Source organism: Marinobacter sp., assembly GCF_048266785.1.
In the GTDB taxonomy this organism is placed as follows: domain Bacteria; phylum Pseudomonadota; class Gammaproteobacteria; order Pseudomonadales; family Oleiphilaceae; genus Marinobacter.
Genome location: NZ_JBLWYX010000012.1, coordinates 57,672 through 139,728, shown reverse-complemented (window position 1 = coordinate 139,728; position 82,057 = coordinate 57,672). Strand labels below are relative to the sequence as shown.

The following is an 82,057-nucleotide window of genomic DNA, read 5'->3' as shown; positions in this document are numbered from 1 at the left end:
CTTTCGCCGCTGGCGGTGCTGGCGTCGTTTCTGAGGGCGTCCAGGCGGGCTTCGGTAAACGGCTGGCCGCTGGCGTCGGCTTTGAATCGGCCCGGGTAGTCGAAGTGCTGATAGTCCGGGCGTTGATTGTCATCGGCTGCACTGTGTTCGTGCATCAGGGCATAGGCCGGATTTTTGAAGGTGTAGTCCTTCATGGCAACCGAGGCGGCACGGACTCGTTCTTCGTAGCGGAAACGGAAGACCGCCGGCTGTTGGGTGCTTCCACCGGCCTTGCCGTTGTATTCGGCAGGTTCCAACCTTGGTGCGTCGCCGTGGTGATCTGCAAGGATCAAACGGGGTTGTTCGTTTCCATCTACAGGGTCGCCCGCACTGCCGTGCTGGTAGCGGTAATGCCAGCCTTCTTCTGCGGCCATGCGTTCAATGAACGCCAGATCGCTTTCCCGGTGTTGTACGCAGTATTCCCGTTCCTGGGGTGCGCGTTTGAGATCGAATGCAGCACTTACAATGCCCCGCTCTTCCAGCAGGGTGCGCACGAGGGTGTCGGTGGTCTGGGTTTGAAAGATGCGGCTGTTGTGCATCAATCCCAAACGCCATAACGGCGGCTGGATGACGAGCTCGTAGCGGGTGCGACGGTGGCCGGAATCACCTCGGGCAAACTCGTTGACCACGCCGGTGAAGCGGCGAAGCGGTACGCCATCCTGCCAAACCACCAGATCCACCGGCTGCTCCAGAACCTCACTCGCACCAATGTCAGGATCGGTACTGGCCAGCTCAAGGCAGCCGTGAAACAGTTCGGATAACCGTTCGGTCAGCGTAAAGCCGACAACAGAAAATAGGTCAGAGGGGAGGTCGCTAACACGGGCGGTAAACTGCAATCCGTTTGCCTGGGGCATATCTTCAATCCTTGAAGGTATGGTTTTGTATGAATCCGGGCAAGGATTCTGTCGCAAAAACAGCTGTTAATCAAACATCCCCTGCGTCCAAAACACACCAGGTCGCATCCGGCAGACAAAACAGCTTGTTCTTACCAACCCACACTGAAACAATTAGACTGATAATTACCTTTTATATGGCCCCTCATGAAACTATTAGTCCGTAACCTCGCTCGCACGACAACAGAACAGGAAATCCGGGAACTGTTCGCTGCCCACGGCACTGTCACCGAATGCACCCTGGTTTTAGATAAAGAAACAGGTACGTCAAAGGGTTTTGGCTTTGTGGAAATGCCGGATCCGAAGGAGGCCAAGATGGCCAAGGCGCGCTTGAACGACGCCCGAATCGCTAAAAACAAAATACGAGTGAAATTCGCCCAAGATTCCTGATCGATTTTATTGAAAGCGGTGTTTTAATCTATCGGATCATTCATTGGCGGCGCGCTCAGCGATACATTCGTAGCCGCCCATTTCAAACTCCCGGCAAATAAACGGTCGCTTCTCATAAATCGAGCACGACATTGTGCTGCGATCCAATGCGGCACACCAACCATCGTCTGATCTCGCCATGGTCTGGCCGCCCCACTCGTCCGTGTCGATAAACCGCTCAGGTACACCCGTCTCGGAAATCAGAATCACTTCCAGGCGACAGCAGCAGGCCTGACAATTTGAGCAGCTAACGCTGACGTCAGTCAATTCAGTTACTTCTATCATAGTTTTCGTCTGCACATACCTCGTACCACACTAATAAAAAAATTATCAGGGAACCAGTCTTACATGAAAGTCATCTCGGCATGTCTGATCATGTTCTACAATTTCGAGGTGTGTTTTTGAGAGAGGATACAATAATGAATGTATTTGAAGCATTGAGAGAAGATCACGACATACAAAGAAAGTTACTGAACGATCTCGTCAAAACATCTGGCGATGAAGAATCGCGCCGCGAGGACTTCGAAACCCTGAAAACCGAGCTGACTGGACACGCAGCAGCTGAGGAACAATGGTTTTACGCGCAACTGATGCAGCATGAGCAAACCCAGGATAAGGCCCGCCACAGCGTGGCCGAGCATCACGATATAGATGAGTGCCTGGAAAAGCTCGACGAAACAGACTATTCCAGCCCCCAGTGGCTAAAGTATTTAAAAGAACTTCAACACCTTGTGACTCACCACCTGGACGAAGAGGAACAGGAAGTTTTTCAGGTGGCGGGCAAGGTGCTTACCGATAATCAAAAGGCAGATCTGGCCAGCCATTATCGCAAGGAAATGAAAAAACGCCGGCACTAACGACCGATTTTAGTGTGGCCCCTCTACTCCGGGGGCTACACTATCGTTCCGTAGAGGGCGCTGGCATGTGCGTACTACCCTGTCGTGTTTGAAGATTTTAAACGAAAAGCTCGTAGTGCCCGCTGTAGCTGTTCTTTGGGCACGATCACCAGCAAGTTACCGGCAAGCACCAGCGACACGCCGGCAACCGCTTCGGCAGTCCAGGTGTAATTTTCGAACACTGTTGAGAGCGCAAGCGCCACGATCGGGAAGAGCACCATGCAGTAGGCTGCACGCTCCGGGCCTATGCGCCCAAGCAGCGTGAGGAAACTGCCGAAACCCAGCACCGAACCAACCAGCGCCAGGTAAATTAGAGAGCCTGTGTAAGTCCAGCTGGCTTCAAAAACAAATGCTTCACCCCTGCCCCAGGCAATGAGCGCCAGCGTGAGGGCACCATAAGCCATACCGTAGGCGTTGCTCTGCATGACAGGTAGTTTTGAAGACTGATTGCGGGCGGAGAGCATGTTCCCGAACGACGTAATAAAGGTTCCCACCAAGCTCAGGATGATGGCGCGCAAGGTGGTGCCATCTGCGTCCAGAGCGCGAACTTCGGGCAAAAACACCAGGCAGATACCCACAAGCCCGAGAGCGGCTCCCCCAATTACCGCGCGCGGCACGCGATTGCCAAAAAACAGAGCGCCGTTGATGATGTTCATCACGATAATGGTAGAGAACACCACCGCAATCAAGCCACTGGTGATATCAGCAGAAGCCTGATAAACCAGCATATAGTTGAACCCGAACAACATCAGGCCCTGGCCTGCCATCCAGAGATGCTGGCGAAAGCCGAATCTCATGTTCCGCCGGGTAAGGCTGCACCAAAGCATCAACACCAGTGCAGATAGCCCAAACCGGTAGGCAATGGACACGTCACCAGGTACCTCACCCAACTGCAGGGGTATTGCTATAAACGTCGATCCCCAGATCAACACAGTCGATAAATAGAGTACAAAGGTATTCGTCAGCATAGGTAAAGCGGCCTGCAACCGTGATCAGAAACCGGCTACGTTTTACTCGCTACCGATCCATTATTCAAGGAATTCATTGTCCTACTTATAGTTACCTTGCTCAACAGTTTTTATGCTGACATTCAGAGATGCGAAAGGCAGGAAAAGATTAGTTGGAGGGGGGATTCCTGAGGAGAGATGCCGGGGCACGACAGAGCGTGCCCCGGCAGGTTTCACTCAGGCTTATACAGACGTTGGATGCTGGAAAAATCCAGTGTCCCGTTGCCCTGCCCGGCGTGAAGCTCAAACAGGTTGCGGGCGAGAGAGCCCATGGGAATCGCTGCGTGATTCTTCACGGCGTTATCGAACGCCAAACCAAGATCCTTGTTCATCAAATCAACCAGAAAGCCACCTTCATATCCTCGTGATGCGGGCGCCGCTTCCATAACTCCGGGCCAGGGGTTATAGACATTCAACGCCCAGTTACCGCCGGAACTCTGCTTCATGACCTCAGAGAGAACCGCCGGATCCAGCCCGTTTTTCACACCCAGAGCCAGAGCTTCACTGGTACCTGCCATCAGGATAGCCAACAGCATGTTGTTGCAGATTTTGGCGACCTGGCCCGCACCGTGATCGCCGGCATGGAAAATGTTCTTTCCCATATCTTCAAGAATTGGCTTCGCTTTGTTGAAGGTGCCTTCATCGCCACCACATATAAAGCTCAGAGTGCCCGCTTTGGCACCACCGACGCCGCCTGAGACCGGGGCATCAAGAAACGGAATATGCTTGGCCTCGGCCTGCTCCGCTACACCGCGAGCCGTTTCCGGCGAAATGGTGGACGAATCAATAACCAAAGTGCCCTCTGGCAGAGATGCCAGCAAACCATCTTCTCCCAGGTATACAGCTTCAACGTGCTTGCCTGCCGGCAGCATGGTGATCACGCACTCGGCACCTTTGGCCGCCTCACGGGCAGTGGCCGCAGAGTTCGCACCTTCGGAGACGAGCGCTGCGACAGCATCTTTTGACAGATCAAATACGGTTACGTCGTGCCCGGCTTTTACAAGGTTGCTGGCCATAGGGCCACCCATGTTGCCCAGACCAATAAAGGTAATCGTTGCCATAATCATCCCCTTGTTTTTGTATTCGGTTGAGTAGGCCGCCCGCTCAGGCCGCCTGTTTGGCTAGTTTTCGAAAAAGCTGTCAATCCACTCGCTGTCCATTTCCTCCAGCGATGCGTAACGCCAGCGCGGCTGCTTGTCCTTGTCGATCAGGAGCGCCCGCACACCTTCGGCAAACTCACCTTTCGTGAGGCAGTTTTGAGAGAGAGCCACTTCTTTATCAAGAACCTCGCGGAGGCTGTCCCGGCGGCAGTTGCGCAAATGCTGCCAGCACAGTGCCAGCGACGTGGGCGATGCGGTCTCCAATGGCCTGGTTGATTTGGCAAGCCAGCCATCACCGCTCGAAAGTTCTTTCATCTGAGCGACCATATCGGCCAGGCTATCGGCATCGGTGACCCGGTTTATCTCATCGAAATGCGTCCGTACCTGCGACTCAGGCAAGGCATCAGCGCTTTGATTTTCATGCTGCCTGAGTACGCTGCCCACTACGGCGAAGGCGTCTTCACCCTGCCAGTTGTGTGCGGTCAGATCGGCGACCACGGCCGCTTTCAGTTCATGTTTGATAAAGCGATCGGCAAGGCCCACGAAGATGGCATCAGCCGCATTCATGCGCGCACCGGTTAACCCCAGAAACAGCCCTGTACGCCCGGGGGTACGGTTCAAAAACCAGCCAGCCGCGACGTCCGGGTAAAGTCCGATGCTGCTCTCCGGCATGGCCAGCATGGATGCCTCAGTAACCACCCGGTGGGAAGCGCCTGCCATGATGCCGATGCCACCACCCATTACAATGCCATGTCCCCAGCACACCACAGGCTTTGGAAACGAATGGATCAGATAATCCATTTCGTATTCTTCAGTGAAGAAGGCTGTGCCGACGCTGGCGCCGCCTCCTCCGCTCTGTGGCTCGGTCATGCTCCTGTAAAGCGCGACTATGTCTCCGCCGGCACAGAACGCCTTATCGCCTTCGGCTTCGATCCACACGGCACGAACGCGATCATCCTCAGCCCAGCCTTTGAGTTGTGGCGTCAGCATCCGAATCATCTCGAGAGAGAGCGAGTTGAGTGCCTTGGGCGTATTTAGCCGGGCTACGGCAATCAATGCGCCGTCGGCGGTTTTCCACTCTTCAAAAACAATCGGTTGGTTGCTCATAAGAAATCCTTGAACCAGTATGTTCCGGTTTTCAGCCGTTTTTCCATTCCGGCTTACGTTTTTCCAGAAAGGCATTCACGCCCTCTTTCTGGTCTTCGGTTGAGAACAGCTCAACAAACAGCTCACGCTCCATGCGCCAGCTATCAGAGTGGCTGCGGCCATCACGAGAACTCATCACCAGAGTCTTGCAGCGGGCAACCGAAGACGGGCTCTGTTTGCACGCCATTTCAGCCAGCTCCAGCGCCTTCTCCAGGCCCTTGCCTGTGGCCACAACCTCTTCAACCAACCCAATCTGCAGTGCCTTGTCAGCTTTGACCCGCTCACCGCACAGAATCATGCGCTTGGCCCAACCCTCACCCACGACCCACGGCAGGTTTTGGGTGCCACCAGCACAAGGCAGAAGGCCAACCGTCGCTTCCGGCAGCGCCATCTGGGCATGCTCTTCAGCGATGCGGATATCACAGGCAAGTGCACACTCAAGGCCGCCGCCCATGGCATAGCCATTTATCGCGGCGATGGATACGCCCCGGAACGCCGTCAATGCAGCAAAGGCTTCCCCGAAGAGCTGAGCCATTTCGTTGGCCCGAGCCTTGTCGCCATCAGCAAAGGTTTTAAGATCGGCTCCGGCGGAGAAGAACTTCTCGCCCTGCCCGGTCAGAATCAGCGCAAAAATGTTCTTGTCTTCATTGAGCTCACGAACGATTTTTACCAGCGCATGCAGGGAGTCTGCGGTCCAGGTATTGGCCGGCGGGTTATCGATGGTCAGTATCGCAATGTGTCCGCGTTTTTCGAGCTGAATCAGGTCGCTCATCATCATTCTCCTGTTATTTTTTGCGAGTTATTGGATGGCCTCGGCCACGCCGTCATCCAGCAGGCGGCGGGCAACAATCAGACGCATGATTTCGTTGGTGCCTTCCAGAATCTGGTGCACACGCAAATCGCGCAAATAGCGTTCCAGAGGGTATTCGCGGATATAACCGTAACCGCCGTGCAGTTGCAGTGAGTCATTCACCACATCAAAGCAGACGTCGGTTGCAAAACGTTTGGCCATGGCGCAGTGCAATGTGGCTTCGGTATCGCCGCTATCGAGTTTGAACGCACCGAGGCGAACCATCTGCCGGGCTGCCACCAGATTGGTTGCCATATCCGCCAGCTTGAATTGCAGAGCCTGAAAGGCGGCCAGAGGTTTGCCGAACTGTTCCCGCTCGTGCATGTAATTTCGGGCCCTGAGCAACGCTGCCTGTGCGCCGCCCAGCGAGCAGGTGGCAATGTTGAGCCGACCGCCATCAAGGCCTTTCATGGCAATGGCGAAGCCACCACCTTCCTCACCCACACGATTGGTTACAGGAATTCGAACATTCTCAAGGTTGATGGTGCGGGTGGGTTGGCTGTGCCAGCCCATTTTCTCTTCGTTCTTGCCATAGGAAACGCCTTCGGCATCCGCAGGAATCACAAAGGTGGAAATACCCTTGGCGCCTGAGTCTGCCGCACCAGTGCGCGCCATCAGAACGAGGATATCGGTGCCACCGGCACCAGAGATAAATACCTTGCTGCCATTGATCACATAACTGTCGCCATCCCGAACCGCTTTGGTTCGCAAGCTGGCCGCATCGGAGCCCGCACCGGGCTCTGTCAGGCAGTAGGATGCAAGCCACTCACCACTGGCCAGCTTCGGAACAATTTCCTGCTTGAGGTCATCGGACGCAAAGCTCGCAACCATCCAGGTTGCCATGTTGTGAATGGTTATAAATGCAGCCGTTGAAGGGCATGCAGCTGCAAGCTCTTCAACAATTACCGACGTATCCAGCCTGGAAAGCCCCATGCCGCCGAGCGCTTCCGGGGTATAGATCCCCATAAAGCCCATTTCGCCGGCCTCCTTCAGCGTGTCTACCGGAAAGATATGCTCGTCGTCCCACTTGGCCGCATGGGGCGCCATGGATTTTTCAGCAAAGTTGCGAGCCGCTTCGCGAAACGCCAGCTGATCTTCAGTCAGGTTAAAGTCCATCGTCAGGCTCCAGATTCAAGAGTCTTGAGTCACGGGGAATAAAAAGGGGCCGGAAACAGATTCCGGCCCAAATCGTCCCACCGTCAACGCAATTAACGCAACTGGATAGAGAAGTTTGCTTCTGTCGTAGCAGCCTCACTGCTGAACCAGCGTGACGTAACGGTTTTGGTCTCGGTGTAAAAGCGCACTGCCTGCTTGCCGTAAGCGTGCTGATCGCCGTAGAAGGACCCCTTCCAGCCGGTGAATGAGAAAAACGGCAGGGGCACAGGAATGGGAATGTTCACACCTACCTGGCCCACATCAATCTCATGCTGGAAGCGACGGGCAGCGCCGCCAGAGCTGGTAAAGATCGATACACCGTTACCATATGGGCTCTTGTTGATCAGGGCGATGGCGTCCCCCAGACTTTTCTCTTCCATACAAACAAGCACAGGGCCGAAGATTTCTTCGTTGTAGATATCCATTTCGGTAGTCGCCCCGGAGAACAGAGTCGGACCAACCCAGTTTCCATCAGGCAAACCATCAACGCTGCAGCCACGGCCGTCCAGGAGCAGGTTGGCGCCCTGGGCTTCGCCGGTGGCGATGAGAGATTCGATACGATCCTTGGCCTTGGGAGAAATAACCGGGCCATAACTGGCCCCGGAATCGTTCCAGGCACCCGGGCGAACTTTCGCCATGGCTTCTTTCAGTTCCGGAATCCAGGCTTGGGCCTCACCTACGAACACCGCCACCGAAATGGCCATGCAACGTTGGCCAGCAGCGCCTACAGACGCACCTACCAGGGCATTGATTACATGCTGCTTATCAGCATCCGGCAGGATAACCATGTGGTTCTTGGCACCGGCAAAGCTCTGAACACGCTTCATATTGCGGGTTCCGGTTTCGTAGATATAACGGCCAACCGGCACGGAACCTACGAAGGACACTGCTTTGATGGCGGGATCCGTTAACAGAACATCAACTTGTTGCTTGCCACCGTGTACGACCTGAAGCACACCCTTGGGCGCACCGGCCTCTTCAAACAGTTCGGCAAGACGCATCGGGGTCAGCGGATCCTGCTCGGACGGCTTGAGAATAAACGTGTTACCGCAGGCAATCGCCATCGGGAACATCCACAGGGGAATCATCGCCGGGAAGTTGAACGGTGTAATGCCCGCACACACACCCAGCGGCTGAATCCAGGAGTGGGTATCAACCGACCGCGCTACGTTTTCAACGGTTTCACCCATCATCATGGAGGCTACGTTGGCCGCATGCTCAACCACTTCAATACCGCGCCAAACGTCGCCTTTGGCGTCGTCAAAGGTTTTACCGGTTTCCTGAGACAGGATTTCAGCAATTTCGTCGTGGTGCTCTTTCAGCAGCGCCTGGTAACGCAGCATGACGCGGGCACGGTCGGAAACCGGAACTTCTTTCCAGGTTTTGAACACTTCGCCAGCGGTATCAATGGCTTTGCGCATTTCAGCGTCTGTGGTGCACGGCGCACGTGCAATTACTTCATTGGTGGCCGGGTCGGTGACATCAATCCATTCGTTGGTCTGGCTCTGAACAAATTCGCCAGCTAGGTACAGTGGAACGTTTTTCATCTCAATATCCCTGTTTGTTGTTGTGCGAGAGCAGGCCAAAGCGCCGCAGCATTCGCAATGTATGCCAGACGCTTTGACAATGTATGGTAAGACCATAGCACGCCGCCCGGCACTTGAAGATTGACTAAATTTCGCACTTAATGGACTATCTTTCGATTACATCAAAATCAACAGCAGCGAAAAATATGGCACAGACCTCCCAGTGGCCGGTACCCAAGGACAGCATACGCTATGTTGTGCCCGCCCCAATCATCAGGCTTTTGTCTGAACACCCCCTGACCCGCGACCTCTACCCTCTGGCTTTTGGCCATTACCGCCGGGCGACTGGCCATCATATGCACCGGGAGCACCATCGCGACAATCTTTTGATTTACTGCACCGAGGGAAAGGCATTTTTGAACGTGAAAGGCGACGCTCACATGCTGGAAGCGGGGGATCTCTTGTTGTTGCCCGCAGGAGCGAACCACCGTTATACGGCTGACCCCAAGAACCCCTGGACAATTCACTGGGTGCATTACACCGGGCCGCTGGCGGACGAATTTCGCCATTACATGGGATTTGATGATTCCACACCAATCCGTCATTTGGGGCGGCAACCCAGACTGCTGGTGGACTTCAACGGCTTGCTCTCTGTGCGACAGACGGGGTTCCGCGCCCGCGGTTTGATTCACGCCGCCAACCGCTTGCGGCAACTGCTGGCAGCCGTCCCGATCAGCGTGGACGAAACTGGCCACAAACGGCAGGCCGAACTGGATATCATCAACAACTATATGCGTGAGCACCTTGATGAGCGCATCACCCTGGAGCAGCTTGCCGATCTTGCAGGGCTCTCCCCGGCACATTTTGCGACGCGCTATCGAGAGCAGACCGGAACATCGCCCATTCAGCACTTCCTTCACCTGAAAGTGGAAAGAGCGTGCCAGATGCTGGATGCTACGAGCCTGAGCTTTACAGAAATAAGCCATCGTCTTGGCTATGACGACGCCTATTATTTCTCCCGACTGTTCAAAAAGGTGATGGGGCAGTCACCAAGGGATTACCGACATACTCCGAGGCACTAACCAACTACGACTTTTGTTGTAGAGACCAAACCGTTAGTCTTGGCTTGAAAGACAACAAAAGAGCATCCTGATGGCTACACATACCTTTGAAATCAACGAAACCTTCGACGTACCTCGCAACAAGGTTTTTGCTCTGTTTGCTGACCATCAACGCTTCGGAAAACTACTGGGGGCACCCGTGAAGCGCATAAAGGACAGCGATCAGGCTAACCCCAACGGCCTCGGTTCAGTGCGCCGGATTGGTGTCGGCCCCATAGGGCTGGAAGAGACCATAACCAGTTTCGAACCGGACTCGCTGATCGAGTACACCATTATCAGCTTCAGCCCGATTCGGAATCATCTGGGCCGCATTCGCTTTGAAGACACACCAGAAGGGCACACTCGCGTGCGCTACCGTATTTCATTCGACGACATTGTGCCGTTTACCGGGAAGTTGGTAGGGGCCGGCCTGGAATGGGCTATTCGCCGTGGCATCAGGAAGGTACCGCGACTGGCCTAACCCGACGGTTGGGCAAACAAAAGGTTACTTGATGGATGTCAGATTATTGACCTGAAGCAACTGCCGTTACCCAACTATTTTGTACCCTCCGCGCAACTTGCATTATCCGGCCACCCCAGTCGGTTCTCATTCTGCGGAGATCAAGATGGCAAACGGTCCAATTGTTCTGTTTGATAATGGGCACCATAAGTGCCTGATGTTCGATTCCCTGGTCACCGGCGAGGGTGTCCAGTCCAACCAGTTCCTGATTGTTGACGGCGAGCACGAAGCGCTGATCGATCCAGGCGGCGACCTGACTTACACACCGCTTGCTGTGGCGGCATCCAAGTTCATGAACATCAAGGACTTGGATTTTGTATTTGCGTCACACCAGGATCCTGACATCATCGGCGCCATTGACCGCTGGATCGTCCACACCAGCGCGAAGATCGTGACATCGAAGCTGTGGGCCAGGTTTCTCCCCCATCTGGTGTCCAGCTACGTTACTAACCAGCTCAGTGGTAGCGTTTACGATCGCATTGTCAGCATTCCGGATGCAGGCGCCAACATAAGATTTGGCGACTCCTACCTGCAGTGCCTGCCGGCCCACTTCATGCACTCAGTGGGTAACCTGCAGTTCTACGATCCGGTCTCAAAAATCCTGTTTTCCGGAGATCTCGGTGCATCCATGGGGGGTGAAGATGATCACATGCCGGTAACCGATTTTGACCGGCACATCCCCCACATGATCGGGTTCCATCGGCGCTACATTGCCTCACAAAAGGTATGCCGACTATGGGCCAATATGATCCGCGAAATGGATGTTTCGATGATAGTCCCGCAGCACGGAAAACGCTTCGAGGGCCCCGTGATGATTGACCGGTTCCTCAACTGGGTCAGCAAAATGGAGTGCGGTATCGATTTGATGGTGCAGGACAATTACCGCGTGCCGGTCGACTACATCTGAGTGCTGAGGGGCAGTCCTTCAAATAGGCCTGTCCCAAATCGCTATTCTTGCGTAAAATCCCGCCTTTTCCCCAGCAATTATGAGGCAGCGCAAAAATGGGCAGAGCCTATCAGAACCGCAAACAATCGATGGCCAAAACCGCGGAGGCCAAAACCAAGGTCTACAGCAAGTACGGGCGAGAAATCTATATGAGTGCCAAATCCGGCGGCACAGACCCGGATGGTAACCTGTCGCTGCGTGGCCTGATTGATCGTGCCAAGAAAGACCAGGTACCTTCACACGTTATCGAAAAAGCAATCGATAAGGCCCGTGGTGGTGCCGGCGAAGATTACTCGCCCGCCCGTTACGAAGGCTATGGCCCCGGCAACTGCATGGTGATCGTAGACTGCCTCACCGATAACCCCAATCGCACGTTCGGCGATGTTCGCCTGGCATTTACCAAGACCAAATCCAAAATTGGCACGCCGGGTACCGTTGCGCACATGTTTGATCACAGCGCGATTTTCGTATTCAAAAGTGAAGACGAAGAAGCGGTACTCGAAGCCCTGATGGAAGCGGATGTCGACGTTACCGATATCGAGAATGAGGACGGTCAGATTACCGTGTTCACGCCTAACACCGAATACGCCAAAGCCCGTCAGGCACTGACCGACGCTTTCCCTGAGATTGACTTCGACGTAGACGATATCCAGTTTCTGCCGAAAACCACAACCGTTGTGGAGGGCGATGACATCCCCATGTTCGAGAAGTTTTGTGACATGCTGAACGAACTGGACGACGTACAGAACATCTTCCATAACGCGGAGCTTCCTGAGCAGTCAGAGCAGTGAGCCAGACAAACCCAAAAGTGGTAATCCTTAAAACAGGCAGCACCTACCCGGACCTCAAAGAACAGTTCGGAGATTTTGAGGAATGGTTCGTACGGGGGTTGTCACCCCGGTTCGACATTACCGTACTCAACACGGTAGCCGGAGAGTTGCCGGGCGATCCGACCAACTGGGACGGCGTTGTCGTAACAGGTTCCCCTGCCATGGTCAGTGACCGTGAACCCTGGAGCGAAGATGCTGCGGCATGGCTGGCCCGAGTCGTTGACAAGGCCGTTCCGCTACTCGGCGTATGCTACGGGCACCAGCTTCTGGCACACGCTTTGGGTGGTGAGGTTGGCTACCATCCGGGCGGTCGTGAGAGCGGCACACATCGTGTCGAACTGCTAAACAGCGCCACGGATGACCCCTTGTTTCGCGGCATGCCCGACAGCTTCAGTGCACAACTCACCCACAAACAGACCGTGTTACGTCTTCCGCAAGATGCCATTCTGCTTGGCCGCAACGAGTTTGAGCCACACCAGGCGTTTCGGGTGGGCAAATGCGCCTGGGGCGTGCAATTCCACCCGGAATTTTCGGACGCCATCATGAGAGCCTATCTGGGCGTACAGGCGCCGGACCTCGAGCGCGAAGGGTTTAACTCGCAAGCCATGATCGACTCGGTGGTTCGCGCGCCGGAAGCATCCGGATTACTTGAGCGCTTTTCCGCACTGGTCATTGACAACAAAACCAGCTAAAACCGCATCGCAAACACTTGGCCCTTATGTCTCTGAAGGTATTGTTCGCACTCATTGTTCTGATACTTGTCGGCGTGGGCTTTTATCATACCTACAAGCCCCTGCCTCACGGCATCAGCCACAATGGTGACGCACTTCCCCTGAACGACGCAGTGTTGCTGAGGGATGCGACCTATCATCACAACGATGGCTCAGAAACCCGCGACCATGAGATTTTCGACGAAATCCTTCGCCTTATTGGCCAGGCCAGATACTTCGTGCTGGTCGACATGTTCCTCTTCAACAGCAGCAGCCCTGCCGACGTAGAGCACCGACATCTCTCAGAACAGCTTACCGAGGCACTGATCAACCGCAAGGCCGAACAGCCGGAGCTTGAGATTGTGGTTATCTCCGATCCGTTGAACACGCTTTACGGAGGCTCCGTTTCACCCTGGTTTCAGGCACTGCGCCAGGCCGGCATTCCGGTAACAGAAACCAACCTGCGGCCGTTGCGTGACAGCAACCCGACCTGGTCGGCAATCTGGCGGCTATGCTGTCAGTGGTTCGGTAATAATCCCGAAGGTGGCTGGCTGCCAAATGCATTGGGGACGCAACCTGTCACCATCCGCAGCTACCTTGCACTCCCCAACTTCAAAGCAAACCATAGAAAAGTTCTGGTGACTGATGAAGGGGAAACACTACGCGCCCTCGTAACCTCGGCCAACCCTCACGATGGCAGCAGCCGGCATAGCAATACGGCCATCAGTTTTACCGGCCCGGCGGTCACCGACGTTCTGAAAAGTGAGCAAGCGGTTCTGGCCCTGTCCGGCCAGACCAACCCGACGCTGGACCGGCTGATCAGCGCAGCAAATACCAGCCACCCAGCGGATCAGTATGCTGCCGGCAGGATTGCGATAAAAACAGAATCTGCAATTCTGGACTCTGCACTCCAGATGATCTCGAGTGCGCAACGTGAAAGCCGGCTGGATCTCGCATTTTTCTACCTCTCACATCGGGCAATTGTTGCCGCCCTGCTCAATGCTCATAAACGTGGCGTCCAGGTGCGCGTACTTCTCGACGCCAACAATGAAGCCTTCGGTCACAAAAAAAGTGGTATACCCAATCGCCAGGTCGCTCTGGAGCTTCACAAAGCGGGTATTCCAGTGCGCTGGTGCAACACATTCGGCGAGCAGTGCCACAGCAAGTTACTGACCCTGCGTCCGTTGGCCGGCTCCACTCAGCTCTTGCTGGGCTCAGCCAACTTTACGCGGCGCAACCTGGACGACCTTAACCTCGAAACCGATGTGTGGGTTTCCGTTTCACCGGATTCTGAAGTAGCCACAAAAGCTGTCGATTTTTTCGAACGGCAGTGGCAATCCGGCCCCGGCAGCGACCCTGTTATGAGCCTTCCCTACGAACGTTGGGCCGACGACTCGATGCTGCGTTACTGGCGCTACCGCCTGATGGAAGCAACAGGTCTTTCAACGTTCTGAGCACGCAATACCTCATTATTTTGGTTTCATACACCTCCCTCACCAAAAGTTTCTCTATGCTTTTTCCGTCGAGCTTGGCTTCCAGCTTACAAACGCCTATGCTTCTCTTCGCCAAATTCAATAAAAACAAGGAGATAAAAATGCTAGACAGAGCTGCACGGCCAATGGTCAGTCTGGTCGACAAATACCTGCCAGACCCGTATATCTTCGTACTGATTCTATCCCTGTTCGCTTTCATCGCCGCGATGGTATTTGAAGGTCACGGCCCCATGGCAGTGATTGAAATGTGGGGTAACGGATTCTGGAACCTGCTCACCTTCTCAATGCAGATGCTGCTTGTTCTGGTTACCGGGTTTATGCTTGCCAGCACGCCGTTGGTCCGGGGAATACTCAACCGCATTGCGGCCCTCGCCAGTACACCTGGCCAGGCGATTGTTCTGGTGACCTTCGTAGCGCTTATTGCGAGCTGGATTAACTGGGGATTCGGCCTTGTCGTTGGCGCCCTCTTCGCAAAGGCACTGGCCCAGCAAGTCAGGGTTCACTATCCATTGCTGATTGCCAGTGCTTACTCTGGTTTTATCGTATGGCACGGTGGCCTGGCCGGCTCAATTCCTCTGGTTATCGCGACTGACGGGCACTTTACCGCAGACATGATCGGCGTAATTGGCACCGGCGAAACCATCTTCGCATTCTTTAACCTTGCGATCATTGTGGCACTGTTTATTGTTGTTCCCATGGTGAACCGCCTGATGTTGCCCTCAGAAGAAGAGAGCACCTATGTCGATCCTGCGGTACTTGATGATGAGCCTGACACCACCGTTACGATAAACCGCCCTGCAGACCATCTCGAAAACAGCAGGATACTGGCCTGGCTGGTTGGCTTCAGCGGTCTGGCCTTCATATTCCAGTATTTTATGAACGGTGGCGGCCTGAACCTGAATATTGTGAATTTCATGTTCCTGTTCCTGGCGATCATTCTGCACCAAACACCGAAAAGACTGCTCGGTAGCCTGCATGAAGCGGTCAAAGGTGGCTCAGGCATCGTTATACAGTTCCCGTTCTATGCCGGGATCATGGGTGTGATGACAGCTTCGGGCCTGGCAGCCAGCATTTCCTCCGGCTTTGTCTCCATGGCAACGGCGGAGAGTCTGCCGTTCTGGAGCTTTATCAGCGCAGGGCTGGTGAACATATTTGTACCTTCCGGTGGTGGCCAGTGGGCCGTGCAGGCGCCGGTCATGCTGCCTGCAGCCCAGGAACTTGGCGCAAGCATTCCTCGAGTAGCCATGGCCGTTGCCTGGGGCGATGCCTGGACCAATCTTCTGCAGCCCTTCTGGGCATTACCGGTACTCGCTATTGCAGGGCTAAAAGCCAAGGACATTATGGGGTATTGCCTCATGCTGTTAATAATCACGGGCGTGATCATCAGCGTAGGTCTTACCTGGCTATAGGGGATCGCCAAGCACAACCGGGGGGGGCGCTTCAATTGCCCCCCCGGTTTTCATCACGGTTTATGGAAAATCGCCACGTCCTTTCGGGGCACAATCATTGTCCAGCCCAGGCGTTGCGCAATAAGCGCCAGTGTCGCCTCACGATAGAATACAACGTGCGTGGGATCCCGCCGGTAATGCCAGTTATCAAACCGGTCATCGCTGGTCTGGAAACAGGTCATTATGCCAAGCCACCCTCCGGGTTTTAATAAGCCATCCAGTTGGTTGAACACCTTTGCCGGGCGATGCAGATGCTCCACCACCTCGGTGCAGGTAATAAAATCATACGGATGGTTCAGCACTGACTGGGATGGGTAGAAAAAAGGATCGTAAAGTACGATATCCATTCCCGCTTCTTGCAGCATATCGGCAAGCGCCGGGCCTGGCCCACAACCGAAATCCAGCCCTGACGCGCCGGGTTGAATACGGTCAAGCAAGGGCATTGCAAGCTTCTCGAGAAAAGCCCGATAACCCGGATCACCCGGGTCATTATTATGAAGATCGTAAACTGCACGCTCCTCATCCGGCGCAAGCCAACTTGCCTGCGCCATCAGCGTTGCTTCGCAGTGCGGGCAACGCAAATACTCCTGCCCCTCTACTGTCCGAAAGCCGGCCAGCACACCGCGTTCGCAAACGCTGCAATCCGCGCCTTCACAAACGCTGGTTTCGGGTGCTTTTCCTGCCTCTGCCGATGGTTTTTGCATGCACTCTCCAGCATCGCAAGCTCAAACCCGGAAAATAATGGCAGACTCGGCGCCAAAGCGCGAATCGACAGGCTGTCGCCTGTTATGATGCCTTGACTCAGATACACAACCGGACAATCGATGACCAGCAATCACTCCACTCGTCTTAACAAATACATCAGCGAAAGCGGCATGTGTTCACGCCGGGAGGCGGATCGCTACATTGAACAAGGCAATGTCTATATCAATGGCAAGCGGGCCAGCGTAGGTGATCAGGTATTACCCAACGATACCGTCAGGGTAAACGGCCAGGTTATCGAGCCCCGCGCTGAAGACGACCTGGTGTTTATTGCCCTGAACAAACCAGTGGGCATCGTCAGCACCACCGATGATGCGGAAAAATACAACATCCAGCGCTTTGTTGGCCACAGTACGCGTATTTTTCCGATCGGGCGCCTGGATAAGGATTCACAGGGTCTGATTTTTATGACCAGCAATGGTGACCTGGTGAATAAAATCCTGCGCGCTGGCAACAATCATGAAAAAGAATACGTTGTCACGGTCGACAAGCCCATCACCAAATCGTTTATTCAGGGCATGGCTGGAGGCGTGCCCATCCTCGGCACCATGACCAAAAAATGCAAAGTGGAGCAAGAGAGCCGTTTTGTATTTCGCATAACACTGGTGCAAGGGCTGAACCGCCAAATTCGTAGAATGAGCGAACATTTCGGATTTGAAGTCACCCGCCTGGAGCGCGTTCGTATTATGAACGTCAACCTGAAGGGGCTGGCTGCGGGCCAGTGGCGGGATCTTACGGAGAAGGAGTTGGCGGGCCTGTTTGAGGCGATTCGTGATTCATCTTCTGATGTCGCACCGAGTAAACCTGCAGCTGCGAAAAAGAAGCCCGCAGGTAAACCCAAAAGCTCTTTAAATCAATCGCCCAAGCCACCGGGATCTGGCCACCGAACCGGGCCTAAAGCTCCCGGAGCCAGGCCCAAAACACCTGGTGTCAGGCCTGAAACCGGCAAAAAATCCAAATCGTCAAAACGGCCCAAAGCAGGAAAGCCTCGGCAGCGCAGCGTTAAGCGATAGGCAAAGCTACACTGGCCGGGCTGCCTTTTCTACTCCGCGGGCGTTGGTCGCACCAGAATTTCATTCACATCCACATGGGAAGGCTGGGATACCGCATAGATCACCGCGCGGGCAATATCGTCCGGCAGCAGCGCGTGGGCCGGTGGCTTATCGAAAAATGGCGTATCGACCATACCAGGCTCTATCAGGGTTACCCGCACCCCGGAACCTCGCAACTCTTCCCTTACGTTATAACCGATAGCCGAAACAGCCCATTTGGTCGCGCTGTACATCGAACCGGGAATCGAAACCCTGCCGGCCGCAGAGCCTGTCAGCAACAAGTGTCCCTTGCTTTTACGAAGTGCCGGCAGGCAATGCTGAATAGTCAGGCCAACCCCGTAAATATTGGTGAGAATCATATCTTTCCAGACATCCGGATCGGCTTCACTGAAGCCTCCCGGCTCCCCTCCCCGGCCAGCGTTGGCAAACACACTGTCCAGGCGACCAAACTTTTTCAGGGCCTGTTCAACCATCGCTTTCTGATCGTCACCCTTCTGCACATCGCATTCGACAATCAGCACTTCGCTGTCACCACCGAGTTCAGCCTGCAGCGCCTCAAGCTTGCCGGCAGAGCGGGCTGCAAGAACAAGGCGATAACCTTCTTTGGCGGCCGCCCGTGCCGTTGCAGCACCAATGCCGGAAGATGCGCCGGTGATCAACATAACGGGGTTTTTTGAGGCATCATCTGTCATAAATTGCTCGCTCCTTTCATCAGTTAAATGTCATTGAACTACGTGTATCAGAGATTCAGCAATATCAGCGCCAGCACCGCCATGGCCAGTAAAAACCAGCGAGCGTAAGAATTGGATTTGCCATCATCACCTTCCGTGACCGGGGTAACATGGCCACTCGCCTCATACTCTGCAACCAGCTGCCGCGCCGGATAGAGATCCTCGTCTTCTACATGAACATTACTGAAGCCTGCTGCGCCAATTTCGCCCATTGCACCCTGCAGGTAATGGCCACCTACGTAAGTTTCAATGCCGTTGGCTTTTAACAAACCGGCAACAATGTGCGCTTCAGTGATGTCCTTGGCCCGATAGGCTATTTGCAATGCCCGTCTCCTTTTGTGACATTTGGGGGCAGAACTCGCAAAAAATCTGCGATGCTTTGTAACCAAAGCATAGTGCGCTCACGCTTTCAGGGCCAACTCTCAGAATACGGACAACTCATGTTCTGGATTATCGCTGTCGTAATTTTACTTGTCGTTGCACTGACCCTGCTTCTGTTTCGCATTGAAGATATGTCCCATCTGGACGCGTACGAATATTCCGTGAAGGAAGCAACCCCGAGCGAAGAGAACCTGAAAGTACTGGAGCGTATCCGCGAAATGGGCAGGGCCGGGAAAGGCCTTCGTGGTAAAGCGCGGCTGATAGCGCTGCGCAAGCATATGGACAGCCTCAGTGACGGCCTGGAGTTCGGGTCAGAATTCCGGCAATGCGATAGCCCGAGCGGTGAGTGGGTTATTGCTCCCGGTGCTGATACCCAACGGCGAATTCTCTACATTCACGGCGGTGCCTGGGCGGCGGGCAGCCCCCGTAGCCATCGATCCATTACAGACCGCCTGTCTCACATTGCCAATGCATCTGTCTTTGCCGTGGACTATCGCCTTATGCCGGAGCACCGGTTTATGGACGGTGTACGTGACTGCCGCAGAGCTTACACCTGGTTGATAGAAAGTGGCCCAGACGGTCCGGATGAAGCCACGTTTATCCTCGTCGCAGGAGATTCGGCCGGCGGCAGCCATGCCCTTGGCCTGCTGGCCTGGATCCGTGAGAGCGGCCTGCGTCAGGCTGATGGTGCCGTAGCGTTTTCCCCCTCCACAGACCTCACCCTGAGCGCGCCGAGCAACCGCGGTAATATCGCAACAGATCCAATGCTGGGGCCAATGTTTGGTGGTCTGTCGAAAATTCCCCGACCGGTTATCTGGTGGGCAACGCTTGCAGCATTCCGTATTTCTCCGACCAGTCCTGTCGCATCACCACTCCTGGGCAATCTTGCCAACCTACCGCCCACACTGATTCAAGCCAGTGACTCCGAGATGCTTCTGGATAACGCCAGACGATACGCGTCCAAGGCCAAAGCACAGGGCTCGAAAGTGGTGCTGCACACCTGGCCCGGAATGGTTCACGTCTGGCAGATTTTCACCCCGGTATTGCCGGAGGCCGAGGAAGCATTCGACGATATAGAATCATTTATCAAGGAAATCGAATCAAAAAAGCGCGAGCCAGAGGCGAGTCAGACCTGAACCTTGCCCCGCAGAGCTTTGGTTTTGCCTTTCTGCGTTTTGCGGTCAACGCGTTTGCGCCGGGCAGATTTTGAGGGGCGGGTGGCACGACGCGCCTTTTGCACTTTGACAGCCTCCAGTATCAGTTCCTTCAGGCGCTCAAGTGCATCCTCCTTGTTCAGCTCCAGCGTACGGAATGACTGGGCCTTGATGATGATAACGCCTTCCTTGCTAATGCGCTGATCCTGCAGCGCCATAAGACGCTCCTTGTAGAACGGCGGCAGAGCAGAACTCTGCACATCGAAGCGTAAATGAACTGCCGAGGCTACCTTGTTGACGTTCTGACCACCGGCGCCCTGAGCACGGATCTGGGTGATTTCTATTTCCCACTCAGCGATTTCTACTGCATTTGATATTTTCAGCATCCTGCAATGGTAACAAATCCCGCAAACCGTAACCTGACATCCTGGGTATTCGGTAATAGAGTGGAATCGGTAACAGAGTGAAATCAAAGAACAGCAGCTCAGGAATTTGCATGGTTCAGGCTTTCAGATACGTCATCATTCTGGCTTTCTCCTCCCTTGTGCTGGGTGGCTGCGCCACTAATCAGCAATTGCAGCCCGGGCGAGCCGCACTGCAATATTCTCCGGTTGAATCCGCACAAGGGTCTGTCAAAGCCGAAAAACTGTGGCAAGCCTTTGAGCGCTACCAGGGCACGCCTTATCAGTATGGTGGCACAACCGCACGTGGGTTTGACTGCTCAGGATTCATCACAACTGCGTATCGTGAAAGCCTGGGGCAACAACTGCCGCGCACAACCTCGCAAATGCTGCGGTACGGTGATGTGGTTCATCCTGAAGAGGTTCAACCCGGCGATATCGTATTCTTCAGAATTGCAGGCAAAGACCAGCACGCCGGAATTTATATGGGCGACAACCTGTTTATCCACGCATCAACATCTTCCGGCGTCATCATGTCCGAACTGACCGGTTACTACTGGAAAGACCGTTTCTCTGGCGCACGGCGGTTTGACTAGTTCTTCTTGCTAACACTAAAGGCTGCCATTGAGCGCCAGATGAAGCGCGATGGCCGCCATCATCACGCCAATTGCGCCGTCGATAATCCGCCATGCCAGCGGGCGTGACAGAACCGGCGCCAGTACCGCCCCGCTCCATGCGAGCAAACCGAACCACAGGACAGACGCGCTGCTGGCGCCCGCCACGAAGGTCGTTGCGTTTTCCTGCTGTGCGCCTACCGCCGGAATCAACAACAGGGTATCGAGATACACCTGAGGGTTCAGCAAGGTAACCGCCAGCGTGGTAAAAAGAACACCCCTCAGACTGCGGCGCGATACCTCACCGGTTTCAAGCGCCGCCCTGCCCCAACTGGCTCTCACAAAGGCCTGAATCGCCAGCCAGCCGAGAAAAGCCACCCCGAGCCAACGCAGGATTTCCAGCGCCTGCGGCATGGCCATCAAAGCTGCGCTGACCCCGAACATGCCAAGCGTGAAAAGAGTAATATCTGCCGCCATGCAAAAACCCGCCGCCCACCAGTGGTGCTCGCGCCGGATCGCCTGGCTCAGCACATAGGCATTCTGCGCTCCGATAACGACAATAATACCGCCGCACACAATCAAACCGGTCAAGTAACTTTCAAGCACTGCTCTTTGCTCCATTTTTGATGCAGCAAGAATAGCCGCTTGCCGCTATACTTGAAATTCATATTCATAATGATGCATCAGTTTTGCTTATGATCGATTACAAATTGCTGGAAGCTCTCGCCACCGTTGTCGAGACAGGTGGTTTTGAGCGTGCAGGCGCTGTGCTTGGTCTGAGCCAATCCGCCATTTCACAGCGCATCCGAACCCTGGAAGTCCGCATCGGGCAACCGGTTCTGCTACGCAGCCCTGTTCCCAGAGCCACACCGGCGGGGCAGCAACTGCTGAACCACGTTCAGCAGGTTCAGTTGCTTGAGAGGGATCTTGCGAAATCGCTTCCCACTCTCTCCGAGCCGGCTGCACGGTTACGCATCGCACTCAATGCTGATAGCCTCGCAACCTGGTGGGCAAGCGCCATCGGTGAATTCTGCCGGCAGGAAGCGCTGCTGCTGGATATGGTGGTCGAAGACCAGGACATCGCACTGCGCAGAATGCGCGAAGGTGATGTGGCCGCCTGTCTGTGCAGCAATCCACAGCCGGTAGCCGGGGCACGCTGCGTTCCGCTTGGCACCATGACCTACCTGCCTCTGGCAACACCTTCATATAAAAAGCGGTATTTCAGCCAGGGCTTTAATGAACAAAGCCTGCAGACAGCGCCTGCAATCGTATTCGGGCCTAATGACCAGTTGCAGCACCGGTTTCTGGCTCAGAGTGGCTACCCAGGTGCCTTCCCGTACCACCTGTGCCCTTCCTCTGAAGGATTCGTGAAACTGGCTTTGGCCGGAATGGGTTACGGCATGATTCCGGAGATTCAGGCGAAACGTGAAATCGAGGCAGGACGACTGGTCAGCATTGCGCCCGGTCAATCTCTTGAGGTTGAGTTGCACTGGCACTTCTGGCGCCACAGCGGAGGGGTTATGGAACGGCTGACGACTGCATTGAAAGCTGCACGCTCTTAATCTTTCGATCGCACACTGATGCCAAACCATTCAGGAAACCGGAGCAGGCAAAACAGCGCCGCCATGTCGTAAACGCCGTGCCAGACCATGACCAGGAGAATGCTGTCGGTTAATGCATACGCCAGCCCGAGCACCAACCCGAGGCTTGTGGCGATGACAAAGTAAGTAAAAGACGCGTAATGCACCAGGCCAAAAAGCACGGATGCAGCCAACACTGCTGTCGTGGTATCCGTATGCACAGCCAGCCAGCCCTGCACAGCGCCTCTGAAAAGGAGTTCTTCGCCTATACCGGCGAAAACCGAAAGCAGAAAAAGAACAAACCAGGAATAACTGGAAGCAAATCTGTGCAGGCCGCGCATTTGCCTGTCGAGGTTATTCGGGAACAGGCCTGGAATTTGAGTGAGTAGTAATAGCGCTCCGTAGGTGCACAGGGCACCCAGAACTCCGTAAAGCACACTGGGTAAAATTCCGTCTCCGGAGATCGGTACAGGAATACTCAAGATGAGAATTGCCAGCAACCCGACCACCCCGATTCCACCCTGGAACACCAGGGCGGTAACCGGAGAAACTTTCGATTTACGCTGATTATTCAAAGCCATCTATTGTTCAAAAAGTCCTTTCACGGCGAACAGGTCATCATATTGAGGCACCTGTTTCTGTGCTTTAGCCTGGAACGTTTTCATCATGTCCGTGGGGCGGAACATGCCAGCCTGCCAGGTTGCCATGTACTTCAGGCTATCCGCCACGGTGTGGTCACGGCTGTAGTTCAGCATCTCTTTACAACCAGTAACCGCAAGCGGTGAGTTGGCGGCAATCTGAGCGGCGATGTCCATAACGCCTGCGATTAAAGCGTCCTGGTCTGCGTAGAGTGCATTCACAAAGCCAAGAGCTTTCGCTTCCTGCGCAGAAAGCTTACGGCCAGTGTAAGCCAGCTCACGCACAACGCCTTCCGGCATCAGTTTGGGCAAACGCTGAAGAGTGCCCACATCCGCCGTCATGCCGAGCTCGGTTTCCTTGATTGTGAAGTACGCGTCCTCGGTGCAGTAACGGCTGTCGGCTGAACACACCAGATCCAGAGCACCACCTATGCAGCCCCCCTGGATGGCTGCCAATACCGGCAGACGAACGTTTTCCAGAGACGTCAGAGTATCCTGCAGCTGCAATACGACCCGGCGCAGGTTTTCTGCCATACGGCCAGGATCACCGCTCATGGGCACAGCCTTGGAGTCTGTAAAGACACCAAGATCCATCCCCGCAGAGAAATGCTTACCCGTGGATGACACCACAATAACCCGCGCATCGGTGTTCGACTCGATCTCCTGCATGCACTTGGGCAACTCAAGCCAGAAGGCCTTGGTCATGGTATTCATCGCTTCCGGGCGGCTGAACTGCACATGGGCAATCTTGTTTGTAACGCTGACAGAAAAACTTTCGTAGGTGGATAACTCAGACAAGGCAAGGCTCCTGTAACAGTTCTTGAAAATTCCGGAATACAGAATCAAACATACCTCATGTTGCTGAAAATGTCGGGTTTATGCCTATAAGAAAATGCTTTGCTTTTCATCGGCCAACAGGTACAGTGCTCCTCGTTGGAAAGATTTAGCAAAGCACTTCATCAATAAGACGCATTTTTGTACCCGCAAGTAGTGCATCGTCCTGTTTTTGATCACGCAAGTTTTTTGTTTCCGCATATCGCTGACCAGCCATCAATGTGATGACTTGGCGGCACATTAAATGATTGAATTCAGGAATATTTATTATGTCTACTGTTACCGGTACTGTTAAGTTTTTCAACGAAGCAAAAGGTTTTGGCTTTATCACTCGTGAAGGCGGCCCCGACGTATTCGTTCACTACAGCGCTATTCAAGGCGGCGGATTCAAGACTCTGGCTGAAGGCCAGCAGGTTGATTTCACCGTGACTCAGGGCCAGAAAGGTCCTCAGGCTGAGAACGTTGTTGCTGTTTAATTAACAGACAACGCTAAAAAAGGCAGCTTCGGCTGCCTTTTTTGTTGCTTGCTTTTTATTGCTCCAGAGTTTCTTCCTGCTCCACCCGATTTCTACCTCCAGCCTTACCGCGATAAAGCGCTCTGTCGGCACGACTGATAACAGAACCCCGATCGTCGTTTTCATACATTTCGCTTACACCAACGCTGATAGTTACGTCGATCGACTCACCTGTAACAGCTTGCCAGTCATGGCTGTGAATAGCACTTCTGACCCTCTCTGCACTTGCCAGCGCACTTTCAATGCCAGTATCCGGAAGAATAACCAGAAATTCCTCGCCACCCCAGCGTGCTACTGCATCCTGAGTTCGCAACTGTGCCGGAATCAGTCGCCCAATCTCCGCCAGGATTCTGTCCCCCATTTCATGTCCATAGTGGTCATTAATGGATTTGAAATGATCAACGTCGAGCAACAGGAATGCCACTGGATGCCTCGCCCTACGAAAGCGTGCGATTTCATTCTCCGCCAGCTCGCTGCCATAGCGGCGGTTAAACAGCCCTGTCAGCGAATCGACCGTTGCAAATCTGCGAAGCTTGCGCTGCGCCGAAATAACCGTACTCATATAAAAAAATGAGAGGTAGCTCAACATTGCAAACACGATGCTCAGATTGAACAAGTGAACGCCGCGCAAGGCGCCAGGCGATATTGGCTGGACAGGCTCGATGAACCACATGAGAATGTCGAGCCCTATGTAGTAACCCCAAAGCCCCACTATTAAAGAAAAAATCGTACCAAGACGCACCAAACTGACGCACAAGGCTGGGATGAACATCAGCAAATAGTAGTGAAAGCCACTCTCCCACCCGATCATTATGGTTCCGAGCGCCGAGTGAATAATCACCTCAAGCCAGATCAGCGCGATAGCCAGGCGATTCTGCCTTCGTTTAATAGCATAATAAGCGGTCGCATACATAGCGACGCTGCCAACGTTTATCCACGCCAGGATGGGCGATCCGAGAAAATGAAACAGGAAGAAAAAAGAAATATCGACAGCCGCTGCAAGCTGACATGTCCGGCGGGCAACCTGCCAGAATCGCAGCCCACGCTCACGCCGTGATGCAGGATTCACGGTGCTATTGTCATTATCCATATACTGCAAATTCCCTTGCAACAGAACGGTCGGAGCCACCAGAAATGCCGCCATTATGGTCTTGGCCAAAACACCAAGAAGCATAACAACCTGATTATAAGTATATTTGCACATGACTTTAGCACAAAAGTGCAACTCTGAATCCTTTTCGACAGACTTGCGGTCGTTACCTATTCGCACATTAAAAACATCCATTGACTACCTCTTTAACTCGCAATAAGATACATAAAACATGAATCTTATTGCGACCAAAAAGAGATATTCCTGATGACACAGCTATTTAAAGAAGTGGCCAGCCCCAAAAATGCCGATAGGGCGGAGACTGAAAGGCTCAACGATGGGGCCGCTGAACAAGCCGTCAGAGCGTCTGAAAGCACCGACAAGGAAACGGTAAAGAAGGGAAAACACGGAGATCCGGGCGTTTGCTGCGGTGGCTGCTCTTAACGGCGGCCCGAATGATAAATATCGCCAGTGACGCTTCCACTGCACATTCTGTACTTCGGAAACGCCGCTGGCCATTTAATCAGGGGTGGTCAATGATCCATCTTGTGCCCAGAATGCTCCATTTCCTGCTCTTTCATATCAGCGTCCAGGGACTGTACGTTTAGCTCGACTTCAATAGCCTCCGCACCTTCAAATTCCAGAACCAGGGGAATCGTCTCGCCTTCTTTAAGCGGCTCCGTGAGCTTTTCAAGCATTAAATGATAGCTCAGAGGTTTGAGCTCCACCGCCTCTCCGGCCGATATTGCCAACCCGCCCTTAAGCGGCTCCATGCGCATAACACCGTCTTTCATTAGCGTTTTATGCATTGAAACATGACCCGCTCTGGGCGTACTTGCGCTGATCAAAGTGACATCCCTGTCGCTGTGATTCCTGATAACGAGATAACCTACACCCATAGGAGTGCCTGGCGGTGTCGGCCGGCTCCACGGATGCTCTATAGCAACGCCGCCGTGAGCGTGCTCATTGGCCCTCACAGCCGTGGCAAGGAACGATGTGACCAGCAGTGCGCTACTGACAAACAGCAGTGTGATGAGTTTTTTCATGAGATCTCGTGTCGTTACTGTGGAGCTGACAATGATTAATGTCAGACTTGAAGGTTTTAATGCCCACAGTGTTGCGTTCAGATCAGGTCAGCGCAAGCGGCGGGCTGCGTCAAAAGGTCGCAGCGAGGCAGTCAGGGTTCGACATTGCGGGCCTCAGGCTTTTTTAACAAACTCGGATTTAAGCTTCATGGCGCCAATGCCATCAATCTTGCAATCAATATCGTGATCGCCGTCTACCAGACGAATACCCTTCACCTTGGTACCCACTTTTACAACCGAACTTGAACCCTTAACCTTCAGATCCTTGATAACAGTAACGGTATCGCCATCCTGAAGCTCGTTACCGTTGGCATCGCGCACCACTTCACTCGTTGCTGCCGCAGTCGCCTCTGCTTCTGTCCATTCATGGGCGCACTCGGGGCAGACAAGCTGAACCCCATCTTCATAGGTATATTCAGAAGCACACCGGGGGCAAGGTGGAAGTTGAGACATTGAAGTTTCCTGGTAGTTGAATTTACACAGGATTATACCACCAACACCCCGGCAAATCCGGCAGCGGCTGTTGAGCCAAGGAACTTCCTGGGGGGGGGAAACCGCCTGCCGCTACCAAAACCTATTAACGTATACGCCAAGGTTGACTACCAGGCTCACAGCGACAACAGGTAAACTCTCGAAAACTGAACCAATGAAGGAGCCAGCCATGCCAATCTGGGTCGACGCCGACGCCTGCCCTGTGCCCATCCGGGAAATTCTTTGCCGTGCAGCCTCTCGCTGGCAAGTTCAGACGACTTTCATTGCCAACCATGTGATCAAGCTGCCGCCCAGCCCCTATATAAAAGCCAGACAGGTTATGCAGGGTTTCGATGTGGCGGATAACGAGATTATGGATCAGCTCAGCGCCGGTGATCTCGTGATCACCCAGGATATTCCGCTAGCCGCTGACGCCATTGAGAAGGGTGCAGATGTGTTTAACCCGAGAGGCCAGGCTTTCACCAAGGAAAACATCCGACAACGCCTCGCCATGAGAAACTTCATGGAAGAGATGCGCAATGCCGGACAGGTTACCGGCGGCGCGCCTCCGTTCAGCCAAACCGACAAAAAAGAATTCGCTGACAAACTGGACCGGTGGTTACAGCGCAACCGCAAGCCCGGCGACCACTAGCGCAGCGAAAAGACCGGCCCCAGCCGCAATCTTCAGCCCTTCCATCATTTCCTGTTCTGCCGTCATGGCTGTATCTCCCTGAGCTTATGGTGTAAACAGATCGTATGAAGAACATCTGTGCTGCTTGGCAGGCACACAAATATATTAATGATATTGATTATCATTTGCAACACTTAAGGAGGATGCATGCGCCTAAATCAACCCCTGATCGCACTCAGTGGCTTGCTTCTTCTGGGACTCCCCCTCGTTGGAGCAAGCCAGACCTTCACCTCTGAAGATGCACAATTCAGGCTGGAAACTGTGGCTGAAGGGCTTGAACACCCTTGGGGCCTAACCTTTCTCCCCGATGGTTCCATGCTCGTTACGGAGAGAGCTGGCAGGCTACGCGTGATCCAGAATGGAAAGCTGTTACCGCAGGCTGTTCGGGGGCTTCCAGCGCTTGCCGTTTCTGGCCAGGGCGGACTGCTCGATATCGTCCTGCACCCGGACTTTAGAGAGAACAGGACGTTATTCCTCAGCTACGCACACCGATCGAGCATTGGAATGACAACGCGCTCAGCCCGCGCGCAATATGAAGACGGAGGGTTAAAAAACGTAACCGTCATCTTCGAAGCACTTCCGCGCTCCAACACCTCGCGCCATTTCGGTGGGCGAATGGCATTTGACGCATCCGGCTATCTTTATATTTCCGTTGGTGACCGTGGCGAAATGGACCGGGCTCAGGATACCCGGGACGATGCCGGCGGTGTCCACCGCATTACGGTGAACGGCGAGCCGGCACCAGGCAACCCGGGGCTTGATGACCAGGGCATTAATAACACCTTTTTTACTTGGGGAAACCGTAATATTCAGGGTATGACCGTTCACCCCGAAACCGGTGATATCTGGACTCACGAGCACGGCCCGCGCGGTGGCGACGAAATAAACATCCTCAACGCCGGCACAAATTACGGGTGGCCCGAAATAACCTATGGCATTGGCTACTCGGGGCTTCCAATCACTCTGGACACCAAAAGGGAAGGCATGGCTCAGCCTCTCCACTACTGGGATCCGTCCATTGCGCCCTCTGGCATGGCGTTTTACACCGGCGCGGAATTTCCCCAGTGGCAAGGCAGCCTGTTCGTAGGTGCCCTCAAATTGCGCAAGCTGGTTCGGCTGGAAATTGAAAACGGCCAGGTAGTCGGCGAGGAGGATTTACTCACGTCACTGAAAGAACGAATTCGCGACGTTCGGACAGCGCCAGACGGCACACTGTGGTTATTAACAGACTCACCGCAGGGGAAAGTGTACCGGGTCGTGCCGGCTCAATGAGGGTCGCCGGTGCGTTCGGTCTTTTCGTATTGGGGCAAAGCGTCAGTAATTTCAAACCAGTCCGACTTTGAGCCAGTGTAGACATGCTGCGCCGGCCCCTTTTCCAGGGGCTCATTAATCACGCCCACCCGCAGGCGGAGAATGCCGGGAATCGCATCCACACGACTGTACAAATGGCTGCCGCAGCGGCTACAGAAAGCCCGGTACTTACCCGGGCGCGATTCATATTCCATCAACCGTTCTTGCCCGGATAAAAACCGGAAGCGCACTTTTTGCACCGGTGAACTGGCAGAGAATGCGCTGCCGTGTGCACGCCGACACTGGCTGCAATGGCAAAGAGAGAGAGGGCCCAAAGGGCCTTCATATTCAAAGGTAATCTCACCACACAGGCACTTGCCGGTATACATAGACTTCCTGCTTTTGATTTCACGGACGTTCGAAAACGCTCTCAATGGTCGGCAATGATACCCGCCAAGACGCCCCTGAAACAGCTTGGCTGCTGATTGTTTTCAACCATACCGGGCATCCAGATAATTCAGTATGCGGGCAGATTCAAACAACCCTTCCCCGGTGTTAGGATCTTCAAGGTAAGGCACCTGAACCCTGCCGTGCGCCTTGAGGAACGCATCGCGCTTTCCTCCAGGTGCTGGCCTGTATGGCCCTGGCTTGATACGTTGCTTCGCAGGCCCGATTTCAGTCCAGTGTTCTTTGCCCAGACTATGCAGGGTGTATGGAATCTCAAGCTCGCACAGTTTCTCCCGTACCAGGCGAGAAAACGGACTTCCTTCAAAACTCCATAAGTGCAGCGGCTGTTCTGGCTGCTTACCCGGGCTGACACGCAGCCCCCTCATGGCGCTGGCAACAGAAGCGAACGAACCCAGAACCGGTTGCCACACCCGTTCACGGTAGTAGCCAGGCACCGGCCGCCCTGCATATTGCAGGAACAGGTACTTGATGATTGCTTCCGACTCATACATCACAGTGTCGGTGTTCCGGTCGACCAGCAAGGGGAACTGCTGCTTGCCGCCTGTCGTCTCTGCCCGTTTCCGGAACACTCGGCCACCCTTGGGACAGGGCCGGATCTGCACATCGAGATTCAGTGCGGTCAGCGCTTCGCGAACTCGGCGGCAATATGGGCAGCCTTCCATGTCATACAGCACAAGGGGCTTTTCCGGTTGCGGCACGTCGCTTACCACAAGGCATCCACGCCATGCAGCTAACGACGAGGTTGCGACGGAACCCAGCACGTTCGCGTGGTGAGCAAGTCTGTTAAACATAACCAAATCCTCAATTGATAATCCCACCAATATCACCAAATAAAACGACTTTCCATTGGCCCGCAATAAACGTGGAGGCTGCCAGCCGTGTATCCGTCCGTATCCTGTCGATACCTGACTCGCCGCTTCGCACATGCCGGCTTACACTCAGTCACGAAATCCCTATACAAACAAGCGGCCTACTGGCATTTTTTAACGTCATGTAGAGGTTTTCTGCATAGTACAAGCCGCAAAGATGGGCTATTGTTCATGTAGGAAGTTTTTTAATAGCTCATCAAGCAGCCACCATGGTGATTACGGTATGCCGCATTCAAATCGCGCAGAAAGAGTAAGCCTCCGTCGCAGGCATCCAGCGTTGGCTTTTGCCGTTGCGCTTGCCATGGCTCCTGCTCTGGCAAATCTGCCATCGGTACAGGCTGCGGACGGCGACGGCGCGGGTTACAGCAGCAACCGCCTCTGGGCCAGCCAGATGCGGGACTACGCGATAGAATCCCTTAAAAGCGAAGAAGCGCTGAGCATGGCTGCTGTGCCGCTGAACGGCCCGGGGCTTGATCAGAACATCAATGCCGATGTACCCATGAGCCCCGGCTCCATCATGAAGGTGATCACCACCTACGCCGCTCTGGAAATTCTTGGCCCCACCCACCATTGGGATACGGATTTTCTGACAGACGGGCAAATGATTGGCGACACCCTCAAAGGGGATCTTTACGTGCGCTTCGGTGGCGACCCGAAACTCACCTACGAACGGCTCTGGACAACCCTGCGGGAACTCCGGGATATGGGGATTACCCGCATCGATGGCAACCTGGTGCTGGATGGCAACTATTTTGAAATCGATGGCGGTTTTCCAGCGTTTGAAGACAATGGCGACAACCCACATGCGCCGTTCCTGGTTGAACCATCTGCCTACCTGACCAACCTCAATCTCATGCACTTCCAGGTACGTGCCGACGAACGCGGCACTCAGGCATGGAGCACGCCGGCCCTTGGCGAGATCGTTATCGACAACCGGGTAACCGCAGTGGCCGACGGCCCCTGCCCGTCGCGCCGCAGTTTTGACTGGGAGCCGGTATTCCAGGAAAGCGGAAGAGTCACCGTGCGCGTAACAGGGGAACTGCCGCAAGGGTGTCGCACCACGACCTACCTATCCCTGTTGCCCCACGAGCAATACAGTGCCTCCATGATCCGCTCCCTGCTTGGAGAGATGGGCATAATCGTATCCGGCGGAAACCTGAACGGATTTACGCCGGAAACGGCGCGGCTGGTTATGAAAACCACTTCACCAGATCTGGTGACCATGGTGCGAGACATCAATAAGTGGAGCAGCAACGTAATGGCACGGCAGCTGTTGCTGACCATTGGCGCGCAAAACCGGCTGGATAACGAAGACGATGACCGGGTCGCTGGCATACGCGTTATATACGACTGGCTGGAGCGCAAAGGTGTCGATACCGCTGGAATGGTCATTGATAACGGTGCTGGCCTGACCCGCCATGGCAAAATCACTGCCCGGCAAGGCACGAAAATTCTGCAACACGCCTGGAACAGTCCCTACGCTTCAGATCTCATGGCCTCCATGCCGATTATCGCGATGGACGGAACCATGGCACGCCGTTTGCGCAACACTGGCATGGATGGCGAAGGCCGCATTAAAACCGGTTACCTGGAAAACGTGCGGTCTATTGCTGGTTTCACTCGGGATGAGAACAACACGACCTGGGCTGTAGTAGGAATGGTGAATAACGATCCTGCCTGGAATGGTCAGGCTGTGCTGGACCGGATTTTGTATTCTCTGCATTTCCGTCCGCCGACTGGCACGGCCCTTTCTCGTGTAAATTCAGGTCAACCGCGTACTTCCGTTCAATAAAAAGGCCCCGGAAGTCCGGGGTTTTGACGCTCAGCTCCGGGCAAAAGGTGGGCATCCCACCAGCATAACGCTGCCGGCCAAAGCCATAATTTCAGTTTACAGGTGTACGCTTATTTTCTTTGCCGGGCCGCGCCAAGGTCATTTCGGTCAGTTTCACCGCAATCGGCGCTATAAAGGTCACCAGCGGAAAGGCCACAGCCCACGCAACCACAAAGGCGGGCATCCAGCGATAAACAAACTCGCTGTCTATGCCAGTATTAATAGAGGTGATTACCCCGGACATCAGCAGCGACATGATTCCGGACATGTAAAATCCGAACACAAGCTGGCGCTGGCGGGCGGGTTTAATTCGGCTCATGAGGTCTCCTCGCAGGAATAAAGGTCTTCGGATCGCCACATCTGAAAACCCCGAGATGTCGTAAACTATTGGTACTCATGCAAGACATGATAATGAGCATGCAATATTTTTCGATAAGCTTTTTTACCGAGCCAGGCACCCTATGGATCAATGCGGGCACTCATTTAAAGTACGTGCAGGGCGGGCGAAGAAACTGGCAAAGCGCCCTGTTAGGCGACCTCGAAAGCCGCAATGAACCTGGTTTCGAAGAGGCAATCACTGAGCTGATCAGCAACCCGGAAGCAGCTCGGGGCGATGCCTACGCTGAGATGATGAGCAGAAGCACTACGGCCATGGCTTCGCTGATTCAGGATCTGTTACTGGCGAGCCAACCCTCTCATCTCGACCACCTGACTCACTGCATATCGGAATTGAGCGGCGACTTCAAAGCTCTCACTTGTAAACCGGGCTCCGAAGTCGCATCTCGGGCTTTCAAGCAGTCAGATCGTTAGATAGCCACCGTCTGCATTGATACAGGCACCCGTAGTGTAACTGGACGCACCCGACGCCAGATACAGCACAGTGCCCGCCATCTCGCCGGGATCGGCAACCCGCTTCATGGGAATGTGTGCCATAGCCTGCTTCTTAATGGCTTCATTAGAGGTCAAAGCGCTGGCAAATTTGGTATCCGTCAGCCCCGGTAACAGAGCGTTCACGCGAATATTCTGCTGGCCCAGTTCCATGGCGAAGGATTTGGTCATGGAGATAACAGCAGCTTTGGTCACAGAGTAAATTCCCTGGTAATGGCCCGGATTCACACCGTTTACAGACGCCACGTTAACAATCGAACCACCGCCGTTTTTCTTCATCAGCTGCGCGCCACGGGCGCACATGAAGAAGTAACCGCGAATGTTGACGTCGACTGTTTTGTGGAAAGCACCCGGATCTGTGTCTTCAACCGGGCCAAAATACGGGTTGGCTGCGGCGTTGTTTACCAGAATATCCAGCTTGCCGTATTCTTTTTCGATATGGGCCCAGACGGCTTCGATCTGATCCATTTCGCCGATGTGGCAGGCGTAGGCTTCGGCACTGCCGCCGGCCTCGCGGATGCTGCTGGCTACGGCTTCACAACCGTCAATCTTGCGGCTGGTAACAATCACGTGAGCGCCATAGTCCGCGAGAGTGCGGGCAATGCTTTCGCCAATACCACGGCTGGCACCAGTAATCAGAGCGATTTTGCCGGTCAGATCAAACAGGTCTTTCTTGCTCATTCGTTCACCTCAATGTGTTATCGGAACGTCACCAGGGCGGGGTCTTCCGCTTCCAGGTGGCTGTAATTATTGAAAACAGCCAGGCTTCGGCGACCAGCCGAATAGAGAACCCGGGTAACGCTGGTATTGGCGATCACCTCATTTAGCGCCAATGCTCTTTCGTCTTCCAGGCCCAGAAGGTGCTGGCATACCACCGCAATAGGGCCTCCTGATGTGGACACCAGGACATCCCCACCGTCTGCGACCTCAATCATTTCATCAAAGGCTGCAAGCACCCGGTTTTTGAAATCCGTCCAGGTCTCGTCGTACTCCGCGTCATAATCTCCGGACACCCACCTGCGCAACGCCTTCACAAAAGTCTGCTGAAAGGCTGCTGCGGGTTTCGGGAAAGCAGCAAGATCTCTTGCCATAACCTGCCGATCACTCCATTCGGGCCGGTAGCGGTTAACAACAGAGACGTGATCGAACTCGTTAAAGCCGGTCGCCACCTGCATACCCGGCAACTGCGCACCGTACCCGGTGGCGATGGCTTCAACGGTCTCCCGATGGCGTTGCAAGTCGCCGCCAAGAATCGCAGCTGGCGCTATCTTGCCGACCATCCAGCGGCCCAGAACCCTGCCTTGCTCCCAACCTCTGGGCGAAAGCTGATCGTAGTTTTCCTTGCCAAAACTGGCCTGGCCGTGGCGCAAAAGGTACACCGTAGCCATTACAGGGAGCTCTCTGAAATCAGTCGCTGGCAGCGCTTCTCAAGATAGTTGGCTGCATGGCCAAACCCGGCAAAACGCTTGTCGCTGGTTTGGCCGTGGTAGAACCGGTAATAGATCTGCTGAACAATCACCGCCAACCGGAACAGCCCGTAAATCTCATAGAAATCGAAGTTATCCGTCCGAAAACCGGACTTCTCCATATAGTACGTCACCACTTCCTTGCGTGTGAGCATGCCGGGACGGTGCGTAGGCTGGCGGCGCAGCATCTGGAACGGGCCTTCGTCGTCCGCCTCAATCCAGTAGGCAAGCGTATTGCCGAGATCCATCAGTGGGTCGCCAATCGTTGCCATTTCCCAATCCAGCACCCCGATTACCTCAAAGGGGTTGTCCGGGTTCAGCACCACGTTGTCAAAACGGAAGTCGTTGTGAATAACAACCTGGGCAATGTCATTCGGCATCTTGTCATTCAGCCAGGACATTACCGCCTCAAAATCGCCGACATCGTCTGTGCGGGCTTTACGGAAACGATCACTCCAGCCACCGATCTGGCGCTGAACATACCCCTCACCCTTGCCCAGAGAATCCAGTCCCGCAGCCTTGGCATCAACGCGGTGCAAATCCACCATCTTGTCAATCACGCTCAGACACAGCTTGCGTGTATCGGTTTCATTCAATTGCAGATCTTTGGGGAAATCCTGGCGCAGGATGATACCTTTCATGCGCTCCATCACGTAAAAATCGCACCCCAACACGTCGTGATCGTCGCAAATGGCGATGACATCGGGCACATAAGGGTAGACGGGCTTCAGCGCCCGCATCACCTTCGCTTCACGCAGCATGTCGTGGGCAGACTTTGCAATCTTGCCAAAAGGTGGGCGGCGCAAAACGAACGAACGGTCACCGTAGTCCACCTGATACGTCAGATTGGAAGCACCGCCCGGGTACTGACGGATAACCGGCTCGCCCGTGAGATCCGGGATAGCAGCTTTCATAAACCGGTTTACGGCCGAAAGATCCAGCTCCTCACCTTCGCGGATGTCCTCCGCTTGATCAATCCGGGTCATTCATGGCTCTCCTTATATTCTCGTGTGCTGCTCAGGCTTTGGCCTTGCCGCCCATCTTCTTCATCCAGCGCTTGCTCTCTTCATACATGAGCTTGTCGAACGCCCAGGGCGCGTAGCGCTTGAACATCCAAAGGCGGCGCTCTTTGGCGTGGGGCAAGACCCAGAAATCCTTGTTCTTGACCGAGCGCACTGTATCTTCTGCCACGTGATCGGCAGAAATAGTGGAGCGCTTCATCAGTTTGTTCACATTCTGCTGAATACCGGGAATATCCGAACGCATGCTGCTGGTCAGGTTGGTCTGGAAAAACGCCGGGCAAACGCAGCTGACGTGAATGCCGTCACTCCGCAACTCCTGGCTTAACGTTTCCGACAATGCAATAACACCGGCCTTCGATACATTGTAGCTGTCCATCAACGGCGCCAACATCAGGCCCGCCATGGAGGCAATGTTCACAAACGTACCGGAGCCCTGCTTCTTGAACTGCGGCGTAAACGCCTTACAGCCTCGCACCACGCCCAGCACGTTGATATCCAGAATCCATTCCCAATCAGCCATGGTGGTATTTTCAATCGACCCGGCAGACGCCACGCCGGCATTATTCACCACCACATCCACGCCGCCCCACTTCTCAGTGAGGTCCGCACAGATTTTTTCCAGATCCGTCAGCCGCCGGACATCGCACTCTACAAAGTAGCCTTCGCCACCGGCATTGTTGATTTCCTGCTCAACACCAACACCCTGCTCGGAATTAATGTCACCGATACAGACCTTGGCGCCTTCTCTGGCATAACGCAGGGCAATGGCCCTGCCAAGGCCGCTTGCGCCGCCTGTCACGAATACTCTTTGTGTCATAGTGATGTCCGTTTTATTGGATTTTAGTTAGCTTAACTCAGAGCCAGACAAGAGTGGGCGGGGCTGGCTTTCTGAAACTGTGCGGAGCCATGGATGGCGGAGCCAAGCGTACATGGATGTATTCACAGCGTGTTTCAGAAAGCCAGCCCCGCCCACTCCGACGCCAAGCTATCAGCTTTTATACTTGCGCAGCTCAAGGCGAGCAACCGTGGCACGATGCACCTCATCCGGGCCATCTGCCAACCGCAATACCCGCGCGTAAGCAAACAACTGGGTGAGCGGGAAATCGTCATCGCTCACACCAGCGCCGCCGTGAATCTGGATCGCCTGATCCACAATGGTTTGCAACATTGAAGGAACAACCGCCTTGATCATAGCGACTTCCTGAATGGCGCCCGCAATCCCCTTGGTATCCAGCGCCCAGGCACATTTCAGAGTTAGCAGACGCGCCTGTTCAATCGACATGCGGGCATTGGCAATAATATCCGGATTACCGCCCAGCTTGGCCAACGGGCGACCAAACGCCTCACGACTCATCGCCCGCTTCACCAGAAGTTCAAGCGTACGCTCAGCTGCGCCGATAGCACGCATACAGTGGTGCACACGGCCAGGCCCAAGACGACCCTGGGCAATTTCAAAGCCACGCCCGGGGCCTGTAATAAACGCACTCTTGGGCAAGCGCACATTTTCAAACAGCACCTGGCCATGCCCGTAAGGCTCGTCGTACTCGCCAAACACCGGAAGCATACGTTCAATTTTCACACCCGGCGCATCAAGCGGAACCAGAACCATGGAGTGGCGGCGATGCTTATGGGCATCCGGGGCCGAAAGCCCCATAAAGATGGCGACCTTGCATTCAGGATGACCAATGCCGGTGCTCCACCACTTACGGCCATTCAACACCACTTCGTCACCTTCAACCACCGCCGTTGCTTCCATGGTGGTTGCATCGGAAGAGGCTACCGCCGGTTCAGTCATACAGAATGCCGAACGGATTTCGCCGCTGAGCAAACGCGGTAACCATTCGGCCTTCTGTTCTTCAGAACCGTAGTGAATCAGCACTTCCATATTGCCGGTATCCGGCGCATTGCAGTTAAAAATCTCAGGCGCAATAAAACTGCGGCCCGTCTCTTCAGCAATCAGAGCGTAATCGGAGTTAAGTAGGCCACAACCGTATTTCTCATCCGGGAAGAACATGTTCCAGAGCCCTTGAGCTTTGGCCTTTTCTTTCAACTCCTTGATGATTGGCAGCACAACCCAGCGATTTTCAAGAGACGCCAGCTCTTTGTGGTATTGAGCTTCAACCGGGAAAATCTCTTCCGCCATAAACGCTTTTACACGCGTGAGATAATCCTGACCTTTCTCGGAGATACTGAAATCCATTGCTGAACCCTCACGAAAATTGAATACCGAAAAAAGAGTGCGATGAACAAAAAGCACGATGAGAGCAGTCTACGGTTGCACCAACTATTACACGACTGAATTATTCTTATCGTTTACTATTAACTCTGTTTATTAACAAAGAGCACACTGAACATGGCCGGGACTCGCCTTGACCTCAACCTTCTGCATGTTTTTGACACTATATATCGGGAAGGAAGCCTCACCCGCGCAGCAAAGGCTTTGCACCTGACCCAGCCGGCGGTAAGCCATTCCCTGTCGCGCCTGCGGGATCATTTCGATGATCCGCTGTTCACCCGGCAGGGCAATCAGATGGTACCAACACCTCTGGCCCGCCGCTTCCTCGAATCCATGAAACCCGGGCTTACCCAGATCCAGGGAGCGGTGAATCAGTTTCATGCATTTGATCCGGCGAATCAGCGCAAAACCTATTCACTGGGTCTGAGGGACGTTCTGGAATCGACTTTTCTACCGCAGTTCATGCAACGGCTGGATCCTTATCCGGAACTGGAGATTGCCAGCAAACGCATTCCTCGTCGGGATATGGAAACACAACTCGCCGCTGGCAAACTGGACTTTGCCGTTGACGTTCTGCTGCCGGTCAGCAGTCAAACGTCACATGAGCTTCTAAGGCAGGACAGGCTTGTGGTTCTGGCACAGAAAGGGCACCCGCTGGCATCAAAGGCATTGGACATGGATGGATATCTTTCAGCGCGTCATGTGCTGGTTTCGTCACGTACGGAAGGGCCCGGGATTGAGGATTTTGAACTGTCGAGGCTCGGGGTTCAGCGCAGCATCCGCCTGCGCTGCCAGCATTACTACGCGGCCTGTCGGGTCGTGGAAGCAACCGATCTTTTGCTGACCATGCCGGAAACTTACGCCAGAATTATTGCAGAGCGAGCCAACATTACCATAATGAACCCGCCAGCAGACCTGCCCTCACTCGATGCGCATCTATATTGGCACAAGGCTTATGGTCAGGAACCTGCGCTAATCTGGTTCCGGGAACAGCTTAAAGCGATTCAGTAAGCGCCCACAACAGCAAGGAAACCAAAAAATCCGATCGCCGTTATACCGAGCGAGGCAGTCACAATACCAAATCCCCACCAGATGGCTGCGCCATCCGAAATAGCGACCCCATGGCCGCGCAGTGTGCGATAAAACGCCCAAGGCCCAAGAAGAAACGCCCCGACCACTGCAAACACCAACCCGACACTGATGCCGGCAAAGGTCCAGGTCGCAAGCGTGGTGGCGCGGTCTGAAACACTGACAGTAGCACTGTCAGTAACCCCGTGATGCTCCAGGAACTTCTTGCAGAAGAACCACAACAGCGCAAAGAGCGCTGCCACGAACACAAGGCCACCAATAATAGTAAGAAGGCGATAAAGCACGATCAGGCTTCCTGTAAGTTAGGGCAAACGTCAGGCCGGAAAATGCGGCTCTGGCAAACACTCGAAACCGGGCCTCGCAAACAGATAACCTTGGTAGAGAGTAATACCCTGGGAACGTAACCAGAAATACTCCTCAGCTGTTTCCACGCCCTCTGCCACGATCTTACCGCCTAACTGCGCCATCATGGTGATAATCCCAGCGACCACAGCCTGTTTGTTTGGCTCCTGATGTATATTACGCACGATCGCCATATCCAGTTTAAGCAGGTCAGGCGGACTAGCCATCATAATATTGTAACGGGAGTAGCCCGCGCCAAAATCGTCGATCGCGGTGCTGAATCCCATTTCCTGACAGGCTTCGATAATCGAAACAAGGTGCTCAACCGACGTCAGATCCTCACTCTCCGTCAGCTCAAAGATAATCTTTCTGGTATCAAAATTGTAAGTTTTGGCCGCCGCCAGCGTCGTCCGGATACAGTACTCTGCCTTGTAGACAGCGTTGGGCATGAAATTGATGCTGAGCCGGCTTTTCATACCTAACCTGGACGCCAGCTTAACAGCCTTGACCCGGCAAATCTGGTCAAATGAGTAACGGTTCTTTTTGTTTACCTTACCAAGAATACTCAGAGCACCCTCGCCTTCGGGGCCCCTTATCAAAGCCTCGTAGGCATATACCGTTTTATTGGCAACGTCGACGATAGGCTGAAATGCGAAGGTAAAAGAAAAGTCCAAGCCTTCCCCGCAGGCGCATTGATCACAGTGGGACTCATCAAAGAGGATTTCTGGCTTTTTCACACTGACTCCGATGTTTTGAGCCGGGAAAATCCGCCGGATCAGTAAAAAAGTATCTGGCCGCCACTATAGCCGCGAAAAACTTGCTGGTAAAACGACTTACAGTAAAAGTCTGTCAAACGCTGGCATCCGCTAGTCACGCAACTACACTGGGCTTTAGCACTCGTTCAAGCCTTTCAATTAAAGGAGTCTCCATAATGGCCCAAACTACCCGTATCGCAGTAACCCCGGGCGATGGCATTGGCCCGGAAGTCGTGGGGGAAGCCATACGCTGCCTGGAAACCTTGCGCGCAAAGCACAGCCTGGCGCTTGAATGGACGCGCTTCCCCTGGCCTTCACATGCCTGGCATCAGGAGCATGGCGAGTCCATGCCCGATGACGCCCTGACCCAGCTCAAGGTCTATGACGCCATATTACTCGGCGCCCTGGGTGACCCGGGACCTCTGGATGACCCGAATCGTTATCTATTAACCGACAGCGTCTCTCTGGCGCCTTTGCTGGATATGCGCAAAGGCTTTGACCAGTGGGTGTGCGAACGCCCTGCTCGCCTGTTACCCGGTGCCCGCCAGTATCTCGCCGATGAGCGTGCAAAAGACATCGATATGCTGGTGATCCGGGAAAACTCCGAGGGCGAGTATGTGAGCCAGGGTGGCCGGCTGCGCAAGGGAACCGAAGATGAGATTGCCACCCAGATGGAAGTGTTTACCCGCAAGGCGACCAACCGCATTATTCGCTATGGGTTTGAACAGGCTCGTGCCAGGGCTGCAGACCGCGTTAAAGAGGGCCGCACCAGAAGCTTCCGCACTCCTGATGGCAGTCGGGATGGGCGCAGTTGCGAAAGTCAGGTATGCTTGATTACCAAACGCAACGCCCTACGCTACTGGGGCGACATGTACACCGAGGCATTTGAGGACATCAGCAAGGAGTATCCGGACGTAGCCACGCACCACGAGCTGGTAGACGCCGCCTGTATGAAGTTCGTGCAAAGCCCATGGGCCTTTGACGTGGTGGTCGCCAGCAATCTGCAGGGCGACATTCTTACGGATCTTGCGGCCGTGTTGTCGGGTGGCATGGGCGTTGCCCCATCCTGCAACCTGAACCCCACAGATCCGGAAATGCCCTCCATGTTCGAGCCCACCCACGGCAGTGCTCCGGACATTGCCGGCCAAGGCCTGGCGGACCCGACAGCCATGTTGTTTACCACCGCACGCATGCTGGAGTGGCTGGGCCGGAAGGATCCTGTTATGGCTGCGGCTGGCAAGGAGTTGTTTGACGCTGTGGCAGCAGACTTGGCAGAGAGTGCCGGTGCCCGGCGGGGAACCAGGGAAATCGGCGAAGCGATCTGCCAAAGGCTTTCAGCCTGAGGAATCAGAATAATTGAGAGACCAAAGCAACAGAGCCAGAAAAAGTTTTCTGGCTCTGTCTCATTCATAAGCGCCTATTAATCAGCCATCACAAATTCGAGACGCCCTGGCGCTACACGCACATCCATAGGCACCATGCCGAACATTCGCTGGGCAACGCTGGTTTCATCCAGACGGTAAACCGGCATGGTTTCAAGCATCTGGGCCACAACCCGCATAACGTTGTCGGTGACTGGCGCCAGATCGCCCTTGAAGAAGCCCGCATCAACACTGCTTTCCAGCAGTTTTATTCTGCGGATGTAAATAGCCTTTTCCTTGCTGTCGTAGACCGGTGCGCCTTCAATCTTCAAAGCAATATCAACCGGCAGTTTGGCCAGAAATGCGTTCAGCGCGACCTGTCCTTTCAAGTCAATCACCGCAACATCCCGACCATCCGGCCCCAAGGTAACGTCGGCGCCATCAAGGCTCAGACTTAGTGGAGAGCCATTCTTCAGCTGCATGCGATCGTAGTCACGAACCGCGTCCTGCAGGTGACGCTCCAGTTCGCCTTCCGAGATTGAATAGGGGGAAAGGCTGGCACAGCCGCTGGACAAGGCAAGCACCAGAAACACCATGCGCCAGAGGCCACTCAGGTGCAGTTTATTCATCATTGTCTCTCCATGGGTTTGACCATCTGCGCGGCGGCAGCGCAGGCCGTTTACTCGTTCTCGGCCCGGGCTTCTACGTGAGGGGTAAGATTATCATCGAAAACAACCCGCAATAGAATGGGCTGGCAGCATACCTGGCAATCTTCAACATATTCCTGTTCCACTACAGACGGGTCGACGCTGATATCCAGCGTCTCCCAGCAGTAGGGGCACTGGATAAGTACAGAATCCAGAGCCGACATAGGCGTACCTCAGAACTGTTGTTTAGCCATCCACGGAATGATTCGATCAAACGCAGCTTCAAGGTTCTCGCAGGTTGTCGAGAAACTGATACGCACAGCGTTGGTACAGGCCTCGCCAAACGCATCTCCCGGCACCATGCATACCCCGGTTTCCTTAAGCATGCGCAGCGCCAGGTCCGAACCATCCACATGGGGCGGCAAACCCGGGAACGCAAAGAAAGCGCCACCTGGCTTGTAGCCCGTCATGTAGGGCGTCTGATCTATCAACTCAACCACTTTATCCCGGCGTTCCCGGTATATATCCAGCATGTCCTTCACACATTGCTGATCACCCGTCAGCGCCGCCACACCAGCGAACTGCGAAGGCGTATTGGCAACCGAAGTCGTGAACATGTGATAGCGCCGCAGAGATTTAATCGCCGCCTGGCTGGAAATAACCCAGCCTATACGTAACCCCGCCATGCTGTAGGTTTTCGAAAAACTGCTGATGCACATGATGTTGTCCAGGTCCATGGAACAGTTCAGGACACTGGCAAAATCATCGTCATCAAAAATCAGGTGATCATAAACCTCGTCGGCATAAACCTGTATGCCCCGGTAGGCGCACTCTTCCAGAATGGTTTCCACGGTACTGCGGGGGTATACCGCTCCGGTCGGGTTATTCGGATTGTTGAGTATCAGGGCAAAAGTGCGCGGCCCCATTGCACGAATCACCTCGTCAGGATCGAGCTGGTGATCGTTCTCCGCGTGAGTCGGCACAAACTTGACCTCACCTCCGTTCATACGAATCAGAGGCGCATACAGCAGGAAGGAGGGGTCCGTCACGATGAACTGTCGCCCGGGCGCTGCTGTAGCAGAAATTGCGAGATACATGGCTTCCGTGGCACCGCTGGTGATCAGAATGTTGTCTCGGGTGAGCTTGCGGTTGTAGCGCTTACCATAGTAATCCCTTAGCGCTACCAGCAATTCAGGAAGCCCGGCGTCCATGGTATAGCCGGTCTGCCCTGCGTGGAGGGCATCAACATAAGCATCAATAATATGCTTGGGTGTTGGCAAATCCGGCTGACCAATCGAAAGATGGATAACATCCTTCATGGTGGCTGCCATATTGACCATACGCCGAATGCCCGGCACCGGAACAGCCTGCATGGCAGGGTTCCAACTGGCCTTGCCTTTCCGGTACTTCACTTTCTTTGGGCTTTCCTGGCCGGTATCTCTGTTGGCGGCGTCTGCCATAGCAACCTCCTGCAACGGGAACGGGGGCAAAAACATCTACCACTGCAGGTTAATCAGTAAGGTCAGGGCATACAAGACAAAAACAAACAAACAATGCATAGGTATTAGTACGTGCCAGCCAGCTTGCCCCGGAAACAACAGAGCCAAGCCGAGGTTGACCCAATGGCATCTGCCCACCAGACTGTGTCGAGGGCATCGAGGGCCTGACAGCGGGAATAACAAGCCTCAGAAAAATCACATACGACAATCAGCCATCTGACCAGGCGGAGGTTCAATGACTCAACGCAGCAAGCCTGTGGTAACCGTTCTCACCGCACCCGGAGAGCAGGAACCACCGGGTATGGATTCACTAAGAGCTCGCGCAGAAGTACGCTTCGCCAGTGACGAGGCAACCCTGCGCAGTACTCTGCCGGGTACCGACGTAATGATGGTGACGGATTTTCGCACCGAGGCTCTTGAGGCCGCATGGGGCTGTGCAGACAAGCTGAAATGGATACACGCCACCAGTGCCGGGGTCGATGCTTTGATGTTTCCTGCCCTCACAAAAGGCAAGGTGGTGGTCACCAACGCCAGAGGCATATTTGACCGAACGATCGCCGAGTACGTGCTATGCACCATTCTGATGTTTGCCAAGGATTTCCCGGGCTCTATCCGTTTGCAAATGAAGCACCAGTGGAAGCACAGGGATACAGAAAGAGCCGAGGGCAAGCAGGTTCTGGTGGTTGGAGCAGGCTCCATCGGTCGTCAGATCGGACGCCTCGTTGCAGCGGCCGGCCTGAGGCCGCACGGTATTGCCAGAACAGCCCGCAAAGACGACCCGGATTTTGTTGCCGTTCACGGCAATGACGATCTGTATAACCAACTGGGGCATGCCGATTATGTGGTTATCGCAGCACCGCTGACACCACAAACCGAAGGCCTGTTTGACGAAAAAGCGTTCAACGCCATGAAGAACACAGCGCGCCTGATCAATATCGGGCGCGGGCCGATTGTTAAAACGGATGATTTGATTGCCGCCCTGTCGAGCGGTGAAATTGCCGGCGCCGGGCTTGATGTGTTTGAGGAAGAGCCATTACCCGAGGATCATCCTCTGTGGGATATGGAAAACGTGAGCATGACGGCGCACATGGCCGGCGATTTTATCGGATGGAAGCGGGCCCTTACGGATCAGTTTCTCGAGAATTTTGATCGCTGGCACAAAGGAGAAGAGTTGTTCAACCTGGTTGACAAAGAGCTGGGTTACGCCGGGAGCAAGTAAGCTATTTTTTACGAGCAGTTGGAATAAAAAAAACGGGACCCTGCGGGCTCCCGTTTTTTAAACCTGCAATCTGAGGTTCAGTTTCCGGACAACGACTGATCAGAGGGATCAATCTCCATCTGCTGTATCGCAATCACCGCTTGCGTGCGATTGCGAACCCCAAGCTTCCGGAACACGGCCGTTATATGCGCCTTGATGGTAGCTTCGGACACCTCCAGATCATAGGCAATCTGTTTGTTCAACAGCCCTTCCGCCAGCATACCCAACACCCGGAACTGCTGCGGGGTCAGTGATGCCAGTTTCTCTGAGAAGTCAGTGGTATCTGAATGCATCCGCTCAAGCTTGTCTGCAACACCCTCAGGCAACCAGACATCGCCTTCAAGAATCCTGCAAATTGCTTCAGTAATGGTAGGCAGTGGCGCCGACTTTGGAATAAAGCCAGACGCCCCATAGTCAATCGAGCGCCGCATCACTTGCAACTCTTCCGAACCTGACACAACCACCACCGGCAATCCGGGATACTGTCCACGCATGAACACAAGCCCTGAGAACCCGTGGGCACCCGGCATATTGAGATCAAGCAGAACCAGATCTGCATCCGGGTGCGAATCTACCGACGCCTGAAGTGCCTTGATGCTGTCAACCTCTACGGTTTCAGCATCAGGTACCGCTTGATTGACCGCCTGTTTCAGAGCAGCCCGAAACAGCGGGTGATCATCAGCGACGATAATTGTTTGTGTCATTAAACCGATTCCTCACAGGTTTACGGCCTGCTTTCAGACCTTATTTGAACTCGCGGCTGCCGATGAGTTCGTCCACAACACCGGGATCTGCCAATGTAGAGGTGTCTCCCAACTGGTCGTGTTCATTTGCAGCAATCTTACGCAAAATCCGGCGCATAATCTTGCCTGATCGCGTTTTAGGCAAGCCCGGAGCCCACTGAATCACATCCGGAGAAGCGATCGGACCGATTTCCTTGCGTACCCACTGCACAAGCTCCTTTTTCAGCTCATCAGAAGGCTCTTCGCCCTGCATCAGAGTCACATAGACATAAATGCCCTGACCCTTGATGTCGTGGGGGAAGCCAACAACCGCTGCTTCAGCAACCTTGTCGTGGGCTACCAGAGCGCTTTCGACCTCAGCGGTACCGAGGCGGTGGCCAGATACGTTGAGCACGTCATCAACCCGGCCGGTAATCCAGTAATAGCCATCTTCATCACGACGGGCGCCGTCGCCGGTAAAGTACATACCTTTATAAGCGCTGAAATACGTCTGTTTGAAGCGCTCATGATCGCCGTAAATCGTACGCATCTGGCCAGGCCAGCTGTCCATAATCACGAGATTGCCGTCAGCCTTTCCTTCCAACTCATTACCTTCGCTGTCGACAAGCCCGGGCTGTACGCCAAAGAACGGCACTGTCGCAGAACCCGGCTTCAGATCCACCGCACCGGGCAATGGCGAGATAAGAATACCGCCGGTTTCTGTTTGCCACCAGGTATCCACAATCGGGCACTTTCCATTGCCGATCACGCGGTAGTACCACTCCCAGGCTTCCGGGTTGATTGGTTCACCAACAGAACCGAGCAACTTCAGGCTCTTACGGGTTGTGCCGCTCATGCACGCTTCGCCTTCAGCCATCAACGCCCGGATCGCAGTAGGTGCTGTGTAGAGAATATTCACCTGATGCTTGTCGACAATCTGGCCCATGCGAGAGCTGTCCGGGTAATTTGGCACACCCTCGAACAATACAGAAACCGCACCGTTACACAGCGGGCCGTAGAGAATGTAGCTGTGACCGGTTACCCACCCGAAATCCGCTGTACACCAGTACACATCACCATCGTGATAATCGAATACGTACTCGTGCGTCATGGAAGCGTAAACCATGTAACCGCCTGTTGTGTGCAGCACACCTTTGGGCGCGCCGGTAGAACCGGAGGTGTAAAGCATGAACAGAGGGTCTTCCGCGTTCATGGGCTCTGGCGGGCAATCTGTAGAAGCAGACTTCATCAGATCCTCATAACGCTCATCACGGCCTTCGTTCCAGGGCACGTCCTTATTACCGGTGCGGCTGACAACAATGACTTTCTCGACGTTGGCACCCTTTTCATTCTTCAGTGCCGCATCCACGTTCTTTTTGAGTGGGATCTTGCGGCCACCACGAAGGCCTTCATCTGAGGTAATTACAAAGCGGGACTTGCCGTTGGCAACCCGAGCGCCAAGCGCTTCTGGAGAGAAGCCGCCGAAAACAACCGAATGGATCGCACCAATACGCGCACAAGCCAACATCGCCACGGCAGTTTCAACAATCATCGGCATGTAGATAGTGACCACGTCACCCTTCTTTACACCCAGGCCTTTCAAAACGTTGGCAAATTTGCTAGTTTCTTCATGCAGTTCGCGATAGGTAACGTGACGGGAATCGGCCGGATCGTCGCCTTCGAAAATAATGGCCGTCTGGTCGCCGCGCGTTGCGAGGTGGCGGTCAAGGCAGTTGGCCGAAGCATTCAACTGCCCGTCTTCAAACCATTTGATGGAAAGATTGTCGTAATCGAAAGTGGTGTTCTTGACCTTGGAATACGGCTTGATCCAGTCGAGGCGTTTGCCATGCTCGCCCCAGAAAGTATCCGGATCCTCGACTGATTGACGATACATTTCGTCATACTGCTCGCGGTTCAACAAGGCCCGTTCGGCCACGTCCGGGCTTACTGGATAAAGATGTTTATCAGTCATTGTGTTCCCCTTTGATCAGAGTCTGTTGTCATTGTCGGTTTTGTTAATTCAGAGCGATAGGGCGGATCGGCCCTGCGGACACATGGATGTAGTTCACCATGTGTGCCACTAAACAATGAATTAGACCAACGTCCTAACACACTTGAACTATAGACGCACAATCAGGCCGCCTGCTTGCGGGCTCTGGAGGAACGCTGGCGGGGTTTGCGCTTCGTATTGAGTGCGTAACGGTTCAAACCTGCAAGATGAATCTTGCGCAGATACACAGCCCAGTCGATCTGGCGCGCATCCACTGGAAACAGAGCCTTGTCGACTTCTCCCGTGCGCGATGCCAGAGCCAGCAACTCATCATTGCGGAATATATAATCCGGCGCGGTATAGAAACCGAAAATAGTGGCCAGCGAACGGGTGGTATCAAGGTTTCGCAATACCTTGAGGTCACTCCCCTTTTCCAGCATGCGCAACTGGCGCATCATGCGCTGCATCATACTCAGGGGCATTCGCGCGCCGCCCACCAGAGCATCGAAAACGGCCCGGTTCACAGCAATAAAAGGCTTGACCGGCTGACGGCGGAAAAGTTGTTCATAGGCTGCGTAATTGGATTTGGCTTCCGCCATCAGGTGATCAATAAACTCACCCAGGGATACAGGATTGGAACTGCCGCTGCAGCACTGATAGACCCGCTGCTGTGCTGGCTCACCAAGCGCTTCCGCGACGGCCAGGATAATAGCGTTCGCGACAAGGTCGACAGGGATAACGTCAATAATGCCGGAGCGTTTACCGGGAAACACGGTTACCTTTTCTCTGGCATAGGCAAGAATGATGGCATCAGCCACTTTCACACCCTCAATCCAGCCCGGCGCCGGTTCTTCGAGCGCACTCTCAATAATGGACGGGCGCATAATAGTGAGAGCACGGCCGTCGAGAGCTTTCATAAGCAACTGCTCACCCAGCCACTTGGTGAAGGTATAGGTATCACTCCAACCATAGCGGTTTGCCTCCCGGATACCCAGGTCCACAAGCTTGCGTTCCAGCATTTTACCGGAGTAGCGCGAGCGCACATCGGCAATGCAGTCGTTTAGCACCCGGATCAGCTCTTCGATTTCATAGTAGCCCACTGGGCTACGGGGAATATCATCGCCCGCAGGCTTGATCACCGATTCGGTAATTTGCCCTGAGTTCTTGCCGTTTACGTAACAGGTGGACACCTGAATAACCGCGAGCTCCGGGTTCTGGCGCGCCAACCCGGCGATATTTTCAAGGCACAGCGTATTGATGGTCAGGGCCTTATCCAGCTCCTCCCGAAAGTTGACGCTGGCGGCAGAGTTGATAACGGCGTCAATCCTGTCCGCAAGCTTTCGGAATGCTTCAGGCTGCAGGCCAAAGCCGTACTGCGTAACCTCGCCAGTAACGCAGTGCAAGCGCTCCTCCAGAAAAACCTCGAACGCCTCGCCATTCTCCTGGCGCAAGCGATCGAACACGGATGAGGTCGCAATTTCTTCAAGAAAACGACTGCGAGCATCAGCGTGACGCCCATTGCCTCGTATCAACAGATGAACGCCACCAATATCCGGCACTGCCCGAATCAGCTTTTCCAGAACAACCTTCCCTAAAAAGCCCGTGGTGCCCGTAATCAGGACATGCTTACCACGAAGCTGCTCCAGCACCTTTGACGAAGACATTCCCACCCCCCTTTGCCGCGCTACCATTTTGAAACCTCCCTTTCCTGGATCCCTGCAGTACCTGATCCTTACACAATCTCAGTGACAGTGCCGTGACATACCGCATCCCTATTACCAGAACGCTACGCCACAAACACAGCTGATGAAATGACGGATTAACAGGCATGTCTGTGCAGAAATGATCCATCGAGAGGCCTCAGTCGCCGTTATTTTCCTTGCCCGCCAGCGACCGGAGGAACTGATTCAGTGAAATATCGGCGGGTTGTTCTTTCAACACCCGGACCAGCTTGTCCTGATCGCCAAAGCTGACCCGATCGTAGGACGGCTCGGGAAGTGAACGCTGCGATGCGCCTTGCTCGCTCTTTACGGCATCTGAAGATAACGAAATCTCATACGCAAGATGTCTCAGGTGATTTGCCAGGTGCTCACGCTGATCGAGGGCGAGGATCTCCCAGTCGATTGCACCAAGCCCGGCCTGAATAATTTCAACGACATCACTGTTTGGCGTCTGGCCCAGCAGGGCAAACAAACGCGTGAACGCTTCATAACGCAGCGTTACGTTCTCGGGTGCCTGCCCGAATACGGCTTCCAGCTCGCCAACGGCCTGCACGCAGCGCTCGCGAGGGCTGGCCACCGCAGGCGCAGCCGCATCAGCTTTATGCTTGCGGCCCGGGCTCCGCTTCGAAACAGAATGCCAGTAAGCGGCGATGCCGGCTTTACGAGGGGGCAATTGCGACAAACGCACATCGACCATGTCTGCCAAGGTTTCGAACTGACGACAAGACGGATCCGAAGGCGGCAACAGTGCAACCGGCCTCTGATTCAGCACCGATTGGCGCAAGGTCTCGTCGCGCCAGATACCCCCCATATAATGAAGAGAGCATTGCAGATGACGCCGTGCCGCCGAATCGAGGCGCTGGAACACCGAACGGGCCTGGCTGACACCCTGCGCCATGTTGATCAGCACGCTGGGGGTTCTGCGGTAACCCCGACGCTTCAGTACCTTGATCAAGGAAAACGCGTCCGTCAGCGAGGCCGGATCCGGAGTAACCACAACACAAGCCAACTCAGCCGCCGCAATCATATGCAAGGAAATAGGCTGAAGGCCGGCCGCAGTATCCGTTATAACGTAATCGTATCGGCTCTCAAGCTTGGAGAGGGCTCGCAGGATACGAATACTCTCGTCCGGCTCCATGTCCATACACTCCTGGACACCGGAAGCACCCGGAACGATGTGCAGGCCAAAATCCGCCTCCAGCAAAATATCCTCGAGCCGACACTCGCCGGCAATGACATTTGCAAGCGTTCGCTCCGGATAGAGACCCAACATGATGCTGACATTGGCAAGATCGGTGTCGCCGTCCAGCAACAGCACACGTTTTTCATGACGGGCCAGGGTGAGTGCCAGATTAAGGGCGACTGATGTTTTACCCACGCCCCCCTTACCGCCGGTTACAGCAATGGTTCTGGGTGGGTTCGTTTTATGTTTGCGAGTATCCTGAGCATTCATGGCACGCGTTTTTACATCCTTGCAACAAAAACAAATGCGCTCTAACCTGTAAAAATTGTACACATATCACGCCACAATGAATACGCTGATCAATAAAAGAGCAACGGTTGTTTTCAATCAACGCTTTTTTGACTAAGCTCCATTTTTGAAAACGAAAATGAACAGAGTTTCATAAACTGATTTCCGTGCGCAACAGGCCAACCTATGAACACAGTACCCGACCTTCAGCTACCTAGTCTTCCGGAGGTTACACTGCGTGCGCTTGAGGCTTGCAACAAGGATGGGAACTATCGCGAGATCAGCGAAATCATCGCCTCAGACACAGCTCTGGTGGTTCGGATCCTGGCATTAGGTAACTCTGCCCTTTACGGCCCCACCCCCGGCATTCGCTCAATAGACCAGGCCTTGTCGCGCCTTGGCACCAAGCGCTTCAAGACATTGATACTCACCGCCGCCCTGCAACAGGTTCTGTTCGAGCTGGGCGCTGGCGCATGGCAACAGTTACGGGATTTCTGGCGACACGCTCTGACCACTGCTTTGACAGCGCGCGCTCTCGCCACCCTGACTCGCTATCAAGAAGCCGACGAAGCCTTTATGCTGGGCATGCTCCATAATATCGGGGAGCTGATTGCCATTAAAACGCCGGATGCCGAAACCCGGCAGGCTTATATGGACCGGCACTCAGACATTGCTGCGGAACTCGTTACGTCCTGGGGACTGGGCCCTTTCGCAGCCGACGCTATGCGTTACCAGCAGGCACTACCTTCAGAGTTGCGTGATGCCGGACACCTGGTCAAAGTGATCAGCCTCTCCACCCGTTTGGCACTTTCTGATTCGGCTGGCATTGCGGCGGCAGGCACGCTGTTTGGGCTCAGTGAAGAGCTGACCCGGGAAATAAGCCGGCGAATCAGCCACGATGTATCCGCGATGGCGGCCTCCCTGGGAATACCGTTGATCAACAGCTACCGCTCCGAGCCTGGGTCACTGGAACTCCGTCAGACCGTATTGCGCCAGGCCATCGCTCAACAAGCCATCGGCTTTGCCGACCTTACCGGCAAGAGCGGCGTCATTCTTGCAGAAACGGTTAACAGCCTGACGCTGATTACCGGACGGCCCGCACTGTGTTTCGGATACGATGATGACAGCCTTGTCCTGCTTTCCGGTACCACCGGACCACACCCCCACCTGGCGGTGACCGCGCAGGCAGGTGACAGCGTGCTTACCGAGGCCTTTAACTCGAGGATGCCTGTCAGTCTCAACGAGCATAAACCTGCCGTGCTGGACCGCCAGCTTTTATCGTTGTTGCGAACTTCCTCGTTGACGGCCATCCCGGTGGTCACAGGTGATCAGTGCCCTGGCGTGTTTGTGCTGGGTACCGACGGCAACACACCGGATACAACCACTGAGCTTATACGCCTGTTTACAGAACAACTGTCCTCTGTTCTGCAGGAAAAAAATGCATCCTTCGAGAGCGATGCACAGAGCGCCGGGATAGATCATAAAGTTGCCATCGAAAAGCTGCGCAGACAGGTGCACGAGATCAGCAACCCCCTGACTATAATACGGCAGTACATTCATCAGCTGTGCAACCGGCTTGATGACCCCGAAGCACGGGAAGAACTGGGTGTTGTGCAAGACGAACTGGATCGTGCGGGCAACCTGCTGCTGCAGATGAGCCAAGACACCGACGACGACACAGGCGAAACAATGTCTGACCTTAATACCGAATTGCAAAGCCTTGCACGGGTGCTTGAAAACAGCCTGTTCAGTGCCAACAACCTGCATTTTAACGTGCTAATGTGTAGCACACCGACGCTTGTTATTGCCAGCCCGTCAGCTATCCGCCAGATTCTGATTAACCTGGTCAGAAACGCCGTGGAAAGTCTGCCAAGTGACGGTGGTGGCGTTACAATAAAGACATCAGCCCCCGTGTGGCAAGGCTGCCGCAACTGGGTAGAGATGGAAGTGACCGATACCGGTTCAGGCATCCCCGGTACCATCCGGGACGCGCTGTTCACGCCGGGTAAGACCACAAAAGGAGAAGGTCACAGCGGCCTCGGCTTGAGTATTGTGAAGCAGCTTGTGGATGACATGGACGGTATCATTGCTTGTCACGCGAGGCAGGAAGGCACCACTTTCCGAATTCTGCTGCCGGCGGCGAGCGAGGAAGAAATCAAATCCGACTGATAACGAAGAACGGATACCCATAGATGGCACCTGAACAGTCCAACAAGCTCCTCTCGCAGGAGGCAGCGTCACGCATCCTCGTGGTCGACGACGAGCCGCGCCTGGTGAGTTCGCTGGCCTCGTTGCTACGTGGCTGCGGTTACGATGTCACCGAGGCTAATGGTGGAAAACACGCGTGTGAATTGATAGGCGCTCGGCAATTTGATCTTGCTCTGCTGGACTTGCGCATGCCAGGGGTCGATGGCTTCGCCGTTATGGCCTATCTTGAGAACCAACAGCCCGAATGCGGTAATATCGTAATCAGTGGAGAAAGCTCATTCACCGCTGTCAGCCGAGCGCTCAGGCGCGGCGCTCTGGACTACATCCGCAAGCCTTTTGATCCGGAAGAACTGATCGCCACTGTAAAAGGCGTCGTTGGCAAACAATCGTTACTCAAGGCCCATGAACACATACAGGTACGCCTTGAGAAATCCGAAGCCTTGCATCGGTACATTGTTAACAGTTCACCCGACATCGTTTTCATGCTCGATGCAGAAGGCCATTTCTGCTTTATTAACAGCAAGGTCGAAAGTCTGTTGGGTTACAAGCCGGCGGAACTCTGTGGAAGTCATTTCCGGCACATTCTGGATGACCGTGATGTCGCCAGGGGTATATACGCACTCAACGCACCGGATATAAGCGCAGACAACCCCCGCACCCTCGAGATACGCCTTAAAACCCGTGGCAGCCGACGAGCCACTCGACACTTCGAAATAACAGCCTTTCCCATCGACCCTCAGTCCTGGACACAGAACAGTCGCACCCAGGGTGGCAGCAGTGGTCAGAACGCCAGCTATTACGGAACTGCCCGGGACGTTACCGAGCGCAAGGAAGCTGAGGCGTTTATCAATTTCCAGGCTTATCATGACCTGCTCACACGCTTGCCGAACCGCGCCCTGTTCAAAGATCGTCTGGAACTGGCAATCACCCATGCCCGCCGAGAGAGGCAGAAACTGGCTGTGATGTTTCTCGATCTTGATCGTTTCAAGGTTATCAACGATACCCTTGGTCACGCGATGGGCGACCGGCTTCTGCAAGCTGTGACCCAGCGCCTCGAAAGCTGTCTGCGCAAGGGTGACACCCTGTCGCGATTCGGCGGCGACGAGTTCACGCTGCTGCTGCCATCAATTCACAGCAACGAAGATGCCAGTCAGATCGCCAGAAAACTGATCAAGACGCTCAAAGCTCCGTTTCTGCTGGGCGAACATGAAGTATTCGTGGGCGTCAGCATCGGTATCTCCACATACCCGGAAGCGGGCGAGACCATGGATCAGCTTATCCAGAATGCGGATATCGCCATGTACAACGTCAAAGCCAGAGGCAAAGACAGCTATCGCTTTTTCTCGGAGAGTATGAGTGTCGACAGCACGAACCGCCTGCATCTGGAGCGGGATCTGCGTCTGGCACTTGAGCGTGGTGAGCTACGGGTATTTTATCAGCCCCAGGTTTGCGCAGCGACGGATCGGATTGTAGGCCTTGAAGCATTGGTGCGCTGGCAGCACCCTGAACGCGGCTTGCTCTACCCCCGGGACTTTCTGGGACTGGCAGAAGAAACCAAACTGATCAGCCAACTGAGCGAGCAGGTTCTGGACCAGGCTTGCCGGGATGTGGGCCGATGGATCCGTGCTGGCCACCAGGATCTGCGCCTGGCGGTCAACCTCTCTCCCGTTGAGGTCGAGCACCCCAGGTTTGTAGAGACCCTGATGGACCGGGTTAATGCAAACCGATTCCCTCCAGGAAACCTGGAGATCGAAATTACTGAAAACGTGATCATGAACGACCTGGAGCAGATCAGCCAAAAGCTCCGTGAGCTCGCCGACTTGGGCGTCCGTATTGCTATCGATGATTTTGGTACCGGTTATTCGTCACTAAATTATCTGCATCGGTTACCTATCCACACCCTGAAGGTAGACCAGTCTTTCGTTAAAGCCATTCGCAGTGGCGTGGATGATGCCTGTATTGTTAATGCCATTATTGCCATGGCCCACGGCCTGAAACTGGAAATCGTCGCCGAAGGTGTCGAAACAGATAAACAACTTGAGTACCTGCGCAGTCTTGGCTGTCATCAGGTACAAGGTTTCTTCTACGGTCCGGCACAGCCCGCGACAGATATCAGCAAACTACTGGCACTGACAACAGTCCCTACAGCCGTACCTGGCTGATTTCTTCACCCTCCAAATATTGTCAGACACTCCTAACCAAAACCTTGACCCTGTTTGCAAAGTGTTGCCGCTCGTTAATTTGTGTATCCGGAAATGCGCATTGCTGCACATAATTTCCCTACCTTGCTCACTAAGCTCAGATTTACAAGACATTGGCCACGGTAGGGACGCCATACGCGCAGCGGAACTGGGAGCCGAGGTTACCGTGGTTGACCTGTCAGAAACCATGATGGTGCAGGTTCTGGAACACCTGATTCAGCTGGGCAAAGCCGACGCCAGCGTTGTTGTGGGTGATTTCTGCTACCCGGAGCACATGCGGCGCCTGGGCCTCGAGGTCACGGAGAAAAAGCACTTCAAACTAATGAGCATGGATTACTGCTGCCATAACCGGAGCATACCGGCCCTGGAGTTTCTTGCCATGTTCAAACTAACCCAGGGGCTATGATTTGCAGGGCCAATGCCCGGCAACTCTCTTCGGTTTCAGCCCCAGGTCCGCCATATAGCTGGCAACACCTTCCGGCGCATTGCCCGAGAAGAGAGCCGCTACCACTGCACCGCCATACTCAAGCGCTTCGAAAGGCTTTCCCGCTTGTGCCAGAAGCCACACGACACGGCGGGCAATAGCATCCCCTGAATCTACCCAGAATTTTACCTCAGGCAGGCTCTGTTTAAGGCTCTCGAGCAAAAGCGGATAGTGGGTGCACCCAAGAACAACGGTATCGACGCCGGCATCGCGCAGGCTAGCAACCGCCTTGTCGAGTTCGACTTGAGGCACTGGCACCCCGCGTGCCAGATCTTCCGCCCATTGCACAAGCCCGGGGTGACCCACGCGTTCAACCTGGCAATCGGCTGCAAACTCCCGAACCAGCTCGTCGAGATAGGGCCGGCGCACCGTTGCCGGGGTGGCCAAAAGGCCTATGCGATGATTCAGTGTCCGGGCTGCTGCCGGTTTAACAGCCGGCACCACCCCAACTACCGGTACCTCTGTCATCGCTCGCAGGTGCGGCAGCGCGATGGTGCTGGCGGTATTGCAAGCTATAACAATCGCGTCGCAAGGGTATTGTTCAAGCGCGCTGGCAATGAGGGTGCAGCAACGCTCAATCACAACAGATTCTGGCTGCCCGCCGTAGGGAAAAGCTGCGTTATCCGCCAGATATACAATCGACGCGTGTGGCAGTTTTTCATGAACACAAGCCGCAACGCTCAGCCCGCCAACACCGGAGTCAAAAACCAGAATCCGGGGCGCCCCATGCTCGCTCAAAGTCCTCGCCCTCCGCCAGCGATCCTGATTTCCATATCCCGAATCAGGCGCCCGGATATGGTGGTATCCGGCGGAACCGGGGGTCTGCTTCCGGGCAAAAACCAGCCAGCGTCCGCCAGCTCGTCTTCCTGAAGAACCAGCTCGCCACCGGCATAATCGGCAAAGAATCCCGCCATCAACTGGTGCGGGAACGGCCAGGGCTCTGACGCCTGATACTGAATATTGGTGATATCCAGCCCGGTTTCTTCTTTCACTTCACGGGCAACCGCGGCTTCCAGGCTTTCTCCGGGCTCCACAAAACCCGCAATAAGGCTATAAAAATGACGTTTAACGCGAGACGACTTTGCCAGGAGATACCGATCCTGCTTGCGTATAACCACAATAACGCAGGGGGCAAGCCGCGGGTACCAGGGAATATTGCAATTGTTACACCATTTCGCTCGCTCCCGAGGATGAAAAACCGTGCCACCACCGCAGCGGCCACAGTACTGGTGATCCTGGAACCACTGCCATACCTGAAAGCCGGTACTGAGCATAGCTGCCGGTACATCGCTGATCATCATCAGCGCATCCCGCAGCGGAACAACGTCGCGGGCCGCAACCAGAGATTCCGGTACTTGCGTCACGAAAACCGGGCGACCATTGACGCTTCCAAGCGATACAAAGCCGGCATTTTCGGGATTGTCAGGGATATTTTCCAGCGTTTGCAACCAGCCATCGTCCGGTTTGAAAATACCGGAGCCAGACAGCGCCAGAACCAGATCACCCTGCTCGGGTGCCTTGGTGGTCCAGCCAGGACTCCACTGAATTGTTGATGTCGCCATCTGTCATAGAACCTTGGTTATAAGCGGGCCAAACCGAAATGTACCACAGAGCTGTGGTCATCAAGAATGCAGCCTTGGCTTTCCGGCCTGTACGCAACCAAGTAAACTTGGCCCCTGTTTTCATCGGAGCGACTTTTTATGCGTCTTTACCAGGGTATTCGAAGTCTGATCCTGACCTTATTCCGGAAAATACTGTTTCTATGGGTCCGGACAGATGTCAGCGGAAACAGCGTTGATGCCCTGGGGCTGATGCCGGAAAAGCCGGTGTGTTACGTGCTGCAGTACAGTTCTCTTTCCAGCCGCCTGGTGCTTGAACAGGAAGTGATACGGGCGCAGCTGCCGGGTGCAACCACATCGCTTCCGGTAAAAAACGGCCCTTCACATTCGTTTTTTTTTCTCTATCGGCGTATTGGTGGCCTGTTCCGTAGGCGCCAGACACCCGTTCCGACCAGCGAATTCCAGGCGCTGGTGCGCTACGGCCTTGAGAATCCAGAGCAGGATGTTCAGATTGTTCCGGTATCTCTTTTCTGGGGTCGCTCTCCGGACAAAGAAAAATCTCTGGTGAAACTGCTGCTATCCGACACCTGGTCTGTCGCTGGCCGGCTGCAGAAGTTTCTGATTATTCTGGTGCACGGTCGCAATACCTACGTGCAATTCAACAGACCGCTCTCCCTGAAACAGGTCATCGACGAATATCGTCACAGCGAAGAGCGCGCAAACCGCAAACTTGCCCGAATTCTGCGCACCCATTTCCGCAAAATTCGACAAGCCGTGCTTGGCCCTGACCTGTCACACCGTAGAACCTTGGTTGAAGGCCTTCTAAGGACCCAGGCGGTAAAGGAAGCCATACGGGAAACCGCGATTGAAGAGGACATTGCGCCAGCAAAGGTGCGCGCCCGGGCACTTAAATACGCCGATGAAATCGCTGCCAATATGTCCGTCGTTACCATCCGTGTTTTTGAGGTGCTTCTCGCCTGGTTGTGGAACCGCATCTACAACGGAATTTCGGTCAACAACATCCGTGTTGTGAAAGAATCCGCGCAGAACAATGCCGTTGTTTATGTGCCCTGCCACCGCTCTCATATCGACTACCTCCTGCTGTCTTACGTACTTTACAAGAACGGCTTGATGCCCCCGCATATCGCTGCTGGTATCAACCTGAACATGCCGTTGGTCGGGCCAATTCTGCGAAGGGGCGGTGCTTTTTTTATGCGCCGAAGCTTCCGCGATAACCCACTGTATTCGACAGTTTTCAATGAATACATGCATGTCATGCTTACCCGCGGCTATTCGGTTGAGTATTTTGTGGAAGGTGGCCGTAGCCGCACCGGGCGCATGCTACAACCGCGCCCGGGCATGCTCTCCATGACCGTGCGCAGCTTTCTGCGCGATCATCGCAAGCCGATTGTATTCGTGCCCGTGTATATTGGTTATGAAAAAGTCATGGAGGGGCGCTCTTACCTTGGAGAACTCAGAGGCAAGAAAAAACAGAAGGAAAGTGTACTTGGTTTGGCAAAGACCGCCCGCAAACTCAGTAATTCCTTTGGGCGTGTTGCGGTTAACTTTGGTGAAGCCATACACCTTTCTGACGTCCTGGACGAGGTTCATGAAAGCTGGCGGGATGAAGCCTATGATTCCGAATACCGCCCTGCCTGGCTGAACGACGCTGTTTCCCATCTGGCACTGCGAGTCGCCTCGGACATCAACGCCTCTGTTGCCGTTAACCCCATTGGCATGATCGCAACCGTGCTGCTTGGCGCCGAGCGACTGGCTATGGATGAAGGTCAGCTTATTCGTCTGGCAGATCAGTACGCGGAGCTGCTGAAAGCCTTTCCTTACGCCGAAACCGTAACCTTGCCTGAAGGAACAGGCAAAGACTGGGTCGCCTATTGTGAATCCATGGGGCTGATCTCGCGCCAGCCGCAAAAACTGGGGGACATCATCGGGCTGCAAGGCAGCAATGCGATTCTGATGACTTACTACCGCAACAATATCCAGCACCTTTTTGCACTGCCGGCATTGGTGGCCAGCCTGTTTGAGAACAAGAGTTCCCTCGCCCGGGACAGGATCGTTTTCCTCGCCAGCGTTGCCTACCCTTACATTCAGTCGGAACTGTTCCTGAAATATCAGCCCGAAGAAGCAGAAGCGGTGATCAACCAGTGGATTGATGTTCTGGTAGATCAGGGCCTGCTGGTCGCTCTCGACAATGAGCGAATCGAGCGCCCGGAAGAAGGCACTGAGGCCATGTTGCGCCTGAGGGTACTGTCACGCTTTATCATCCAGACCGTGGAGCGTTACCACATTGCTCTGGGCATACTGCGCAAATACGGTTCGGCCAAAATCACCGCAGAAGAACTGGAAGAGCAAAGCACCCTGCTGGCCGAGCGCATGTCCATTTTGTTCGGCCTGAATGCACCTGAGTTTTTTGACAAGAGCCTGTTCCGTAGCTTTATCGCAAACATGCAGAAGAACGGCGTTATCACCACAGATGACAACGGGCTACTCTGCTATGGCGAAGGACTGGATGAGGTGGCTGACGATGCCAGGCTGGTACTGAGTGTTGAGAAACGCCAGGCTATTCAGCAAGTGACCATGCTGGGCGTCTGACAGGGATTGGATGCCGGGAGACGGTAGAAACGCTTTTAGCGTTGGGGCAGCGCGCGTATCGGGTAGATGTCGTAACGACTGCTCTTGCCCTCTACCCGGGTGCCTGGCTCCGGCCCGCTAATTGCCGGGGCCTTACGCGGGCGCTTCACCACCACCCGATACCTTGCTGCGGCTAATGCAGCCTCCAGCAAGGCTTCCGAATCGTCGTCATCCCCCACGACGGTTCGGAACACCTGCATTTCCTTCTTCACCAGCGCCGATTTGTCCCTGTGCGGGAACATGGGATCGAGATAGATGACATCTGCAGCGTCGGGCGTTTCCGACGCTTCCCCTGCTTTAGTCAGCCAGTCAATACTGCTACCGGCCCGGAGTGTCATCCGGGCGATGATCGGTGCGCAATCCATATTCAGTGCCGCCCGCGCCAAGCCATCTGCCAGCAACGCGTGAACCACAGGGTTGCGCTCGAAAAGGCTAACCCGACACCCCAAACCAGCAAGCACAAAAGCATCCTGACCCAGGCCTGCCGTGGCGTCCAGTACATGCAGTCCCGCCTTTGTTTTCTGCAGGCCTACGGCACGAGCTACAAGTTGGCCTGAGCCACCACCATGCTCACGGCGATATCCCATCTTACCGGTTACGAACTCTGCCCTCACTGGGCCTGGAGCACCTTTCCCGGCCATCTGAAGACACAAGCCGCTTTCATCCAGAAACAGCAGAGCATTGGCATGTCGCACATCTTTGGGGAGCACTACACCCAGATAAGGCAAGGAAAGATCGGTACTCAGGGACAGGGCTTGATGATCATCACCCAAGGGGCTTCTGGCAACTGCCAGCGGAATGGTTTCAGCTTGGGGTGAGGCATTCGATACTTTGGAGCGCGACATCAGACCAGAATATCGATTCCGGCGAGCGCGGTGCTACCGGATTCCTGACCGGCTGCAGCGACGCTGGCAAAGGTCGATAACGCCCGGGCAGCGGTTAGCGAAACCTCCTCCGCACGGAAACGCTCCAGACGCACATTATCAGCCGCGCGACGAGCCTCTACACGACGCTCTGTGCTCTCGCTGACACTTAGTTCTGACACTGGTTGAAGCGGGCTGCCTGCAAGATCACGGTGGGCTGATTCGGCTGGTTTCTCGGGAGCAGACGCCGGAGAACGGGCAACATCACTGCGTTCCCGTACTGGGCTGTTGGTGCCCGACTGATAGGGGAGTGTACTGCCTGGGTTAATACCACCAATCATTGTCAGAGCACCACTGGCTTCAGAGAAATAATCGCTACTTGTCGAAGTATGGAAGAACTCCGGGTCGATTAAAAGACTTACTCGCGGCCAGGCAGCTTCTTCCAGGTAACTTCATCGCGAATGTATACCGGTTGGGCCTGCTCTGCCGGCACAGCCATGTCCTGGCTATACTTCACCGCAGCCAGGCGTGCTACCCAGCTGGCCCGGGGGATAAGTGCGTCATCTACGGAATTGATTCGTGCTGATACATCGGCAGGCATGCCGTCGCGAAAAGCCCAGCCTTGGCCTGCGCCAATCCAATTTACAATGCCAGCTTCCATCAGAGCCACCCTGGATGGCGGACAAACCCTCTCCTCACCCAGCAACTCCGGCAAACCCGAACGATTGCGAAAACATCCCCAGTAGACCTCACTCATACGGGCATCAAAAGCAACAGCAATGCCCTCGCCCTCACCCACCTGTAAAGCTTCAATGGCCCCCAAAGCAACGGTCTCGAGCGAAGATACAGCAACGACTGGTAGCCCAAGGCCCCACGCCAATCCCTGAACCACACCTGTGGCAATACGAACACCGGTAAATGAACCTGGGCCGCGAGCGAACGCCAAAGCGTCAAGATCTGCAGGTTTCAGTCCTTGTTCCGCCAGCAACGCGCGAATCATCGGCATCAGCAGGCGAGTATGGCCTCTGGGGGCAATTTCAAACTTCTCGGTAACTCTACCATCTGTAAAAAGGGCTGCAGAGCAGCCCTCCGATGAGGTGTCCAGTGCCAAAAGTTTCACAAGCGAGCGCGGCCTCGGATTACTTCAGTCTGGCGCGAATCTGATCGCGAATACTGTCCAGACTGCCAACACCTTCTACCCGCACATATTCAGGTGCCAGTTCAGGCTGATTTTCAGCCAGATCCTGATAATAGTCGATCAACGGTGCTGTCTGATCGTGATAAATCTTCAGGCGTTTGCGAACGGTTTCTTCCGTGTCGTCGGGGCGCTGCATCAGCGGCTCCCCGGTTTCGTCGTCCTTGCCTTCCACTTTCGGCGGATCGTATTTGACGTGGTAGATGCGACCACTGCCTTCGTGCACACGGCGGCCTGACAGGCGGCTGACAATCTCTTCATCATCCACGGCGATCTCGACAACGTAGTCGATAACTATACCTTGGTCTTTCAGAGCTTCAGCCTGAGGAATGGTGCGGGGAAAACCGTCCAGCAGAAAACCGTTTTTGCAGTCCGGTTGCTGAATCCGCTCCTTAATCAACGCAATAATAATATCGTCAGATACCAGACCACCGGTTGTCATAACCTCTTTAACCTGTTTACCAAGCTCGGACTCGGCCTTGACCGCCGCCCGAAGCATGTCACCGGTGGAAATCTGGGGAATACCGAAGCGTTCAGTAATGAACTGGGCCTGAGTCCCCTTTCCGGCGCCTGGTGCGCCTAACATGATGATTCGCATAACGCTGTGCTCCCGTTTTCGTCATTATAGTTGGAAAAGTTGTGGCAAAAACCTGCGTCTTTGCGACAACTTCTCCCTTCAGAACAGATGTCCGAAGGATTCAGAGATGGCGCATTATACGAAGTCAGGCACCTCAGAGAAAGTCGACCTCCGTATCATCTCGGGAACACGGTCGTGCTGCAGAAGCCCGAAAGGTCGCAGTCAGGTGGTCAGTGAGGATGCAAGAGCATCCAGCTCCGGGGCAACCTGATCAATTTCATCCATCAGCTCGCTTACGACACCAGGCGCCAATTCCAACCCTTTCAGCAGCGCCGGAATGTCATCTGGGTTAAACTCATCACCGATACCCCGATCCTTTAACAGCGCATTGGCCAGTTGCACCATCATTACATAGTTCTCATGCTCACCTTGATAACCCGGTTGCTGATGAACGCCTGCTGCTTTGACCACCGGATCAGGCAACTCCCATAACCGATGCAAAATACCACCAATGGCTCCGTGCCCAACCGCAATAATTTCCTGCTCACTGCCCTGACCAAACACCTGTTGTTCAAGTGATTGCATGCTGGCTTCGGGATTCGCTTCGCGCAACTGGTTGAGCTCTTTGAATTCGATAGGGAACAGGTGACCCACCAGCAGCAAACCAAAGTTGTGCAAAAGGCCACACAGATAGGCCAGGCCCTTGTCCGCACCACAGCGAGGCGCAATGCGTTGGCACATAAAGGCGCAGTATAGTGAGTGGCGCCAGAAATTATCCATTCCAAGGAGGCCTGCCCTGGGCACATCAAACGCCCGCACTGAGGCGATACCCAGTGCTATATGAGCGACGCGATCAAAGCCCAATACGCGGGTGACCGCTTCCTGAACGGAATTGATCTGGCCAGGGTAGTTGAACAGGGCTGATCGTGCATAGCGCATCACCTGCGCTGTCAGGCTGGGGTCAAACTCGATCAGCTCTGCCAACTCACGGGCAGTGGCCTCGGTGTTGGAAGTCAGGCGCAGAATGCGTAAAGCCAATGCCGGCATCGGTGGCAGCCGGTACAGTTTTTTCAGCTTGCTCGCCACTTCTGCTAATGTCAGCGCCTCCTGGGCACCATCATCGCCCGGGCCGCGGATCGCCAGATGCCCTTCCCGCGAGCCGGCCATGGCCATGCTCAGGGCATGGCCATTCATTTCAACCAGAGAGTGGTCCGTGCCACTGGAAAACAGCACCTGCTCGGCCCGGGCAACATCATCGTCCAACAGAACCGGTAGATCGTAAGCATTGCCAATCGGTGGTATAAATCCCGGATCGCAGTCGCTGAAAAGCCGCATGGTCTGATGCGCCGTGAGCGGCTGCAAGTGGCGGCCAGTCAATTTCCGGAGCGCTTCTGCATCGAGCGCACTGTCGTATCTGTGAACGACCATCACAATCCCACTGATATCAATCAGCAGCGTTGCCCTGATAACCTTATCCCGGGATTGCCCCAAAGCAGGCACCGCCGCATCCAGGCTTGGCACCCGATCAATAGATCGCTCTTTGTAGGCTATGCCCTGTTGATCCAGGAACCGCTCCAGTCGCACTGCAAGAGCCACAAGAATACTCCTGTTGTCCATGGCAGGGGCTTCTGCGCCCCTCATCCGTTACCGGCCGTTTCAACCGGTGTTACGCATACCGGCGGAAATGCCCGCCATTGTAACCTTAAGCGCGCGTTCTACCATCTCTGGCACCTCGCCCTTGCCTTCGCTCTCACGGTCACGCTTCAGCAGCTCCGCCTGCAAATAGTGCAAGGGGTCGGTATAGGGGTTGCGTACACGCATGGAGTGGGCGAACACCGGCTCGCCTTCCAGCAGCTCATGTTGTTCCTTGAGTTCCAGAAGGCGCTGAACACAGCCCTCAAGTCGATTGCCCAGGCTGGCACCGAGTGCTCTCAGCTTATCGTCATCCAACAGGGTCTTTTCGTAATAACCAGCGATTCGCAGATCCGCTTTGGCCAATACCATTTCAAGCATGTCTACATAGGTGCGGAAAAATGGCCAGCCCTGCATCATCTCACGCAGCACGGGTAACCGCCCCTCTCTGGCCGCATCTTCAAGCGCCACGTCACTGCCCAGCCAGCTGGGCAACATCAGCCGCATTTGGGTCCAGGCAAAAATCCAGGGGATGGCCCGCAGGCTTTCCACACCCCCTGAGGCCTTGCGGCGCGCCGGCCGGCTGCCCAGCGCCAGTTTCCCCAGCGCCTGTTCAGGAGTCACCTGCCGAAAGTAAGGTACAAAATCCGGGTTCTCCCGAACCACTTCCCGGTAGGCCTTGAGTGAGCGCTCGGTCAGCCAGTCCATGGTGTCACGCCAGTTATCTTGCGGCTCCGGGGGCGGCAACAGAGTCGCCTCAATCACCGCTGTGGTGTAAAGCGTCAGGCTTTGCACTGCCAACTGCGGCAGGCCAAATTTGAAGCGGATCATCTCACCCTGTTCGGTAATGCGGAAACTGCCATTCACCGAGCCCGGGGGCTGGGACAGGATCGCACGATTCGCCGGGCCGCCGCCACGGCCAACCGTTCCGCCACGGCCGTGAAAGAGCGTCAGGTGTACGTCGTACTGACTCGCTACCTGCGTGAGCTTTTCCTGAGCCTGGTATTGAGCCCAGGCCGCCATAAGCTGGCCAGCATCCTTGGACGAATCCGAGTAGCCAATCATGACTTCCTGCCGACCCTGGCAGTAATTCTGATACCACTCAACCTCGTAAAGCGCCGCCATACTGTCGGGCGCACCACGCAGGTCGTCCAGAGTTTCAAACAGAGGGACCACCCGCATGGGAAATTTCATGCCTGACTCGCGGAGCAGCAGGATTACACTGAGCACATCCGAGGGCTTGCTGGCCATGGAAATGACATAAGAGCCCAGCGCTTCCGGTGTTTGCCTGGCAACTACCTCACAGGTGTCCAGCACCTCGCGCACCGATGCAGAAGCCTCCCAGTTGCGCGGGACAAGCGGGCGACGCCCCCGAAGCTCCTTTACCAGAAATGCCTGGCGTTCGTTTTCATTCCAGGACAAATAATCGCCCAGACCAAGATACTCCACCATCTCGGCCACGGCCTCGGCGTGACGGGTCGCCTCCTGTCGGATGTCCAGACGAATCAAAGGAAGCCCGAACGTATGAGCACGCCGAATGGTATCCAGCAACGAACCTTTGGCAATTTGTTCGAGCCCGCACTCCACCAATGAGCGATAGCAAAGCTCCAGCGGAGCCGTCAGATCCTGATTTTCAAACAGAATGCCGGTAATGTCTGCAGGCTCACCACTGACACTGGCTTCGGCCCAGTCCCGGGTTTTGAGCAGGCGCTCCCGGAGTTCGGCCAGCACATACCTGTATGGTTCCCGGGAATCGCCTGCCAGGCCACGCAGTTCATCACTCGCCTGCCACATGGAAAGCTCGGCCCGCAATGACTGAATATCACGGAGAAAAAGATCCGCCGCCATCCAGCGCCCGAGCAGAAATACCTTTTGGGTCACCTGATGGGTGACGTTCGGGTTACCGTCCCTGTCGCCGCCCATCCAGGACGCAATCCGCACGGGGGTCGCCTGCAATGGCAAGCCTTTTCCAGTCGCCTTTTGCAGCGATGCGTCAAGGTTCCCAAGAAACCGCGGCAGAGCCTGCCAAAGGCTGTTTTCGATGACTGCAAACCCCCACTTGGCTTCATCAACCGCCGTGGGCCGCTCATGCCGGATTTCATCCGTGTGCCAAGCCTCTGCCACCAGTCGGGACAGACGCTCGGCAATCGCCTCTCGCTCGACCGGCAACAGGTCATCGTGATCCAGACTGGCCAGGCACTCCGACATTTCATCGTATTTCATGATCAGCGTGCGACGCGCCACTTCCGTAGGGTGCGCTGTCAAAACGAATTCTACACGCAGGTCTGCCACACACTGGTGAAGCGCTTCAGGACTGACACCGCTACTTTCCAGACGTTCAAATACGCCGTCAATCGGCTCGACCATCAGGTCAGAAGGGTGACCGCGCCTGCGGCGAATGCCATGATATTGCTCAGCAAGGTTCGCAAGATTGAGAAACTGGTTAAACGCTCTGGTAACCGGTAGCAGTTCATTATCGCTCAGCTTGCCGAGAAGATTTACCAGGCGTTGACCGGAGCCGCTTTCCTGCCGCCGATCGGATTTGGCCGCAGCGCGAATTTCCTCAATAAGCTCAAAACAGTCCTGACCCGGGTGGCGCTGGATACTCTGCCCCAGCAGCTCACCCAGCATACGGACATTTTCACGAAGATCAGGGTGCAACTCAGTCACATTGGCGTCCTTTTAAATTGACGGAGGCAAAGTAAACTAACGATACTAAGGAACAGCCGGAAAAGTCTATTGGCGATTGTTGTCGTAGCTGCGGTAGCACATACAAGGAGCCCCCATGAAAGTCACTGATCTGCCCAAGCAGTGGGAACAAAAGAAGAAGTCTGCAGAGCGAATCCACGATTATAATCTCAGACTTCCCCTGGAAGACGCTGCGCGTATCTCTGCGCTGGCAGAGCTTTATCCTGACCGCAGCGAAAGCGACATTCTCAATGACGTGATTAGTGCAGCCCTGGACGATCTGGTCAGTCAGGGCCCACTAAAAGAAAAGTTGGGCAGTAAGAACAGTTAGATCAGCTTGGCGCAGGGCTTGCTCAGTCACGCCACGGATTCGAGCTGACGGGCTTTAAGGCGCTTGATGTGCTTCTGGCTCAGGCGCACGAATTCGGGGGTGACACCTTCATCTTCGTATATCTCAAAGCCGTCCTCATCGTAAGCCACAACCTTGGCGCCCTGGACGTAGGGGAAGTCGGTTTCTATTTCATCCAGAGCCGCCGATATCAGATCCCGCATCAGATCCTGGGGGGCTTTCATGGGATAGAGAGTCGCCAGCTTTTCAAGCTGCTGGTGGTGCTGATCAGACAACGCCATAAAATAGGCATCCCGGGTAAGCCGGCCTCGTGCATGCTTGTCCCAGTAACTGACCAGATCTTTGATTTTCATCGAGCTTGACTCCTGCATTCAGTTGAACACACACAGCGCACAAACAAAGGCGCGTTTGCTTATGAGAAGTGTAGACGAAGCTCATGAATGAAAACCCGGCAAATTGGTAACGGATTGTACCTACACCTGCCCGCTGTCAGCTTTTCTTTTCCACCCCCTTGACGGATTGCCAGATCTCATCGAGTGCTTCGAGACTTTCTTCATCAAAGGAGCGGCCTTGGCGCTCCAGAACCTGCTCAATAGCGCGAAAGCGCGCCTCAAATTTGTGGTTAGTGCGGTCGACCGCCTGCTCCGGGTTAACCTTCATAAAGCGCGCCAGGTTCACGCACACGAACAGTAGGTCACCCAGCTCATCCTCAACGGCATCATGATCACCCTGTCCGGATTCTGCAGCCTGCCAGGCCTCCTTCAACTCGTCGATTTCTTCATGCAGCTTGTCGAACACCGGCTCTATGTTTGGCCAGTCAAACCCGTGCCGTGCCGCCCGCTTTTGTAATTTTTCTGCCCGCACCATCGCCGGCAAAGTCCGGGCAATGCCATCAAGCCGGCCTGGCGTTGCTGCCGGCGAATCTTCCACCTGTTTCTGAGCCCGCTCTTCAGCTTTTATCCGCTCCCAACTCTCTTTAATCCAGGCTTCATCTGGCCGGTTGTCCGGATCAATACGGCTATCCAGCGTGCCCTCCGGGAACACATGAGGATGACGACGTACGAGCTTGCGCACCAGATTATCGACTACCGAATCAAAGCTGAATTGGCCCTCCTCCGCGCCTATCTGTGCGTAGAAAATCACTTGAAACAACAAGTCGCCCAACTCGTCTTTTAAATCCGCATGGTTCTCCCGTTCAATCGCGTCCGCCACCTCATGGGCCTCTTCCAGTGTGTGCGGCACAATGCTTTTGAATGTCTGCCTGGCGTCCCAGGGACAACCGGTCTCCGGGTCTCTCAGCCGGGCCATCAAAACTTTCAGATCATCAATGGAATAACTCATGAACGCTTGCGCCTGACGTCGATAATATTGGGGAGATTGCGGATCTGAGCAAGCAATCGCGCCAACTGTTCCAGGCTGGAGATCTCCACACTGACAATCATGGTGGCGGTGTTCTCATCACGATTTGTCACCGTGTGGAGGGCCAGAACATCGCTCTTTGACGTCGATAAAACCTGAGTAATATCCCGCAGCAGGCCAGACCTGTCGTAGGCTTCGATTTCGATGTCTACCGGGTAGACCGAAGCCTGCTGACCACCCCAGCTCACTTCAATAATGCGGTTGGGCTCAAGTTCCTGCAGATTCAGAAACGTCAGGCAGTCCTGGCGGTGGACGGTCACGCCCCGTCCGACCGTAATGTATCCACCGATGGCATCTCCAGGCAAAGGCTTACAGCATTTTGCCACCTGGGTCTTTAGCTTGCCCACACCCAGAATGTGAATATCGGATTCGGTATCGTAGGGCTTGCGTCGCTGAGCTGCCAGCTTCAGATCAAGCTGTTCTGGTTTTGGCTCCAGCATTTGCTGTGCTACGTTGGCAACGGCCGCCGGGCGAAGATCACCGGCGCCAATAGCGGCAAACATGTCTTCGGCACTGTGATAATTCACTTTTACGGCCAGTGCGCCCGCATCTACATCGTGCAACGAAAGACGCCGGAATTCGTCTTCAATAATGGCACGGCCATCGGCTACGTTACGCTCGCGATTCTGCTGCTTGAACCAATGCGTTACCTTGGCCCGGGCCCGTGAGGTCTGAATATAGCCAAGGTTCGGGTTCAGCCAGTCCCTGCTGGGCGCGACATTATTTTTAGAGGTCAGAACGAATACCTGCTCTCCCGTCCTCAAAGGATACGTCAGCGGTACAATGCGGCCGTTCACCTTGGCACCACGGCAGGCATGGCCAACCTCAGTGTGAACACGGTATGCGAAGTCAACCGGTGTGGCGCCTTGGGGCAGATCAACAACGTGCCCTTCGGGCGTGAAAACATAGATCCGATCCGAGACTACATCGGATTTCAGGTGGTCTGCCAACCCGGACAAATCACCCAGCTCTTCTTGCCATTCGAGCACCTGCCGGAGCCAGTTGATTTTGGCTTCGTAGCCGGATGATTTATTACCTTTATCCGTGCCCTTGTACAACCAGTGCGCACACACACCAAGCTCAGCATCTTCGTGCATGGTATGGGTACGAATCTGGACTTCCATGACCTTGCCATCCGGCCCGATCACCGCTGTATGCAGCGATTGGTAGCCGTTTTCCTTGGGGCTGGCAACGTAATCGTCGAATTCATTGGGGATATGACGCCAGAGCGTGTGCACAATCCCGAGAGCTGCGTAACAATCCCGTACTTCCGGAACCAGTATCCGCACCGCTCTTATGTCATACACCTGGGAGAAATCGATGCCCTTGATGCGCATTTTCCGCCAGATGCTGTAAATATGCTTGGCGCGACCGGAAAGCGAGGCTTCAATACCGGAAGCTTTCAGCTCCGCCTGCAGGGTGGCAATAACACTACGGATATAGCTTTCACGATCGAGGCGTTTTTCATCCAGAAGTTTTGCAATTTTCTTGTACGCCCTCTCATGCAGATAGCGGAACGAGAGGTCTTCCAACTCCCATTTGATATGACCAATACCCAGGCGATGGGCCAGCGGTGCATAGATATCGAACACTTCCCGGGCAACCCGCATGCGTTTTTCTTCAGGCGCATTCTTTACCCCACGAATAGCACAGGTGCGCTCAGCAAGCTTGATCAGCGCAACTCGCACGTCATCAATCATGGTAACCAGCATTTTACGGACGTTGTCCAGCTGGCCTTCGCTCTGCCCAAGCACGTTGCCCTTGAGCGGGTGGTGTATGGAAGATATGGCCGCCATCTGCTGCACGCCGTTAATCAGCCCGGCTATTTCGTCGCCAAACTCCTTGCGGATAACCTCAAGGGCAACCCGCTCCTCTCGCACCGCCCGGTATAGAATGGCAGCAACAAGACTGGCCTGATCAAGGCGCAACTCAGCAAGCACCTGCGCCATTTCAATGCCGATGAGGAAGCTGCTGGAACCAGAAGCCCACAGCCTGTCTTCCCGGAATGCCTGCAAATCGATTTCAGCGGCTTTTTCACAGGCCCTGCGAAACTGCTCCACATTATCCAGGTGGGTTTGCGAGGCGATCTGCTGAACCCAACCCTCGATATCGACCTGTCCATCGCCGGTCACTGCATAGTCTTCGCGAACTTTTACCATATCAATCTTGTTATTCCTGGTGGTTCACACAGCTGTCCTTTGCTGCGCACAACGCTATTCAGTGTGAGTCCCGCTCAAACAGCGCAATAGACTCGACGTGTGTGGTATGAGGGAACATATCCATCACACCGGCACGCACCAAACGGTAACCGTTCCGCGCCATCACTCCTGCATCCCGGGCAAGTGTGGCCGGGTTGCAGGACACATACACGATACGCTTGGCATTAAATGCAGTCAGGTATTTGCAGATTTCCTCAGCACCCGATCGCGGCGGGTCGATAAGGATTTTATCAAAACCCTCTTTTGCCCAGCTCTGGCCGGTAAAATCACCGTGCAGATCAGCGCCATGGAATGCCACGTTCGCAAGCCCGTTCAACTCTGCATTCTCCCGGCCCCGGGCCACCATGGCCTCATCGCCTTCCACACCAACAACCTGAGCGCCCTTGCGCGCAAGGGGCAGCGTGAAGTTACCCAACCCGCAGAACAGATCCAGAACTCGCTCGCCCGGCTGCACATCCAGCCACTCTGCGGCCCTGTTTACCATATCCTTGTTGATGCCTGCATTGACTTGCGTAAAGTCCATGGGATGAAATTTCATGGTCAGATCAAAGGCATCAAGCCGGTAACTCAGGCGTTCATCATCTCTGCCCGCTGATTCTGGCCAGATGCGGTGAACGGTATCGGGGCCCTTGGGTTGCAGGTAAACATGCAGATCCTGAGCCTGACCAAAGGCAACCAGCTTTTCCCGATCGCTAATGCTCAACTCATCCATGTTGCGGAAAACCATGGCAGCCGAATCATCACCACAGGCAACTTCGACCTGGGGAATACGAGCATAGGCATCCATGCTGTGCAGCAACTCACGCAAAGGAAGAATACGTTCGCCAATGCGTGGATCCAGTACTACACAGCGATCAATATCTGTCAGGAAGCTGTTGCGCTTCTCACGGAAACCCACCAGCACCGATTCACGGGCTTTAACATAGCGCACACCCATACGTGCCTTGCGTCGGTATCCCAGCGTGCTCTCAAGAGTGTCCCCCGGCCGCATCGGCTCAATCCACTCTTCAGGCTCTATGCCACCAAAGTGGGCAAACTGTTCACGCAGTGTACTTTCCTTGAACCCGATCTGCGCATCGCTGCTCATGTGCTGAAGGCTACAGCCACCGCAAAGGTCTGCGAACTCGCAGGGAGGCGTTTGGCGATCAGGTGCTGCCTCCAGCACCTCAAGCGTGCGCAGCTCATCAAATTTACTTCGGGTGGAGACCACTTTGGCCATCACTGTCTCACCCGGCAAGGCGCCATCCACGAAGAGGATTTTGCCGTCCTGACGAGCGATACCGCGGCCATCATGGCTAAGCTTTTCCACGTCACAGCGCACGGGTTCCGTAGGAAGTACCTTCCTGCGTCGTCTGCTCATAATCTGTTCTCTTGATGTCGTCAGGTTCAGGCGCCGGGGAAGACGCCGGTCGATAAATAGCGGTCGCCCCGGTCGCAGATAATGGCCACGATAATGGCATTTTCAACCTGCTTTGACAGTTGGAGCGCCGCTGCGATGGAGCCGCCAGATGACACTCCACAGAAAATACCCTCCCGTTCAGCCAGAGCGCGCATGGTCTCCTCGGCTTCCTGCTGGCCGATATCCAGCACCTGATCCACTCGGGTCGCATCGTATATGCTGGGAAGATACGCTTCCGGCCAGCGGCGGATACCGGGTATGGACGCGCCTTCTTTTGGCTGCAGGCCAATGATACTGATATCGGGATTGCGCTCTTTAAGGTAACGGGAAACGCCCATGATAGTGCCTGTGGTACCCATAGAGCTGACAAAATGAGTTACCCGTCCCCCGGTCTGCTCCCAGATTTCCGGGCCCGTGGTCCGGTAGTGGGATAGCGGATTATCCTGGTTGCTGAACTGGTCCAGCACCCGGCCCTTGCCTTCCGCTTGCATTCGAAGAGCCATATCCCGGGCCACCTCCATACCTTCTTCCTGGCTTACAGTAATAATCTCGGCACCGTAAGCGCGCATGGACGCCCGGCGCTCATCGCTCATATTCGCCGGCATGATCAGCACCATGCGGTAACCTTTGATAGCCGCTGCCATGGCCAGAGCGATACCGGTATTGCCGCTGGTTGCCTCAATCAGCGTATCGCCTGGCCGGATTTCACCGCGGTGCTCGGCTTCCTGAATCATCCCTATAGCAGGTCGATCCTTTACAGAACCCGCCGGATTGTTACCCTCCAGCTTTGCCAGAATCACGTTGCTGGTATCGCCGGGAAGGCGTTGCAACCGAACCAGAGGCGTATGCCCGACATAATCTTCAATCGTGGGAAAATGCATATGAGAACCCTGTGGTACACTTTTGCGATGGCATGATACGCGTTATGGCCCCGGTCGCCCAATACAGCTTCTCGCTAATTCCATGACTGCCGGCTATAACAAAAATGTATTTTCCGTTCAGATCGGCACTGACAACAAGGTTAAATGTGCCCGGACGAGCTACTATTACAAGGACGTAACCCGCTTCAACAGGCGGTGTTAAGCTATTCTTCGGGAATCTGGTATGCGGCGTTGGGGCATTCGCAAAAAAGTGCTGGTGGTAACTCTGGTTCCCACCCTCCTCACCACACTGATGTTGGGGCTGTTTTTTACCTATAGTTGGGTGACCAATATTGAAAGCCTGCTTAAGGACCGCGGCGACTCACTTTCTCGCCAGCTTGCTGCCGGCTCGGAATATGGCCTCTTCACTGCCAATCGCAGTCTGTTAAGCAACCTCTCCAACGCTCTGCTGGAAGAGCAGGATGTGCGATCAATCACTTTCTTCGACGGCGATCGCCGGCGCTTGCTACACACCGGTCCTGGCAGCTCTGATAACATTGACAGTAAAGAACTGACTGGAGAGCAGGCGAGCCGCATCGCCCGCAAAGCCAGCACCCGCTTCGTCACTCCGGTTTTCCTGCAGGATCTGATGATTCAGAACATGCTTGACGCGGACTCCCTGCAGTCTGCTTCGCAACAACGAGAGCCCCTGGGTTGGGTAGCCGTCGAGATGTCCCATATCCGCACCGAAAAAGAAACATACAAGGCCTTGTTGCTCTCGCTTCTGCTGGTACTTGGCGGCGTTATTTTCAGCCTGCTGATCGCACTACGCCTGAGCCGCGCTTTTACCAGCCCGGTGTTCGAGTTGAACGAGGCAGTGGCAAAGCTCAAGCAAGGCAGACTCGACACCCGGGTTCATACCCGGGCAGGTCCGGAGTTTGAGCAACTGGAATCCGGCCTGAACGCCATGGCGGAGGAACTGAGCAACGCCCAGGCAGAAATGCAGCAGAACATTGACCAAGCCACGGAAGATCTGCGCGAGACCCTGGAGACCATTGAAATCCAGAACATTGAGCTGGACCTTGCGCGCAAGGAGGCCCTGGAGGCCAGCCGGATAAAGTCTGAATTTCTTGCAAATATGTCCCACGAGATCCGGACCCCGCTCAACGGTATTATCGGCTTTACCGAGCTACTGCTCAAAAGCCCGCTGCCGCGCCAGCAAAGAGATCATTTAAGCACAATACGCAAGTCTTCCGAAATTCTTCTGACCATCATCAACGACATTCTGGATTTCTCGAAGATTGAGGCGGGCAAGCTGATCCTGGATCGCGTTCCTTTCCAGCTCAGGGACATTGTGGAAGAAGTCATGGTTATGCTGGCCCCTGCGGCCCACAGCAAAAACCTGGACCTTGTGCCTCTGGTTTATAATGACGTGCCGGACAACATCATGGGGGACCCTCTGCGGGTCAAGCAGGTGATTACCAATCTGGTCAACAATGCCATCAAATTTACCCAGACCGGCGAGGTGGTACTGCGTGCCAGTCTTGAAGATGAGGACAAGGAAAACAATCGGGTTACCCTTCGCCTGAGCATCACAGACTCCGGCGTGGGACTGTCCCGGGTTCAGCAACAATCACTGTTCAACGCGTTCAGCCAGGCCGATGCATCAACGGCCAGACAATACGGCGGAACCGGTCTGGGCCTCGCTATTTCCAAGCGTCTGGTGGAAGAGATGGGCGGAAAGATTGGCCTGCAAAGTGAACTGGGGAAAGGCTCCACCTTCTGGTTTACCCTGACACCGGAGCTTTCTTCCAACGGTGAAACGGTTGCGCCCCGGGACGCTCTGCGGGGTGAGCGGGTTATTTATCTGGAGCACCAGAAAACCTGTGGCCTTTCGGTTGAGCACCTTCTGCGGGAATGGGGCATGACGGTTGACCGCGTTGCGTCGCCTGGCGCCATGCAGGAACAGATCGAGGACGCTCAGAAAAGCCAGTCTGGGTACGCAGCAGCCATTGTCGGAATTACCCGACACCTGCTCAAATCAAACCAGTACTGTGAGCTGGTGCGGGCTCTGGAGATCGAACGCGATTGCCGCACACTGTTGCTGACACCAACCCTGGAAGTCCACGATACGCTTTTGTCCGGGCTGGCAAGCGGCCACCTGTCCAAACCGGTATGTCGTGACTCACTTTATAACGAACTGCTTCTGCTGGTGCACGGCATTAACACCGTGGGCCAGGGTATTTCGCACAAGGAAAACGCCTCCCACCTGATACCGGCTCCCGTCAACATGCCCAGAATACTGGCCGTGGATGATAACGAAGCCAATCTGAAACTCGTCATGACACTGCTGCAGGACTATCAGTTGGCGGCAGAAGGTGCATCAAGCGGTTTTGAGGCCCTGAGCAAAACCCGGAAAAGATCGTTTGATCTGGTCTTCATGGATCTTCAGATGCCGGGTATGGACGGCGTGGAAACCACCTCCCGCCTTCGTGAGCTGGACAACAGCAATCACAAAACAACAATCATTGCTCTTACGGCGCATGCATTGGCCGACGAACAGGAACGATTGCTCAAACAGGGCTTTGATGGCTATCTGCCGAAGCCCATCAACAGTGGACAGCTTGCCGAAACCATACTGGAGTGCACTGGGTATCATTGCCGAGGTGCTGGCCAGCTTTCTGTGCCGGAAGTCCGGGATACGAGACGTGCATTGAGACCCTCAACGCGCAAAATGCTACGGGACTGCATGAGCGTGGATGAGAGCATCCAACTTGCCGCCGGCAAGACAGACCTGGCAGAAGAATTATTCAGTATGCTTTTGGAGCAGTTGCCTGCCGACTTGACCCGGATTGAACAACTCTGGGTTCAAGGTGACCTGGAAAACCTGTTGGAATGCGTACACAAACTTCACGGTGCAACACGTTACTGCGGGGTTCCGGAGTTGCGCTCCGCTGCAAATCGCCTGGAGACAGCACTCAAAGGCTCAACCCCCGACATGGAGCTACAGAAGAATCAGCTGATCGCCGCCATGGAGCGACTGCAAAACTGGAGCGAGCAGGCCGATTGGCAGGAACTGTTCAGAAAGCACCATCAGCGGGAGACCATCTGATGGCATCCTGTAACGCTCCGCCATCCGGGTTGTTCAGGCCCTTCCGCACGCCCGGTCAAGAATCTCCTTCATATCCCGGACAGCCTCTTTAAGGCCGCAAAATACCGCTCTGGCAATAATAGCGTGCCCGATATTAAGTTCATTAATACCGGGGATAGCGGCGACTTGCTCCGTGTTGTGATAGTGCAGACCATGGCCCGCATTCACAATCAGACCCTTTTTGCGAGCGTAAGACACTGCATCGGCCAGGACCTTGAAGGCTGCATCTTGCGCTTCTGCACCAACCGCCTCAGCGTATTCCCCGGTGTGGAGCTCGATAACCGGGGCCCCACAGCGCACTGCAGCATCAATCTGCGCCCGATCCGGATCGATAAACAGGGAAACCTCAGCACCCTGCTTGGCCAGTCGCTCGCACGCACCGGCCACGCGATCCTCCTGACCTTCCACATCAAGCCCACCCTCGGTCGTCAGTTCTTCCCGCTTTTCCGGAACCAGGCAGACGCACTCAGGCCGAACTTGCGCAGCAAAATCCAGCATCGCATCGGTGACCGCCATCTCGAGATTCATTTTTGTCTGAAGCACTTCCTTCAGCAGCAGTACATCGCGATCCTGAATATGCCGCCGGTCTTCTCTGGGGTGGATCGTTATGCCGTCTGCGCCAGCTTCCTCCGCCATCAATGCCGCCTGGACAGGATCGGGATATCGCGTTCCCCGGACCTCACGTAAGGTGGCGATATGGTCGATATTGACACCAAGTAATACTCTAGGATTCATGTCGTTCTCCCTTTGGATGACTGAAAAGGCTGCGACTGTTCAGCGGGCGCCCCTGCAACAGGTAATCTGTCAGTATGCGCATGACCCGCTTTGAGACCCTACGGCTTGCGGCGGCCTCGTAATCCCCGTCGGCAAGCGCCAAAAGAGCGTCTCCGGGCAGGTTCTGCAACCGCACACCGGCAGAAGCCCCGGCGACAATACCCTGTTCGGGGTCGTAGCAATAGGTGTGTGTTGCACGGATGGTTTGGCCGGTATCCGTGGCCAGATCCCAGGCAAAATCGTAACCCAGAGCCGCAGCAAACGCCTGCTCGAACTTCCTTAACACAGGCTCTACATCAGACGTTTCCGCGAGCAGGCCAAGCGTCTCAATATAAGCAGCAAAAAGTGTTGGGTGAGGATCGGCCTGGGGCAATATCCGCTGCATCAGCTCATTCAGATACAAGCCGCTGTACAGGGATACGGTGCGACGCAACGCAGGGCCATCGCGCACATCTACCTGGGTCAGGGTTTTCAGGTCACCGCGCCCTACCCAACCCAATAACAGAGGCTGAAAGGGCTGAAGCTGGGCCTTGAGCGGGCTTTTACTGCTGTTGGCACCCCGGGCAATCACGCTCAAGCGACCGTGATTGAGGGTAAACAGATCGACCATGAGGCTGGTTTCCCGCCAAGGCCGTCGGTGTATCACATAAGCGGGCTCTTGCTGCTGCGTGTCTCTGCTCATAACGCCTCAAGGAGAGTGCTTCAAGGAAAGCGCCTCAAGGGGCATGACAGCCTCAGAGGTCGTTCATGCCCAGGCTTTTCAACGCGCGGTCACTGTCAGCCCAGCCGCGCTTCACTTTCACCCACAACCGCAGCATGACTTTACTGTCAAACATCCGTTCCATATCGGCCCTGGCGTCCTGGCCAATGCTACGCAACCTGTCGCCTTTGTCGCCGATCATGATTTTTTTCTGACCCTCGCGCTCCACAAGGATCAGTGCCGATATATGCAGCGTTTTGCCATCACGTTTGAATTCTTCTATTTCTACCGCAACAGAGTATGGTAGCTCGGCTCCGAGCTGGCGGGTAATTTTTTCGCGCACCATCTCCGAAGCCATAAAACGTTCGCTCCGATCGGTTATCTGATCATCGGGATAGAAGTGGACGCTCTCAGGCAGGAAACGGCCCACCGCTTCTTCCAGCGGCTCAAGGTTGGTTTCCTTCAAGGCTGACATGGGGATGATTTCAGCAAAATCGCGTTTCCGGGAAAGCATATCCAAGTGCGGCAACAGGTTTTCCCGCTTCTCAATCCGGTCCACCTTGTTCACCGCCAGAATAACCGGGCATTCAAGTTTGCTAAGTTTTTCCAGCACCATCTCGTCGGCAGTGGTCCAGGCTAGCTGATCCACCACGAATACCACCACATCCACACCGGAAAGTGCCGAAGTAGCCGCTTTGTTCATATACCGGTTCAGAGCTCTGGGCTCTTCCACGTGCATCCCGGGCGTATCGACATAAATCGCCTGCACCGGGCCCACGGTTTTGATACCCAGCACCTTGTGGCGCGTGGTTTGTGGCTTACGAGAGGTAATACTTAGCTTCTGCCCCAGAATATGGTTCAGCAGTGTCGACTTGCCTACGTTGGGGCGACCAACAATCGCGACAAAGCCGCAACGGCTGTCGGGGTTCTCAGGACGGGTAATATCGTTCATCAGGGTGTCTCCACGCCAAGTTGTTTCAGCGCGCTGCGTGCCGCTTCCTGCTCCGCCACGCGGCGGCTACTGCCAATCCCGCTGGTTTCACGGTCCAGCGAAGACAACACACAGGACACATGAAATGTCTGGTTATGAGCTTCTCCATCTACAGAGATAACATCGTATCTGGGCAGCGGAAACTGTCGGGACTGGAGATACTCCTGCAAACGGGTCTTGGGATCTTTCTGGGTGTCCTGGAGGTCCAACTGCTCGAGACGGAGTTCGAACCAACGCAGTATCTGTTCCCGGCAGGTCTGGAAATCGCTGTCGAGGTAGATTGCACCAATGATTGCTTCTACCGCATCGGCAAGGATGGATTCACGGCGAAAGCCACCGCTTTTCAGCTCGCCTGACCCCAGGCGCATGTAGCTTCCCAGCTGGAACTCGCGGCCAATCTCGGCCAAAGTGACACCTTTGACCATTCTGGCCCGCAAACGGCTTAAATGACCTTCCCGGGCCTTTTCAAAGTTCAGGAACAGATACTCAGCGATAACCATATTTACGATGGAGTCTCCAAGAAACTCCAGCCGCTCATTATTCTGATTGCCATAACTTCGGTGAGTCAGCGCCAACGTAAGGCGCTCGGGCGACTTGAACTGATAGCCAATGCGCCGCTGCAACTGATCCAGATCCGGCTGCGAACTCACTTGCCCTTCACCTCATATCTGTGCTGGAAGTGAACAACAGTATCCACATTACGGAAAATGTTGTTGCGAACTTCGTAGTCAACATTGATCACTACAAGCTCGCCGTCTTTCTCAACCGTAATATCCTTGGCATCAAAGCCCCGAATATTGTTAACGCTCAAACGCTTGTTGATCAGGGTGCGGAGCTGTGCCGGCCCCATTCGTGACAATCCCTCAGTACCATCCAGACCTTCCAGAGCCTCCTGAATGGTCAGATCGTCCATATACGCTGGCCCGACCTTTATAACCAATGACAGCAGGCTGCCAAAAAACAACACCATAATCAGGATCACAAGCGCCGAAGCACCACCCTGGCGGCCCATGGCGGAAAGACTATTTTTCCTCATTACAACTGAACTCCAGAATCGTCAGAATTACTCAATACCGCCTACTCGCTTGAAGGATGGCAGGCTGGTGAGAGATTGCCAGTGCATCCAGATCGCAAAGGCCTTGCCCACGATCAGCTCCTCCGGAACCGTACCCCAGTAACGGCTGTCGTTACTGTTATCACGGTTATCGCCCATCATGAAATAATGTCCTTCCGGTATCTCCCACTCGCCTTCGCCGGCAGCACCCGGGCGCCCCATGGTCAGGAAAATATCGTGTTCCACTTTTCCCAGGTCTTCCCGGCGCACTTCCACCGGCGGCAGACGCACAACAAACTCGCTTCCAACCTGCTGGCCATTGATGAAGAGCTGCTTGTCGCGATAGCGCACTGTGTCACCGGGGAGACCAATCACGCGCTTGATATAGTTGGTTTCGCCGTCCTTCGGGTAGCGGAATACCATCACATCACCCCGGGCCGGATCCCCGATATCCAGTATTTTGGTTCCGGAAACCGGCAAACGCAGGCCATAGGCGTATTTGTTAACCAGAATAAAGTCGCCGACTTCCAGCGTTGGCAACATGGAACCGGAGGGAATCTGGAAGGGCTCCACCAGAAAAGACCGAAGTATCAGTACTATGGCCAGCACCGGAAAAAATGAACGACTAATATCGACCAGATAGGGCTCTTTAGGCGCCTTTTTACCTGCAACGTCCGTCTCGGACGCTAAAAGGCGACGCTTGCGCAAAAACAGTATATCTGCCAACCAGACAAGCCCAGACGCAAAGGTCAGAACCACCAGAACCAGAGGAAAATCAATATCCATCCAGATGCCTTTTAATTATCGACTTTCAACACGGCAAGAAACGCTTCCTGAGGCACCTCAACATTGCCTACCTGCTTCATGCGTTTTTTGCCTTCCTTCTGCTTCTGGAGCAGCTTTTTCTTTCGGCTGACATCACCGCCGTAACATTTTGCGGTTACGTTTTTGCGCAGCGCTTTCACACTGACCCTGGACACCACCTGATTACCGATGGCGGCCTGAATGGCGATATCGAACATCTGCCGGGGGATCAGCTCTTTCATTTTCTCAATGAGCTGGCGCCCTTTATAGTTCGCCTGCTCTTTATGAACGATCAATGCCAGGGCATCCACGCGCTCGCCGTTGATGAGTACATCAAGGCGTACAAGATTCGCCTGCTGGAACCGCACAAAGTGGTAGTCCAGAGAGGCAAAGCCACGACTGGCAGATTTGATACGGTCAAAGAAATCGAGCACCACTTCGGCCATCGGCAGCTCGTAGGTCAGTTGCACCTGATTGGTCGTAAAGTGCATATTTTTCTGAACGCCTCGCTTCTCTTCACAAAGCGCAATAACGTTACCCAGGTGCTCTTGGGGCACCAGAATATTGGCTTCGACGATGGGCTCGCGCATTTCCTCAATCGAGCCAATATCCGGCAGCTTTGAGGGGCTGTCCACCGACAGTGTCTCGCCCTGCCTGGTCAACACCTCGTATATAACCGTAGGCGCGGTGGTAATCAGATTAATATCGTACTCACGCTCCAACCGCTCCTGAATGATCTCCATGTGCAGCATGCCCAGAAAACCACAGCGGAAACCAAAGCCCAGTGCATCAGAGCTCTCAGGCTCGTAAAACAGTGAGGCGTCATTCAGGGTGAGCTTTTCCAGCGCGTCGCGAAAATCATTGTAGTCATCCGCGCTCACCGGGAACAGGCCAGCATATACCTGCGGCTGAACTTTCTTGAACCCCGGCAACATGGGGGTGTCGGCGGCAAACTTGTGATGCACGATGGTGTCGCCTACCGGAGCGCCGTGAATATCCTTGATGCCGGCAACCACAAAACCCACGTCCCCCGCTTCCAGTACGTTGGTGTCATAGGGCTTGGGGTTGAAAATCCCCACTTTGTCGGCATTCCAGGCCTTGCCGGTAGACTTGATAACAATCTTGTCGCCTTTTTTCATAATGCCCTGGGTAACCCGGACAAGAGAGACAACACCCAGATAGTTATCGAACCAGGAATCTATGATCAAGGCCTGCAGTGGTGCCGAACGATCACCCTGGGGTGGTGGTATTTTCTTGATCAGGTCTTCC

General features: G+C 54.6%; 83 protein-coding genes (1 of these 83 running past the window's edge). 28 read left to right on the top strand and 55 right to left on the bottom strand.

The genetic code is table 11. The annotated features are described in order from the left end of the window. The coding region (locus tag ACN0V1_RS15940) for a type VI secretion system Vgr family protein (protein ID WP_417545931.1) at nt 1-893 on the bottom strand (893 nt) is incomplete at its 3' end. Between the two features lie 186 nt (nt 894-1,079). Here ACN0V1_RS15940 and ACN0V1_RS15935 point away from each other — a divergent pair. After that, the gene (locus ACN0V1_RS15935; protein WP_291950906.1) at nt 1,080-1,322 is read left to right on the top strand and encodes an RNA recognition motif domain-containing protein; all 243 of its coding nucleotides are present in this window, start codon (nt 1,080-1,082) and stop codon (nt 1,320-1,322) included. Between the two features lie 36 nt (nt 1,323-1,358). Here ACN0V1_RS15935 and ACN0V1_RS15930 read toward each other — a convergent pair whose 3' ends face one another. Beyond that, the gene (locus ACN0V1_RS15930; protein WP_417545930.1) at nt 1,359-1,646 is read right to left on the bottom strand and encodes a YkgJ family cysteine cluster protein; all 288 of its coding nucleotides are present in this window, start codon (nt 1,644-1,646) and stop codon (nt 1,359-1,361) included. Nucleotides 1,647-1,780: 134 nt separating this feature from the next. Here ACN0V1_RS15930 and ACN0V1_RS15925 point away from each other — a divergent pair, with 134 nt between their 5' ends. Continuing rightward, on the top strand, nt 1,781-2,218 hold the full coding sequence (locus ACN0V1_RS15925) for a hemerythrin domain-containing protein (protein ID WP_417545929.1): 438 nt from the start codon (nt 1,781-1,783) through the stop codon (nt 2,216-2,218). Nucleotides 2,219-2,292: 74 nt separating this feature from the next. On the opposite strand, the gene ACN0V1_RS15920 is transcribed toward ACN0V1_RS15925, so the two are convergent. From ACN0V1_RS15920 to ACN0V1_RS15895, 6 genes are all read right to left on the bottom strand, one after another. Continuing rightward, entirely contained in the window at nt 2,293-3,225 is a 933-nt protein-coding gene (locus tag ACN0V1_RS15920) for a DMT family transporter (protein WP_417545928.1), read from the bottom strand. A 212-nt stretch (nt 3,226-3,437) separates the two neighbouring features. Beyond that, nucleotides 3,438-4,325, bottom strand: coding sequence for a 3-hydroxyisobutyrate dehydrogenase (gene mmsB / locus ACN0V1_RS15915; protein WP_417545927.1), 888 nt, complete (start codon nt 4,323-4,325; stop codon nt 3,438-3,440). Nucleotides 4,326-4,385: 60 nt separating this feature from the next. After that, nucleotides 4,386-5,471, bottom strand: a complete 1,086-nt coding sequence (locus tag ACN0V1_RS15910) for an enoyl-CoA hydratase/isomerase family protein (protein ID WP_417545926.1) — start codon at nt 5,469-5,471, stop codon at nt 4,386-4,388. A gap of 31 nt (nt 5,472-5,502) precedes the next feature. Beyond that, nucleotides 5,503-6,282, bottom strand: coding sequence for an enoyl-CoA hydratase (locus tag ACN0V1_RS15905; protein WP_417545925.1), 780 nt, complete (start codon nt 6,280-6,282; stop codon nt 5,503-5,505). 27 nt (nt 6,283-6,309) lie between these two features. Further along, complete coding sequence (locus tag ACN0V1_RS15900; protein ID WP_417545924.1) at nt 6,310-7,476, bottom strand: acyl-CoA dehydrogenase family protein; 1,167 nt, start codon at nt 7,474-7,476, stop codon at nt 6,310-6,312. 92 nt (nt 7,477-7,568) lie between these two features. After that, the gene (locus tag ACN0V1_RS15895; RefSeq protein WP_417545923.1) at nt 7,569-9,062 is read right to left on the bottom strand and encodes a CoA-acylating methylmalonate-semialdehyde dehydrogenase; all 1,494 of its coding nucleotides are present in this window, start codon (nt 9,060-9,062) and stop codon (nt 7,569-7,571) included. A gap of 185 nt (nt 9,063-9,247) precedes the next feature. Here ACN0V1_RS15895 and ACN0V1_RS15890 point away from each other — a divergent pair, with 185 nt between their 5' ends. From ACN0V1_RS15890 to ACN0V1_RS15860, 7 genes are all read left to right on the top strand, one after another. Then, nucleotides 9,248-10,123: an AraC family transcriptional regulator gene (locus ACN0V1_RS15890; protein ID WP_417545922.1), complete on the top strand. Its 876-nt coding sequence runs from the start codon at nt 9,248-9,250 to the stop codon at nt 10,121-10,123. Between the two features lie 70 nt (nt 10,124-10,193). Further along, nucleotides 10,194-10,622: an SRPBCC family protein gene (locus ACN0V1_RS15885; RefSeq protein WP_417545921.1), complete on the top strand. Its 429-nt coding sequence runs from the start codon at nt 10,194-10,196 to the stop codon at nt 10,620-10,622. A gap of 145 nt (nt 10,623-10,767) precedes the next feature. Then, nucleotides 10,768-11,568, top strand: a complete 801-nt coding sequence (locus tag ACN0V1_RS15880) for an MBL fold metallo-hydrolase (protein ID WP_417545920.1) — start codon at nt 10,768-10,770, stop codon at nt 11,566-11,568. Between the two features lie 95 nt (nt 11,569-11,663). Then, complete coding sequence (locus ACN0V1_RS15875) at nt 11,664-12,398, top strand: YebC/PmpR family DNA-binding transcriptional regulator (protein WP_417545919.1); 735 nt, start codon at nt 11,664-11,666, stop codon at nt 12,396-12,398. After that, nucleotides 12,395-13,129 carry a glutamine amidotransferase gene (locus tag ACN0V1_RS15870; protein WP_417545918.1) on the top strand — a complete coding sequence of 245 codons (735 nt, stop codon included), beginning with the start codon at nt 12,395-12,397 and terminating at the stop codon, nt 13,127-13,129. The genes ACN0V1_RS15875 and ACN0V1_RS15870 overlap by 4 nt, the downstream gene beginning before the upstream one ends. A gap of 26 nt (nt 13,130-13,155) precedes the next feature. After that, nucleotides 13,156-14,601: a phospholipase D family protein gene (locus ACN0V1_RS15865; RefSeq protein WP_417545917.1), complete on the top strand. Its 1,446-nt coding sequence runs from the start codon at nt 13,156-13,158 to the stop codon at nt 14,599-14,601. 140 nt (nt 14,602-14,741) lie between these two features. Continuing rightward, entirely contained in the window at nt 14,742-16,049 is a 1,308-nt protein-coding gene (locus ACN0V1_RS15860) for a short-chain fatty acid transporter (RefSeq protein ID WP_417545916.1), read from the top strand. A gap of 53 nt (nt 16,050-16,102) precedes the next feature. On the opposite strand, the gene ACN0V1_RS15855 is transcribed toward ACN0V1_RS15860, so the two are convergent. After that, complete coding sequence (locus tag ACN0V1_RS15855) at nt 16,103-16,792, bottom strand: class I SAM-dependent methyltransferase (protein ID WP_417545915.1); 690 nt, start codon at nt 16,790-16,792, stop codon at nt 16,103-16,105. A gap of 120 nt (nt 16,793-16,912) precedes the next feature. Here ACN0V1_RS15855 and rluF point away from each other — a divergent pair, with 120 nt between their 5' ends. After that, on the top strand, nt 16,913-17,863 hold the full coding sequence (gene rluF / locus ACN0V1_RS15850) for a 23S rRNA pseudouridine(2604) synthase RluF (RefSeq protein WP_417545914.1): 951 nt from the start codon (nt 16,913-16,915) through the stop codon (nt 17,861-17,863). A gap of 29 nt (nt 17,864-17,892) precedes the next feature. Here the strand turns inward: rluF and ACN0V1_RS15845 are convergent, their stop codons facing one another. Both ACN0V1_RS15845 and ACN0V1_RS15840 read right to left on the bottom strand, forming a co-directional pair. Next, nucleotides 17,893-18,594, bottom strand: coding sequence for an SDR family oxidoreductase (locus ACN0V1_RS15845; RefSeq protein WP_417545913.1), 702 nt, complete (start codon nt 18,592-18,594; stop codon nt 17,893-17,895). Between the two features lie 47 nt (nt 18,595-18,641). Continuing rightward, nucleotides 18,642-18,956, bottom strand: a complete 315-nt coding sequence (locus tag ACN0V1_RS15840; RefSeq protein ID WP_291947483.1) for a DUF2007 domain-containing protein — start codon at nt 18,954-18,956, stop codon at nt 18,642-18,644. A gap of 117 nt (nt 18,957-19,073) precedes the next feature. Here ACN0V1_RS15840 and ACN0V1_RS15835 point away from each other — a divergent pair, with 117 nt between their 5' ends. Further along, nucleotides 19,074-20,150, top strand: coding sequence for an alpha/beta hydrolase (locus ACN0V1_RS15835; RefSeq protein WP_417545912.1), 1,077 nt, complete (start codon nt 19,074-19,076; stop codon nt 20,148-20,150). Here ACN0V1_RS15835 and arfB read toward each other — a convergent pair. After that, the gene (gene arfB, locus ACN0V1_RS15830; protein ID WP_417545911.1) at nt 20,141-20,554 is read right to left on the bottom strand and encodes an alternative ribosome rescue aminoacyl-tRNA hydrolase ArfB; all 414 of its coding nucleotides are present in this window, start codon (nt 20,552-20,554) and stop codon (nt 20,141-20,143) included. The genes ACN0V1_RS15835 and arfB overlap by 10 nt on opposite strands. Before the next feature lie 110 nt (nt 20,555-20,664). Here arfB and ACN0V1_RS15825 point away from each other — a divergent pair, with 110 nt between their 5' ends. Next, nucleotides 20,665-21,165, top strand: a complete 501-nt coding sequence (locus tag ACN0V1_RS15825) for a C40 family peptidase (protein WP_417545910.1) — start codon at nt 20,665-20,667, stop codon at nt 21,163-21,165. Nucleotides 21,166-21,180: 15 nt separating this feature from the next. Here ACN0V1_RS15825 and ACN0V1_RS15820 read toward each other — a convergent pair whose 3' ends face one another. Continuing rightward, nucleotides 21,181-21,789, bottom strand: coding sequence for a LysE/ArgO family amino acid transporter (locus tag ACN0V1_RS15820; RefSeq protein WP_417545909.1), 609 nt, complete (start codon nt 21,787-21,789; stop codon nt 21,181-21,183). 89 nt (nt 21,790-21,878) lie between these two features. On the opposite strand from ACN0V1_RS15820, the gene ACN0V1_RS15815 reads away from it, so the two are divergent. Further along, on the top strand, nt 21,879-22,745 hold the full coding sequence (locus ACN0V1_RS15815; RefSeq protein ID WP_417545908.1) for a LysR family transcriptional regulator ArgP: 867 nt from the start codon (nt 21,879-21,881) through the stop codon (nt 22,743-22,745). On the opposite strand, the gene ACN0V1_RS15810 is transcribed toward ACN0V1_RS15815, so the two are convergent. Both ACN0V1_RS15810 and ACN0V1_RS15805 read right to left on the bottom strand, forming a co-directional pair. Further along, a complete protein-coding gene (locus tag ACN0V1_RS15810; RefSeq protein WP_417545907.1) occupies nt 22,742-23,344 on the bottom strand; it encodes a CPBP family intramembrane glutamic endopeptidase in 603 nt (200 codons plus the stop codon). The two genes, ACN0V1_RS15815 and ACN0V1_RS15810, sit on opposite strands and share 4 nt — an antisense overlap. Next, entirely contained in the window at nt 23,345-24,199 is an 855-nt protein-coding gene (locus tag ACN0V1_RS15805) for a crotonase/enoyl-CoA hydratase family protein (RefSeq protein WP_417545906.1), read from the bottom strand. It abuts the gene before it with no gap. A 305-nt stretch (nt 24,200-24,504) separates the two neighbouring features. On the opposite strand from ACN0V1_RS15805, the gene ACN0V1_RS15800 reads away from it, so the two are divergent. Further along, nucleotides 24,505-24,711: a cold-shock protein gene (locus tag ACN0V1_RS15800; protein WP_071266268.1), complete on the top strand. Its 207-nt coding sequence runs from the start codon at nt 24,505-24,507 to the stop codon at nt 24,709-24,711. A gap of 55 nt (nt 24,712-24,766) precedes the next feature. On the opposite strand, the gene ACN0V1_RS15795 is transcribed toward ACN0V1_RS15800, so the two are convergent. Continuing rightward, nucleotides 24,767-26,035, bottom strand: coding sequence for a GGDEF domain-containing protein (locus tag ACN0V1_RS15795; protein ID WP_417545905.1), 1,269 nt, complete (start codon nt 26,033-26,035; stop codon nt 24,767-24,769). 72 nt (nt 26,036-26,107) lie between these two features. Between ACN0V1_RS15795 and ACN0V1_RS15790 the strand changes: the two genes are divergently transcribed. Further along, a complete protein-coding gene (locus tag ACN0V1_RS15790; protein ID WP_417545904.1) occupies nt 26,108-26,284 on the top strand; it encodes a CCGSCS motif protein in 177 nt (58 codons plus the stop codon). An 89-nt stretch (nt 26,285-26,373) separates the two neighbouring features. Here the strand turns inward: ACN0V1_RS15790 and ACN0V1_RS15785 are convergent, their stop codons facing one another. Together ACN0V1_RS15785 and ACN0V1_RS15780 are read right to left on the bottom strand one after the other, a co-directional pair. After that, nucleotides 26,374-26,886, bottom strand: coding sequence for a copper chaperone PCu(A)C (locus tag ACN0V1_RS15785; RefSeq protein WP_417545903.1), 513 nt, complete (start codon nt 26,884-26,886; stop codon nt 26,374-26,376). Between the two features lie 153 nt (nt 26,887-27,039). Next, nucleotides 27,040-27,378 (bottom strand): zinc ribbon domain-containing protein YjdM, encoded by a 339-nt coding sequence (locus ACN0V1_RS15780; RefSeq protein ID WP_417545902.1) that lies wholly within the window; start codon nt 27,376-27,378, stop codon nt 27,040-27,042. Between the two features lie 208 nt (nt 27,379-27,586). Here ACN0V1_RS15780 and ACN0V1_RS15775 point away from each other — a divergent pair, with 208 nt between their 5' ends. Together ACN0V1_RS15775 and ACN0V1_RS15770 are read left to right on the top strand one after the other, a co-directional pair. After that, nucleotides 27,587-28,048: a YaiI/YqxD family protein gene (locus tag ACN0V1_RS15775; RefSeq protein ID WP_417545901.1), complete on the top strand. Its 462-nt coding sequence runs from the start codon at nt 27,587-27,589 to the stop codon at nt 28,046-28,048. A gap of 186 nt (nt 28,049-28,234) precedes the next feature. Further along, the gene (locus ACN0V1_RS15770; protein ID WP_417545900.1) at nt 28,235-29,359 is read left to right on the top strand and encodes a PQQ-dependent sugar dehydrogenase; all 1,125 of its coding nucleotides are present in this window, start codon (nt 28,235-28,237) and stop codon (nt 29,357-29,359) included. Here the strand turns inward: ACN0V1_RS15770 and ACN0V1_RS15765 are convergent. Further along, entirely contained in the window at nt 29,353-29,766 is a 414-nt protein-coding gene (locus ACN0V1_RS15765) for a GFA family protein (protein ID WP_417545899.1), read from the bottom strand. The two genes, ACN0V1_RS15770 and ACN0V1_RS15765, sit on opposite strands and share 7 nt — an antisense overlap. Nucleotides 29,767-29,868: 102 nt before the next feature. After that, a complete protein-coding gene (locus tag ACN0V1_RS15760; protein ID WP_417545898.1) occupies nt 29,869-30,636 on the bottom strand; it encodes a glutathione S-transferase N-terminal domain-containing protein in 768 nt (255 codons plus the stop codon). A 379-nt stretch (nt 30,637-31,015) separates the two neighbouring features. On the opposite strand from ACN0V1_RS15760, the gene dacB reads away from it, so the two are divergent. After that, entirely contained in the window at nt 31,016-32,506 is a 1,491-nt protein-coding gene (dacB, locus tag ACN0V1_RS15755; RefSeq protein WP_417545938.1) for a D-alanyl-D-alanine carboxypeptidase/D-alanyl-D-alanine-endopeptidase, read from the top strand. 91 nt (nt 32,507-32,597) lie between these two features. On the opposite strand, the gene ACN0V1_RS15750 is transcribed toward dacB, so the two are convergent. Further along, on the bottom strand, nt 32,598-32,864 hold the full coding sequence (locus ACN0V1_RS15750; RefSeq protein ID WP_417545897.1) for a DUF2798 domain-containing protein: 267 nt from the start codon (nt 32,862-32,864) through the stop codon (nt 32,598-32,600). Between the two features lie 92 nt (nt 32,865-32,956). On the opposite strand from ACN0V1_RS15750, the gene ACN0V1_RS15745 reads away from it, so the two are divergent. After that, nucleotides 32,957-33,355, top strand: a complete 399-nt coding sequence (locus ACN0V1_RS15745; protein ID WP_417545896.1) for a hypothetical protein — start codon at nt 32,957-32,959, stop codon at nt 33,353-33,355. On the opposite strand, the gene ACN0V1_RS15740 is transcribed toward ACN0V1_RS15745, so the two are convergent. The 5 genes from ACN0V1_RS15740 to ACN0V1_RS15720 form a co-directional block, all read right to left on the bottom strand. Beyond that, nucleotides 33,344-34,114: an SDR family oxidoreductase gene (locus tag ACN0V1_RS15740; protein ID WP_417545895.1), complete on the bottom strand. Its 771-nt coding sequence runs from the start codon at nt 34,112-34,114 to the stop codon at nt 33,344-33,346. The genes ACN0V1_RS15745 and ACN0V1_RS15740 overlap by 12 nt on opposite strands. Before the next feature lie 17 nt (nt 34,115-34,131). Then, nucleotides 34,132-34,821, bottom strand: coding sequence for a histidine phosphatase family protein (locus ACN0V1_RS15735; protein WP_417545894.1), 690 nt, complete (start codon nt 34,819-34,821; stop codon nt 34,132-34,134). After that, a complete protein-coding gene (locus ACN0V1_RS15730) occupies nt 34,821-35,885 on the bottom strand; it encodes a phosphotransferase family protein (protein ID WP_417545893.1) in 1,065 nt (354 codons plus the stop codon). Before ACN0V1_RS15730 ends, ACN0V1_RS15735 begins: the two co-directional genes overlap by 1 nt. 31 nt (nt 35,886-35,916) lie before the next feature. Further along, complete coding sequence (locus ACN0V1_RS15725; protein ID WP_417545892.1) at nt 35,917-36,738, bottom strand: SDR family oxidoreductase; 822 nt, start codon at nt 36,736-36,738, stop codon at nt 35,917-35,919. 171 nt (nt 36,739-36,909) lie between these two features. After that, nucleotides 36,910-38,121, bottom strand: coding sequence for an acyl-CoA dehydrogenase family protein (locus ACN0V1_RS15720; RefSeq protein WP_417545891.1), 1,212 nt, complete (start codon nt 38,119-38,121; stop codon nt 36,910-36,912). A 153-nt stretch (nt 38,122-38,274) separates the two neighbouring features. Here ACN0V1_RS15720 and ACN0V1_RS15715 point away from each other — a divergent pair, with 153 nt between their 5' ends. Then, the gene (locus ACN0V1_RS15715) at nt 38,275-39,168 is read left to right on the top strand and encodes a LysR family transcriptional regulator (protein ID WP_417545890.1); all 894 of its coding nucleotides are present in this window, start codon (nt 38,275-38,277) and stop codon (nt 39,166-39,168) included. On the opposite strand, the gene ACN0V1_RS15710 is transcribed toward ACN0V1_RS15715, so the two are convergent. Together ACN0V1_RS15710 and ACN0V1_RS15705 are read right to left on the bottom strand one after the other, a co-directional pair. Then, on the bottom strand, nt 39,162-39,530 hold the full coding sequence (locus tag ACN0V1_RS15710) for a hypothetical protein (RefSeq protein ID WP_417545889.1): 369 nt from the start codon (nt 39,528-39,530) through the stop codon (nt 39,162-39,164). The two genes, ACN0V1_RS15715 and ACN0V1_RS15710, sit on opposite strands and share 7 nt — an antisense overlap. A 30-nt stretch (nt 39,531-39,560) precedes the next feature. Beyond that, a complete protein-coding gene (locus tag ACN0V1_RS15705) occupies nt 39,561-40,325 on the bottom strand; it encodes an EAL domain-containing protein (protein ID WP_417545888.1) in 765 nt (254 codons plus the stop codon). 194 nt (nt 40,326-40,519) lie between these two features. Here ACN0V1_RS15705 and ACN0V1_RS15700 point away from each other — a divergent pair, with 194 nt between their 5' ends. Further along, nucleotides 40,520-41,686, top strand: a complete 1,167-nt coding sequence (locus ACN0V1_RS15700; protein WP_417545887.1) for an isocitrate/isopropylmalate dehydrogenase family protein — start codon at nt 40,520-40,522, stop codon at nt 41,684-41,686. Nucleotides 41,687-41,763: 77 nt separating this feature from the next. On the opposite strand, the gene ACN0V1_RS15695 is transcribed toward ACN0V1_RS15700, so the two are convergent. From ACN0V1_RS15695 to ACN0V1_RS15685, 3 genes are read right to left on the bottom strand one after another with little or no spacing between them, the layout of a single operon-like run. After that, on the bottom strand, nt 41,764-42,333 hold the full coding sequence (locus ACN0V1_RS15695) for a DUF1439 domain-containing protein (protein WP_417545937.1): 570 nt from the start codon (nt 42,331-42,333) through the stop codon (nt 41,764-41,766). A 50-nt stretch (nt 42,334-42,383) separates the two neighbouring features. Next, complete coding sequence (locus ACN0V1_RS15690; RefSeq protein ID WP_291947540.1) at nt 42,384-42,575, bottom strand: CPXCG motif-containing cysteine-rich protein; 192 nt, start codon at nt 42,573-42,575, stop codon at nt 42,384-42,386. 9 nt (nt 42,576-42,584) lie between these two features. Continuing rightward, entirely contained in the window at nt 42,585-43,811 is a 1,227-nt protein-coding gene (locus ACN0V1_RS15685) for a pyridoxal phosphate-dependent aminotransferase (RefSeq protein WP_417545886.1), read from the bottom strand. Nucleotides 43,812-44,085: 274 nt separating this feature from the next. Between ACN0V1_RS15685 and ACN0V1_RS15680 the strand changes: the two genes are divergently transcribed. After that, the gene (locus ACN0V1_RS15680; protein ID WP_417545885.1) at nt 44,086-45,069 is read left to right on the top strand and encodes a D-2-hydroxyacid dehydrogenase; all 984 of its coding nucleotides are present in this window, start codon (nt 44,086-44,088) and stop codon (nt 45,067-45,069) included. 77 nt (nt 45,070-45,146) lie between these two features. Here ACN0V1_RS15680 and ACN0V1_RS15675 read toward each other — a convergent pair whose 3' ends face one another. The 4 genes from ACN0V1_RS15675 to ACN0V1_RS15660 form a co-directional block, all read right to left on the bottom strand. Next, the gene (locus tag ACN0V1_RS15675; RefSeq protein WP_417545884.1) at nt 45,147-45,812 is read right to left on the bottom strand and encodes a LuxR C-terminal-related transcriptional regulator; all 666 of its coding nucleotides are present in this window, start codon (nt 45,810-45,812) and stop codon (nt 45,147-45,149) included. Between the two features lie 40 nt (nt 45,813-45,852). After that, nucleotides 45,853-47,802, bottom strand: a complete 1,950-nt coding sequence (gene acs, locus ACN0V1_RS15670; protein WP_417545883.1) for an acetate--CoA ligase — start codon at nt 47,800-47,802, stop codon at nt 45,853-45,855. Nucleotides 47,803-47,963: 161 nt separating this feature from the next. Next, entirely contained in the window at nt 47,964-49,484 is a 1,521-nt protein-coding gene (locus ACN0V1_RS15665) for a fatty acyl-CoA reductase (RefSeq protein ID WP_417545882.1), read from the bottom strand. A gap of 196 nt (nt 49,485-49,680) precedes the next feature. Then, nucleotides 49,681-50,919, bottom strand: a complete 1,239-nt coding sequence (locus ACN0V1_RS15660; protein WP_417545881.1) for an AAA family ATPase — start codon at nt 50,917-50,919, stop codon at nt 49,681-49,683. 279 nt (nt 50,920-51,198) lie between these two features. Here ACN0V1_RS15660 and ACN0V1_RS15655 point away from each other — a divergent pair, with 279 nt between their 5' ends. The 3 genes from ACN0V1_RS15655 (at nt 51,199) to ACN0V1_RS15645 (ending at nt 55,827) form a co-directional block, all read left to right on the top strand. Continuing rightward, nucleotides 51,199-53,181 (top strand): HDOD domain-containing protein, encoded by a 1,983-nt coding sequence (locus ACN0V1_RS15655; RefSeq protein WP_417545880.1) that lies wholly within the window; start codon nt 51,199-51,201, stop codon nt 53,179-53,181. A 23-nt stretch (nt 53,182-53,204) separates the two neighbouring features. After that, a complete protein-coding gene (locus tag ACN0V1_RS15650) occupies nt 53,205-55,382 on the top strand; it encodes an EAL domain-containing protein (RefSeq protein WP_417545879.1) in 2,178 nt (725 codons plus the stop codon). A 100-nt stretch (nt 55,383-55,482) separates the two neighbouring features. Next, nucleotides 55,483-55,827, top strand: coding sequence for a hypothetical protein (locus ACN0V1_RS15645; protein WP_417545878.1), 345 nt, complete (start codon nt 55,483-55,485; stop codon nt 55,825-55,827). Here ACN0V1_RS15645 and murI read toward each other — a convergent pair. After that, the gene (gene murI / locus ACN0V1_RS15640) at nt 55,822-56,643 is read right to left on the bottom strand and encodes a glutamate racemase (RefSeq protein WP_417545877.1); all 822 of its coding nucleotides are present in this window, start codon (nt 56,641-56,643) and stop codon (nt 55,822-55,824) included. The genes ACN0V1_RS15645 and murI overlap by 6 nt on opposite strands. Further along, nucleotides 56,640-57,467, bottom strand: coding sequence for an NAD(+) diphosphatase (gene nudC, locus ACN0V1_RS15635; protein WP_417545876.1), 828 nt, complete (start codon nt 57,465-57,467; stop codon nt 56,640-56,642). The genes murI and nudC overlap by 4 nt, the downstream gene beginning before the upstream one ends. Before the next feature lie 138 nt (nt 57,468-57,605). On the opposite strand from nudC, the gene plsB reads away from it, so the two are divergent. Continuing rightward, nucleotides 57,606-60,074: a glycerol-3-phosphate 1-O-acyltransferase PlsB gene (gene plsB, locus ACN0V1_RS15630; protein WP_417545875.1), complete on the top strand. Its 2,469-nt coding sequence runs from the start codon at nt 57,606-57,608 to the stop codon at nt 60,072-60,074. Between the two features lie 35 nt (nt 60,075-60,109). Here the strand turns inward: plsB and ACN0V1_RS15625 are convergent, their stop codons facing one another. The 6 genes from ACN0V1_RS15625 to ppc all read right to left on the bottom strand — a co-directional run bounded on the left by ACN0V1_RS15625 (nt 60,110) and on the right by ppc (nt 67,050). Then, entirely contained in the window at nt 60,110-60,958 is an 849-nt protein-coding gene (locus ACN0V1_RS15625; protein ID WP_417545874.1) for a class I SAM-dependent methyltransferase, read from the bottom strand. Continuing rightward, entirely contained in the window at nt 60,958-61,317 is a 360-nt protein-coding gene (locus ACN0V1_RS15620; RefSeq protein ID WP_417545873.1) for a UDP pyrophosphate phosphatase, read from the bottom strand. Before ACN0V1_RS15620 ends, ACN0V1_RS15625 begins: the two co-directional genes overlap by 1 nt. A 77-nt stretch (nt 61,318-61,394) precedes the next feature. Beyond that, entirely contained in the window at nt 61,395-62,096 is a 702-nt protein-coding gene (tsaB, locus tag ACN0V1_RS15615) for a tRNA (adenosine(37)-N6)-threonylcarbamoyltransferase complex dimerization subunit type 1 TsaB (protein ID WP_417545872.1), read from the bottom strand. 19 nt (nt 62,097-62,115) lie between these two features. After that, the gene (adk, locus tag ACN0V1_RS15610) at nt 62,116-62,769 is read right to left on the bottom strand and encodes an adenylate kinase (protein ID WP_417545871.1); all 654 of its coding nucleotides are present in this window, start codon (nt 62,767-62,769) and stop codon (nt 62,116-62,118) included. A 201-nt stretch (nt 62,770-62,970) separates the two neighbouring features. Beyond that, nucleotides 62,971-64,344, bottom strand: coding sequence for an HDOD domain-containing protein (locus tag ACN0V1_RS15605; RefSeq protein WP_417545936.1), 1,374 nt, complete (start codon nt 64,342-64,344; stop codon nt 62,971-62,973). 60 nt (nt 64,345-64,404) lie between these two features. Continuing rightward, the gene (gene ppc, locus ACN0V1_RS15600) at nt 64,405-67,050 is read right to left on the bottom strand and encodes a phosphoenolpyruvate carboxylase (protein ID WP_417545870.1); all 2,646 of its coding nucleotides are present in this window, start codon (nt 67,048-67,050) and stop codon (nt 64,405-64,407) included. 115 nt (nt 67,051-67,165) lie between these two features. Here ppc and ACN0V1_RS15595 point away from each other — a divergent pair, with 115 nt between their 5' ends. Beyond that, nucleotides 67,166-67,399 carry a hypothetical protein gene (locus ACN0V1_RS15595; protein ID WP_417545869.1) on the top strand — a complete coding sequence of 78 codons (234 nt, stop codon included), beginning with the start codon at nt 67,166-67,168 and terminating at the stop codon, nt 67,397-67,399. Nucleotides 67,400-67,425: 26 nt separating this feature from the next. Here ACN0V1_RS15595 and ACN0V1_RS15590 read toward each other — a convergent pair whose 3' ends face one another. The 5 genes from ACN0V1_RS15590 to cysM form a co-directional block, all read right to left on the bottom strand. Beyond that, on the bottom strand, nt 67,426-67,770 hold the full coding sequence (locus ACN0V1_RS15590; RefSeq protein ID WP_417545868.1) for a pilin assembly protein: 345 nt from the start codon (nt 67,768-67,770) through the stop codon (nt 67,426-67,428). Between the two features lie 136 nt (nt 67,771-67,906). Next, complete coding sequence (gene mazG / locus ACN0V1_RS15585; RefSeq protein WP_417545867.1) at nt 67,907-68,758, bottom strand: nucleoside triphosphate pyrophosphohydrolase; 852 nt, start codon at nt 68,756-68,758, stop codon at nt 67,907-67,909. Next, nucleotides 68,755-70,995, bottom strand: coding sequence for a GTP diphosphokinase (gene relA / locus ACN0V1_RS15580; RefSeq protein WP_417545866.1), 2,241 nt, complete (start codon nt 70,993-70,995; stop codon nt 68,755-68,757). Before relA ends, mazG begins: the two co-directional genes overlap by 4 nt. A 58-nt stretch (nt 70,996-71,053) precedes the next feature. Further along, the gene (rlmD, locus tag ACN0V1_RS15575; protein WP_417545865.1) at nt 71,054-72,415 is read right to left on the bottom strand and encodes a 23S rRNA (uracil(1939)-C(5))-methyltransferase RlmD; all 1,362 of its coding nucleotides are present in this window, start codon (nt 72,413-72,415) and stop codon (nt 71,054-71,056) included. A gap of 26 nt (nt 72,416-72,441) precedes the next feature. Then, entirely contained in the window at nt 72,442-73,335 is an 894-nt protein-coding gene (cysM, locus tag ACN0V1_RS15570; protein ID WP_417545864.1) for a cysteine synthase CysM, read from the bottom strand. A 223-nt stretch (nt 73,336-73,558) separates the two neighbouring features. Here cysM and ACN0V1_RS15565 point away from each other — a divergent pair, with 223 nt between their 5' ends. After that, nucleotides 73,559-76,426, top strand: a complete 2,868-nt coding sequence (locus tag ACN0V1_RS15565; RefSeq protein WP_417545863.1) for an ATP-binding protein — start codon at nt 73,559-73,561, stop codon at nt 76,424-76,426. A 33-nt stretch (nt 76,427-76,459) separates the two neighbouring features. On the opposite strand, the gene pdxJ is transcribed toward ACN0V1_RS15565, so the two are convergent. The 7 genes in view from pdxJ to lepA are tightly spaced (at most 52 nt apart) and all read right to left on the bottom strand, a layout consistent with a single transcriptional unit that may run on beyond the window. Then, entirely contained in the window at nt 76,460-77,200 is a 741-nt protein-coding gene (gene pdxJ / locus ACN0V1_RS15560) for a pyridoxine 5'-phosphate synthase (RefSeq protein WP_417545862.1), read from the bottom strand. Then, the gene (gene recO, locus ACN0V1_RS15555; protein ID WP_417545861.1) at nt 77,190-77,921 is read right to left on the bottom strand and encodes a DNA repair protein RecO; all 732 of its coding nucleotides are present in this window, start codon (nt 77,919-77,921) and stop codon (nt 77,190-77,192) included. Before recO ends, pdxJ begins: the two co-directional genes overlap by 11 nt. A gap of 52 nt (nt 77,922-77,973) precedes the next feature. Then, the gene (era, locus tag ACN0V1_RS15550; RefSeq protein WP_291946556.1) at nt 77,974-78,891 is read right to left on the bottom strand and encodes a GTPase Era; all 918 of its coding nucleotides are present in this window, start codon (nt 78,889-78,891) and stop codon (nt 77,974-77,976) included. Then, nucleotides 78,891-79,580, bottom strand: coding sequence for a ribonuclease III (gene rnc / locus ACN0V1_RS15545; RefSeq protein WP_417545860.1), 690 nt, complete (start codon nt 79,578-79,580; stop codon nt 78,891-78,893). The genes era and rnc overlap by 1 nt, the downstream gene beginning before the upstream one ends. Continuing rightward, nucleotides 79,577-79,966 carry a DUF4845 domain-containing protein gene (locus ACN0V1_RS15540; protein WP_417545859.1) on the bottom strand — a complete coding sequence of 130 codons (390 nt, stop codon included), beginning with the start codon at nt 79,964-79,966 and terminating at the stop codon, nt 79,577-79,579. The genes rnc and ACN0V1_RS15540 overlap by 4 nt, the downstream gene beginning before the upstream one ends. A gap of 27 nt (nt 79,967-79,993) precedes the next feature. Beyond that, on the bottom strand, nt 79,994-80,770 hold the full coding sequence (gene lepB / locus ACN0V1_RS15535; protein WP_417545858.1) for a signal peptidase I: 777 nt from the start codon (nt 80,768-80,770) through the stop codon (nt 79,994-79,996). An 11-nt stretch (nt 80,771-80,781) separates the two neighbouring features. After that, nucleotides 80,782-82,057 carry the 3' portion of a translation elongation factor 4 gene (gene lepA, locus ACN0V1_RS15530; protein WP_417545935.1) on the bottom strand. The gene runs 527 nt beyond the window's last position, so only the last 1,276 of its 1,803 coding nucleotides appear in the window; the start codon falls outside the window, past its right edge; the stop codon is at nt 80,782-80,784.

Coding starts and splice junctions, on each gene's coding strand:
- ACN0V1_RS15935 (WP_291950906.1), top strand. CDS start 1,080: ATGAAACTATTAGTCCGTAACCTCGCTCGCACGACAACAGAACAGGAA.
- ACN0V1_RS15930 (WP_417545930.1), bottom strand. CDS start 1,646: ATGATAGAAGTAACTGAATTGACTGACGTCAGCGTTAGCTGCTCAAAT.
- ACN0V1_RS15925 (WP_417545929.1), top strand. CDS start 1,781: ATGAATGTATTTGAAGCATTGAGAGAAGATCACGACATACAAAGAAAG.
- ACN0V1_RS15920 (WP_417545928.1), bottom strand. CDS start 3,225: ATGCTGACGAATACCTTTGTACTCTATTTATCGACTGTGTTGATCTGG.
- mmsB (WP_417545927.1), bottom strand. CDS start 4,325: ATGGCAACGATTACCTTTATTGGTCTGGGCAACATGGGTGGCCCTATG.
- ACN0V1_RS15910 (WP_417545926.1), bottom strand. CDS start 5,471: ATGAGCAACCAACCGATTGTTTTTGAAGAGTGGAAAACCGCCGACGGC.
- ACN0V1_RS15905 (WP_417545925.1), bottom strand. CDS start 6,282: ATGAGCGACCTGATTCAGCTCGAAAAACGCGGACACATTGCGATACTG.
- ACN0V1_RS15900 (WP_417545924.1), bottom strand. CDS start 7,476: ATGGACTTTAACCTGACTGAAGATCAGCTGGCGTTTCGCGAAGCGGCT.
- ACN0V1_RS15895 (WP_417545923.1), bottom strand. CDS start 9,062: ATGAAAAACGTTCCACTGTACCTAGCTGGCGAATTTGTTCAGAGCCAG.
- ACN0V1_RS15890 (WP_417545922.1), top strand. CDS start 9,248: ATGGCACAGACCTCCCAGTGGCCGGTACCCAAGGACAGCATACGCTAT.
- ACN0V1_RS15885 (WP_417545921.1), top strand. CDS start 10,194: ATGGCTACACATACCTTTGAAATCAACGAAACCTTCGACGTACCTCGC.
- ACN0V1_RS15880 (WP_417545920.1), top strand. CDS start 10,768: ATGGCAAACGGTCCAATTGTTCTGTTTGATAATGGGCACCATAAGTGC.
- ACN0V1_RS15875 (WP_417545919.1), top strand. CDS start 11,664: ATGGGCAGAGCCTATCAGAACCGCAAACAATCGATGGCCAAAACCGCG.
- ACN0V1_RS15865 (WP_417545917.1), top strand. CDS start 13,156: ATGTCTCTGAAGGTATTGTTCGCACTCATTGTTCTGATACTTGTCGGC.
- ACN0V1_RS15860 (WP_417545916.1), top strand. CDS start 14,742: ATGCTAGACAGAGCTGCACGGCCAATGGTCAGTCTGGTCGACAAATAC.
- ACN0V1_RS15855 (WP_417545915.1), bottom strand. CDS start 16,792: ATGCAAAAACCATCGGCAGAGGCAGGAAAAGCACCCGAAACCAGCGTT.
- rluF (WP_417545914.1), top strand. CDS start 16,913: ATGACCAGCAATCACTCCACTCGTCTTAACAAATACATCAGCGAAAGC.
- ACN0V1_RS15845 (WP_417545913.1), bottom strand. CDS start 18,594: ATGACAGATGATGCCTCAAAAAACCCCGTTATGTTGATCACCGGCGCA.
- ACN0V1_RS15835 (WP_417545912.1), top strand. CDS start 19,074: ATGTTCTGGATTATCGCTGTCGTAATTTTACTTGTCGTTGCACTGACC.
- arfB (WP_417545911.1), bottom strand. CDS start 20,554: ATGCTGAAAATATCAAATGCAGTAGAAATCGCTGAGTGGGAAATAGAA.
- ACN0V1_RS15825 (WP_417545910.1), top strand. CDS start 20,665: ATGGTTCAGGCTTTCAGATACGTCATCATTCTGGCTTTCTCCTCCCTT.
- ACN0V1_RS15815 (WP_417545908.1), top strand. CDS start 21,879: ATGATCGATTACAAATTGCTGGAAGCTCTCGCCACCGTTGTCGAGACA.
- ACN0V1_RS15810 (WP_417545907.1), bottom strand. CDS start 23,344: ATGGCTTTGAATAATCAGCGTAAATCGAAAGTTTCTCCGGTTACCGCC.
- ACN0V1_RS15800 (WP_071266268.1), top strand. CDS start 24,505: ATGTCTACTGTTACCGGTACTGTTAAGTTTTTCAACGAAGCAAAAGGT.
- ACN0V1_RS15795 (WP_417545905.1), bottom strand. CDS start 26,035: ATGGATGTTTTTAATGTGCGAATAGGTAACGACCGCAAGTCTGTCGAA.
- ACN0V1_RS15790 (WP_417545904.1), top strand. CDS start 26,108: ATGACACAGCTATTTAAAGAAGTGGCCAGCCCCAAAAATGCCGATAGG.
- ACN0V1_RS15785 (WP_417545903.1), bottom strand. CDS start 26,886: ATGAAAAAACTCATCACACTGCTGTTTGTCAGTAGCGCACTGCTGGTC.
- ACN0V1_RS15780 (WP_417545902.1), bottom strand. CDS start 27,378: ATGTCTCAACTTCCACCTTGCCCCCGGTGTGCTTCTGAATATACCTAT.
- ACN0V1_RS15775 (WP_417545901.1), top strand. CDS start 27,587: ATGCCAATCTGGGTCGACGCCGACGCCTGCCCTGTGCCCATCCGGGAA.
- ACN0V1_RS15770 (WP_417545900.1), top strand. CDS start 28,235: ATGCGCCTAAATCAACCCCTGATCGCACTCAGTGGCTTGCTTCTTCTG.
- ACN0V1_RS15765 (WP_417545899.1), bottom strand. CDS start 29,766: ATGTATACCGGCAAGTGCCTGTGTGGTGAGATTACCTTTGAATATGAA.
- ACN0V1_RS15760 (WP_417545898.1), bottom strand. CDS start 30,636: ATGTTTAACAGACTTGCTCACCACGCGAACGTGCTGGGTTCCGTCGCA.
- dacB (WP_417545938.1), top strand. CDS start 31,016: ATGGCTCCTGCTCTGGCAAATCTGCCATCGGTACAGGCTGCGGACGGC.
- ACN0V1_RS15750 (WP_417545897.1), bottom strand. CDS start 32,864: ATGAGCCGAATTAAACCCGCCCGCCAGCGCCAGCTTGTGTTCGGATTT.
- ACN0V1_RS15745 (WP_417545896.1), top strand. CDS start 32,957: ATGAGCATGCAATATTTTTCGATAAGCTTTTTTACCGAGCCAGGCACC.
- ACN0V1_RS15740 (WP_417545895.1), bottom strand. CDS start 34,114: ATGAGCAAGAAAGACCTGTTTGATCTGACCGGCAAAATCGCTCTGATT.
- ACN0V1_RS15735 (WP_417545894.1), bottom strand. CDS start 34,821: ATGGCTACGGTGTACCTTTTGCGCCACGGCCAGGCCAGTTTTGGCAAG.
- ACN0V1_RS15730 (WP_417545893.1), bottom strand. CDS start 35,885: ATGACCCGGATTGATCAAGCGGAGGACATCCGCGAAGGTGAGGAGCTG.
- ACN0V1_RS15725 (WP_417545892.1), bottom strand. CDS start 36,738: ATGACACAAAGAGTATTCGTGACAGGCGGCGCAAGCGGCCTTGGCAGG.
- ACN0V1_RS15720 (WP_417545891.1), bottom strand. CDS start 38,121: ATGGATTTCAGTATCTCCGAGAAAGGTCAGGATTATCTCACGCGTGTA.
- ACN0V1_RS15715 (WP_417545890.1), top strand. CDS start 38,275: ATGGCCGGGACTCGCCTTGACCTCAACCTTCTGCATGTTTTTGACACT.
- ACN0V1_RS15700 (WP_417545887.1), top strand. CDS start 40,520: ATGGCCCAAACTACCCGTATCGCAGTAACCCCGGGCGATGGCATTGGC.
- ACN0V1_RS15695 (WP_417545937.1), bottom strand. CDS start 42,333: ATGAATAAACTGCACCTGAGTGGCCTCTGGCGCATGGTGTTTCTGGTG.
- ACN0V1_RS15690 (WP_291947540.1), bottom strand. CDS start 42,575: ATGTCGGCTCTGGATTCTGTACTTATCCAGTGCCCCTACTGCTGGGAG.
- ACN0V1_RS15685 (WP_417545886.1), bottom strand. CDS start 43,811: ATGGCAGACGCCGCCAACAGAGATACCGGCCAGGAAAGCCCAAAGAAA.
- ACN0V1_RS15680 (WP_417545885.1), top strand. CDS start 44,086: ATGACTCAACGCAGCAAGCCTGTGGTAACCGTTCTCACCGCACCCGGA.
- ACN0V1_RS15675 (WP_417545884.1), bottom strand. CDS start 45,812: ATGACACAAACAATTATCGTCGCTGATGATCACCCGCTGTTTCGGGCT.
- acs (WP_417545883.1), bottom strand. CDS start 47,802: ATGACTGATAAACATCTTTATCCAGTAAGCCCGGACGTGGCCGAACGG.
- ACN0V1_RS15665 (WP_417545882.1), bottom strand. CDS start 49,484: ATGTCTTCGTCAAAGGTGCTGGAGCAGCTTCGTGGTAAGCATGTCCTG.
- ACN0V1_RS15655 (WP_417545880.1), top strand. CDS start 51,199: ATGAACACAGTACCCGACCTTCAGCTACCTAGTCTTCCGGAGGTTACA.
- ACN0V1_RS15650 (WP_417545879.1), top strand. CDS start 53,205: ATGGCACCTGAACAGTCCAACAAGCTCCTCTCGCAGGAGGCAGCGTCA.
- nudC (WP_417545876.1), bottom strand. CDS start 57,467: ATGGCGACATCAACAATTCAGTGGAGTCCTGGCTGGACCACCAAGGCA.
- plsB (WP_417545875.1), top strand. CDS start 57,606: ATGCGTCTTTACCAGGGTATTCGAAGTCTGATCCTGACCTTATTCCGG.
- ACN0V1_RS15625 (WP_417545874.1), bottom strand. CDS start 60,958: ATGTCGCGCTCCAAAGTATCGAATGCCTCACCCCAAGCTGAAACCATT.
- ACN0V1_RS15620 (WP_417545873.1), bottom strand. CDS start 61,317: ATGATTGGTGGTATTAACCCAGGCAGTACACTCCCCTATCAGTCGGGC.
- adk (WP_417545871.1), bottom strand. CDS start 62,769: ATGCGAATCATCATGTTAGGCGCACCAGGCGCCGGAAAGGGGACTCAG.
- ACN0V1_RS15595 (WP_417545869.1), top strand. CDS start 67,166: ATGAAAGTCACTGATCTGCCCAAGCAGTGGGAACAAAAGAAGAAGTCT.
- ACN0V1_RS15590 (WP_417545868.1), bottom strand. CDS start 67,770: ATGAAAATCAAAGATCTGGTCAGTTACTGGGACAAGCATGCACGAGGC.
- mazG (WP_417545867.1), bottom strand. CDS start 68,758: ATGAGTTATTCCATTGATGATCTGAAAGTTTTGATGGCCCGGCTGAGA.
- relA (WP_417545866.1), bottom strand. CDS start 70,995: ATGGTAAAAGTTCGCGAAGACTATGCAGTGACCGGCGATGGACAGGTC.
- rlmD (WP_417545865.1), bottom strand. CDS start 72,415: ATGAGCAGACGACGCAGGAAGGTACTTCCTACGGAACCCGTGCGCTGT.
- cysM (WP_417545864.1), bottom strand. CDS start 73,335: ATGCATTTTCCCACGATTGAAGATTATGTCGGGCATACGCCTCTGGTT.
- ACN0V1_RS15565 (WP_417545863.1), top strand. CDS start 73,559: ATGCGGCGTTGGGGCATTCGCAAAAAAGTGCTGGTGGTAACTCTGGTT.
- pdxJ (WP_417545862.1), bottom strand. CDS start 77,200: ATGAATCCTAGAGTATTACTTGGTGTCAATATCGACCATATCGCCACC.
- recO (WP_417545861.1), bottom strand. CDS start 77,921: ATGAGCAGAGACACGCAGCAGCAAGAGCCCGCTTATGTGATACACCGA.
- era (WP_291946556.1), bottom strand. CDS start 78,891: ATGAACGATATTACCCGTCCTGAGAACCCCGACAGCCGTTGCGGCTTT.
- ACN0V1_RS15540 (WP_417545859.1), bottom strand. CDS start 79,966: ATGAGGAAAAATAGTCTTTCCGCCATGGGCCGCCAGGGTGGTGCTTCG.
- lepB (WP_417545858.1), bottom strand. CDS start 80,770: ATGGATATTGATTTTCCTCTGGTTCTGGTGGTTCTGACCTTTGCGTCT.